Origin of the sequence: Singulisphaera chitinilytica, assembly GCF_049331405.1 — a bacterium.
Taxonomy (GTDB): domain Bacteria; phylum Planctomycetota; class Planctomycetia; order Isosphaerales; family Isosphaeraceae; genus PoT.
Genome location: NZ_CP186274.1, coordinates 2,414,425 through 2,529,767 on the forward strand (window position 1 = coordinate 2,414,425; position 115,343 = coordinate 2,529,767).

The 115,343-nt window shown below is 64.7% G+C and carries 80 protein-coding genes and 1 pseudogene (2 of these 81 only partly in view); 34 read left to right on the forward strand and 47 right to left on the reverse strand.

Annotated features, from left to right (window positions below; translation table 11 throughout):
• A protein-coding gene (locus ACOYYX_RS09745; RefSeq protein WP_422929732.1) for a DJ-1/PfpI family protein crosses the window boundary here: on the forward strand, positions 1 to 278 show its end. Its footprint begins 715 nt before the window's first position; 278 of the gene's 993 nt are visible here — the last part of the coding sequence; its start codon lies off the left edge, out of view; its stop codon occupies positions 276 to 278.
• Between the two features lie 1,568 nt (positions 279 to 1,846).
• Here the strand turns inward: ACOYYX_RS09745 and ACOYYX_RS09750 are convergent.
• From ACOYYX_RS09750 to ACOYYX_RS09785, 8 genes are all read right to left on the reverse strand, one after another.
• Positions 1,847 to 2,191, reverse strand: coding sequence for a hypothetical protein (locus tag ACOYYX_RS09750; protein WP_422929733.1), 345 nt, complete (start codon positions 2,189 to 2,191; stop codon positions 1,847 to 1,849).
• Between the two features lie 403 nt (positions 2,192 to 2,594).
• A complete protein-coding gene (locus tag ACOYYX_RS09755) occupies positions 2,595 to 5,276 on the reverse strand; it encodes an AAA family ATPase (protein WP_422929734.1) in 2,682 nt (893 codons plus the stop codon).
• A gap of 389 nt (positions 5,277 to 5,665) precedes the next feature.
• Positions 5,666 to 8,143 (reverse strand): S8 family peptidase, encoded by a 2,478-nt coding sequence (locus ACOYYX_RS09760; RefSeq protein ID WP_422929735.1) that lies wholly within the window; start codon positions 8,141 to 8,143, stop codon positions 5,666 to 5,668.
• A gap of 5 nt (positions 8,144 to 8,148) precedes the next feature.
• The gene (locus ACOYYX_RS09765; RefSeq protein WP_422929736.1) at positions 8,149 to 9,144 is read right to left on the reverse strand and encodes an AAA family ATPase; all 996 of its coding nucleotides are present in this window, start codon (positions 9,142 to 9,144) and stop codon (positions 8,149 to 8,151) included.
• Between the two features lie 954 nt (positions 9,145 to 10,098).
• Entirely contained in the window at positions 10,099 to 13,053 is a 2,955-nt protein-coding gene (locus ACOYYX_RS09770; RefSeq protein WP_422929737.1) for an ABC transporter permease, read from the reverse strand.
• Between the two features lie 6 nt (positions 13,054 to 13,059).
• Positions 13,060 to 13,851 (reverse strand): ABC transporter ATP-binding protein, encoded by a 792-nt coding sequence (locus ACOYYX_RS09775; RefSeq protein ID WP_422929738.1) that lies wholly within the window; start codon positions 13,849 to 13,851, stop codon positions 13,060 to 13,062.
• A gap of 42 nt (positions 13,852 to 13,893) precedes the next feature.
• Positions 13,894 to 14,331: a hypothetical protein gene (locus tag ACOYYX_RS09780; RefSeq protein ID WP_422929739.1), complete on the reverse strand. Its 438-nt coding sequence runs from the start codon at positions 14,329 to 14,331 to the stop codon at positions 13,894 to 13,896.
• 42 nt (positions 14,332 to 14,373) lie between these two features.
• A complete protein-coding gene (locus ACOYYX_RS09785) occupies positions 14,374 to 15,282 on the reverse strand; it encodes a DUF1559 domain-containing protein (RefSeq protein ID WP_422929740.1) in 909 nt (302 codons plus the stop codon).
• A gap of 718 nt (positions 15,283 to 16,000) precedes the next feature.
• Here ACOYYX_RS09785 and ACOYYX_RS09790 point away from each other — a divergent pair.
• Together ACOYYX_RS09790 and ACOYYX_RS09795 are read left to right on the forward strand one after the other, a co-directional pair.
• Entirely contained in the window at positions 16,001 to 16,273 is a 273-nt protein-coding gene (locus tag ACOYYX_RS09790) for a tyrosine-type recombinase/integrase (RefSeq protein WP_422929741.1), read from the forward strand.
• A 26-nt stretch (positions 16,274 to 16,299) separates the two neighbouring features.
• Complete coding sequence (locus ACOYYX_RS09795) at positions 16,300 to 16,908, forward strand: hypothetical protein (protein ID WP_422929742.1); 609 nt, start codon at positions 16,300 to 16,302, stop codon at positions 16,906 to 16,908.
• Positions 16,909 to 16,915: 7 nt separating this feature from the next.
• Here the strand turns inward: ACOYYX_RS09795 and ACOYYX_RS09800 are convergent, their stop codons facing one another.
• Both ACOYYX_RS09800 and ACOYYX_RS09805 read right to left on the reverse strand, forming a co-directional pair.
• A complete protein-coding gene (locus ACOYYX_RS09800) occupies positions 16,916 to 19,396 on the reverse strand; it encodes a hypothetical protein (protein WP_422929743.1) in 2,481 nt (826 codons plus the stop codon).
• A 427-nt stretch (positions 19,397 to 19,823) separates the two neighbouring features.
• Positions 19,824 to 21,122 (reverse strand): tyrosine-type recombinase/integrase, encoded by a 1,299-nt coding sequence (locus ACOYYX_RS09805; protein ID WP_422929744.1) that lies wholly within the window; start codon positions 21,120 to 21,122, stop codon positions 19,824 to 19,826.
• 644 nt (positions 21,123 to 21,766) lie between these two features.
• Between ACOYYX_RS09805 and ACOYYX_RS09810 the strand changes: the two are divergent.
• Together ACOYYX_RS09810 and ACOYYX_RS09815 are read left to right on the forward strand one after the other, a co-directional pair.
• Positions 21,767 to 21,865 (forward strand): annotated as a pseudogene (locus ACOYYX_RS09810) (hypothetical protein); the annotation flags it as partial.
• A 116-nt stretch (positions 21,866 to 21,981) separates the two neighbouring features.
• Positions 21,982 to 22,260 (forward strand): hypothetical protein, encoded by a 279-nt coding sequence (locus ACOYYX_RS09815; protein ID WP_422931729.1) that lies wholly within the window; start codon positions 21,982 to 21,984, stop codon positions 22,258 to 22,260.
• A gap of 551 nt (positions 22,261 to 22,811) precedes the next feature.
• On the opposite strand, the gene ACOYYX_RS09820 is transcribed toward ACOYYX_RS09815, so the two are convergent.
• On the reverse strand, positions 22,812 to 23,252 hold the full coding sequence (locus ACOYYX_RS09820; RefSeq protein ID WP_422929745.1) for a hypothetical protein: 441 nt from the start codon (positions 23,250 to 23,252) through the stop codon (positions 22,812 to 22,814).
• Between the two features lie 380 nt (positions 23,253 to 23,632).
• Here ACOYYX_RS09820 and ACOYYX_RS09825 point away from each other — a divergent pair, with 380 nt between their 5' ends.
• Positions 23,633 to 24,496, forward strand: coding sequence for a hypothetical protein (locus ACOYYX_RS09825; protein WP_422929746.1), 864 nt, complete (start codon positions 23,633 to 23,635; stop codon positions 24,494 to 24,496).
• A 172-nt stretch (positions 24,497 to 24,668) separates the two neighbouring features.
• Here ACOYYX_RS09825 and ACOYYX_RS09830 read toward each other — a convergent pair whose 3' ends face one another.
• Positions 24,669 to 25,304 carry a hypothetical protein gene (locus ACOYYX_RS09830; protein ID WP_422929747.1) on the reverse strand — a complete coding sequence of 212 codons (636 nt, stop codon included), beginning with the start codon at positions 25,302 to 25,304 and terminating at the stop codon, positions 24,669 to 24,671.
• A 541-nt stretch (positions 25,305 to 25,845) separates the two neighbouring features.
• Between ACOYYX_RS09830 and ACOYYX_RS09835 the strand changes: the two genes are divergently transcribed.
• The 6 genes from ACOYYX_RS09835 (at position 25,846) to ACOYYX_RS09860 (ending at position 31,652) form a co-directional block, all read left to right on the forward strand.
• Positions 25,846 to 26,664, forward strand: a complete 819-nt coding sequence (locus ACOYYX_RS09835; protein WP_422929748.1) for a 2-phosphosulfolactate phosphatase — start codon at positions 25,846 to 25,848, stop codon at positions 26,662 to 26,664.
• 79 nt (positions 26,665 to 26,743) lie between these two features.
• Positions 26,744 to 28,393: a glycine--tRNA ligase gene (locus ACOYYX_RS09840; RefSeq protein ID WP_422929749.1), complete on the forward strand. Its 1,650-nt coding sequence runs from the start codon at positions 26,744 to 26,746 to the stop codon at positions 28,391 to 28,393.
• A 12-nt stretch (positions 28,394 to 28,405) separates the two neighbouring features.
• Complete coding sequence (locus ACOYYX_RS09845; protein ID WP_422929750.1) at positions 28,406 to 29,248, forward strand: sugar phosphate isomerase/epimerase family protein; 843 nt, start codon at positions 28,406 to 28,408, stop codon at positions 29,246 to 29,248.
• 2 nt (positions 29,249 to 29,250) lie between these two features.
• A complete protein-coding gene (locus tag ACOYYX_RS09850; protein WP_422929751.1) occupies positions 29,251 to 29,781 on the forward strand; it encodes a hypothetical protein in 531 nt (176 codons plus the stop codon).
• 274 nt (positions 29,782 to 30,055) lie between these two features.
• Positions 30,056 to 30,697 (forward strand): RNA polymerase sigma factor, encoded by a 642-nt coding sequence (locus tag ACOYYX_RS09855; protein ID WP_422929752.1) that lies wholly within the window; start codon positions 30,056 to 30,058, stop codon positions 30,695 to 30,697.
• A gap of 4 nt (positions 30,698 to 30,701) precedes the next feature.
• Positions 30,702 to 31,652 (forward strand): hypothetical protein, encoded by a 951-nt coding sequence (locus ACOYYX_RS09860; RefSeq protein ID WP_422929753.1) that lies wholly within the window; start codon positions 30,702 to 30,704, stop codon positions 31,650 to 31,652.
• A gap of 156 nt (positions 31,653 to 31,808) precedes the next feature.
• On the opposite strand, the gene ACOYYX_RS09865 is transcribed toward ACOYYX_RS09860, so the two are convergent.
• The 10 genes from ACOYYX_RS09865 to ACOYYX_RS09910 all read right to left on the reverse strand — a co-directional run bounded on the left by ACOYYX_RS09865 (position 31,809) and on the right by ACOYYX_RS09910 (position 41,179).
• Entirely contained in the window at positions 31,809 to 32,342 is a 534-nt protein-coding gene (locus ACOYYX_RS09865; RefSeq protein ID WP_422929754.1) for an NUDIX hydrolase, read from the reverse strand.
• 122 nt (positions 32,343 to 32,464) lie between these two features.
• A complete protein-coding gene (locus ACOYYX_RS09870) occupies positions 32,465 to 32,920 on the reverse strand; it encodes a universal stress protein (RefSeq protein ID WP_422929755.1) in 456 nt (151 codons plus the stop codon).
• Positions 32,921 to 33,220: 300 nt separating this feature from the next.
• Positions 33,221 to 34,084, reverse strand: coding sequence for a branched-chain-amino-acid transaminase (gene ilvE, locus ACOYYX_RS09875; RefSeq protein WP_422929756.1), 864 nt, complete (start codon positions 34,082 to 34,084; stop codon positions 33,221 to 33,223).
• Between the two features lie 80 nt (positions 34,085 to 34,164).
• Positions 34,165 to 34,875, reverse strand: coding sequence for an ABC transporter ATP-binding protein (locus tag ACOYYX_RS09880; RefSeq protein ID WP_422929757.1), 711 nt, complete (start codon positions 34,873 to 34,875; stop codon positions 34,165 to 34,167).
• Positions 34,876 to 34,992: 117 nt separating this feature from the next.
• Complete coding sequence (locus tag ACOYYX_RS09885) at positions 34,993 to 36,396, reverse strand: ABC transporter permease (protein WP_422929758.1); 1,404 nt, start codon at positions 36,394 to 36,396, stop codon at positions 34,993 to 34,995.
• Between the two features lie 90 nt (positions 36,397 to 36,486).
• Positions 36,487 to 37,962 carry a lysine--tRNA ligase gene (gene lysS / locus ACOYYX_RS09890; protein WP_422929759.1) on the reverse strand — a complete coding sequence of 492 codons (1,476 nt, stop codon included), beginning with the start codon at positions 37,960 to 37,962 and terminating at the stop codon, positions 36,487 to 36,489.
• Positions 37,963 to 38,147: 185 nt separating this feature from the next.
• The gene (locus ACOYYX_RS09895) at positions 38,148 to 38,900 is read right to left on the reverse strand and encodes an SDR family oxidoreductase (protein ID WP_422929760.1); all 753 of its coding nucleotides are present in this window, start codon (positions 38,898 to 38,900) and stop codon (positions 38,148 to 38,150) included.
• Positions 38,901 to 38,976: 76 nt separating this feature from the next.
• Complete coding sequence (gene sigJ, locus ACOYYX_RS09900) at positions 38,977 to 39,816, reverse strand: RNA polymerase sigma factor SigJ (RefSeq protein ID WP_422929761.1); 840 nt, start codon at positions 39,814 to 39,816, stop codon at positions 38,977 to 38,979.
• Between the two features lie 69 nt (positions 39,817 to 39,885).
• Positions 39,886 to 40,305 carry a cupin domain-containing protein gene (locus ACOYYX_RS09905; protein ID WP_422929762.1) on the reverse strand — a complete coding sequence of 140 codons (420 nt, stop codon included), beginning with the start codon at positions 40,303 to 40,305 and terminating at the stop codon, positions 39,886 to 39,888.
• Positions 40,306 to 40,471: 166 nt separating this feature from the next.
• Complete coding sequence (locus ACOYYX_RS09910) at positions 40,472 to 41,179, reverse strand: DUF3313 family protein (protein WP_422929763.1); 708 nt, start codon at positions 41,177 to 41,179, stop codon at positions 40,472 to 40,474.
• 298 nt (positions 41,180 to 41,477) lie between these two features.
• Between ACOYYX_RS09910 and ACOYYX_RS09915 the strand changes: the two genes are divergently transcribed.
• Positions 41,478 to 44,528 (forward strand): PVC-type heme-binding CxxCH protein, encoded by a 3,051-nt coding sequence (locus ACOYYX_RS09915; RefSeq protein WP_422929764.1) that lies wholly within the window; start codon positions 41,478 to 41,480, stop codon positions 44,526 to 44,528.
• 93 nt (positions 44,529 to 44,621) lie between these two features.
• Here ACOYYX_RS09915 and ACOYYX_RS09920 read toward each other — a convergent pair whose 3' ends face one another.
• Positions 44,622 to 45,458: a cyclase family protein gene (locus tag ACOYYX_RS09920; RefSeq protein WP_422929765.1), complete on the reverse strand. Its 837-nt coding sequence runs from the start codon at positions 45,456 to 45,458 to the stop codon at positions 44,622 to 44,624.
• 197 nt (positions 45,459 to 45,655) lie between these two features.
• Here ACOYYX_RS09920 and ACOYYX_RS09925 point away from each other — a divergent pair, with 197 nt between their 5' ends.
• Positions 45,656 to 46,492 carry a SirB1 family protein gene (locus ACOYYX_RS09925; RefSeq protein ID WP_422929766.1) on the forward strand — a complete coding sequence of 279 codons (837 nt, stop codon included), beginning with the start codon at positions 45,656 to 45,658 and terminating at the stop codon, positions 46,490 to 46,492.
• A gap of 301 nt (positions 46,493 to 46,793) precedes the next feature.
• A complete protein-coding gene (locus ACOYYX_RS09930) occupies positions 46,794 to 49,010 on the forward strand; it encodes a redoxin domain-containing protein (RefSeq protein WP_422929767.1) in 2,217 nt (738 codons plus the stop codon).
• Here ACOYYX_RS09930 and ACOYYX_RS09935 read toward each other — a convergent pair.
• From ACOYYX_RS09935 to ACOYYX_RS09945, 3 genes are all read right to left on the reverse strand, one after another.
• Positions 49,004 to 50,716, reverse strand: coding sequence for a glycosyltransferase family 39 protein (locus tag ACOYYX_RS09935; protein WP_422929768.1), 1,713 nt, complete (start codon positions 50,714 to 50,716; stop codon positions 49,004 to 49,006). The genes ACOYYX_RS09930 and ACOYYX_RS09935 overlap by 7 nt on opposite strands.
• Positions 50,717 to 50,836: 120 nt before the next feature.
• The gene (locus ACOYYX_RS09940) at positions 50,837 to 51,340 is read right to left on the reverse strand and encodes an N-acetyltransferase (protein WP_422929769.1); all 504 of its coding nucleotides are present in this window, start codon (positions 51,338 to 51,340) and stop codon (positions 50,837 to 50,839) included.
• A 225-nt stretch (positions 51,341 to 51,565) separates the two neighbouring features.
• A complete protein-coding gene (locus ACOYYX_RS09945) occupies positions 51,566 to 52,216 on the reverse strand; it encodes a tyrosine protein phosphatase (protein ID WP_422929770.1) in 651 nt (216 codons plus the stop codon).
• 262 nt (positions 52,217 to 52,478) lie between these two features.
• Between ACOYYX_RS09945 and ACOYYX_RS09950 the strand changes: the two genes are divergently transcribed.
• The 3 genes from ACOYYX_RS09950 to ACOYYX_RS09960 all read left to right on the forward strand — a co-directional run bounded on the left by ACOYYX_RS09950 (position 52,479) and on the right by ACOYYX_RS09960 (position 56,758).
• Positions 52,479 to 54,074, forward strand: a complete 1,596-nt coding sequence (locus ACOYYX_RS09950) for an ArnT family glycosyltransferase (protein WP_422929771.1) — start codon at positions 52,479 to 52,481, stop codon at positions 54,072 to 54,074.
• Between the two features lie 155 nt (positions 54,075 to 54,229).
• Positions 54,230 to 55,639, forward strand: coding sequence for a hypothetical protein (locus ACOYYX_RS09955; RefSeq protein ID WP_422929772.1), 1,410 nt, complete (start codon positions 54,230 to 54,232; stop codon positions 55,637 to 55,639).
• A gap of 144 nt (positions 55,640 to 55,783) precedes the next feature.
• A complete protein-coding gene (locus ACOYYX_RS09960; protein ID WP_422929773.1) occupies positions 55,784 to 56,758 on the forward strand; it encodes a hypothetical protein in 975 nt (324 codons plus the stop codon).
• Positions 56,759 to 56,774: 16 nt separating this feature from the next.
• Here the strand turns inward: ACOYYX_RS09960 and ACOYYX_RS09965 are convergent, their stop codons facing one another.
• The gene (locus tag ACOYYX_RS09965) at positions 56,775 to 57,560 is read right to left on the reverse strand and encodes an FkbM family methyltransferase (RefSeq protein WP_422931610.1); all 786 of its coding nucleotides are present in this window, start codon (positions 57,558 to 57,560) and stop codon (positions 56,775 to 56,777) included.
• A 1,143-nt stretch (positions 57,561 to 58,703) separates the two neighbouring features.
• On the opposite strand from ACOYYX_RS09965, the gene ACOYYX_RS09970 reads away from it, so the two are divergent.
• Together ACOYYX_RS09970 and ACOYYX_RS09975 are read left to right on the forward strand one after the other, a co-directional pair.
• On the forward strand, positions 58,704 to 60,350 hold the full coding sequence (locus tag ACOYYX_RS09970) for an efflux RND transporter periplasmic adaptor subunit (RefSeq protein ID WP_422929774.1): 1,647 nt from the start codon (positions 58,704 to 58,706) through the stop codon (positions 60,348 to 60,350).
• Between the two features lie 28 nt (positions 60,351 to 60,378).
• Positions 60,379 to 63,519, forward strand: a complete 3,141-nt coding sequence (locus ACOYYX_RS09975; protein WP_422929775.1) for an efflux RND transporter permease subunit — start codon at positions 60,379 to 60,381, stop codon at positions 63,517 to 63,519.
• 94 nt (positions 63,520 to 63,613) lie between these two features.
• Here the strand turns inward: ACOYYX_RS09975 and ACOYYX_RS09980 are convergent, their stop codons facing one another.
• Positions 63,614 to 65,101: a TolC family protein gene (locus ACOYYX_RS09980; RefSeq protein ID WP_422929776.1), complete on the reverse strand. Its 1,488-nt coding sequence runs from the start codon at positions 65,099 to 65,101 to the stop codon at positions 63,614 to 63,616.
• Between the two features lie 1,678 nt (positions 65,102 to 66,779).
• On the opposite strand from ACOYYX_RS09980, the gene miaA reads away from it, so the two are divergent.
• The 3 genes from miaA (at position 66,780) to ACOYYX_RS09995 (ending at position 72,653) form a co-directional block, all read left to right on the forward strand.
• On the forward strand, positions 66,780 to 67,706 hold the full coding sequence (miaA, locus tag ACOYYX_RS09985) for a tRNA (adenosine(37)-N6)-dimethylallyltransferase MiaA (RefSeq protein WP_422929777.1): 927 nt from the start codon (positions 66,780 to 66,782) through the stop codon (positions 67,704 to 67,706).
• A gap of 158 nt (positions 67,707 to 67,864) precedes the next feature.
• Complete coding sequence (locus ACOYYX_RS09990) at positions 67,865 to 70,009, forward strand: hypothetical protein (protein ID WP_422929778.1); 2,145 nt, start codon at positions 67,865 to 67,867, stop codon at positions 70,007 to 70,009.
• 232 nt (positions 70,010 to 70,241) lie between these two features.
• Entirely contained in the window at positions 70,242 to 72,653 is a 2,412-nt protein-coding gene (locus ACOYYX_RS09995; protein WP_422929779.1) for a DUF255 domain-containing protein, read from the forward strand.
• Between the two features lie 20 nt (positions 72,654 to 72,673).
• On the opposite strand, the gene ACOYYX_RS10000 is transcribed toward ACOYYX_RS09995, so the two are convergent.
• The 4 genes from ACOYYX_RS10000 to ACOYYX_RS10015 form a co-directional block, all read right to left on the reverse strand.
• Entirely contained in the window at positions 72,674 to 73,213 is a 540-nt protein-coding gene (locus ACOYYX_RS10000; protein WP_422929780.1) for a hypothetical protein, read from the reverse strand.
• A gap of 196 nt (positions 73,214 to 73,409) precedes the next feature.
• A complete protein-coding gene (locus ACOYYX_RS10005; RefSeq protein WP_422929781.1) occupies positions 73,410 to 77,435 on the reverse strand; it encodes an efflux RND transporter permease subunit in 4,026 nt (1,341 codons plus the stop codon).
• Positions 77,436 to 77,457: 22 nt separating this feature from the next.
• Positions 77,458 to 79,305: an efflux RND transporter periplasmic adaptor subunit gene (locus ACOYYX_RS10010; RefSeq protein ID WP_422929782.1), complete on the reverse strand. Its 1,848-nt coding sequence runs from the start codon at positions 79,303 to 79,305 to the stop codon at positions 77,458 to 77,460.
• A gap of 255 nt (positions 79,306 to 79,560) precedes the next feature.
• Positions 79,561 to 80,043 (reverse strand): hypothetical protein, encoded by a 483-nt coding sequence (locus ACOYYX_RS10015; protein WP_422929783.1) that lies wholly within the window; start codon positions 80,041 to 80,043, stop codon positions 79,561 to 79,563.
• A 611-nt stretch (positions 80,044 to 80,654) separates the two neighbouring features.
• Between ACOYYX_RS10015 and ACOYYX_RS10020 the strand changes: the two genes are divergently transcribed.
• The 3 genes from ACOYYX_RS10020 (at position 80,655) to ACOYYX_RS10030 (ending at position 87,879) form a co-directional block, all read left to right on the forward strand.
• Positions 80,655 to 81,605 (forward strand): LysR family transcriptional regulator, encoded by a 951-nt coding sequence (locus tag ACOYYX_RS10020; RefSeq protein ID WP_422929784.1) that lies wholly within the window; start codon positions 80,655 to 80,657, stop codon positions 81,603 to 81,605.
• 148 nt (positions 81,606 to 81,753) lie between these two features.
• Positions 81,754 to 86,337, forward strand: a complete 4,584-nt coding sequence (gene gltB / locus ACOYYX_RS10025) for a glutamate synthase large subunit (RefSeq protein WP_422929785.1) — start codon at positions 81,754 to 81,756, stop codon at positions 86,335 to 86,337.
• Positions 86,338 to 86,406: 69 nt separating this feature from the next.
• Positions 86,407 to 87,879: a glutamate synthase subunit beta gene (locus ACOYYX_RS10030; RefSeq protein WP_422929786.1), complete on the forward strand. Its 1,473-nt coding sequence runs from the start codon at positions 86,407 to 86,409 to the stop codon at positions 87,877 to 87,879.
• Positions 87,880 to 88,196: 317 nt separating this feature from the next.
• Here ACOYYX_RS10030 and ACOYYX_RS10035 read toward each other — a convergent pair whose 3' ends face one another.
• From ACOYYX_RS10035 to ACOYYX_RS10045, 3 genes are all read right to left on the reverse strand, one after another.
• Entirely contained in the window at positions 88,197 to 88,859 is a 663-nt protein-coding gene (locus ACOYYX_RS10035) for a flavoprotein (protein WP_422929787.1), read from the reverse strand.
• Positions 88,860 to 88,969: 110 nt separating this feature from the next.
• The gene (locus ACOYYX_RS10040) at positions 88,970 to 89,209 is read right to left on the reverse strand and encodes a hypothetical protein (protein ID WP_422929788.1); all 240 of its coding nucleotides are present in this window, start codon (positions 89,207 to 89,209) and stop codon (positions 88,970 to 88,972) included.
• A 265-nt stretch (positions 89,210 to 89,474) separates the two neighbouring features.
• Positions 89,475 to 90,302: a restriction endonuclease gene (locus tag ACOYYX_RS10045; RefSeq protein WP_422929789.1), complete on the reverse strand. Its 828-nt coding sequence runs from the start codon at positions 90,300 to 90,302 to the stop codon at positions 89,475 to 89,477.
• Between the two features lie 240 nt (positions 90,303 to 90,542).
• On the opposite strand from ACOYYX_RS10045, the gene ispD reads away from it, so the two are divergent.
• Complete coding sequence (gene ispD, locus ACOYYX_RS10050; protein WP_422929790.1) at positions 90,543 to 91,325, forward strand: 2-C-methyl-D-erythritol 4-phosphate cytidylyltransferase; 783 nt, start codon at positions 90,543 to 90,545, stop codon at positions 91,323 to 91,325.
• Positions 91,326 to 91,346: 21 nt separating this feature from the next.
• Here the strand turns inward: ispD and ACOYYX_RS10055 are convergent, their stop codons facing one another.
• The 4 genes from ACOYYX_RS10055 to ACOYYX_RS10070 form a co-directional block, all read right to left on the reverse strand.
• Positions 91,347 to 92,198 (reverse strand): amidohydrolase family protein, encoded by an 852-nt coding sequence (locus ACOYYX_RS10055; RefSeq protein ID WP_422929791.1) that lies wholly within the window; start codon positions 92,196 to 92,198, stop codon positions 91,347 to 91,349.
• 78 nt (positions 92,199 to 92,276) lie between these two features.
• The gene (locus ACOYYX_RS10060; protein WP_422929792.1) at positions 92,277 to 93,785 is read right to left on the reverse strand and encodes a DUF1501 domain-containing protein; all 1,509 of its coding nucleotides are present in this window, start codon (positions 93,783 to 93,785) and stop codon (positions 92,277 to 92,279) included.
• 153 nt (positions 93,786 to 93,938) lie between these two features.
• Positions 93,939 to 95,702: a hypothetical protein gene (locus ACOYYX_RS10065; protein WP_422929793.1), complete on the reverse strand. Its 1,764-nt coding sequence runs from the start codon at positions 95,700 to 95,702 to the stop codon at positions 93,939 to 93,941.
• A gap of 360 nt (positions 95,703 to 96,062) precedes the next feature.
• Positions 96,063 to 97,106 (reverse strand): hypothetical protein, encoded by a 1,044-nt coding sequence (locus ACOYYX_RS10070; RefSeq protein WP_422929794.1) that lies wholly within the window; start codon positions 97,104 to 97,106, stop codon positions 96,063 to 96,065.
• Positions 97,107 to 97,562: 456 nt separating this feature from the next.
• On the opposite strand from ACOYYX_RS10070, the gene ACOYYX_RS10075 reads away from it, so the two are divergent.
• Positions 97,563 to 98,582: a LolA family protein gene (locus ACOYYX_RS10075; protein WP_422929795.1), complete on the forward strand. Its 1,020-nt coding sequence runs from the start codon at positions 97,563 to 97,565 to the stop codon at positions 98,580 to 98,582.
• A gap of 66 nt (positions 98,583 to 98,648) precedes the next feature.
• Here ACOYYX_RS10075 and ACOYYX_RS10080 read toward each other — a convergent pair whose 3' ends face one another.
• The 3 genes from ACOYYX_RS10080 to ACOYYX_RS10090 all read right to left on the reverse strand — a co-directional run bounded on the left by ACOYYX_RS10080 (position 98,649) and on the right by ACOYYX_RS10090 (position 101,186).
• Positions 98,649 to 99,389 carry an endonuclease III gene (locus ACOYYX_RS10080; protein WP_422929796.1) on the reverse strand — a complete coding sequence of 247 codons (741 nt, stop codon included), beginning with the start codon at positions 99,387 to 99,389 and terminating at the stop codon, positions 98,649 to 98,651.
• Between the two features lie 39 nt (positions 99,390 to 99,428).
• A complete protein-coding gene (gene rpsT, locus ACOYYX_RS10085; protein WP_422929797.1) occupies positions 99,429 to 99,707 on the reverse strand; it encodes a 30S ribosomal protein S20 in 279 nt (92 codons plus the stop codon).
• Between the two features lie 120 nt (positions 99,708 to 99,827).
• Positions 99,828 to 101,186, reverse strand: coding sequence for a tetratricopeptide repeat protein (locus ACOYYX_RS10090; protein ID WP_422929798.1), 1,359 nt, complete (start codon positions 101,184 to 101,186; stop codon positions 99,828 to 99,830).
• A gap of 399 nt (positions 101,187 to 101,585) precedes the next feature.
• Between ACOYYX_RS10090 and ACOYYX_RS10095 the strand changes: the two genes are divergently transcribed.
• A complete protein-coding gene (locus ACOYYX_RS10095) occupies positions 101,586 to 102,467 on the forward strand; it encodes an SMP-30/gluconolactonase/LRE family protein (RefSeq protein WP_422929799.1) in 882 nt (293 codons plus the stop codon).
• Between the two features lie 126 nt (positions 102,468 to 102,593).
• On the opposite strand, the gene ACOYYX_RS10100 is transcribed toward ACOYYX_RS10095, so the two are convergent.
• Positions 102,594 to 103,487, reverse strand: coding sequence for a ParB N-terminal domain-containing protein (locus ACOYYX_RS10100; protein WP_422929800.1), 894 nt, complete (start codon positions 103,485 to 103,487; stop codon positions 102,594 to 102,596).
• A 150-nt stretch (positions 103,488 to 103,637) separates the two neighbouring features.
• Here ACOYYX_RS10100 and ACOYYX_RS10105 point away from each other — a divergent pair, with 150 nt between their 5' ends.
• Complete coding sequence (locus ACOYYX_RS10105; protein WP_422929801.1) at positions 103,638 to 104,519, forward strand: SDR family oxidoreductase; 882 nt, start codon at positions 103,638 to 103,640, stop codon at positions 104,517 to 104,519.
• 86 nt (positions 104,520 to 104,605) lie between these two features.
• The gene (locus ACOYYX_RS10110) at positions 104,606 to 105,955 is read left to right on the forward strand and encodes an ascorbate-dependent monooxygenase (RefSeq protein WP_422929802.1); all 1,350 of its coding nucleotides are present in this window, start codon (positions 104,606 to 104,608) and stop codon (positions 105,953 to 105,955) included.
• A gap of 95 nt (positions 105,956 to 106,050) precedes the next feature.
• Here the strand turns inward: ACOYYX_RS10110 and ACOYYX_RS10115 are convergent, their stop codons facing one another.
• The 4 genes from ACOYYX_RS10115 to ACOYYX_RS10130 form a co-directional block, all read right to left on the reverse strand.
• Positions 106,051 to 107,442 carry an amidase gene (locus tag ACOYYX_RS10115; RefSeq protein ID WP_422929803.1) on the reverse strand — a complete coding sequence of 464 codons (1,392 nt, stop codon included), beginning with the start codon at positions 107,440 to 107,442 and terminating at the stop codon, positions 106,051 to 106,053.
• A 37-nt stretch (positions 107,443 to 107,479) separates the two neighbouring features.
• Complete coding sequence (locus ACOYYX_RS10120) at positions 107,480 to 107,824, reverse strand: hypothetical protein (RefSeq protein ID WP_422929804.1); 345 nt, start codon at positions 107,822 to 107,824, stop codon at positions 107,480 to 107,482.
• A gap of 27 nt (positions 107,825 to 107,851) precedes the next feature.
• The gene (locus ACOYYX_RS10125) at positions 107,852 to 109,342 is read right to left on the reverse strand and encodes an APC family permease (RefSeq protein WP_422929805.1); all 1,491 of its coding nucleotides are present in this window, start codon (positions 109,340 to 109,342) and stop codon (positions 107,852 to 107,854) included.
• Between the two features lie 137 nt (positions 109,343 to 109,479).
• The gene (locus ACOYYX_RS10130) at positions 109,480 to 111,858 is read right to left on the reverse strand and encodes a M28 family metallopeptidase (RefSeq protein ID WP_422929806.1); all 2,379 of its coding nucleotides are present in this window, start codon (positions 111,856 to 111,858) and stop codon (positions 109,480 to 109,482) included.
• 557 nt (positions 111,859 to 112,415) lie between these two features.
• Between ACOYYX_RS10130 and ACOYYX_RS10135 the strand changes: the two genes are divergently transcribed.
• The 3 genes from ACOYYX_RS10135 to ACOYYX_RS10145 all read left to right on the forward strand — a co-directional run.
• Positions 112,416 to 112,946, forward strand: coding sequence for a hypothetical protein (locus tag ACOYYX_RS10135; protein WP_422929807.1), 531 nt, complete (start codon positions 112,416 to 112,418; stop codon positions 112,944 to 112,946).
• A gap of 106 nt (positions 112,947 to 113,052) precedes the next feature.
• A complete protein-coding gene (locus ACOYYX_RS10140; RefSeq protein WP_422929808.1) occupies positions 113,053 to 114,759 on the forward strand; it encodes a vWA domain-containing protein in 1,707 nt (568 codons plus the stop codon).
• Between the two features lie 206 nt (positions 114,760 to 114,965).
• On the forward strand, positions 114,966 to 115,343 hold the 5' portion of the coding sequence (locus tag ACOYYX_RS10145; protein ID WP_422929809.1) for a sigma-70 family RNA polymerase sigma factor. 2,232 nt of this gene lie beyond the right edge of the window; 378 of the gene's 2,610 nt are visible here — the first part of the coding sequence; its start codon is at positions 114,966 to 114,968; the stop codon falls past the right edge of the window.

Below are 115,343 nucleotides of genomic sequence, written 5' to 3' on the forward strand. Positions count from 1 at the left end.
CATTCCTGCTCGCCCGCGCCGGGCTCCTGGACGACCTCGACGCGACCACCCATCACGAATCCCTCGAGCGCCTCAAGGATGCGGCGCCGAGGGCGCGGGTCCTTGAAGGTCGACGGTATGTCGACAATGGCAAGGTCGTGACCGCGGCCGGCATCTCGGCAGGCATCGATGCCACGTTCCACGTCGTGGCTCGCCTGCTGGGCCAACAGGCGGCGAGCGATGTCGCCGGGACGATGGAATACCGATGGGAGCCCGAGCCGCGGCCGAAGTCGGAGTGAACGTGCCTTTCCCGTTCCCTCGAACCGAAGGATGACAGCGATCAATTGGAAGTTCGGAGCGACGAGCGTCGTTGCCGTGTTGATGGCGTCCGCGTTGGTCGTGGCCGAGGACAAGGAGGAGACGCCAATGATCAGGGTCGTCATGCAGGAGTTCCAGAAGGGGCCAAGTCCCCATGGCGAAGCTGAAGGAGGCATCCGACGAAGACTCGCCCGACTGGAAGTCGGTGCAGGACCTGACCAAGGCCTTCGTGATACTGGGCGCGGCAATAGCGAAGAACGCCCCCAAGGGCGATAAGGCCGAGTTCACGAAGTCAGCCGGCGCCTATTGCGACGCGTCGAAGGCGATGGACGACGCCGCCAAGAAGGAAGACAAGAAGGAGCGAAGAAGGAATTCAAGAAGGTGTCGACCTCTTGCACGGCTTGCCACCAGGCCCACAAGGGTTGAGACCCAGACTATGCTTTCAGGCGTCCCGCTGCGCGGCCGGGTGCTTCCAGGCTCCGCTCCGCTGCGGTCCCTGCGGGACGGCCTTCGGCCCTTTGCGCCCCCTGACGCAGGGTCGGCGACGGGCCATCGGGCCGCCAGGCATCCCTGCCGGTCATCCCGATGGACGATCCGTCGCCTGGAGGCGGGTCGCTCCGCTCCCTCACGCGATCCGTTCCGGCCGGTTCCACCCCGATCCGGATAGGGGGGTGGAACGCGGCCGGGTTGCTTCGAGCGGAGGGTCGCTTGCGCGCCCGTTTCGCGATTATCCCCTCCCGTCCCCGGCGGGGAGCGGGGAGTCGAAGGAGAGAGAAGGGTACGCCAGGTGGCAAATCTCGTCGTTACAAGGCAATGTAGCGATAGTTTACGATCAATCTCTGTCTACCTAAAGGGCAATTAACCCTCTTGGCTCATGTTACCGCTTGACAGCCACCTGCAAGCATACATGATTACAAAATGGGATAAAATCACAAAAGTTGAATGTCTATGGAAAAGGTTAGGGTCAAACTCGAAGGACAGAATGGTAATGCATTTCACTTATTAGGTGCATTCGTGGCGGGAGCCAGACGGCAAGGGTGGAGTGATCAAGCGATCGAGGCCGTGCGTCACGAGGCGATGGGCGGAGATTATGATCACCTGCTTCAAACGCTAATAGCCCACACCGAACCGCCAGAGGAATCGGATGGGTGATTTCCAATACGACAGAAGCCGGTTCGCGCTGAGGTTCCAGGAGGAGGGCGATAAAAGCCGGGAAATACCGGTTCGGCACGAACTGGAAGGCTTTATCCGGGCGTATCTGAACGTGGCGAGGATTGCCGGGGAAGCTAAGGATCGTCCGCTGTTTCGCTCGACGTTGCGGCGAATAGGATAGTTGATAGGCAACCCGATTACCGGCAAATCAATTTGCGAGCGAGTCAAGCGGCTCAAGGATGCGAGTTTGCCAGATCGATTGTCACCGCACAGCTTCCCTGCAACGACAGCGACAGACATGGTTGATTAAGGCGTGCCGATAGAGGATACGCAATATCTCCTCGGCCATGCAAAGCCAAAAACGACGGCCCTTTACCACCGACGGGAGAAGAAGAACTCATTCGGAGATCAAGCCGCGTCGACGTACTTCGGCCAATAAATCGGCATCGGGAATACTTCCAAGGGCATCCTCCACCACACTTCCAAGCATCTCAATAAGATGACGGTCCTCTCGTGGCTCAGCATCTCTCTTCAGGCGGCTCATTTCTTCGGGCGTACAAGGGCGAACGGCCCAGCGACGGAATACGGGGCGGATGCACCTGCCCCGAGTACTCAAAGGCTCTCCAGTAGTCAATAAATAATCGCTGTAAAATACATATTTGCCATCAATTTGGACAATCTCTCGTGCAAATGTAGCGTTGTAGTTTGTGTAGACGCCGCCCTCTGCGATCTCGATTCCCATCAAACTTCCTCCGAGAGAAATGGACAAAGGTGGCTGCTTGCCCTCAGCCGAGATTGTTGCCTTCGGCCTGGCCAGGATTGGACACGGGGGTTTGCCCATGTCGGTGGTGGGCGCGAGGTCGCCCGGCGAGCGGTGCTGCCGCAGCAGGGCGAGGGTCTCGGGCCAGAGACGGTAGGTGACGACCGGGCCGCCCCGCTCGCGGGAGGTTTCGGACCCTTGCGGACTTCGCGTCATGCCAGAAAGGGCCGGGGGTCGCTTCGCTCCCCCCGCCCAGACCGAGACGACCGTGGAACCGATACTCTCATAATGCCCACACCAGAATCCGGGGGAAGCTCAGCCGTGCTTGCGCTCCATCGGGTTGGACTAAGGAGCGGCAAGGCGGTGCGACTCCGCAGGTTTGGGATCAGGAGTTTCCTGCGATCTTCAGCGGCGTGGCGGCGGCAGGTTGGTTCCCGTTGTGAATTGCGCGGATTCTCTGCAGGAGACTCCTGGTGTCCTCGATGTCCCGGGCCAATTCTGCCGGATCGGGAACGGGGCGATCTTTGCCCGCCGCCTCATCATGGGCGCCGGTGACGTCGCTGCAACGGTCGAACAGCCTCCGAATCTCGTCATACTCCTGCTGTCCGAACGCCACGACCTTCGCCAGGGATTTGAGATCTATATAATCACGGTACCTGAAGACTACGTTCGCAAGGGCCTCCCTCTCTACGATGCGTTCAACGGTAGCCCTGAGCAAGCTGTATGCCTCCCTCATGCCGGCGGCGTTGGCTTCGCTCGGTATCGGCTCCCATTTTTTGGCCAATTCGGACTTGAGCTTCCCAAGTTTATCGAGCCTGTCCTGCGGGCTCTTCATGTCCCACGGCAGGCCTTCGCAGCAGCTACCGGGCCTGCCGCCATTCCATTCGATATGCCTGCATTCACAGGGGATTTTTAGCCTCTTGGCGAGCGATACGATGTCGTTGAGGAAGACGGTATCGTGTGTAAATACGATCACCTGACGCAGCTGGGCCTCCGAGACCAACCGTCTGGCGATCCTCTCCCGGTGCCGGTGATCCACCGAGGAAACCGGGTCGTCGAAGACAAGGGCCGAGGCATGCGTGGCCTGCGAAAGCTCGGCGAGGAATATCGCCAGGGCGATGCATCGCTGCTCGCCTTCACTGGCGATATCGCGGAGCCTTGGCATTTTCGATTCGGCGAGGCGAACGCCAAAATTGCTGTGGCCCTTCCGGCCAGAGATGTCGTTCATGGCGAGCGACAGCGTCCGCAAGCCGAGGCCGGACACCTCCTCGGCGAACCGGGCGCGGAACGCTGTCGTCACGATCGCTGCGGTGAGTTCCGAATTCTTGTCGGTGATCGCCTTGGTCCTGGTATCGCTTTTGCACTTTTCCAGCGCCGCCCGCCGTTTCATGCGTGCCAGTTGTTCCTGCACCTCTTCCAGGTGATCGGAGAGCCAGGCGCGGCCGAGCAGCTCATCGCGTTCGCCGGACATCTCCGCCAGTTCCGCCGGATCCTCGGCCGATTCCTCAACAGTCGCCCGCTCCTCCAACTTCCCGGCCAATGCGGCCAAGGCCAGCTTGGGAGGCGAGGGCAGGGGGGGAGGCGCGGCCCATTTTCGCGTCGCCAGGCTCGCATTAAGGGCGGACAGCCTCAGGTCATGGGCCGCCACGAAAGACTCGATCGCCTCCCTATCCGGCTGCCCCAACGGGGAAAGGTCCGCATCTATGGATGTCAATTCGCCCCTGAGCGAGAGCAACCTGGCGATCCGATTCTCGGCTTCGCGCAGCGCGATTGCCATCTCCTCCGCCTGTCGCAGGCTCCGATTTCTGCAATAGTCGTCGAAGGCGGCGAGGCGATCCAATGCCTGAGTAGCCATGGGCTGCTGGCAGAGCACGCATCTCGCCCCCTCCTCGGCGGGCGGATAGGCCTGACCAGCCGGCGCGTGATCCGCCGCAAAGGACCTGGCCGCGTCCCACAGGATGCGCCAGGCATCGCCACCGGTGCCGGGCAAGTAGCTCGCGTCGAACGCCCCGGACGTGAAAGCCTCCGCCGCTAGCGATGTCGCGGCCGCGGCTTCCAGCAAGGTGCGCAGGGCCAAGCACCGCTCGTCACCGAGGTCCCTTGCGGCGTCCTGCATCCGGGAGGCGAAATCGCGGATGCGACCTGCGGCGGCCCGCAGCGTCTTCGCATGGTGCCTCGCGTCGGGGCGCAGTGCCTCATTTAATTGGACCAGCCTTGAATCGTCGTCGGCCCCCTTCCTGGCCAGGCCCTCCACGGCCGAAGGATCGGTAGTCGCCGCCAGGTTGGCGAGCAATCCGGGCACCTGCTTCCCGGGGACGGGCTTCCATGAGGCAAAGCAGGCGGATATCTGGGCGTCGAGCCGGCGGATCTCATCGCCGATATTAGCGGCGATCGCGTCGGCGACACTCCCCAGCGTGGGCAAGATCTCGAGCCCGCGCGGGGTGAAGGAGGTAGGGCCATCCTCGTCGAGATAATGCCTCGCGGCTTGCGTGTCGAACACGAAAACATTCGCCAAATGCGCATCGGGATCAGCCCCGTCCAGCCATGTCACGGCTCGCTCGGCACCGTCGACGCGATAACGGATCGAGGCGGAGGCTTGGGAAGTACTCCCATCAAGTAAGGCGTTCGGACGGATCGCCGCGCGGCCCCCCCGCGTCTTGCAGGCATTCTTGATGACGCGTGCGTATCCCGATTTACCGACGCCATTCTCGCCGTAGATGACGGTGATTCCGGGCCCCTCCCCGAATGACAGGCATTGGTCCGACGGGAGGCGGTTGACGTTCTCAAGCTTCTCGAGCGAGACCAAGGTCACGTCCGAAGTCGAGGCGGATGTGAGGGGGAGGTGGTCGGCCGATAGATGCTCGCAGGCCGGCGCAGATGCGCCTACCTCGTTGATCCCGTGCCTGGCCAAGCAGATCGCTTCGAGCTGCGTGATGTCGGCATGGGCGATCGCGCCGTTGACGATGATCCGACGCAAGGCGTCCCGCTGCCAAGGCGGACGGGAGGAGGACCAATCGAGGATATGATGCAAAAGCGTTGCGTGATTAAGTATCTTAATCGTCGACATTCTCGCGATCTCGCGTATGCCCTCGGGGGCACCATGGCCTGGCCGTCGCGTCGGACTGTGGTCGAATCCATCCTTCGCTACGGGATACATCTCCTTGGACGAGCACATCCTAGCGAATCAGCTCTACCTCGCAAGCTCATCTCATGGGGGCGGGGCCTAGCAACGATTTGGCTGCGGGCGAGGAGATTGGGAGATTGGGTCAGGAGGATCGAGCCAAGGTATCCCGAGGAAGATGACCACCGGTTCGAAGCCTCCACGGTTAATCATGGCACAAAGCCGATGGGGCGTACATTTGATCCTGGGAGCCCCATAAGTCCCTGGTCCACCGCCGTGAGTTCCGCTCGGCCTGGCGAGATCCGAGTCCCTGCACGTTCAGCCCACGGGCCAAGCTAGACTTCCGCGGCAATCTCCGCGCGGCTGGCGATCTGTGCCTCGACGGCGCCGTAGACGTCGACGTCCGCGTCGCCTTCCAGGGTGATGATGAGGGAATATCTCGCGGCTTTGTCGAAACAGCCTCGGCCCGGCCTCTCGCGCCACCATCCGGTGACGGGGTGGACAGCAATGAACCCCGAGGCGGCAAGCTCGGCGGCGGTGCCCTTCCAGCAATCGGAGTGGATCGAACCCTTCGTGCGCAGGTCGTCGCCCAGCACCCAATTCCTGGAGTCCTTGACGGAGCCGGCGGGGCGTTCCCCGCCGTCCCAGGCGTCGCGGGTGAGCCGCTGGCGGAATTGTGACATGTCCTCCTGGGGCCGCTTGACGTCGAATCTCAGGCCGTGCGACTGGTAGCGATGCTTCACATTCCAGCCCCGGCGCCCCGGGCTCGGCTCGACGAAATAGGAGAGTGTGACACGCATCTTAAGTTGCGCCTCGCCGAGGTCACGCAGCGTTTCGACGGGCCAGGGCAGCGCATGCAGGTGCATCTGATTAGTCCGGGTCCCCCGCTTCTCCTCATCCCAGCAGAATGGATGGAGCGAGTCCTGGATGATCATGGTGGCCCGGTTCGACGCACATTGCCGCGCAACCTGCAGGTTGGGCACCCCGAATCCGTAGCAGCGGAGGCGTTCGTGGCGGAGGTTATGCGGGAACTCCTCGATCATCGACCGCGTCCAGCGCGCCGAATGGATCATGAGGCCCCGTACCGACTCCGGCCACAATTGCGGATAATCGTGCTGGAGGATCGCCGCATACCGGGAGGCCAATGCCGTGGCGGCGCTGGTGTCGCGCATGGTGGTGAGCAACGCGCCGTCGCGCGAGATAACCGTGGTCAGCAGCGATAGGTCGTCGACGTCGGTCACATAGCCGTCCCGATCGGCGGCGTAATTGCCGCCTTCCATGACGATCTCGGGCTTGAGGGGCCATTCTCGCCTCTCCCAGCCGTAGGAGGTGGTGCTCCTGGGGCACAGGCCGCCCTTCGGGGCCAGCGGATCGTACCCGCGGAAGTCCGGATGCTCGATCATGACCTTGTCGGTGTAGGCCCCGACGGTGAGGACGTTCCAAGCCTGGGCCGGGTCTTGGACGCTCGCCTCGCGGTTGGCCTTGGGATAGTCGCCGGCCGCGAGTTCGTCCCGGTAGTTGCCCGCCGAGACGACCATCAGGCGACGGGCCTCATCCTGGGCGCCCGCACACATCTGGTCGAGCGCGGCCGACCACAGGGTGGGCAGCCATCGTTCCTTGTCGTCGGCGGTGACTGCCATGCAGATGACGCGGGACCGCTCGGGCGACTCTATCTCCATCTTGGCCACCGAGCCCACGGTGATCGGCCCGTAATCCGGAGGGCTGTTCTCCCCCACGTCGGGCAGTATTTTCACCGCCTCGAGGCGGTGTTGCAGCTGGACCTGCTTGCCCGAGAGGAGCAGCTCCCCAAGATCGGCTCCATAGAGGGCCAGCCCTGCCATCTCCGTGCCGTGGCCGTGCCGATCCGCGGCGGTCCACTCGTCGTCCCATGCCAGATTATGACTCTCGTCCAACGCATGCTCGAGGAGAGGATGGCCGCGGTTGACGCCGCAATCCAGGATGCAGACCGCCGGGGCGTCGACTCCGGCGAAGCTCGTCCGCTCCAGCATGGACTGGATGAATTCGGCCTGGCCGGCCGGGGTCAGCTCGAGATACTCGCTCGCCACGATACTAGCCCGGCGGAATTCGGCGAGGTGGCGCAGCAGCCCGGTGAAGCGGCCCAATACCGCCATAGAGGTGTAGGCGAGGACCACCACGTAATCGGGGAAGCGGACCTGCTGGTCGCTCACCCGGATGCCCAGGGCCCGAGCATCGGCCCGGAATACGACCTCGACGCCGACCGCCCGCCCGTCCGGCAGCCACTGTTCCTCCTCATCGCGGAGCCAGACCTCCCACCAGAACTCCTCGTCGGGCGAGGGCAGCGGCCCGGAGTCGGTCCAGTAGTCGCCCTCGCGCAGCATCGCCAGGCGGAGCTCCTCGATGCTCGCGGCCATCTTCAGATTGGGCGGCTTGCCGAACCGGTTCGTGGTGTGGGCATAGTCCTCGAATTTCTTGGCGAACTTGGGCACGTTGTCCGTCGGGATGTGGATGGTCGCCCTCTGGCTGCCATCCTCCTCCGTGCGAACATTGATGAGCTCCAAGCCGAGGGTCTGATTATCGAGGCTGTCGAGCCACAGCTTGAAATGAGGGTCGCTACGCACCGCAATCGGCACGAAGGGCAAGCCTTCGGCGGGCGGCTCCGGTTTCGACCGCGCCTCGGCGGCCGCTTCCCTGACTTTGCCCGCCAGGCGGTCGCCATGGGCGGGCCGCCGGTCGCGCGGCGGCGTGCTGAACTCTCCCGCGCCCCGGGCCGTCGATATGTAATTCTGGGACTGGGCGGTGCCCCGGATCACGAAGTGGCGGAGACGCGCCATAGCTCTTATCGTCCCTCGGCCTTGAATGCCAGGCGGCTCTTCCTGCGGCAAATGGCTTCCTCGAGGGCGTCAAATTCTATCGTCTGGATCTCGTCGAGGATAGCGCCCTTCGCCGCATCGTCGCAGGATTGGCAGATGTCGGCATAGCTCAGGCCTGCGGCAGCCTCTGAAGCACGTTGCAGGTCGCGCGCATCGAGGCCGAATCGCGAGAGCCGGTTGCGGATCAAGTCCCGGGCCTCGTCGTCGGTGGGCTTCTCGTAGCGGATCACCTCGTCGAAGCGGCGGAACAAGGCCTCGTCGAGCATGGAGGCCATATTCGTGGCGGCCACGATGATGCTGTCCGAATCGTCCTGCTCGAGGAACTGCAGAAAAGAATTGAGCACGCGGCGGATCTCGCCAACGTCGTTGGCCGCGGCCCGCTCGGACCCGATCGCGTCGAACTCGTCGAAGAGGTAGACGCCCCGCGTCTTGGGCATCAGCTCGAAGATGGAATGGAGCTTCGCGGCCGTCTCGCCCAGGAATTTCGTGATGAGCCCGTGGAACTGGACGGTCAAGTGCGGCAGCTTCAATTCGCCGGCCAGGGCGCGCGAGGTCATCGTCTTGCCGCACCCCGGCGGCCCTACCAGGAGCAGTTTGCGCTGCGGGGTGAGACCATGCTCGCGCAGCCGAGACTTCTGCCGGTACTCGCGGATGACCTTCTGGAGCTGCTTCTTGATCGAGGGCGCCAACACCATCTCGCCCAGTCGAACAGCCGGATAGGTGACGGTCAGGAGCCTCGCGAGATCGCCATTGGGCTGCACGATCGGCACGGCACCGCCGATCTTCTGGGTCGACTGCCTGCGCCTGACATCCTGGACCAGGCCTTTCAGCTCTTCGGCCAGCTTGGCCTTGCCGGTGCGGGCGGCATGCGCGGCGATCTGCAGGGAAACGGACAGAAATTGCTCCCCGTCGGCCTCGCTGTAGCTCCGCAGGAGAGCTTTGAGTTGCTCGGCGGTAGCCATGCCTTACTCCATAATGTTTTTCCTATTTTACCCATATCCACCAAAATAGCAAATCAACAAGCAGACAAGACACTTCCCTGCCGTATTCTTATGTACAGTGTACAGCCCAGCGATCCGCTTTGCGAGGCGCACTTGGGAACGAGTGCAATCGCAGGTACCCCCACAGTGGCAGGTTTCGAAGACGCGGGAAAGTATCTGATGCCGCGCTGAAGTGGAAGACGAATAGGCTAGTCGGCGAGTGATCCAAGCGAGGGAGTCGATCATGACCACCGAATGCCGGAACTCTTAATGAGCTATTTGGAGAGACTGCGGTTGCACAGGCGGCTCTCAATGTCGGAGGTGGGGGAGGGGGACAAGCACTGAGTTGGGTAATGAGCTAGGCAAGATGGCCCACCGATGCCCTACGTCGCGGGTTTACAAGCCCGAGAAGATCGGCAGCCTCTTCGACGGGGTTACGCCCTACGACTCGGCGTTTGCATTGGGCGGACGCACAGGGTCGTCAATGTGGATCCAAGGAACGGCGGATTCGATTCGATGGCCGAGCTAGCCGAGGAGTTCGTCTGCCTGCCCCCGATGGAGACATCTCGGAAAGCCAACGAAGGCCTTCACATCCTCATTCGGCACCTCGAAACCCATCCGTACCCGGCTCAACTTCCAGCTCGGGATCGATATCCTCGGGGTCAATTCCCTCATGACCGTGCCGCCGAGCCGCCAGGCCGGTTACTGACAGCTTTACGAGTAATACTTCCGGCGTGAGGTGGGGTTTGCCCTCCTCTCCGGCTGGTTCGCGTGCTTGGTGAATGGGAACGCGCGGTTCCAAACTCGGGGTGTTAGTCAGCCGAAGGGTACCCTTTCCTCGGGCCGTGCAGCGAGCTTTTAGATCCATTGGCAGGCGAACGCCGGACTTGTTGTGAATCTCCTGGCTTCAGCCCTTGGGCATGGTCAGGATCGGACTCATGCAGCCGCCCTGCCGGCTTGCAACAGCTTAAGGGGTTCGGCCCTGCCGGTCCGGTAGGCCGGCCACAGGGAGGCGAGGAAGCAGAGGCCGAGCGTGATCGCGAAGCCGACGGAGAGCTTCGACCAGGGGATGATCAGGGGCGTGTACTGGCCGCCCCGTATGTTGATGTAGCGGGTCACGCCCGTTCCGCAGTAGCCGGCCATCGCCCCGAAGCCCAGGCTCAGGACGCAGACGACCACCCCGATCAGGAATGCCTCCGCCACGATCAGTTTGAAGAGTCCCAGTCGGGTCACCCCAAGGGCACGCAGGACGCCCATGTCCCATCGTCGGGCCCGGATCGAGGACAGCACCGTGTTGACCAGGCCGAGCGAGGTGACCAGCAGAGTGATCAGGGGGAGCTCGCTCAAGGCCCAGATGATGTTGTCGGCCCGCTGGCGGATCTGGGTCCTGACGCTCTCGGCGGACCGCAGCGTGACCGAGGCTGCGGGAGCCCTCCTCGGTCCAGTCAGTTGTCTCATCCCCTCCGGAACCGGCATCGCCGCGGCTGCCTTCGGGTCGGAGCCGCGTTTCGCGATGACCTCGAGGTCCGCCTTGATCCGATCCTCCGAACGGGAGCCGGACGTGTCCCCCCAGAACATGGAGATCCGGTCGACCTTGAAGTCGGACTTGATCCTCTCGTACGGGGCGAACATCAGGCCCGCCGCCCGCCCCCGCCGGAAGCCGACCTTCGTCATCCAGTGCCAGCCGGGCATCGAGACCACTCCGGCGATCTCGTATTCGAGGGGCTGGGCGGGGTCGCCCGGGGGGATCACCTTGAACCTATCCCCGAGGTGCAGGCCCGACTCCCTCGCGAAGTGATCCGGCACGAGGCAGGTCCGGTCGCCCCTCTTGAGCCGCGCGATGGCATCGGCCCGGGTCCCCTCGGCGTAGCCGAAACCGAAGACGGGGTCGTCGCCCCCGAAGGCCGCCTCGGGATCCAGGCCGATCATCACGCAGTTGTCCTGCCTCGTGGACGACGAGCGTACCTTGAAGCCGGTCGGGTCGCCCTCGAACTTCACCTGCTTCACGGCCAGGGGGAGAAACCGCTCGGGGATGAGCCCGGGGACATGCCGGATCGCGTCGACTTGCGACTCTGGGACGCCGGCCGGTGCCATCGAGACGACGAGGTCGGGCGACCAATCGCCCGGGGTGAAGGGGGCGAGCATGGAATAGCCCCAGGTCTGCATGGCGACGAAGAGGCCCAGGCCGATCGTCATGGCGACGGTGGTCCCCACCGTCCTGCCCATGTTCGCCGAGAGCTGGGTGGCGAGGAGCCGCCCGTTGAGCCCGAGGCACCTCGCCAGGACCGGCCCGAGGAGCCGCTCGGTCGCCGCGATGATTGACGGGGCGAGCATCATGAACCCGATCGCCATGGCCGTGCACCCGACCGCGGCGGAGATCCCGTATCGCGCCGTGTCCGGCATCGGGATGAAGAACACGACGAGAGGATTGACCGCGATCAGCAGGAGTCCCGCGACGGCGAGTAGGGCCGAGAGTCGCCCCGAGGCGAGGGCGGGACGCGGGACCATCGCCTCGAGCGGAGCCACGCGGGTCGCCCGCCAGGCGGGGAGGACGGAGGCCGCCAGCGATCCCCCCAGCGCGCATGCCCCGGAGAGCAGGACGCTCCAGGTGCCCAGGGTCGCCCCCTCGGAGACGGACTCGGGACGGAGCCTGGCCATCGCGGCGATAAGCCCCCAGCCCGCGAGCAGTCCACCGGCCCACCCGATCAGGCCCAGCATGACCCCTTCCATGACGACCATCAGCGCGACCTGGCCCCTCGAGAGGGCCACCGCCCGGAGCATGGCGAATTGCCTGATCCGCTCGTCGACCCCCATGCTCAGGGTCGTGAAGATGATGAAGAGCGCGGCCAGCAGCGAGATCCCCATGGCCGAGTAGGCCTGGGCCCGCACGGTCTCGAACGTGGTGCTGTCGTCGACCTCGCCGTCGACGCTCTGGGGGGTCCTGATCTGCACCGACGGCTCCCCCTTCGCGAGGGGGATGGCCCAGCGGGCGAGGAAGTCATCGGCCTTGTTGCCCGGCTTGAGTACGACCCCGGCATAGCTCACCCGGAGCGGCGCGACCGCGGCCCCCCCGGCGACCTCCCTGGGCACGTAGAGGGCATGACTCGCGGGGCCCCCCTGCAGAGCACCCTCACGCGACGGGGGAAGCCCGACCATGAACTTGGGCCCCGGCAATCGCTTGGGCTGCTCGACGATCCCGACGACCTTGATCTTCAGCGGGCCGGACCCGCGAGGGGGGCCGAACCCGCCCGCGTTGGCCGAGACCTCGTCCCCGACCTTGATCCCCAGCTGATCGGCCGAATCCCTGGTGATCGCCCCCTCCTTGAGGCCGGGGGAGGCGGGGTCGAACCAGCGTCCCTCGACGATGCGGTGGAGTGGCTCCCGGGAATCCGTCCCCACCAGGATCGGCGAACGGGCGAGGTTCCTCATCTGCGACTTGCCCCCCATGATGATCGGGCCGGATGCCGGCGGGGCCCCGGGGGCCGGCTGTGGCGGGAGCTCGAAGAGTCCGTCCCCAGGCCCAGTCCTGGCCGGCGATGAGCCGGGCTTCGAAACCCTCGCGGTAGTTTCGAAGACGGGGTCGACCAACGCGACTGCGGGGTCGCGGCGGATCTCGCCGAGCAGGGCGTCCTGGATTCGGGGGGCCGACCGTGCTTCCGCGAGTTCCTGGGCGTCGCCGCGCGTGGGGACGAGGAGCATCTCGTATCGGCCGACGTATTCCTCGCCGAGGTTGCCGAACTCGCCGACCATGGCGTCATAGCCGCTGACCACCCAGACGACGATGCAGGCCGCCGCGATCGTCGAGAGGCTCGTGAGCAGGACGCGGCCGGGATGCCTCCTCGCCTGGGCCATGGCCAGCTTGCCGACGATCTTGAGTTCGTCTCGCGTCATGGTCGTTCAGGCCTCCGCCTCGGTAGGTGCGTTGACAATATCCTGGTAATGGGCGGCCAGGGACTGGGCGTCCTTGAAGTCGGCCGTGCGGAATTCGGTGAGGATATGCCCATCCTTCATGACCACCACGCGCTCGGCCCAGACGGCCACGCTCGGCTCGTGGGTCACGACGGCGATCGTGCGGTCCTGCTCCTCGGAGAGCTCGCGGAGGAGCCTGCAGATGTTCTGGCCCGACACGGAGTCGAGGCTCCCGGTCGGCTCGTCGGCGAGGACCAGGGCCGGGTCGGCGATCAGTGCCCGCGCGATGGCCGTGCGCTGCTGCTCGCCGCCGCTGAGGGCGTCCGGCCTATGGCCACGCCTGTGCGTGAGCCCGAGGCGTTCGAGGAGCGGCCCCAGCTGCTCGGCTGCGAGGTCGCGGCGCCCCTCGGTCAGGAGGGTCAGCGTGATGTTCTCCTCGGCGGTCAGGGTCGGGATCAGGTTGAAGGCCTGGAAGACCAGGCCGATCCTGCGCCGCCGGAAGTGGGTGAGCCTGGAATCCGACAGGGTGGCAAGGTCGACGCCGTCGATCGCGACGCGGCCCGCCTCCGGCCGGGTCAGGCCGGCCATCACGTGGAGGAGCGTGCTCTTGCCCGAGCCGCTCGCGCCCATGATGGCCACGAACTCGCCGTGCTCGATCGTCAGCGAGACGTCCTTGATGGCCTCGACCTGGGAATCCCCCTGCCGGAATCGCTTCGTCACCCCCTCGATGCGTACGGGGGGCCCGCTCGCGGACGATGGGGATGGGGTGGGCGTCGACATGGTGCTCGTCATTGCGTTCGTCCCGGTAATGTCCGTCGGATCTCAACGTCTGGTCTTGAGCTCGAGCGGGGGGAGCTCGTTCGCCCCCTCCTTGATCGTGGCCTTGAGGCCCGAGGTCTGGGGGTTGTTGTAGGCGCCTCGCAGGCGATCCGGGCCGTCGACCTCCTCGCCATGGTCAACCGTGACCGCGGGCCAGATGACCGACAGCGAATACTCGCCCGCGGGCGCTCCGTCCTCGGCGAGGATCGTCGTCGGCCGGAAGGACCCGTCTTGGCCGGAGACCGCGTACGGGGTGGATGGGCCGACGGCGGCTCCCGAGGCATGGAAGGAGATGCGGGCCTTGTCGGCCGGCTTGCCGTCGATCAGGACCTTGCCCGAGACGGGGTAGACTCTCGGCCCGGCCTCGCCCGGTCCGCCACACCCCGAGAAGCTGGCCAGGGTCGCGGCGGCCAGGGCCGTCCTCGAAAAATATTCGATCATGGTAGGCGATCCTCTCGAGTCGATTGGGCGGGTCCGTCCGGCTCAGTAATCGGAAGCCGAGAGGGGCTCGCCGCCGTCCCTGGTCGCCAGGGCGAAGACGATCCGCACCGCAGTCGTCTCCTTGAGGAACCGCACGCTCCCGTCGCAGAAGCCGACGTTGGCGCCGCCGGGGTGGAAGCCGTAGATGCCCTGGCCGTTGTTGCAATTGACGCCGCAGGCCCAGCCGGCGGACTTGCCGTCGGCCGCATAGCCCTGGTAGGTGAAGTGGGAGTACGAGGCCCAGCAGTCCCACCAGTAGACATTAGTCAGGCCGGTGACGTTGGGTTGCTTCTTCCAGCCTTTCAGATACCAGTCGGGGCGGCCCGCCTGCTCGTGGACGATCGTCGTCTGCGAGGTCCCGTCGGTTATCGCGGCGATCGGCTGATACTGGCCCGCCCGCAGGAGGACGGGATTGCCCGCCGCCCCGTTGACCTGATACTGCGCGTTGAGCAGGTGGTTGGCCTTGTAGTCGCCGACTGTCCCCCTCGTACCATACGAGGTCGAGCCCAGCGCTAACGCGACGTCGTGGATCCCAAGCGGCCCCGACGGGCAGGAGAAGACCTGGAGCCCACAGTGCGAGACCGTCTGGTTGTCGAAGTCGTAGAAGTTCTTGTTGAGGTTGAAGGCGTTGAAGAGGACCTGCTGTTCGAGGAACGGGATCAGGTTGACGCACCACCCGTAGTTCGGCGTCTCGGTGCGGACGGGCGGGAACCCGTTGTAGTTGTTGTGGTGATTGTGGAAGGACAGCAAGATCTGCTTGATGTTGTTCGTGCATTGGGCTCGGCGTGCCGCCTGCACGGCCGGCAGGAGCAGGCCGACGAGAACGGCGATGATCGCGATGACGACGAGGAGCTCGATCAGGGTGAAGGCACTACGGCGGCCGGGCCTGTTGCCGGCGAGGTGAGGGATCATGAGGCGGGACATCCTCGGTTGTTGGAATGTGCTCAGAGAGGTGGCCTACCCCTAGCAATCCGCGAACCAAGCAATCTCGATGACACAAGTGTCGACTCTGGAATTCTTTACAATTTATGAGTTGACGAAATCGTTAACAGCGGACGGCATTTTTTCGCCAAAGGCGGACATAAATTGTCCAAAGTCGGACAACTTCAAGTGATAGCAAGTTTGAGAATGGAGACCTAGTAACCGGAAATTGGAGACCCAACGAAAATGCGGGGTGATCTGTAGGTATAACAGGGGTGTAGAGGTGGCTGGTCTTTCAAGTACGCAACGTGCTCGATGAGCATGACATCGTACTCCCAAAGCCGGACGACCAGCACGAAGACCGCCCAATCTCCGGCCATTCGTCGAGATTCAGCGTATCGATATCGCACCCCAGCCTGTCGCTCGGGCCAACGAGCAGCTCGAGCTCGTGCACCTTCGGATGTGCATCCTCCATCCGGAACCGTCAAGAGTCGGGCCCAACACATGCCGTAAGCGGCGACGGCGGGCGGCTATCCCTCTGTATAGGCGTCGACCCCGGGCCCTGTCATGCAGCAGTGTTAGCCAGAGTATTGGGAAGGGGAGGACGCCGGTTAAGCCGCAACGGGCTTCCTTGTATCCAGGGAAAACGAAGTAAAGACCGCTGTTTCGCTCGACGCTGAGGCGAACCGGGCAGCTGACCGGCAACGCCATGACCAGCAAGGCGATCTGCGAGCTGGTCAAGCGGCGGCTCAAGGATGCTCGGCTGCCGGAGCGGTTGTCGCCGCATAGTTTCCGGACGACGACGGCGACCGATCTGCTGGAGCAGGGTGTGCCGATGGAGGATGTGCAATATCTTCTCGGGCATGCAGAGCCGCGGACGACGGCTCTTTACGACCGGCGGAAGAAGAAGGTGACGCGGAATATCGTTAAAAGAATTACAAGTCAAAAGGGATGTCTATTGACAATAAATCGTGGTAGCTAATTAAAAGTGCTAACAAACTTAAAATTATGATAACTGTTGAATTTTTTCAAAACTATATCCTGATTTTCTGGCTACTCTTAATTAGCCCTTGCTCGGCTTTGGAAGCTAAAGAAATACAGGATGTCCCAAGTACATGTTTGAATAAATCTGGAGATTACCAGAGAGTGAGCATACCAGAAAAATTGGCTCGCGAGCTTGCGAGTCAAGATTACAAGAGAGGACTTTTCCTTAGTCCTGAGTGGATAATCTATAAGCCTACAGTATTTTATAAATCTTCGCTTGTTAAATTGTCAGATAGTGTGGTTGGGTTGATTGTGACCGATGCGGACGACATTCCTGATGATAGCAAAGGAAATTTAATACGACCTATCGGCGGCCAAAACAGAGAGGTTAGAATTTTTAAAAAGAACGATTTGTCCTCGCCAATATTTGATGGGTATGCACAGGATGGCGAATATGGACTTGTTATATCAAAACATAAAACAAACAATGTATTTGATATATGCACCGTTGAGCATTCATCGGGGTCGATTCAAGTTATTCGCCTCTACCAATTTCGAAGTACATACATTATGTCTCGCTGTTGGATTGATGAGATTGGTGAAATTAGGCATTGCGGTTCCGCCCTGAACTAACAACTCACTATCTCGTTCTCGCGTTTCTGTCCGGCCCAAATCGAGGATCGTACCCCCAAAAATCCTTTAGCACAGAGTAAGCCGTATCGCTGTATCTAACTCTTTCGGGCTCGCCGTTTGGAATTTGCGTGCTTCCTAAATCCCCAATTTGAACACCTCTGCCAATTGTAAGGATGTTCCAGTTGTCTGCAAATCTATTGAGGTTTGAGCCAGTGGCTTTGCCCCAGTACCAACCGGAAGCTCTAGCACCAAGGGCAGGATTGCTAGCCAGTAAGCCGGGATCGAGAATCAATAAGTTTCCAAGCCCAAGCGCGGTGCTGGCATAGAGATAATTACGTCGTCCAGTGATATCTAAAAATCCCCGTCCATACGAAAATGGAGTAGCTGGTTTCTTGTATTGCTGAAACTGCGTCAAAGACATTAGACCAGCTGTTTCTACAGCAACTTGTCCGATAAATGCCGATCTACGCACAAATGTTGTTAGATGATAAGTGTTTACAGCTTCGTTTGAGTTAAGGTACTCAGCCAAGGATTGCGAGTTTTGTTTATAACTATTTTGCAAGTAGTTGACATTTGGTGCAAACTTATGCCGAACGATGCTTTCGGCATACTGATATTTAAAAGGGACGATCTTATCGATTTGATCGACAGTTATCGGAACAATTAGAGGCATAGATATCGTCGAAGTCGTATTGTTGTAAGTTAATTCCAATAACAGAAATGTTGCATCGCTGTAATGACGTCTAGCGCCTACAAAATCTGTTGCAGGAATGTAAATTGGGCCATGAGAACCGGCTATTTTCTCGCCTTGACTGTTTATAGCGTAAACATAAGCTGGTCCAGCGTCGAGGCGATCGGTTGCGTCAGGGCCATTCGCCCAATAGAAAAAGATAGACGCGTCTTGTAAAATACTTCCAAAAACCAAATATGAAATATTCACGCCTGGATCCGCTGCCATGGATGAAGGCGCACGACTCAAAAGCGTGGGGACAATCGAAGAAGCTAACAGTATCGAAGTGGCATTATTCCATTCGTTCAACTCTTTAATCGAATTCGCGGGATCGGCCACCACGACCAGGTAAGGACGCGAGAGATCGGACGGGTAGGACGTCAGGTTGAACGATTCTTCATTGACAGGTGAGGCTCCGCTTACTTCTTTTTGAGTGGTCAGGTATTTGAGTGTTGCAGGATCGGGCTGCGGTGTGGGGGAGAGAAAGAACGCTACGTCGAATTTGGCGGGGTTGCCCGTTGTTTGATACCGATACTCTACCGTCGTCCCATTCAAGACTGCCGAAAGCATCTGGATATCAGGAAGAGAAACCGGCGGCGGGGGCGGTGTCACTGGCGGCGGCGGAGGAGGAGGCGGGGGTTCGTAGTGAGTGGATGCAACGTTGTTTTTCTCATTCGATTCCAAGATGGCGTTCGCCGGATCGGCAACCACTAGCAAGTAAGGATACGCTCGCGAGGGGGAAGCCGTCAGGTTGAAAAATCCGCTGCCGGATGCGACAGAGGTAGCGTCAATGGTTTGCGTCGATATCGATTTATCCAAAGGATTGAATACCGGCGTTGCAGACCGATATAAGCCAACCGTGACCTTACCAGGTTTGCCGATCGTTTGGTAATCGAAATTGACTTTCGAGCCGACGAACGTTGCGGATGTCATCCCAATGTCAGGTAGATTTGCCGGATCGTAAGAAACGCTGGTGACGTTGTTGGTTTCATCAGATTCCTGAATGACATTTATCGGTCGGGCAACGAGCAGTAGGTATGGCTGAGCGACGTTGGGCGGAACATTCGCCAAGCTGAAAGCGCCTTTTCCATTTGTCTGGGGGTTAGTTACGGTTTGCGTGCCGACCAGGGTTGCCGTCGACGCATCGAACGTTGGCGTGGCGGACTGATACAGGTCGACGGTGAAGTTTCCGGGATTGTCGGTTGTTTGGTAGTCGTAATCGACGTTCGATCCATTAAGGCTCGCATTGCTGACCGCAATGTCCGGGAGAGTCGGTTGCGTAGTTCCCGTAGATTCAATGTCGATGTTAACAGCATAATTCGATGTTACAGGAATGGTGGAATCGCTGGCGGTGTTTTCAACAAAAATGTTAAAACTAACGTGTGATAAATCGGTATTAAAATCAGGAGTGGATGCAAATTCGACCGGAGCCGTGGTGTATGGATTGGTGTCGCCGGACATGAATCCATGAAATGGGGTGATGGTCCTCCCTGGAACATTAACGCCAGGACCAGCGCCAATATCCAGTAAAACTGAAATGGATTGACCTGTGCTTGAGTCAAGAGAGACTGACACGGTGATAGGTGTTTTAGGTATGTTTATCCCAAGCTGCCATTCCTCGGCTGGAATCGACGTAGACGCCGTGGAAGCCGTAAGGGTGCCTGTCAGGCTGTATTGTCCGGTTTGGTTCAGCTTGAGGAGATCGGTGGGGAGGGAGAGAACAGGATCTGGTTGAAAAGGGATGACGGTGGTCAACAACGACCGGCTTTCCAAGCCTTCGATGCGGGGATGAAGTGACGCTGCCCGCCGCCGCCTTTCGCCATGTGCGATTGAGAATCTCGGTTGAAAACCGAATTCAGACTGCCCAAGATGCGACGCATGGCGGTCTTCGCTCTCGGATGAAAAATCATCACTTCCGATAAGTCTAATAGCGTTGTTAGGAAGACGTCAAACGGGATTCAGGGGATTTCCCCATTGTTTCACAAGAGCCGACACTCAAGCCCCCAGCCCGGCCATAGTCGCGACCGCAACTGGATGCCATACCTCGTTCCTTTCGTATGATCAAAATCCTGGCGTGAGGATTCTTGCACGTGAGCGGGCTAGGCTTTTGGTTTTCCCAAAGCGTAACGCTTGGGAGAGATGTCTGAAAACCTTCGCGCATCCAAAACACCCTGCGCCACCGCCATCACTCGGATCCCAGGATCTTCCCCCGCAGCCATCCGAGCGCCTCAAAGAATTCCTCGTCTGACGGCACCATGTAGTGCTTGGCCGCCATGCCGCTGGGCGAATCCGCCAGGAAGTGGTTGCCGTAGAATTTATAGTGGGCGTGCTGGCCCAGGATGGTGGCCGAGGTCTTGCGCAGGTGCTTCATGCCTAGGCGGATCTTGCGGCCCATCTTGGTCGCCAGACGCGACCAGGCCGACTGGATCGCGTCGTAGCGCCGCATAGACTCGCCCTCGATCCAGTATTTGACGAGCGGGTTGCCCTCGTCCGTGGTGAGGGCGAGGTCGCCCGGGGAGCGGTGCTGCCGGAGCAGGGCGAAGGTCTCGGGCCAGAGCCGGTAGGTGACGACCGGGCCGCCCCGCTCGCGGGTCTTGCTGCGGGCGCGCGTCAGCGTCCCCGCCGACCAATCGACCTCGTCCGCCCTGAGCTCGGCGATGTCGTTCTGGTACATGCCGCAATTGAGCATGAGCAGGATGTAGAGCCGGGTGCGCTCCGAGAAGCCGTCACAGGCCGTCAGGATGTCGCGGACCTCGCCGACGGTGAATGTCTCGATCTTGGCGGCAACCGAGTGGTTGAACCGGAATCGGCGCGACCGGATGTTGCCGGGCAGGGGGATGAGCCGCAGTTCGGCCAGGCGGGAGATGAATTGCTTGGCCGTCATCAGCAACTCGTGCGCAGTCGACGGCGAGTAGACGCCGGACCCGACCTTCTCGGAGAGATGATTGTAGTATGCCTCGAGCCTGGCCTCGTCGATGACATCGATGGAAGAGCCCGGGCCGATCCAGGCCGCGAAGGGGCGGATCTTGCGGCAGTAGGCGTCGAATCGGCCCTCGGAAATCTGGCCCGAGCGGCAGGCCGAGCGGAGCAGCCCCTTCCAGGCCTCGACCTGGGCGGCCACCGCCCGGCCCGGGGCGGGGGCATCCATGCCGGCGAGCATGGAGTCAGCGCGGGCCTTCAAGTCGTCATAGGCACCTTGGCCCAGGAGGGTCTCGACCGCCTCGCGGCGTGCGTCGTCGTCGAGGCTGGAGAAGTCGCGGACGAGCCGGGCGAGAGTCGCGGCCCGATCGACCCGGTCATCCGGCGATGGGGCCTCGGGAGAGGCGAGCTGGCGTTCCCACCATTCATTGGCGGCGCGCCAGGAAGCCTCCTTGGTTTCGGGGACGCCTAGCTGCTTGCAGGAGACCGTGTATGACCTACCCTTGTGATGCTTCCGCCAGCGGCGGCCGGCGGGGATCCAGGTCATGTGGAAGGCCTTGGGCATGCGACGCCCCCGTTGCCAAAACCGTTGCCAAAATGCCGCACACGAATCGTACGGGCGTGCGGCCGAAGATCAAGGATCTCCTTGGCAACGAATTTGGCAACGAATGGGGAGGCAAACGGGGAGATTGGCAACAACCGTCGTTATTCTATGTCGCAGGAAGTCGTTTGCAGGAGGGAATTTGCGAGATGTGCAGATATGCGGAGTAGCGATTCGGTGACATTTCCAGTGCCGCACCTTCGGCCTCTCGGTCACCTCTCCAGGCCGTTGATGATGGAGTCGCCCTCAGCTTGCGTCGGATCGAAGCAAGGGAGAGTTCCTCGGCAGATTTGCAGGTGGCCCGCATTCGGAGCACCAAAATCTGTATCCCGACAGTTTACGGAGGGAACAGCTTGCTGGCAATGTGGATTAGCTCGGAGCGAGAACATTCTCAAAAGGGAGGCAGCAAATTGATTAACTTTGCTTTAAATAGAGAGTTAGGATGAGTTGACAGCATCATTAACAAGGGCACAGTCGGGTCGAGGATGTGGATTCCCCCTGGGATTTTTGGATAGAGGGAGCGAAAGAGCGTTTGCGTCTGACAGGGTTCAGGTTGGGCCAGGGGAGGGAGAGTGATGAGCACGAGGCAGAGGATGCGGCGGTCGTAGATGGAGTCGCGAGTCTGCGAAGTCGCTTCAACGCAGGTAGGAATCTCGCTCAGCCGGGACTTGATTGTGGCGAGGCTGATTGGGGATCTGGGTATGGATAGCCTCGGTTTGGTCGAATTGCTCATGACGATCGAGGAGACGTTCGACGTGGCCCTGCCGGAGCCCAGATCGAAGGATCCGGTTTACAAGAGGTGTTCACGTGGCCCGGGATTCGGGTGGCGGATCTTGCAGAGGTGGTCTACCTGGGGCAGGGACTTGAACGGGAAGTGTCGTCGCTCTCGTTTCGTCGAACGAGAGAGACGACAACGGAGATCGCCCAGGTCGAGCCGTTCACGCGACTCGATGGGCGGTGGATGGACCGAGAATTGAAGGAGGAGGCGCTCTTCGAAGCCGTGGGCGAGAAGGGCGGGCCGACGTTTCGCAGGTTGAGTGATGGGATGAGGTGCGTGAGACTCCCGTCAGTCAGCGTCGAGATCGGGGATGGGGTTGGATGATGAGAGGCTGGGGCATCTCGTCGAGATCGATTCGTTCCTCATCGATGCCGAGCCCGTTTCAATGACGGTGTTTTGACGGTTCTTGAACTCCGTCGAGGAGGGTGATCCGAAGGTGCTCCGAGATTGGCTCTTGCTGGAGCCCGCCGACAATCGCGAGGTGCATCGCTTGATTCATGACGTGGGCGGGGAATGGCGGCCGTTGGCTGAGACGCGATGCTGGCCGATGATTCTGATCTCCTGGTTCGGGGCAAACGCGTACCAGGTCTGGGCGAACGGGGCGGGAGTTGGATCGGCTCACCTGCGCTCTGCCGGGGTCATATCGCCGAGGGCGGCCTCCGTTGGCACGGGGCCGCTGCCTCGGATCTCGATACACTAGTTATACCTAATTAAAGACTCATTCACTATTTTAATTATTTTCTGCCTGAACTCGCTGTGGATTATGGAGGGAGAGGGCCGGTTCCTTGATTCTTCGAGGCGGGATGGAATCCTCATGATGGGTCACCTTCAGGAAGGTTCCGGGGCCTCATGACCGACCGCAAGAGGCGAAGTCATCAAGGGGTCGCCGTCTTGGGAGCATCCTTGGCGATCCGCACGGCATGGGAGCCGCGACGGGTCTCGGCGGCAAGTTGGCGGCGCTCGTGGAGGCGCTGTTTTTGCAAATCCGTCAGGACGCCCTCGCACTCGGCGAGCATCGAGGCCTGGAGCCGGGTAATTTCCTGCTGAAGTTCGTTGATTTTGGCGTAATGTTTGCCACGTATCTCGTAGACCGCCTCCTTCTGCTCGGGCGTCAGGCCGAGTTGGCCGAAGTAGTCCGGGACGCGCCGGGCAGGGTTATAGGTCCGCTTGGGGATGGGCGCGGATGCAGCCGGCGGCTGGCTGGCGGTGCCGCCGCTTCCCTTCACAACGGCCTCTTGAGCCGACAATGACAGGGTTCCGATCAAGACGATGAGGACCGATCGGAGGCCCAGCGACTGAAATCGGGCGAGTCTCATCACATGGCTCCCATTAACATGGCTACCGAACCAGGAATCGCGAACTCGAGAGCAAATCTACTCATCAACTGTCCACGTGTCCAGATGATTACCAGGAAAATTGTCGGCAGGGAGGATCCGGACTGCGAGAGTTGAGATGCGCATTTCCGGCGGCGAGCCTCGAAATGAAGTGGCCTCGCGGGCGAAGACCTAGTAACTCGGGGCGTCGCGACGCGAAGGCTTGAAGCGGATCCCCTTGGGGTAGGTCACTTTACCGAGGGTTTCCCACTCGTTACCATGCCCACACCGGATGTCCCTGTCGCAGCGATTTTCGACGCGGCGCGTCGCCGTCGTAGAGACCCTTGACGTTACCGATTGTCCGGTCCCGGAGAATTTCTGACATGGCCTCGGACCCGAAGACGACCACCGCGCCCGTCGCGCAGCCGGTCAAGAATCGCGACCACGGCATTCGCATCTTCACGTATCCCAAACTGATCTTCATGTTCCCGACGATGCTGGCCGCGCTGATCTGCGGGATCGGGATGACGCTCATCGGGGACGTGACGGCCGACCCCATCAAGACCGAGAAGCAAGCCCTGATCCAGCAGGCCAAGGAGCACAACGAGCCGCCGCCGGCCAAGGTGACGGCGACGACGCTCAAGCACGAGCGATTCATGCAGGCGCAGAACCTCCTGGGCGTGCTATTCCTCGGGATCTTCGCCTTCAACCTCCTGATCCTCGCCATCGACTTCCCGAGATTCACCGTCATCGCCATCGTGCTGGTGGCGCTGCTGGTGCTCTTCGTCCTGCTATGGATCGGGGCCTATTTTGATTATGACTTGATGAAACCCGCCCGGGTCCTCTTCGGGTCGATCTACACCGTGGCGAACTCCGGGTTCTACTACTGGTTCACGGCCATCATGGTGTTGATGTTCGTGGTGATCTACATCACCCGATACCTCGACTACTGGGAGATCCTGCCGAACGAGATCCTCCACCACCACGGCCCGCTCAGCGACCTCGAGCGGTACCCGACGATGAACCTGAAGTTCGACAAGGAGATCCCCGACGTCTTCGAGTTCCTCTTCCTGGGCGCCGGACGACTCGTCCTTCACGTGACCACCGAGCGCAAGGCGATCGTCCTCGACAACGTGCTGTTCATCAACAGGAAAGAAGAAGGCCTCAAGCGCCTGATGAGCCGGCTCGAGGTTCGCGTCACCACCGACCAGGAAGTTGAGGAGCAGACCCCGCCGGCGGCGCTCTGAGCATCTGCCCGAGGCCGACACCGACCGCGGCGAGGGCCGGAGGCCTCCTACTCCTATCCTCGCCTCCGGCGATCCCAGCAAAAAACCCGCCCTCGATCCAGGATCGAGGGCGGGTTTGGCTTTTCTACCTGAGACCGCGTTATCTGACGATGGACTCGCGATCGCAGGGTCATCAGGGGGAGAGGTGTCCTTCGTCTGTGCGGGTCGTGACGGTCCTTGTCGGGCCGGCATCTCCATTGCGCTGGGAATGAGGCGTGCCGCTGGCTTTTTGCCCCACTCCGGTGACTTTCGGGGTATCGGCCGGGTCGGACGACTCCTCCGCCTCGGCCTCGCCGTTGAGGAGGGCGTCGAGCACCACCGTGTTCATCATGGTCTCGATGTCGCGGAGTCGACGTGCGACGTAAGCACCATCGAGCACGCGATGGTCGTAGATCAGCTTCACGACCACCTTGCCGGTCGGCGAGATCGGCCCGAACGTCAGGGTGGTGGTCAGCGGGGAGATCGGGTGCAGCGATTCCGCACCGAGGGCCCCGTAACTCGTGAGGCCGAACGTGCCGAACCGTTTCGCCCGCTTGAAGCCCGAGACGTTCAAGGTCGCCCACCAGAAGAGGCGACGGATCGGCCTGGGCACGCGGCTGAACTTGAGGGCACGACGGTAAACACCAACGCGCTCGAGCGGTTGGTTCTTGTAAAATTGGAGAGCTTCCTGAAGTTGAGAGATCGTCTGCTGCTCAGGCGCCCGGAATAAACCAACGAAGACTCCCTGGTCTCCCTGGAACTGCCGCTCGATCGCCAGGGCGCAGTTCATCCACGGATGTTCGTAGATTCGCGGCCATGGGAATTCGAGCAACGCCCGCCGTAGCGGGGGATGTTCCGTGCCCACCAGCGAGTAGGCCTTCATGAACAGGATTGCCCATGAAGGTCGCAACGGATGGTTGACGCGCGGCTCCATGAGCGCGGAGACGTCGACCGTCCGGCTGACGGGTGTTGAGGGGACCATACGGGCGAAATGTACCAGATCGATGATGAATCGTCTGGGGCCCGAGATTGGTAGAATCCTTCCCTTCGGCTCGTGCATCCATGCACCTCGCCCAGGCTGAACCGCCGACCCAGATCCACGTGCGGACCGGATGGGAGATCGGATCGGGTTGAGGCCGGAACACTAACGGAAATCCCCAAACGTGGGAAGGCGAAGGTCTGGGATTGTTAAGAGGATCTTTTCAAAAGGGGGGCCGACGTTGTGAACGCGGGGGGATTGGCGAATCCGGCCTCCCCAAGCGACGGGTCGCCATGCCATAATCTCCTGGAATTGCCGACGTGGAAACAACGCGCCCGAGGGGTGATTACTGATGCCCGAGACTGGCCTGCCGGCGGTATTCGTGCATTTGCTGCCCGGCCTGATCCCGAGCGGGTCGCTCAAAGGTGGGGTGGCCGTGGTGCTCGACGTGCTTCGAGCCACCACCGTCATGGTGCAGGCGCTCGCCTCGGGGGCCTCGGCCGTGATCCCCTGCGGCGAGATCGAGGAGGCCCGGGACATCGCCGCAGGCCTCCCCGCCGGGAAAGCCATCCTGGCGGGGGAACGCCAGGGGCTGCCGATCGACGGGTTCGACTTCGGGAATTCGCCCGGGTCCTTCACGCCGGAGGTCTGCCGGGGGAAATCCCTGGTCATGACCACGACGAACGGGACGAAGGCGATCCTGGCGAGCCTCGACGCCGACCGCGTGATCGTCGGGGCTTTCCCCAACTTCGCGGCCACGATGCTGACGCTCCATCACGCGACCGAACGCCACATCCATATCGTGTGCGCCGGGACCGATGGGCGGATCAGCTTCGAGGATGCCTTGCTCGCCGGGGCGTTCGCCCAGCATTTGAAGGACCTGGGTTCGCCCCTCGAGAACGACGAGGCCGAGATCGCCGCGGGTGCCTGGAGCAAGATCCATAACTCGCTCTGGTTCAAGAGCGGGGACCCGGACGTTGAGAACAATCCCCTCGTCCGTTACCTTTCGCGAGGGCGAGGCGGGCGACGCGTGACGGAGATCGGGCTAGCCGCCGACATTGCGGCCGCGGGGCGATTGAACGACCCCCGGCAGCAACTCACCGCGGAACTCAAGCGGGATCCCTTGCGTATCGTCGCCGTTTCCAAAGCCGTCGAGCCATCTCGACGCTGATCCGTTTCCGAGAAGAGAGACTGCCTAGCCGGGGTGTTTGCCCGCATGCAACCCCTGAATTTCCGAGGAAGTTGCCGCGATGGACATGGATAAGCTGGTTTCGCTCTGCAAGCGCCGAGGATTCATTTTTCCGTCGAGCGAGATCTACGGCGGCATCAATGGATTTTGGGACTACGGGCCGCTCGGCGTCGAGTTGAAGCGGAACATCAAGGACGCCTGGTGGCGCGACATCGTCCAGGGGCGCGACGACGTCGTCGGCCTCGACTGCTCGATCATCATGCATCCCAAGGTCTGGGAAGCCTCCGGCCACGTCGGCGGCTTCAACGACCCGATGGTCGACTGCAAGGCGACCCAGCAGCGTTATCGCGCGGATCAGCTCTACGTCTTCGGTCTCTCGGCCAAGAATCAGCCTCCGACCGACTTCGAGGTCGTCGGGGGCACCCGAAAGCTCGGCGACTGGGCCGACTTCTGGGTCTCGGCCGTCGGCGCCTCGCCGGCCGATGCCTGGGAGACGGCGTGTCCACGTGCGGCCAAGCTGCTCAAGACCAAGCCCAACCGGCTCGAGGCTCCCGCACTCGCCGCGACGGCACTCTACATGGAGATCGCCGCCGAGGATCGGATCAAGATCCTGGCCCCCAACGCGGATGAGCCGGGCACCTTGACCGCCCCTCGCCAGTTCAACCTGATGTTCAAGACGAGCGTGGGAGCCCTGGAAGACGCGTCGAGCGTGGCCTACCTCCGGCCCGAGACGGCGCAGGGAATCTTCGCCAACTTCAAGAACGTGGTGGACACCGGGCGCGTGAAGATGCCCTTCGGCATCGCCCAGGTGGGCAAGAGCTTCCGCAACGAGATCACCCCGCGCAACTTCACCTTCCGCTCGCGAGAATTCGAGCAGATGGAACTCGAGTTCTTCTGCCACCCGGAAGAGGCGGCCGAGTGGTACGCTTACTGGCGAAAGGCCCGATTCCAGTGGTACGTCGACCACGGACTCAAGAGCGACAAACTCCGGCTCCGCGACCACGCCAGCGACGAACTCGCCTTCTACTCGACCGGTACCGCCGACATCGAGTACGAATTCCCGTTCGGCGTGAGCGAGCTCGAAGGGATCGCGCACCGAGGCGAGTACGACCTCGGCCAGCACCAGAAGTTCAGCGGCAAGGACCTCAGCTACTTCGATGAGGAGCGCTGGGAACGCGATAAGGCGGGCCTGGGCCATAACTCCTTCAAAGAGTATTTGAAGACGCGGGAAGGGAAACCCAACCCGGGCTATCCCTACCAATACATCCCCAACGTCATCGAGCCCTCGGCGGGTGCCGACCGGGCGACCCTGGCTTTCCTCTGCGAGGCGTATAAAGAGGACGAGGTCGCCGGCGAGACCCGCACGGTCCTGAAGTTCCACCCCCGCTTCGCCCCGATCAAGGCGGCCGTCTTCCCCCTCGTCAAGAAGGACGGGATGCCGGAGAAGGCTGACGCGATCTACCGCGACTTGAGGAAGCATTTCGCCGTCTTCTATGACGAGAAGGGGGCCATCGGCCGCCGCTATCGTCGGCAGGATGAGGCGGGGACCCCGTTCGGAATCACCGTGGATGGCCAGACCCTCACCGACGGCACGGTCACCTTCCGCGACCGCGACACTTGCCGTCAGTGGCGGATCCCTGCCGATGGCGTGGTCCAGGCCCTGCGTGACCTCCTCGAAGGGGGAGCGATCCCCGGCGGCGAAGGCTCCTGAGCCAGAAGGCCCATGATGAAACCTTGCATCAGTCAGGCCACGACCCTGAGCACGAGCTTCGAGAAAGACCTCGTCGCCTACTCCCGCTCGGGGTTCTCGGCCATCGAGATCTGGCTCACGAAGCTCGAGACGTTCCTCGAGACCCACACGATCGCCGAGGTCCAGGCGCTCCTCGATGAGCACCGGATCTCGGCCGTCGCGGCGGCCTCTCAGGGGGGGCTCCTGCTCTCGAGGGGGGCCGAGCGAGAGGCGCATTGGGACCACTTCCGGCGCCGCCTCGAGATCCTGAGGGAGCTGAAGGTCCCGACGTTGGTCGTGGCCGCCGACTTCGTGCGCGAGATGGCCCCGGAAGATTACGGGAGGGCCGGCGAGGCCCTCGCCGAGGCGGGGGCCCTGGCGATCGAGTCGGGCGTCAAGCTCGCGCTCGAGTTCCAGAAGTCCGCGACCTTCTGCGCCAGCCTCGACACGACACTGGCCCTGATCGCCCAGAGCGGGGCGCAGGGGGTCGGGGTCTGCCTCGACCTCTTCCACTATTACACCGGCCCCAGCAAGTTCGAAGACCTTGCCTACCTGACCCCGGACGTCGTCGGCCTGGTCCAGGTCTGCGACATGAGCGGCACGCCTCGGGAACTGGCCCAGGACGGCGACCGCATCTTGCCGGGCGAGGGGGACTTCCAGATCGCGCCTATCCTCGACTTCCTGGGCGAGATGGGATACGACGGATACGTGTCTCTCGAGGTGCTGAACCCGCATCTGTGGCAGATCCCGGCCGACCGCGTGGCCGACGTGGCGTATCAGGCGATGTGCCGAGTCCTCGGGCGATGGCACCAGGCCGAACTCTCGGGAGGGTCGTGAGCGTGGCCTTGGTGGCAATCCAACCCGTCGTCGTCTATCGCGAGGAGCAGAACTTCGACTGGCGCGTCTACGCCCTACTCGCCTCCGCGGAAGTCCTCGTCTGGCTCGGCCTCATCTGGTGGCACAAGTCGCCGGTGCAGGGGGTCGGGCCCGACCAATTCGGCCGGGTCGAGGCGGCCGTCGGGTTCGTGGTCGGCCTCATCCTGCCGGCCCTGATCGTGATCGGCCTCCTGCGCATGACGACCGAGGTCGGCCCCACCGACCTCCGCGTCTGGTTCGGCTGGATCCCCACGTACCGCCGGATCGTGCCCCTCGGCACGATCCAGCGGCTCGAGGTCGTCAACTACCGGCCGCTGGCCGACTACGGCGGTTGGGGCATCAGGCTGGGGCGGGATGGTGTACGAGTCCTCAGCGCCAAGGGGGATCGAGGCGTCCGGCTCGAGCTCACCGATGGCACCAGACTGCTCATCGGAAGCCAGCAGCCCGAAGACCTCGCCCGCGCCATTGAACGCACGATCAGGCCCGGCATTTGAATCCATGAGCATCCGGGCATTTTCGTCGCCCGGCCGTCCCGTTTTTCGAGGGGCTTGGCCGAGAACCAAGGCAATGAAAGCGGGCTCTCGTCGACAATCCACGACCACCTTTCGGGCCAGAAACGACGGAAGTTGAACGGGTTGACATGGAAGGTGGCTGGCTTAGACTAAGCAGTTACAACGTCTTGCGCGGGAATGTCGGGACGGGCGTCGGATGGGCCCGCGAGATTTGTTGACGAGAGACTCGAACACTCCGGCGCGGCGGTACGTACCCATGATGAAGGCACTTGGCACCGATGCGACCGAGCCAGAGCACCTCAATCAGGACTCTGACGAAGAACTGCTCAGTCGCTATCGTGACTCGGGCCAGACGAAAGATTTCGACGAGCTGGTTCACCGTTATGAGCACGAACTCTACCGCTATCTTGCTCGCTATCTCGGCGACAAGGTCCTGGCCGAGGACGTGTTTCAGAACACCTTCTTGCAAGTCCATCTGAAGCGAGGGCTGTACGAGGACGGTCGTCCCGTCCGCCCTTGGCTGTATGCGATTGCGACCCACCAGGCCGTCGATACCCTTCGTAAAGTAGGCCGCCACCCCACTGTCAGCCTGGATCAGCGTGTCAGTGCCAACGAAACCGACGCGGGAAGCTTGGTCGACCTCCTGGTGAGCGATCAATCGGGTCCATTGGCCGAGCTTCAAGGGCAAGAGCGGGCGGACTGGGTGCGCGAGAGCGTGGCCAAGCTGCCCGAGACGCTCCGGCAGACATTGATATTGGCTTACAATCAAGACCTGAAATACCGTGAAATCGCTGAAATCTTGAAGATCCCCGTTGGGACTGTCAAGTCAAGGCTCCATGCCGCACTCGCCAAGCTTCAACAGATGGCCCGCGCGGCGAATCGAGATGGAAACGGCTGATCCCATGAACGCCACCAACATGATCGATTACGCCCTCGGCAAGCTCGACGACCCCGACCGCGAGCAGCTCGAAGGCGAGGCCTCATCCGACCCGCAGCTCGCCGAGTCGCTCGAGCGATTGACGAGGGCCGTCCAGAGCCTGATCGACGATGGCGACCCACTCGAGCCTCCACCAGATCTCGCCCGTCGCACTGTCGACTACGTCTCGCAGAACCTCCATCAGCACACGATCCTCGAACTCATGCCCCGCTCCGTCCCTTTTCGTTGGACGGACTTCGCCGTCGCGGCGAGCATCTTCTTCGCGAGTCTACTGACGCTCGCCCCGGCCTTAAAGAAGTCGCAGGAGCGGATGGACCAGGCGGGTTGCGGATTCAACCTCCAGCAACTCGGGCTGAGCCTCGCCCAGTACGCCGGCCGTCACGGGCACTACCCCTACGCCCCTCCCGGGCACCCGAATGAGGCGACCGGCTCCTTCGCCCTCACCCTCCACGACTCCGAGCTCCTGCCGGACACGGCGATGCTCGACTGCCCGTGCAACGGGACCCGCCACCACAGCGAGCCCTTGCCCCGGCTCGAGACTCTCCGCGAGCTGCGGACCCAATCCCCGGATCGCTATCAGAACCTGGTGAAGTGGGATTATGCCTACCACGCCGGATATCGCCAGGATTCGGGCAAGGTCGGCCCGGTGCCAGCGAGCCTCTCTTCTCGCGTGCCCCTCCTCGCCGACCAGCCTCCGCACGAGGCCGGCGTGATCCTCGACGGCAACAGTCCGAATCATGGTCAACGCGGGCAGAACGTCCTCTTCAACGACGGACACGCCGCCTGGCATGTGACGCGCCGTGTGAGCCCCCTGGATTCGGACCTCTTCCTGAACGAGGCCCATCAGGCCAGGCCCGGACTCGATTCCCGCGACGCCGCCCTCGTCCCGAGCATTTGCCCCTTCACCGGCTGGTGATCGGCGCTAAAATAGAAGCAGACTCCGAGGAATCTGCGAAGAATCAGTCAGCTTCGCTCCGTGGATGAAATCGCCGGCGACCCGCCCCTGGGTGGATCGCCGGCGATTTCGCTTTCGAATGTTGATACAAGATGCGAAAGCGAACAGGCTCGAAGCTCAGGCCCGGTCCCTCAGCCTGTCGCAGATCATGATCGCCAGCATCGACTTGGCGTCCTGGATGCGACCGTCCTGGACCATCTGCAAGGCCTCGGCCCAGGGGACGACGACGGGCTCGAGGTTCTCGTCGGGCTGATGCGAGGTCGGGCCGGGCGTGAGCCCTTCGCAGAGGTAGAGGAACATCCGCTCGTTCATGACGCCCGGCGAGACGAACCACTCGGCGATCTTCTCGATGCGCTCGGCGACGTAGCCGGTCTCCTCGGTCAGCTCCCTGGGGGCGGTCTCGTCGGGAGACTCCCCTTCGTCGATCGTCCCCGCGGGGACTTCCAGAAGAGTCTGGTTGACCGCGTAGCGGAGGTTCTTGACGAGACAGACGTGGTCGGCGTCCACCATCGGGACGAGCGCCACGGCCCCTCGATGGAGGACGACCTCGCGATCGGCCGTGGTGCCGTCGGACAGGGTGATCGACTGGAGCGCCAGGTCGATCTTGCGTCCCTGGAAGATGACCCGACGTGTAGGTTCAGGTTGGCTCAAAGGAGGCGTCCTCGGGTGATTGGTCGGCGAGGCCGGCGGCCGATCGGTAGAGGAAGGGCCAGGGTTGTCTCGACGTTCCGGGTTGGGTTGCCTGGTCCTGGCCTGAGCAGATCCACCGAAGCTCAGGAGCTTTCTCGATCCCGGATCGTCAGCACGGGGCAAGGGCATTCGCGCACGATCCGCTCGGCCACCGAGCCGAGTAGGACGTGTTCCAGGCCCGTGCGGCCGTGCGTGGCGATGACGACGAGGTCCACCCCCTTGTCCCTGGCCTCGCTGACGATCTCCTCGGCCGTGTCCCCCCAGCGCACCGTCTTGGTCACCGAGGCGGGCTTACCCCAGGAGGGATCGAGGGCCTTATCCAGTGTGGCCAGCGATTGGGTCTCGCTCTCGGTGTAGTAGTCGGGGGGCAGGACGGGGGTCAGCAAAGGGTCGGGCCCGGCCGGGACGAAGTCGCTCAGCACATGGAGCAGGTGGATCTCGGCATTGAACCGCTCGGCCAGGCCGCAGGCGTATTTCAGGGCCTTGACCGAGTGGACGCTGAAGTCGGTCGGAGCGAGGATGGTCCGGATCTCAAGCACGTTGGTAGCTCCGAAGGATCGGGGTATCGGGAGAGAGGCGTGCCCTCGCCGCGACCGATGGTCCAAATCGCAATCGAGCCTTGCCGAGAAGGCCTTCAATGGCTCCTCGCGCCCACCTGATCGCGTTTAGGACCGAGGCGGCTTCCAGGCCCGACATCCTTCGAGTCTATCCGCCGCCGGCGGGAACTCGAAGGGGCATGGTCCCTCGGCGCAAAGAAGTCGCCGACCGCCCTGGAACCGGGGAACGATCGGCGAGCGTGTCTTGCGTGCGATTCTGGGAGGGAGTCGGCCGCGAAGGACTCAGCTGGCCTCGCGGACGAGCGTGTGGAACCGCTTGAGGAGGTCCTTGGTGATGGGGCCAGGCTTGCCGGTCCCGATCGGGCGGCCGTCGCACTCGACGACGGGGATCACCTCGGCCGCGGTGCCGGTCAGGAAGACCTCGTCGGCGATGTAAACGTCGTGACGATCCATCGAGCGCTCGACCACCTTGTAGCCCGCCTCTCGGGCGAGCTCGATGACGGCGTCGCGGGTAATCCCCTCGAGGATCCCCGCATCGACGCCCGGCGTGTGGACCTCGCCCTTGCGGATCACGAAGATGTTGTCGCCGGTGCATTCGGCGATCTCACCCTTGTGGTTCAGCATCAGGGCTTCGAGGCAGCCGGCGTTGGTCCCCTCGATCTTGGCGAGGATGTTGTTCAGATAGTTGAGCGACTTGATCCGGGGGTTGAGCGCGGCCGGATGGTTGCGCTGGGTGCCCGCGGTGATGATCTTCAGGCCGTGTTCGTAGAGCTCGGCCGGGTAGAGACTGATGGCGTCGGCGATGACGATGATCTGGGGATCGGTCGTCTTGCGGGGGTCGAGCCCGAGGCTACCCGCGCCACGGGTGACGACGACGCGGACATATGCGTCCACCAGGTTGTTGACGGCGAGCGTGCCGGTGATGGCCTTGGCCATCTCCTCTCGCGAGATCGGGATCTCCAGATGGATCGAGCGAGCGGACTCGTAGAGTCGATCGACGTGCTGCTGCAGGCGGAAGACACGGCCCGAGTAGGCGCGAATGCCTTCGAACACGCCGTCGCCATAGAGCAGACCGTGGTCGTAGACGCTAATCTTCGCGTCGGCCTTGTCGTAGTACTTACCGCCGATATAGATCTTCAGGCTCATCCGGGTCCAACTCCGCCGAATCGGGTCGAGTGTTGCGCCGCCCCGTCCCGGGGCGGAAGGCCCCCGCCAACGGCCGTCGATCAGGTCAGGGCGGGGGCCCACTCCTCGATCCGCCCCTCGGCGAGCCGAACGACCCTGTCGGCCTGCTGGGCGATGTGGGCGTCGTGTGTCACCATGATCATAGTGAGTCCGCGCTCCCGGTTCAAGTCGCGCAGGAGCTCCAGGACCCCCTGTCCGGTCGTGGAGTCGAGGTTCCCCGTGGGCTCGTCCGCGAGCAGGACCGAAGGGCTGCCGGCCAGGGCCCGGGCGATCGCCGCCCGCTGCATCTCGCCCCCCGAGAGCTCCGAGGGGAGGTGCTGGAGCCGGTGGCTCAGGCCGACGCGCTCAAGGAGCGCCGTGGCCTCCTTGCGGAACCGCCCCTTCTGGGACTGGTAGCTCCAGAAGCCGTGGCGGATCAGGTTCGGCATCATCACGTTCTCGAGCGCGGTGAGCTCGGGAAGCAGGTGGTAGAACTGGAAGATGAAGCCGAAGGTCCGGTTCCGCATCGTGTCGCGTTCGCGGTCGGGACGGTCGTCGACACGATCGCCGTCGACGTACACGGAGCCGGCGTCGGGCTCATCGAGCAGGCCGAGGACGTGCAGGAGCGTGCTCTTGCCCGAGCCGCTGGACCCGACGATCGCGACGTGCTCGCCGTGCTCGATCTCGAAGTCGACTCCCCGGAGCACCGGCACCGGGTTCTTCCCCTTGTGGTAGCTCTTCTCCAGCCCGACCGCCGAGACGTGGATCGACATGAGATTATCCCTACCTAGAGAAAAGGTATGAACCTGTGAGCCCGTTGCGAGACGGCAAGGCCCTCCCTGGCCGCCGAGAGTTGGCCGGGAGGGACGCCTTGCCCGCAACCTTGGGGATTACTCGAAGCGCAGGGCGCGGACGGGGTGGAGCTTGGCGGCCCGCTGGGCCGGCCAGACGCTGGCGGCCGCCGCGATGAACAGGGCGCCGGCGACGACCCAGGCCACCGTCCAGGGCTCGACCAGGGTCGGGATCTCATTGAAGTAGTAGATCGAGTCGTCGAAGACCTTGCGCCCCGTGAGCCAGCTCAGCCCCTTCTCGATGACGTTGATGTAGCGGACGAAGAGCAGGCCCCCGACCATACCGACGCCGCTCCCCACCGTCCCGAGCAACAGGCCATAGCCGAGGAAGATCCCGCGCACCCCGGACGTCGAGGCCCCCAGCGCCTTCAGCACACCGATATCCCGGGTCTTCTCCACGACGATCATCGAGAAGATCGCCAGGATGCCGAACCCCGCCACGGCGATGATGAAGAAGAGCAGGATGTTGAGGATGCTCTGCTCGACCGCGACGGCCGAGAGCAAGGGCCCCTGCTTCTCCTCCCAGGTCCGGACCTGGAAGTAGTAGGGGCGGAAGCCTTCGAGGGAGTGCTGGAGCCTGGCGCGGAGCTGATCCAGGTCGACCCCAGGCCGGACCTTGAGCTGGACCTGGTTGACGGCCCCACGCTTAGTCGGCTCGTCGAAGAGCAGGCGCATCTTTTGGAGCCGTTCGATCGGGACGTAGACGTGGGTCGAGTCGTTCTCGCTCATCCCGCTCTTGAAGTAGCCGACGACCGTGTAGTCGTCGATGCCGGGCTCGGGGCGGGTCGAGGCCCTGGCGAATGTCAGGCCGATCTTGCTGCCGGGCGGGATGATGATTCGATCCTGCCCCTGGTAGTGGTGGGTCGCGGCCGCCCAGCCGATGATCGCGCCGAAGTCGGGGACCTCGGTCCTCGCATGTCTCTCCATCTCGGCCCGCATCGGGTCATCGGGGGCGAGATCATCGAGAACATTGCCGGCCGCCGACATCTTGCGCCTGAGGCTCTCAGGTACATTGAAGGAGGGCTCGATCCGCTTCCCCTTGGCGTCGACGCAGTATTCGGCGAAGTCGCCGACGGACGCACGCTGCTTGGGGTCGACGCCGATGATGATGACCTGATGCGGATACCACTTGGGACCGACTTTGAACTTCATCAGCCCCATGGTTTCCATGGCCGGGGCCATGGCCAGGACATCATCGCCCGCCACCTTCTTGACCCGCGCCATGACCTCTTCGGAGTCGTAGAAGCCCTCGGTGTCGTAGGGGGATTCGACGACGATGTCGGCCAGGACCCCGTGGAGCCTGTCGCGCATCTTGTACGAGAACCCGGCCATGACCGAGTTCACCACGATCATCGTGGCGACGCCGAGCATGACGCTGATGACGCTCGCAAGCGCGATGTAGCGCGTGCGGAGATACCGCCAGCAAAGCAGATACTTATACATATCAGGCGCCTCCGTTCGCCTCGACACGTTCGTGCCCTGTGCCGGCGTGATCCCCACGCCGAGAATCCTCGTCGACTTGACTTGCCTTGGCTACGACTGCGGCCGCATGAGCGGGAAGAGGACGACGTCCCGGATGCTCGACCTGTTCAGGAGGAGCATGCAGAGGCGATCCATACCGATCCCGAGCCCGCCGGCCGGCGGCATGCCGTGCTTGAGGGCGCGGACGAAGTCGTCGTCCATCTTCGCCATCGAGTCCTCTTCCTTCTGGCCAGCGAGCTGGTTCCTGAAGAGGTCCTCCTGCAGCATCGGGTCATTCAGCTCGGTGTACGCGTTAGCCAGCTCCATGCCGCGGACGAAGAGCTCGAACCGCTCGGCCACGGCCGGGTTGCTCGCCTTGCGCTTGGTGAGCGGGCAGATCGCCGCCGGGTAGTCGATCACGAAGATCGGGCCGATCAGGCTATCCTCGACGACCTCCTCGAAGACGTCGCTGATGACGACGTCCGGATCCTTGCCGGCCGTCTTGATGCCCAGGCTCTCGGCCTTGGCGAAGAGGGCCTCGTGGTCGGTCGGGTCGACCCCCGCGTGCTCGCGAAAGAGGTCGTAATAAGTCTTGCGAGGCCAGGGGGGGGTGAAGTCGACGGTCACGTCGCCCCAGGGACGCTCGTAGCCGCCGCCGATCGCGTCGATGGCGCCGCAGATGAGGGCCTCGGTCAGGTCCATCATCGAGTGATAGTCACCGTAGGCCTGATAGGCCTCCATCATCGTGAATTCCGGGTTGTGCTTGGGGCTGATCCCCTCATTCCGGAACACGCGGGCGATTTCGAAGACCCGCTCCATACCCCCGACCAGCAGTCGCTTGAGGTACAGTTCGGGGGCGATCCTCATGAAGAGGTCGATGTCGAGCGTGTTGTGATGCGTGACGAACGGCCGGGCCGCCGCGCCCCCGGCGATGGACTGCATCGTCGGCGTCTCGACCTCAACGAATCCCTTCTCCCCCATGATCTTGCGGAAGGCCGCGAGGATCTTGGAGCGGCTCAGGAAGGTCTCGAGCGACTCGGGATTGCTGTAGAGGTCGACGTAGCGCTGGCGATATCGCTGTTCGAGATCGGTGAGCCCGTGCCACTTCTCGGGCGGGGGCGCGAGGCTCTTGCCCAGGAACGTCAGGCTCGTGGCGAAGACGGTCAGCTCGCCCGTCTTGGTGAAGCCGAGGGTCCCGTCGACGCCGATCCGGTCGCCGTAATCGAGCTCACTCGCGAGCGCCCAGCCGGCCTCTCCGACCTGATTCTTGCCGACGAAGATCTGGATGCGGCCGGTCCAGTCTCGGAGTTCGATGAAGTGGACCTTGCCCTGGCCACGCTTGAGCATGATCCGCCCGGCGACCCTGACGGCCGGGCCGGGCGCGGGCGTTTCCCCTTCGGGGGTCTCGGGCATGGGCAAACCACGGACGTCGGCGATCGGTTTATGATCGTCGAACCGCTGACCCCAGGGGTCGAGGCCCAACGACTCGATCTTCCGCAGTTTCTCCAACCGGACCGATTCCAGCCCCTCGAGGGATTCTTCCGACATCACAGACCTTCAATCAATGTTGGAGCCCGGGTTCCGACGCTAACTTGAGCCAAATTTTAGAGAAGTCTCAACTTTGGTCAACGTCAAGCCGTCTCGCCCCGGTTTCAAGGCAGGCCCCTGGCTGGCGGATTGCCCCGATTGACTCCCGAATCACTCGGGAATCGGGGCGTTCGACCCTCCTCGAATCAATGGGCGGCCGAGCGGCCAAGCCATTCCGCGAAATGAGTTGCGCCGAGCCGGGGATTGGCCCCGGGCCTCAGGCTCTGGTCGTCAACCTTGATGCCGAAGTAGAGGGCGTCGGCGTCAGCGACCACCGATCGTCCATCCTTCGTCTCGGCCAGGAAGCGTCGGACGAGGTCATCCATCGGGAACGACTCGGGCCCGGCGACCTCGATCATCCCGCCGACAGGCTCCCCGACCGCGACATCCGCCAGGGCGGCGGCGACGTCGTCCGAGACGATCGGCTGGAAGAGGGCGTGGGGCAGGCGAATCGTATCCCCCTCGGAGGCCGACTGGGCGATCCCCGCCGTGAACTCGAAGAACTGGGTCGCCCGGACGATGGTGTAGGGGATCGGCGAGGCCTTGATCAGCTCTTCCTGAGCCAGCTTGGCGCGGAAGTATCCGCTCGTGAGCAGTTTCTCGGTGCCGACGACCGAGAGGGCGACGTGATGCCGGACGCCCGCCTTCGCCTCAGCACCCAGGAGGTTCTTGCCGGACTTCTCGAAGAACTCCATCGCCGCCTTGTCCTCGAACGTCGGCGAGTTCGCCACGTCCACGACGACCTGGGCGCCCGCCAGGGCCTCGTCCAGGCCTTCGCCGGTCACGGCGTTCACCCCGGTTGAGGGGGACGCCGCCACGACCTCATGCCCGCGCTGGCGGAGGTTGTTCACGAGCTTCGAACCGATGAGGCCGCTGCCACCGATCACGACGATCTTCATGTCATTCCCCTGTCTCTGTTGATGTATGATCTTGAATGTCCTCAGCCGCTGAGGGCTCGAAGGCCCTCGACGCCCGTCAGTCGACCTCGGCCAACGACCAGCGCGTCAGCTTGTCCGGATTCACGGTGATGTAGACCGCCTTGACCCCCTCTTCCACGCTGAGGGACACGATGTCGATCACCTTCCCCTCGTGGAGGAAGAGGAACCCCGGCTCGCCGTTGACCTCGGTCGGACGGAATTCGCAGTACTTGAGTCGCTTGCGGAAGACCCCGGCGAGGAATCTGGCGGAGTGGTCTCGGCCCACCAGCACCCTTCGCGCGGCGGAAGCCTTGCCGCCGCCATCGGAGTGGACCGTGACATCCTCGGTCATCATCGCCTCGATCGACCTCAGATCCCCGGTCCGACACGCCGCGACAAACCGCTCGGCGAGCCCTTCGGCCTGGTTCGACCTGGCCCTCAAGGGCCTGTCATCTTCGAGGTCGAGCCGCCTCCGGGCCCGGCTGACGAGTTGTCGGACGGCCGCCTCGGATTTGCCGACGACCTCGCCGATCTCGGCATATTCGTAGTCGAACACAGTCCGGAGCAGGAACGCCGCCCGCTCGCCCGGCGAGAGCCGCTCCAGGAGCATGAGGAAGGCCCGGGAGAGCGAGTCGGCCAGGGCCGATTCCCGCCCCTTGGTGTCGACCGGCTCAGGGAGCCAGGGGCCGACGTACTCGGCACGCTTCCTCGACCGGAGACGGTCGATGCAGAGTCGGGTCGTGGTCCGGATCAGGAACCCCTCGGGCGAGGTCACGTTCTCGGCCGTCTGGAGCCGGACGAAGGCATCCTGCACGGCATCCTCGGCATCGGCCACGCTGCCCAGCATCCGGTAGGCGACGGACATCATCCGAGGCCGGAACCCGTCGAGATCGTTCATGGTCCCCTCGCAAGGTCGCCGATCCCGACCCGTCTGCGTGTCGTTGAATCGCGGCGAACGCGCCGATTGTTACTTGCGAGGCTCCGGGATCGCAATCTCGTCGGTGTCTTGCGGATGCAGCACCACGGCCAGGAGGCGGGCCCTGTGCTGTTTCGACGCATTCCGCGAGACCCGATGCAGGCAGCCCGTCGGCTCGTAGAAGGTATCCCCCGCCTTGAGGACCTTGACCGGCTGCTGGTCGATGGCCCACTCGTACTCGCCTTCGAGGATGTAGCCGAACCCGGGGCCGGGGTGCCGGTGGGCGTCCCCCGCCTGGCCGGGCTCGATCGTCACCTCGACGAACGAGGCCTTCGTCGCCTTGCCGTCGAGCTTCTCGACGATGTTCGGCTGGTCGATGACTCTGACCTTCTCCCCCTCGTCGTGGACCATCGCCAGGCCGATGGACCCGATCCCGATGCCGACCACAAATGCGCAAATCGTTCGGATCATGACTCCTCTCCTCCCGAAAAGATGTCCCCTGGGACGGCGCCAGCGTGGCGGTCGTCCCGTTCGGGAGCAAGGACGATCGGAGAGGGTCGATTTGTGACAGGCTTCGAAAAATCCCTGGGCCGTCGGAATCTCGACGCGAAGTTGATCCCGCGACCACCCTGTCATCTCAGGGTGTGAGCGCCTGGCGCAGCTCCCTCGCCGCACGACGCATGGCCTTCTTGGCGTGGCCGGATCGGGTGTAGTAGCCGACCACGTCGAGCGGGCCGCCCCCCGAGGCGCACGAGATGGCGGCGATCTGCCGGCTGTCGGGGGTGAGGACCTCGGCCTCGACGCAGGCCCCGCCGAAGAAGGTCGGGCCGATGGGGACGAAGGGGAAGGCGATGCCCGCCGCCGTGAGCGCCGCGTTCGTGAAGGGGCGGGAGAGCCTGGCGTCGGTGATGACGGCGCGGACCCGGGCACTATGCGGCCCCGGCTGGTCGACGACCGGCCGGAGCATCCCGAGTTGCTGGCGGAAGGCCGCGTCCAGGGCCTCGGTCAAAACCACGCGACGGGTCGGGTCGCGGCCGGCGCGGCTCTCCGCGTCGACGACCCAGGTGATCGACTCGATGTAGAACGAATCGACCTCCCCGACCTCCTCGCACGTGGCATTGCGTGAATAGTTGCGCTGGATGCCGAGTCCGTAGTTGACGTGGAACCGATCCTTGCTCATCCCGGAATAGTCGGTGAGCAGGCCGCTCTGGGTCGGGTTGTAGTGCGAGAGGGCCGAGCATCCCGAGCTCGCCAGAGCCAGCGATGCCAGGAGCATCGCCAGGATTCGACTGGCGAGAGACATCGACGTCCGGGCCCTCGTCGCGAGCGTCGGGCTCAGGCTCATGGGACTGCCCGCCTCGTGTGAAATGGACCTGCCGCGCGGGGATCGGCACACGTCGAGGGGTTGGCATGCAACGATGCCCCGTGGCCGCCCGTTTCGAAGGAATTCGTGGCGCGGGGATGCTAGTCCCGATGGCCCCGACGGTCAAGGCGAGACCTCACGCCCCGCCGACGGGCTCGGGAGGGTGGACGCGGCCGTGGGATCGAGTAAACTCGTTGACCGTCAAGCGCTTATCCCTCCCGCCCGAAGCTTGATCCAGCCCGCCGAGAAGATTACGGCTCGTGCCTTCGAGGAGATTTCGATGCATCTCGTGCTCGCACTCTGGCTTTCCAGCCTGGGGCAGACTCCCGCCCCGGTTGAGAACGTCTCATCCTTCCCTCCTCGGTCCGCGTTCGAAGAGCGCAAGGCGCTCCACGTGCCCGAGGGGTTCGAGGTCCAGCTCGTCGCCGCCGAGCCGGCCATCCAGAAACCGATGAACATCGCGTTCGACGACCGAGGCCGACTCTGGGTCACCGGCACGGTCGAATACCCCTATGCCGTCGCGGCGGGCAAGACCGGGCGAGACACCGTCAAGATCCTTGAGGATTTCCAGCCCGACGGCCGCGCGGGGAAGATCACGACGTTCGCCGAGGGGCTGAACATCCCGATCGGACTCCTGCCGCTGCCGGGAGGGCAGGGGGCGCTCATCTATAGCATCCCGACCATCGACCGCTTCCTCGACACCGACGGCGACGGCAAGGCGGACAAGCGCGAGCCGCTCTACAAGGCTTACGGCTACCGCGACACCCACGGCATGACCGGCTCTTTCTCCTGGGGCTTCGATGGCTGGCTCTACGCCTGCCACGGCTTCGCCAACGAGTCCCAGGTCGAAGGGGCGGACAAGTCCCCGATCAAGATGAGCTCCGGCAACACGTACCGGATGAAGGTCGACGGCTCCCACGCCGAGTACTTCACCCACGGGCAGGTCAACCCGTTCGGCCTGACCTTCGACCCGCTCGGGAACCTCTACTCGTCCGACTGCCACTCCAAGCCCATCTACCTGCTCCTGCGCGGGGGATATTACCCGAGCTTCGGCAAGCCCGACGACGGCCTCGGCTTCGCGCCCGACATGATCGCCCACGACCACGGCTCGACGGCCATCGACGGCGCCACCTTCTACGCGGCCGACCAGTATCCCGAGCGTTATCGCGGCTCGGTCTTCATCGGCAACGTGGTGACGAACCGGGTGAACCACGACCTGCTCGAGTGGCACGGGTCGAGCCCCAAGGCGATCGAGCAGACCGACTTCGTCTGGAGCGAGGACAACTGGTTCCGCCCCGTCGACATCGAGCTCGGCCCCGACGGTGCGCTCTACATCGCCGACTTCTACAACAAGATCATCGGCCACTACGAAGTCCCGCTCACCCACCCCGACCGCGACCACGACCATGGCCGGATCTGGCGGATCGTCTACAAGGGGGCCGACGGCAAAGGGAAGGCCGTCCAGCCCCGCGCCGACTGGGCCAAGGCCACGGTCGCCGAGCTGATCGAGGACCTGGGCCACCCCAACCTCGTCGTCAGGACGTATGCGGCGAATCAGCTCGTCTTGCGTCAGGACGCGGCGATCGACTCGCAACTCACCGAGCTCGTGACCTCGCCGGCCGACGTCTGGCGCCGGGTGCATGGCCTCTGGGTCCTCCAGCGCCGGGGCAAGCTCGGCTCGCCAACCCTCGAGAAGGTCGCGACCGACACCGCCTACGAGGTCCGCGTCCACGCCATGCGGATGGTCGGCGAGCGTGAGGCCGAGCCCGAAGCCCTCAATCGGCTCGCTCGCGCAGGTTTGAATGACACCAACGCCTTCGTCAAGCGCTCGGCCGCCGACGCCCTCGGCCGGCACCCCGAGATCGAGAACGTCCGCCCGCTCCTCGACGCCCGGCAGGCGGCCCCCGCCGACGACACGCACCTGATCCACGTCGCCCGCATGGCCCTTCGCGACCAGCTCCTGCAGGCCTCGGCCTGGAAGGCCCTGGACAAGCTCTCGCTCAACGAGCGCGACCGCCGCGACATCGCCGACGTGGCCAACGGCGTCCCGACCGCCGACGCCGCCGCCTTCCTGCTGAACCACATCGAGACGGCCAAGGAGTCGAGCGAGAACCAGGCCCGCTACGTCCACCACATCGCCCGCAACGGCTCCCCCGAGACGACCAAGCCGCTCGTCGCCTTCGTCCAGGCCCACGCTGGCGAGGGCCTCGTGCGGCAGTCGGAACTCCTCAAGGCGATCCAGCAAGGGTTGCAGGAGCGAGGTGCACCGCTGACCCCGGAGATCAGCGCGCTCGCGGTGGACCTTACCCGTTCGCTGCTCGACTCGGCCAAGGACAGCGAGAAGTTGCTCGGCATCAGCCTCGCCAGTTCGTTCCAGCTCCGCGACCTCAGTGAGCGGCTCGAAGCCCTGGCGAAGGATGGGAAGCTCACCGAGAACGCCCGGACCGAATCCCTCACGGCGCTCGTGGGCATGGATCCGAAGAAGGCCATCGGCGTCCTCGGCGTGGTGCTGGTCGACGCCTCGTCCCCGATCGTGCTTCGTGAGCGGGCGGCCACATCCCTCGCGGCGATCGACCAGGCCGAGTCGCGCGGTGAGCTGCTCAAGGCCCTGCCGACGGCCCCGGATCGGCTCCAGACGACCATCGCCGCGGGCCTCGCCGCTCGCAAGGCCGGGGCCGAGGCGTTGCTCGAGACCGTGACCTCGGGCAAGGCCTCGGCTCGACTCCTCCAGGAGCAGCGCGTCGCCGGCCCGCTGGCCAATGCCGGCATCCCCATGCTCAAGGAGAAGCTGGACACCTTGCTTCAGGGTTTGCCCCCCGCCGACCAGCGGCTCAAGGAACTCCTGGAAAAGCGTCGGGCCGCGTTCGTCAAGGCGCCCGGCAACGTGGAGGAAGGGGCCAAGATTTTCGAGAAGAACTGCGCCGCCTGCCACCAGATCGGCGGCAAGGGGGCCCGCGTCGGCCCGCAACTCGATGGCGTCGGCAACCGGGGCGTCGAACGGCTCCTCGAGGACGTGCTGGATCCGAGCCGCAACGTCGACCAGGCCTTCCGCGTGACCAACCTCGCGCTCAGCGATGGCCGCGTCGTCACGGGGCTCCTGCTCAAGGAGGAAGGGGCCGTCCTCGTCCTGGCCGACTCCCAGGGCAAGGAGGTCCGCATCCCGACGAATCTGGTCGAGGAACGCTCCACCGCCCAGTCGTCGCCGATGCCCGCCAACTTCGTCGACCAGATCACCGAGGCCCAGTTCTACGACCTGCTCGCTTACTTGCTCTCGCAAAAGCAGGAGCCGAAGGCCGCGAGCCGGGAGTTGAACGGGTTCCTCTCGAGGTAATCGCGTCGCGAACGCCTGCCGCCATTGAGAACGCCCCGGTCGAGCGGCGACCGGGGCCTTCTCGTTGGATGGCGTTGAAGTCAGTCATGCAACTCAGGGCAGGATCGCGATGATGCGGGTCGGCCCGCCGCTCCCCCCTTTGATCTTCATGGGCAGGGCGATCAGCGTGGCCCCCGAGGCGGGAACCTTCTCCAGGCTGGCGACGTTCTCCAGCCCATAAATCCCCGCGCCGTTCAGGACCTGGTGGGCGAGAAAGTCACGAGACGGCCCGTGATCGAGGCTCGCCGTATCGATCCCCACTCCCGAAACCTTGCGCTGCGAGGCCAGCCACTTCGCCGCCCCTTCCGAGATGCCGGGGAAATGAAGATGGGCCGTGTCGCCTGGGGTGGTGCTCCCCATGTATCTGGCCTTATCCGGCCAGAACTTGCCCCAGCCGGTGTGGACGAGGACGATCGCCCCGTCGGGGATCTTGCCGTGGGACTTCTCCCAGGCGAGGAGGTCCGCTTGTTCCAAGAGATAGTCGCGATTCTTGGTGCAGGCTCCGCTCACATCCACGACCACGGCCGGCCCGATCAGGCGGGAGATCGGGAGTTGGTCGGCCGTCTGCCGGTCCTTGCCGAAGTGGATGGGGGCGTCGAGGTGGGTGCCGCCGTGCTCGCTGGCCGCATACGTCGCCGAAGCGTACCAGTGCCCCTTCTCGTTGTCGCCCCAGTGCGACTTCTCCCAGCGGAAGGTCTTGTCGGTGGGCCAGTAGATCGTCTGCTCGTCGAAGGCATAGGTCAGGTCGACCGCCTTCGCCTGCAAGAGCCGGCTGGCGTGCCCATCCGCCAACCCGGAGGCTTCGGGCTGGGTCTGCGCCTGGGACGTGACGAGCTTCCCCACGATGAAGGCCGCTCCGATCATCGCGGCCACGCGTATCTCTCGACGCATCGATCGCCCTCCCAACCCTTTGCGGATGTGTAGAACCGAAGACCAGGACACTCCTCGACGCTGAGGATAGGGCCGACGGAGCCGCGGCGGCAAGGGACCGGCGGTTCGCCATGCCGAGGTTGCCCGAAATCGCAACCCGGCATATCCTTGGGCCATCGACGCGAAACTGTGTCGGGCAGGCTGGGGGAGTAGGTTCCGTGCGATTGCCGTTCTCGACGAGCCCGGAGTTCCGCAAACTCCTCACCCGTGAGGAGCCGACCGACCTCATGCGGATCGCCCTTGAGATCGCGCAGGACGCGTACCCCCACCTCGACACCGAGGATTACCTCGGGAAAGTCGACGCCCTGACGACCCGGATCCGCGAGCGTTGCCCGGCCAATTCCAAGCCGCGAGGGGTGCTCGGCCAGATCAACTGGGTCCTCTTCGTCGAGGAAGGGTATCGAGGCAACGGCGAGGACTATTACGACCCGAGGAACAGCTACCTGAACGAGGTCCTCGACCGCAAACTCGGGATCCCCATCTCATTGTCCGCGCTCTACTGGACGCTCGCCGGGCGCCTGGGGCTTGCGATGTCGGGGGTGAGCCTGCCGGCCCACTTCCTCCTGAAGGTGGGCGAGGACGACTCGACCCTGTTCGTCGACCCCTATCACGGCGGGGCGATCCTCGATCAACGCGGTTGCGAGATGCGCGTCTCGGAGATCGTGGGCGAGCCCGTCCGCCTGACCGAGGCGCAGCTCGCCTCGTGCGACCATGCCACGGTCGCCGCGCGGATGCTCCGCAACCTCAAGGCGATCTACCTGCGGAACCAGGACTTCTTCCTGGCGCTCCCCGTGATGCGGCGGCTCGCCGCGCTCCGGGTCGACGACCACGAGGAGCAACGCGACCTGGGGCTCCTCTGCCTCCAACTCGAGCGGCCGGCCGAGGCGATCGTCCCGCTCCAGGCCTATCTGGACGCTTCGCCCAAGGCGGAAGACGTCGATCAGGTTCGCACGCTCTTGAGCGTCGCCAGGCGAGAAGTCGCAACCTGGAATTGACGGCTCAGCCTCAATCACGTCTGATGCAGACCGAGCGGAAGATTCGAATGTGACCGAGGGGAATGGGCCTCCGGGAAAAATCCCGGTGCGAGCGATAAATTTCCTCAAGTCGCTCACGTGGGATGTCGAAACCTGAAGATGTGGCGTTCGCGAGCAATCGAGGAGCGCCCTCGGCAGTAGCTTCAAAAACCCCGAGAGAAAACCTGCACAGGTCCGGATGGATCTCGACCTGTCGCAACGTTTGGGGAGCCTGTAAGCGTCTGCAAGGTAAGATCGGTTAACAGGAGGAGGAACTGAAGACATGCCCACATTGCGATCGGCGACTTTGATCCTCATCCTCCCGGCGTTCTTCACCGGCTGCGCGACCACCGCGGGGGTCTCGCCCAACATCCGGACCGTGGCCTCCGTCGGGGACAAGACCCTGCCGGTCGTCACCGGAGAGCCGGGTTCCTCGGTCAGAACCGAGGTCGCCACCCCCGATCGCCCCCGACGCAACCAGAGTCGGATCTCGGGACGCGTGGTCGATGACCAGGGCGAGCCGATGGCGAACGTCAAGGTCCGCGTGGCCGTCGACAACTCCGCGGCCGGCAAGCTGATCAGCACCAAGACCGACGCGACCGGCGGATTCACGCTCCAGAACGTGAAGGCCGGCAAGAGCTATACGATCATCGCCGAGGACGATACCGAAGGCCTCGTCGGTCGCGCCGAGGCCGAGGCGTCTGACACCGACGTCCGCATCAACCTCTTCGCCGCCGGTTCCAAGAAGGTGGCCAAGAAGTCCGGCGTCAGCCCGATCTCGGATCGCGAGCCGCTCGAGGACGAGGAAGAGCCCGCCGCCCCGGTTCGTACCAAGAAGTCGAAGATCAACCTCGAAGACATCGACGCCCCCCCCGCCGTCGAAGCGGAGGCCCTGAACGACGATCCGGCCGAGAAGCCCCGCAACTCGATGGCCCGAACCAACGATCAGGCCGTGAGCCGGACGACCGCCCGCTGGCGAGCCGCGCCCGCCAAGGGCTCGGGCACAACGAAGCCCGAAGCCAACGCGGGGGAGGAGGAACCAACCGGCGACGTGAACGAGGAGCCGTCGGGGGAGGCTCCGGAAAAATCGGCGTCGAGCCAGGACGAGCCGCTCGATGACGACGGGGTCGACCCGCTCCCACCCGCCCGGGAGCCTAAAAAATCTCGCGGAGGGTCGAGCCCACCCGACGAGGGTGAGCCGCAGGCCTCGGCCGTCGAGAAGGCGGCACCAGTCGCCGCGGTCGAACCGAGCCCCGCTCAAGAACCAGCCCCCGGCAACACCGGGGGCCAACTCGTTTCCGCTCCCCCCGAAGAAATGCCACTTCCGCCGGCCGAGGGGACCCCGGAAACCCCGGTCGCCGACTCGGGGCTCCTGCCGAACGTCCAGGAGGCGCTCCCCTCCGCGGTTGTCGCTGCGCCCGCCTTGACCGAGGCCCAACCGCTGCCCGAGGTGAACGGCAAGGCGAAGCCGCTCGTCATCAACCCGGCCGGTTCATCCATCGATGACCTCGAGAAGCTGGTCGAAGCCGCCCCGGCGGCGCCCGCTCCCGACGCCCCGGCAGGGGATGCGCAGGCTCCCGCGGTGGCATCGGCGGCTCCCGCTCCAGCGGAGGCGGACCCATTCGAGACCGCCCAGCCCGCCGAGGGGGATTCCCAGTTCGCGCCCGCCGCCGCAGCCGAGGCTGTCGCCGATTCCGGAGCCGCAGCCGACGCGATGAAGGAGAGCCCGACCGACGCGCTGAAAGACGCCGAGGATCCGGCGGCCAAGCCTCGCAAGCGTGCAACCTGGGGGCAGATCACCGCCTCGGCCCCGAAACCCAAGCCCACCAGCGGCACCATGACCCTGGTCAGTTCCGGCGAGGGACGACCGCGTCTCTCCACGCTGCCGACCTATGGCGGCCGGTCGATCAATCAGTTGCGGTCGACGGCCCCGGCCCAGCCGCAAACCCAGGCAGCGGCCTCCGCCCCGGCCCAGACCGAGGCCCAGCCAACGGCCACGACCGACGCCCGCACCTACTGCGACTGGGATCCCAAGCAGCGCAGGCTGAAAGACTTCCGCCTCCCCAACCTGGAGGGCAGGCTCGTTCGTTTCCAGGATATCGACACGGACCTCGTCCTGCTCGACTTCTGGGGGACCTGGTGCAAGCCCTGCATCCGCACGGTGCCCAAGCTCGTCGAGATCCAGACCAAACTCGGCGGGAAGCGCCTGACGGTGGTCGGGATCGCCTGCGAGCAAGGTGCACCGCAGGATCAGGTGCAGAAGGTGGCCAAGGAGGCGAAGCGGCTCGGGATCAACTACCCGATCCTGATGAGCGGCCTGGACGGCCCTTGCCCCTTGCAGGAGGCTTTGGACATCACCGCGCTGCCCACCCTGATCGTCGTCGACCGCCAGGGGCGGATCGTCTGGCGTGACCAGGGGGCCACGCCGAACACCCTCACCCGGCTCACTCGCTTCCTCTCCCCCGAGATCCAGGCCAGCAACGCCATCCGCCGTTATTGAGCGGACGGCGGGAGTTGCCTGGCGATTGCCTCGGCCTCGGCATAAGGGAAGACCCAGACGAGCGGCACGCCCAGCTTCTTGACGACGTATGCCGGATTTCCCTTCTCGACCAGGGCCCGGTCGATCGGCCTGAAGGCTCCCGGGCGATTCTGGAGCACGTACCAGGCCCACCTCGCCCCGGCCCGAGGCCGGACCTCGAAACGCATCTTGCCATGGGCCTGGAGATAGAACCACGAGGTCGGGTTGGTCGCGAACATGACCTGCTGATCCCGGGTCGTGTGCTGGTTGAGCCAGGCCAGGGCGTCGTCGGACAGGCTATCCCAGAAATAGGTCGGCTCCATCCCGAGCGCCGCGGCTCCCGGCAAACCGCCCACGATCGGGCTGAAGTAGGAGAGCGGCACGGGCATCATCAGGGCAAGCCCAACAGCCCCCTCGACGGCCGCCCCTCCGATCAGCCATCGCCCCACCTTGCGAGAGCGATCCAGCAGGGACGCCGCGCCAAGCCCCGCCATCAGCGCGAGGAGGCCGAAGGCCGGCAGCATCTGGCGGACGCCGTCATGTCCCGGCGTGTGCGGCATCGCGCGGAGGAGCAGCAGGAACGCCCAGTGGCCCAGGATGAGGATCCCGATCGGCTCCGCCTTCCACTTCCGGAAGACGCGGACCACCCCGGTCAGCGCCAGGGCGAGGAAGCCGACCGGCGTGACGAGGACCGTCCAGGCCAGCGTGTTGTACCAGGGGAGCGACTGATTCGGGGTCTGGTAGATCTGGCCGAGGAAGAGGACGGGGATCGGGATCGTCTTGCCTCGCGTCAGGTTCGAGACAAAGAAACGCCGGACGCCGTCGATCGGGTCGTTCCACCAACAAGGGTTGAAGGCATAGAGGACCCCGACGGCAACGACCCCGCCGACGAGCAGCGTCAGGAACCCGCGACGACTCCGCTCGATGAGGGTCCAGACGATCATCGGCAAGGGCAGGAACCAGCCCGTCAGCTTGGTATCCGCCGCCCAGCCGGCCAGGATCCCGAAGGCGATGACCCAGAGCCACCTCGGGTTCCGTCGCGTGTCGTCGACCTTGCGATCGACGGCCTGGGCGAATGCGATCAGGCCGAGCAGCCAGAGGCTGGAGAGCAGGCCATCGAGCGTGGCGTAATGGCCGTTGGCGAAGAGGTTCGGCTGCACGATCCACGCGATCGCGGCGAGCGCCCCCGCCCAGGCTCCCCAGCGCCTCGATACGAAAACGAAAAGTGCCCCGGCCGTCAGGCTGAAGAAGAACATCGGGCCGAGCCGTGCCCTTGGCAAGGTCGCGAACTTCGGGGCGATGGTGTCGCCGAGCAGCCCGACGATCGCATAGAAGGGGGGATGCCCGTGAGGTTCCTCGCGCGCGAACGGCCAGAACCACCTGATGACGTCGGCCGAGAACAGCTTCTCCCGGGTGTCGATATCCTCCCGGCGCGGGGGGAGCTGGCCATCCTGCTGGACGAGCTCGACCTCGGGCGATGGGGGATACCAGGCGCTGGCGAACCCCGGTGGGTTGGCCAGCGCCTCGAACCACATGCGGATCCGGGCCTCTCGGCCGAGGGTGAAGCCCTCGTCCCAGACGATCGCCAGGAATGGCTCCGTCGCCATCATCCCGAGGAACGTGGCGGCGACGACCACCAGGCCCCAGACGCGGAGCACCCAACGACTCGGTTCGGAAGCGGCTGTCACGACGCCCTCGTCAATGGTTGTAGCCGTGGTGGGAAATCGAGAGGTCTATAAACAGGCCGAACGTGGGTTCCCTTCCGGGAGCGCCACGTTCGACTCGATTGGACTCGTGATGTCGCCCGGTCAGGCGGAGACGGCTTCGAGCGAGTTTCCGACTGTCGACCACTCGGGGTCGACGGAACGGATCAGGGCGTTCTCATTGCAATTCGGGAAGAGCGGACACCGCACGCACTCGTTCCAGATCTTGTGCGGCAGGTCGGCCTTCTCGATGCGATGATACCCACACTTCTCGAAGAACTCGGCCACATACGTCAGCGTGAAGACCGACGGGATCTCGAGCGCCTGGGCTGCGTCCCAGCAGGCGTCGACCAGCATCCTTCCCACTCCGCGGCCCTGGGCCTCCTTGGAGACGGCCAGGCACTTCAGCTCGGCGAGGTCTTCCCAGAACACATGAAGGGCGGCACATCCGATGATCCTTCCGTCGTCTTCGGTGACGACGAGGAACTCGCGGATGGATTCGTAGAGCTCACCCAAAGACCTTCGGATCATCAACTTTTGATCCGCGAAGGTCCGGATCAGTTCCTGGATGGCGTTGACGTCGCCGACGCGAGCGGGGCGTATGTCCAATCGAGGGATCCCCCAAACCCCGGCTTTGAACCCGGGTGTTCTTGCCAGTGCCCAAATTTTTCGAATGCGCAGGCCTCTCTGCGGCATCCGTGGGCGAACGGATTATTGTATGACAGCCAACCCCTGAATCAAGGGAATTACGACTTGAGGCGAACGAATTCGGGATGCGTGTCGACGCACCCCGTCTCGCCCGAGAAATCAGACGCCTTCAAACCTCGCGTCGGCTCAGGCCGACGCGGCCGAAATCTGCGTCGGGGGGGGCGTCGCACCCGGCGCGGACTTCTGCAAGCTCTCCCGGTATGGCAGGACGCGTTCGACGTAGAACGACTCCATGTGCCGGTAGTCGGGGCCCTTCGAGACCTTCACCAGGCCGAAGGTCCTGGAGATCTCATCGGCCGATTGCTCGAGCGACCATCCGCAATACTTCGTCCTGTACGCCATCTGGACCATCGACGTGCGATTGATCCCGTGGTGGCAGTGGAAGTAGAGCGGGTAATTCTTCGGATCCGCGAGCAGGGCCGCCGCCTCGTCGAGGTGGTCGGAGATCACGTTCCAATCGCCGGTGCCGCGCTCGTCGACGATGGGGATGTGGACCCAGCGGTATCCGAGTTCCTTGGCCATCCCCTTCTCTTGAGCCACCAGGGGGTGGTTCGGCGGATGGGCGAGGGCGACGACCGTCTTGATCTTGTAGTTGTGGACGACCCGTCGCATCGGCCAGACGTGGAGCCAGGCGCCCCGGTAAAGCTTTCCGGGCTCGACCTCGGCGAATTTGTCGGCGAAGACGTAGTCGTGGCCATGCCGCCAGAGCTGTTCGCCCGCCAGGACGCCGAGACCGGTCACCAATCCCCTGCGGATCCAGACGCGTCGCGTGCTCATTTGAGATTAAAACTCCGAGACTACGGGGCGAATCCCTGCCCGAATCCGGGGCGCGGGATGGTAGCAGAGGGTCGGAAATGCAGCAAGACCGACCATTTGCAACGCCCAGTACCGGTAACGGAAGATCGACCGAAACCGGGCTCCGAGTTGAATTCGGAGGCGAGGCTTCTTGAAAGTTTGCTGTCGCAGGATGTCAGCAGGGCGTATAAGATTGCCGCCAACCCTCGGCGACGAGGCCTGGCACCATTGAGGAATGTCAAGGATGACACCACGTTACGCCCTTTTCCTGCTGATCCTGATCTCGACGCTCCTCCGCCTCCTCTGGGCCGGCGCCGTCGGCCTCGGCAATGACGAGGCGTACCACTACCTCTTCACCCAGCACCCCGACTGGAGCTACTTCGACCACCCGCCCCTCCTGGCGTTGGTCGAGCGCCTGGGGATCCTGCTGGCAGGGGGTGAGGCCACCGCGTTCAGCGTCAGGCTCGGCTTCATCGCCCTCTTCGCCGGCTCGACCTGGCTGATGGCCCGGCTCTCGACCCAGCTCTACGGCGAGCCAGCCGGCTTCTTCGCCGCCCTCGCCTTGAACCTGACCGCCTACCACAGCGTCGCCGCGGGGACGTTCGCCCTCCCCGATGGGCCGCTCCTCTTCTTCTGGCTCCTCACCCTCGATCGCCTGATCGCAGCGATGGAGACGCCCGAGCGCCTCGGTCCCTGGATGTTGGTGGGCCTGGCGTGGGGCGGGGCCTTGCTCAGCAAATATCACGCGGTCTTCCTGCCGATCGCGACCTTCCTCTATTTCCTCAACGAACCCTCAGCCAGGATGTTCCTGAAGCGGCCTGGGCCTTATGTCGCCGTCCTGATTGGCTCTTTACTCTTCGCGCCGGTCATCTTCTGGAATGCCCAGCACGACTGGGTCTCGTTCGTCTTCCAGGGAGGTAGGGCGGTCGGGGAGTTGCGGTTCCGGCCGGACATCCTCGCCGGCGCGGTCCTGGGGCAGATGCTCTACCTCTTCCCCTGGATCTGGCTCTCGCTGGTCGTGATCCTCGTCCAGATCGCTCGCGGACTCTTCCGCCGAGATGAGGGGGTGGCGATCGAAAGGTTCCTGGTCCTCCAGTCGCTCGTGCCCCTGGCGACATTCATGGTCGTCGCCTGCACCCGCGCGGTGCTGCCGCACTGGACGCTCGTCGGGTTCCTACCTCTCTTCCCGATGCTCGGGCGAGCCTGGGCCGCCAAGCCGCTGGGATTCTCGAAACGGCTCCGCTTCCTCTCCTTCCTCATGCCGGCGATCGCCGCCGTCGTCTGGGTCCAGTGTGTGACGGGGATTCTGCAGCAAGGGGGGAGCGGGACGCTCGGCCTGCTCAAGGTCTCGCGAGACCCGACCCTTGATCTCTACGGCTGGGACGTCGTCGGACGCGAGCTGCGTTCCCGAGGGTTGCTCGACCGGCCTGACACCTTCGTCTTCACGAGCTCGTGGTATTACAGCGGACACGTCGGGCACGCGATCCGGCACTCGAAGACGCCCGTCCTCTGCTACAACTCGTGGAATGCCAGGAGTTTCCGCTTCTGGAGTCGGCCCGACGAATGGCTGGGGAAGGAGGGGATCCTGGTCTCGCTCAACAATCATTCGGCCGAACCGCACTGCTATGACCGCTATTTCGAGCGTATTGAACTCATCGGTGAATTCGCCGTGGAGCGAGCAGGGGCCCCTGTGCGGAAGGTTCGGCTCTATCGCTGCGGACGCCAGATCAAGGCTTTCCCGTTCGATGGGTTCGAGAAGACCGACCCCGATCGGAAAATTGCAAAATCGATCGGGAAAGCGAAGCCAGCGGTGATGACAACGGATAGTCGCACTCGGTAACTTTGCCCTTCCCCCTACAATTCACACAATGGGCGCATGCACGGTGGCGAGCGTCGCGATAGCGGTCCGACAGTGTGCCCGCCTCGAATCGAGGTAGGCCTTTTAGAGGTGGATCGTTCCAAGGTCGAATCGGGCAGGGTCTGGGGAGGAGAGGGATGGAAGTGAATGCGATGACCTTGGCAGACCGACCCATGGGGCCCATCTCCAAGGTTGTTGGCCTTTATCAGACGCTCCTCAGGCGAAGCCTGGAACACTTCTTCCCCGACGGAGTGCTCGAGGCCGAGGGGGATCGCAGCTTCATCAACTGGGATGGCCTGCCGGTCGAGGAGCACTTCCGCGTCCGCGACGACCCGGATGGGCTCGGGGTCCAGATCGACTGGTTCCGCTCGCACTATACCTTCCTGCCCGGCAGCCCGGCGCCGTTCCTCCCCGCCGAGCGCCGCCTGATCCGGATGATCCTGCGGGCGCTCGACCTCCGCTTCCGCAGCCTGTTCGACCTCGACGTGGCGCACAGGATCGAGCGGTTCCAGTATCTCCAAGAAGACCTGATCATCTCCGACTACCTCAACTTCGAGGATAACTTCCGGATCCCGGCCGCTCTCGAGGCCCTCCGCGTCGCAGCGCTCTCGACTTACGAGAACCGCCGCGTCTCCCTCGGGGCCCTGCTGCTCGGGACGCCGACCGACCCGGCCGTCCCCGACTGGGTGAACCCGGAAGGGGCCCCCCGGTTCAACATCAGGCTCACCGCCATCAAGGGGTTCCACCGGCTCTGCGACGGCGTGAAGACCCTCTTCGTCGTCGACCAGGCCGGCGATCTGACCCGCGTCGTCGACATCCGCAAGTGGGCCGAGGCCTGCCAGGGGGATGAGCCCCTCGAGAACCCCTGCCCGCGCGACTATGTCGGGCACGCCAGGGCGACGCTCAACGGCCGGCACGTCTGCCTCGTCCTGACCCCCTCGCAGGAGATCAAGGTCTTCGCCGACGGGACCCTGGCCTTCGCCTTCAGCGACGCACGCTGGCGCCTGCTCGACATCCCGACGAAGTACGCGGCCTGGTGCAAGGCTGTCGGCAAGGGATGCTCGAGCGACCTGGCACACCGGATCTTCCAGGCGGGCCTGAACCTGAGCGAGGACCGCCGAGGCGCCCTGTTCGTCGTCCTCCGCGACCCGGCCGATTCGATCCCCAAGCTGATCGCCCCCACCGACCGGATCGCCGACGAGGTCGCGTTCGACGACCCGCAGGATCCCGACAACCTCTCGCCGCGCCTGGCCAAGCAGGCCCTCCACCACGTCGTCCGCGGTCGCTCCCTGATCGACCTCGACGCCACCGTACTCGAAGCCATCGCGGGGATCGATGGCGCGGTCGTCACCGACCTCGAAGGCCGGCTCATCACCTTCGGCGCGATCCTCCGGATCAATTCCGAGTCGCAACGTGTCGCGAGGGCCGTCGAGGGGGCACGCACCCTGGCGGCCCTCGCCGCCTCGTATCACGGCCCCGTCCTCAAGGTGAGCGAGGACGGGTTCCTGACCATGTTCCTGGGCGGGAGACGCGTCTGGGAGCTCTGAGCCAGAGGCCGGAAATCGCGGGTCGTTGAGGTCTCTGGGGCGCAAAGGCGTGGTCGTTCGGCCACGCTTATTCCATGCGCGCACGCCTCACCGCTATAATGACCACCCACGAGATCCGCACGCCTGGCTTTCTCTGCGACCAATATGCCTATCAATACGTTACGCCAATGGCTCCGCAGCCGTCCATGGTGGCTGGCCTTCCGCGAAATCGGCCGAGAGGGCTACGGGAATGCCGCGAGACGGATCTATTACTCGCGCCGGATCCTGAGCTCGCCGCCATTGCGGACGAGCAAGACGGGGCCGGTCGAGGTCCGCGTCCTCACCTGGCGTCGCGATTGGCTTAACCTGCTCTGGGCTCTCAAGAGCTTCTACCACTTCGCCGAGGTGGACTACCCGCTCTACATCCACGACGGAGGCCTGCTGCCGCACCAGGCCGAGAAGCTCCGGGAGCACTTCCCGGACGCCACGTTCGTCCCCACGGCCGAGGCCTCGAAGCGCATCGCCGAGGAGTTCGAGCGGCAGGGCCTCAAGCGTTGCCTCGAGTATCGCAAGGTCAATGTGAGCACATGCAAACTCTTTGACTTTTTCTCGTTCTCGACCGCCGACTACCTCATCGTCATCGACTCGGATATCGTCTTTTTCAAGCGACCCGACCTCCTGCTCGTGCCCCCCGAAGGTCTCCCGGTCAACCGCTACAACCGCGACGTGGCCCCCTGGTACAGCATGACGCCCGACGAGCTCGACGAGGCGTTCGGCATCCGGCCCCCGGAGAAGGTCAACAGCGGGCTCGCGGTCATCAAGCGTGACTCGATCGACTTCGAGGCCATCGACAAGTGGCTCGAACACCCGAAGATGTATGAGAACAAGTGGGTGACCGAGCAGACGCTGCACGCCCTCTGCTCGACCATCCACGGCATCGAGTTGTTGCCGGATACGTACAAGGTCGACGTCGATCCGGGGCTCTCGCCGGACCTCGTCTGCAAGCACTACCCGGGCTTCTTCCGGATCTGGCTCTATCGCGAGGGGATGGGGCACCTGCTCAGGACCGGCTTCCTCAAGGCCCTGCGCCGGAACGCGGCGCGGTCCGCGACCCCGGCCCCCGCGACCCAGCCGAGTTGAACGCGAGGCCCCGACATCACGGGGCCTTGTCGCCGCTCCGCTTGAAGAACTGCGTCTGCAAGGGGGCGTCTTCCCGGAACGAGGTCGGGTTGACGTCGTAGAAGCCGGCGTTGATCAGCGTGTCGTACAGGTCTCGCGTCGAGCTTCCGGCTGCTTCCAGATAATAAGCGTTGAACTCGCAGAGGATCGCCTTGATCCGACCGGAGGCGAGAGCGTGGCTGGCCCCTCGAAAGATGGTCGGCTCATATCCTTCCACGTCGATCTTCATCACGTCGATCGTGTCGATACCCCACTCCTCGATCATCGCGTCGAGCGTGCGGACGGGAACCTCGATCGAGGTCGACTCCCCCTCGTTCCACGAGATCATACTCGGCGTGTGGTTGCGATCCTCGGCGCGGGGGATGTGCAGGACCGACGTCCCCGGCTGATCGCTCAGCCCCATCCGCTCGATCCGGACGTTCTTGATCCCGTTGGCCTGAACGGACTCGGCGAGGCGGGTGGAGCAGGCCGGGCTCGGCTCGACGGAGAAGATCCGCCCCGAAGGGCCGACGATCGAGGCGGCGAGCAGGGTGAAGTAGCCGATGTTGGCCCCCACGTCCAGGAAGTTCATCCCCGGCTTGAGGTGCTCGCGGAGCAGGGCCGTCTCCTCGGGCTCATAGCAGCCGAGGTAGATCCAGCGGTGGATGTCGTCCGCCAGGTCGAGCTTGACGTTATATCCAAATATCCGCGCGGTCTTCTCGCCCGACCTGGGCACGAAGGCCCCCAGGAGGCGGAGCTTGCCGCGGAAAGGGACGTCTCGCACCAAATTCAACGCATGGTGAATCATGGCAAGGGTCTTATTACCGTGGATCCGGAGAAATCTCAGTGGGAGCAGGACTTGGAAAAAGCCCGCTCATCTCCACGACTCTAGCTCAAGGCTCCGAGGCCCCATCGACTCGCGCTCGGCGAACCGACGGCCGGCGCAATCCTTCGGGCAGCTCCGGGATAGCCTCGGCAGGAGAATGTCATCAGTCTGTGGGGATATATAGGACGGAAACAGGCTCGCCGAATTCGAAGGGCGGTTCAATAGGGCAGTCCCGACGGAAGGACTCCGGATGAGCGCACGATTTCGAGCGGATTCGTACAGATTCCCTCTTATGCTCTCGCGAACGAGTTGTGCATACAACGGCATCTGTCATCTTGCATGGGATGACAAATCTCGATCGGATCAGGCCGGGACCTACGGGCGAGGGGAGGCTTGACGGCCCTATCGTACAATCATGTGCACGCCGGCCGGTCAAAACGTAAAAAACCGAAGGCCCGGCGGCTACGAATTGTTTGAGGCAATTCGCGGCGTGGCGGCAGCGACGAGTTGACGTAACCTACTTTAAAGGACTATATTTAGGCAAATACGCGTCGGCAGCTGCGTTGTGACTCCCCGGCTTGTGATTCTCCTGTCCGCAAACGACGGGACTTGCTCTTGATCCATTCGGAATGAAAAATAAGAGGTGAGGACCGGGTTCCGTTGCTCAACCCCCCCCGGGGCTACGAATCCCAAGAGGTGGACATTTGGTCTCGCGGCTTCCGATTTCGAGCCAGGGTTACGACACTTCAACATCGGCCACGAAGGGTAGCGGCGCCACCACTTCTCCCCTCCGCTCCTCCCGCTTCTCGCTCTCGGCAAGAGCCTCGGACGACTCCCTGGATCAGGGACCGGGTTGGCCGGGCCGAACCTCGAAACACACTCTCCCCGGTCGCGCGAGAGGCTCTCTGGCCTTGCGCCCGGAATCCCTCTTCATTCGAGCTTGGATCCGCTGACGACGGATCGACGCTTCGAAGACCCATCCCATTTCTCCCTCATTGATCTGCGCGAAGAATAGGTCCGGAGTATTCCATGAGCGAAGCGACCGAGGCGGTGGGACGAATTCAACCTGTCAAAGGTAAAGCTTCCTCATGGAAGAGCGCCGTGCAGCTGGGGGCAGCGGCCCTGGTGGGAGGGGGCGTGGTCGCGGTGGGGGCGATCTGGTACGTCAATCGCCTCGAGAAGGATAAGCCGGAGCCGGCCCCGTCCTCCGAACTGATGGCCCAGTCCAAGGCAGCCCCCGAGCCCCCGCCGGCCGCCGAGGTCAAGGTCGAGCCGGTGCAGCTTAACCCAGAGCAGCAGAAGGCGATCGGCCTGATGACGGCCAAGGCGTCCCTCGGCGTCTCCTACGACGTCCTCGCCGCCCCCGGCCGGGTCGCCCCGAATGAGTCGCAGTACGCCTTCATCACGCCGAGGGCTTCGGGCGTCGTGCGCTCGGTGACGGCCAGGGTCGGGCAGGACGTGAAGGCCGGCGACCTCCTGGCGACGATCGACAGCCCCGAGGTCGGCACGGCGAGGCTCGACCTCTACACCAAGCAGCAGTCGCTCGACATCGCCAAGGCCCAGGCCGGCTGGCAGGAGCGGATCCACGCCACGACCCTGGAGTTGATCCGCCGCCTCCAGAAGGGGGAGACCCCCGAGCAGATCCACAACGCCTTCTCCGAACGCCCCGTCGGCGAGAACCGCGAGAAGCTGATGACCGCCTATGCCCAGTATCGCCTGGGCATCGCGACCATGGACCGCAACAAGGACCTCTTCGCCCAGAAGCTGATCACGCCCAAGCAGTTCGATCAGGTGAAGGCCGACTACGAGGTTGCCCAGGCCGGCTACCAGAGCCTGATGGACCAGATGGGCTACGAGACCATGCTCGCCAACACCAGGGCCAAGCAGGCCCTGCAGCAGGCCGAGACCGCCGTCCGGGCCGCTCGCGAGCGACTCCGGATCCTGGGCGTGAAGCCCGACGGATCCGAACCCCAGATCGCCGGCGGCAAGATCGTGGGCCTCGCCAAGGACGGTGCGCTCCCCGACTCGGCCGCGGACGACCAACCCGAGTCGGACAAGTCCGGGGCCATCCTCCCGTCCCAGCGTGAATTCGGGGCGCTCGCCGGCGCCCCGCCGAGCGTCCCGGGCACCGACCCGAGCACCAAGGATGCCCCGGTGAGCACCTACTGCATCTGGGCCCCGTTCGACGGAACCGTCCTCGACCGTGAGATGATCGTCCCCGGCGTCGCCGTCGACACGACGCACCGCATCTTCACCATGGCCAACCTCAAGACGGTCTGGGTCGAGGCGAACGTCCACGAAGGGGACTTCAACATGCTCGTCCGCAGCAAGAAGGGCAAGGTCCGCTTCCGCTCCCCCGCCTATCCCAACCACACCTTCGACGGCGAGGTCATCTACACCGGCGACCTCGTCGAGGAGCAGAGCCGCTCGCTCAAGCTGCTCGCCAGGGCGAGCAACCCCGAACGCCTGCTCAAGCCGGGCATGTTCGTCGAGGTCGAGGTCCTGATCCCGCGAGAGAGCACCGCCGTCAACATCCCCGCCTCGGCGCTCCTGACCGAGGGGAACCGCTCCTTCGTCTACGTCCAGATCGGCCCCGATCGCTTCGAGCGGCGCGAGGTCGGGGCCGAGGCGCCGCGGGGCGACATGGTCCTGATCCACGACGGCCTCAAGGTCGGCGATCAGGTCGTGACCGAGGGGGGTTACAAGCTCAAGTCCATGGCCGTCCAGATCGCCAGCTCCGCCAACTAATCCCCCCACGCCGTCGGGAGAGGCTTCGTTGTTCGATTATATCATCAAGTATTCGCTCAAGAGCCGCGGCTTCGTCCTGCTGGTGCTCGTGGGCCTGGCCGCGTCGGGCATCTACTCGCTGCTGAGCCTCCCGATCGACGCGGTCCCCGACATCACCAACGTCCAGGTCATGGCCCTCACGAGCGCCCCGGCGCTCGGCCCGGAGGAAGTCGAGCAGTTCATCACGATCCCCGTCGAGAACGCGATGAACGGGATCCCCAAGATCAAGGAGGTCCGCTCGTTCTCGCAATTCGGCATCTCGGGCGTGACGATCATCTTCGAGGACGGGACCGACATCTACTGGGCCCGCCAGCAGGTCGGCGAGCGCCTCGACCAGGCCAAGTCCGACATCCCCGATGAGTTCGGCGAGCCCGAGATGGGCCCGATCGCCACCGGCCTGGGCGAGATCTATCAGTTCGAGATCCGCAACGCGGAGAAGGCCCCGAATCCCCGCTCGCCGATGGAGCTGCGCACCATCCTCGACTGGGAGGTGGCGCGCCGGCTCAAGAGCGTGCCGGGGGTCGTCGAGGTCAACGCGCTCGGGGGCGAGCTGAAGACGTTCGAGGTCGAGCTCGACCCCAACCGGCTCCAGGCCCGCGGGATCGCCATGAACCAGGTGTTCGAGGCGATCCGTCGCAACAACGCGAACGCCGGCGGCGGCTACATCCAGCGCAACGGCGAGCTCCGCGTCATCCGGGGCGTCGCGCTCATCGAGAGCCTCAAGGACCTCGAGGAGGTCATCCTCAGCACGACCAAGGGGGGCACCCCGATCTACGTCCGCGACGTGGGGACGGTGCGACTCGCCCCCATGATCCGCCAGGGGGCGGCGACTCGCGACGGCCGCGGCGAGGCCGTCACCGCCATCGTCTATCTCCTCGCCGGCGAGAACGGCCGCGTTGTCGTCGACCGCATCAAGAAGAAGGTTGCGGAGATCCAGAAGGACCTCCCCGAAGGGGTCGTCATCGACCCGTACTACGACCGCAGCACGCTCATCGAGAAGACGATCGGCACAGTCGTCCACAATCTGGCCGAGGGCGGCGTGCTCGTCGTCGTCGTCCTGCTCATCCTGCTCGGGAACCTCCGCGCGGGCTTGATCGTCGCGCTGGCGATCCCCCTCTCGATGCTCTTCGCCGGGAATCTGATGGTCTACTTCGGCGTGGCCGGGAGCCTGATGAGCCTGGGTGCGATCGACTTCGGCCTCATCGTCGATAGCGCGGTGATCGTCATCGAGAACTGCGTCAGCCGCCTGGCACACGCCAGTCCGACCGATAATGGCCGCGAGGTGATCCGGCACGCGACCCTGGAGGTCCGCCGGCCGGTGGTCTTCGGCGTGGCGATCATCACGATGGTCCACCTCCCGCTCCTCGCCCTGCAGGGCGTGGAAGGGAAGATGTTCCAGCCCATGGCCCTGACGGTGATCTTCGCGCTCACGGGTTCGCTGCTGCTCTCCCTGACGGCCACGCCCGTGCTGGCGTCGTTCTTCCTCAAGCCGGGGAGGTCGGAGCGCGACACGTTCCCGATCCGCTTCGCGAAGTGGGTCTATGAGCCCGTCCTCCGCCGGGTTCTGAAGCACCCGATCGCGGTGGCGCTCGCCGCCGTCGTCGGCTTCTCGGTCTGCATCCCGGTCGCGATGCGTCTCGGCGGCGAGTTCATCCCGCAGCTCGACGAAGGGGACCTCATCATCACCCAGATCCGGCCGCCGAGCGCCTCGCTGAAAGAGGCGATCGGCGACTCGACCCGCCTCGAGGCGGCCCTCCGCAAGGAGTTCCCTCAGGAGATCCGGACCGTGGTGAGCCGGATCGGCCGGCCAGAGATCGGGCTCGAGGCCGGCGGCGTGAACCTGACGGATACCTGGGTGCTCCTGAACGAGACGGAGCACTGGACCAAGGCTCGCGACAAGGAAGAACTCGTCACCAAGATCGAGGCCATCTGCAAGCGCGAGATCCCCGGCACCTTCTTCGGGTTCAGCCAGCCCATCGAGCTTCGCTTCAACGAGCTGCTCTCGGGCGTGCGATCCGACCTCGGCATCGGGATCTACGGCGACAACCTGGAGACCCTCCAGCAGAAGGCCGACGCCATCGCGGGAGTCCTGCGTTCGATCAAGGGCTCGACCGGCGTGAAGGCGCAGGCCCTGGGCGGCTTGCCCTTCCTGCGGATCGACGTCGATCGCGACCGGATCTCACGCTACGGGATCAACGCGGCCGACGTGCTCGACGCCATCACGGCGCTCGGCGGCAAGATCGTCGGCCAGGTCGTCGAAGGCCAGCGTCGGTTCGACATCCAGGTCCGCTTCGGGGCCCAGTACCGCAACGACATCGAGACCATCAAGGCGCTCAAGATCGCCGACCCCCAGGGCCGCATGATCCCGCTGGAGGATCTCTCCGAGATCCACCTCGAGGAGGACACGTATGAGATCTGGCGCAAGGACCGCCAGCGCCGGATCATGATCCAGTCGAACGTGAGGGGACGTGACCTCGCCGGATTCGTCGCCGAGGCGCAGCGGCGAGTGACGTCGGAGGTTTCCCTCCCTCGCGGCTATACTCTGGAGTGGGGCGGGACGTTCGAGAACCTCCAGTCGGCGACCAGGCGGCTCACGATCGTGGTGCCGGTGGCCCTGGTGATGATCTTCCTGCTGCTCTACTCCACGTTCCACTCGATCAGGCTGGGCGGCCTGATCTTCCTGTCGGTGCCGCTGGGCGCGATCGGGGGGATTTTGGCCCTCTGGCTCCGTGGCCTGAACTTCAGCATCTCGGCGGGCGTCGGCTTCATCGCGCTGTCGGGCGTGGCCGTGCTCGACGGCCTGGTGCTGGTGTCGGCGATCCGGCAGCTCATCGAGGAGGGGACCGAGACGCACGAGGCCGTCCACAATGCGTCGATGTCGCGGCTCCGCCCGATCCTCATGACGGGCCTCGTCGCGAGCCTCGGGTTCGTCCCGATGGCTTTCTCCACCGGCGCCGGGGCCGAGGTCCAGAAGCCGCTGGCGACCGTCGTCATCGGCGGCCTCTTGACGAGCATGCTCCTGAAGCTGATCGTCCTGCCGGCGATCTACCCCTGGTTCGATCCGGGCCCGATGCACCACGAGACCGGCGACTACGAAGAGCTCGCCACCGAGCCGACTCCCGCCCACTGATCGGGCAGGGCACTCGGATCGAGCCGGCCAACACAAAGGCGACGCCGGCGGTCCATGACCGCCGGCGTCGCCTTTTCTTCGTTCCCGGAGCTCTTCAGGGGAGGAGTCGCATACCGATCGCCGTGTTGAGCCGGAGCATGCTGCGGCGGTGGCGGAGTAGCATGTCGCGGTACTGTCGAGAGGCCTCGTTGTACTCGCGCTGGGCGTTCAGGTAGACGATCGCCTCTTCCTCACCCTGGATGAACAGGCGGTAGGCGTCTTCGCGGACGCGGGACGCGGCCGGGATCAGCTTGGACTCGATCCGCTTCACCGCGGCGCGGGTCAGGACGTATTCCCGCTCGGACCTGCGCACATCATTCGCCACTTCCTGCTCGCGCTCGGCCAGCTCGACTTGAGACTGGCTAACATTGAACCGGGCCCGCTGGATATTGCCCTGGTTGCGGTTGTAGATCGGCAGGGGGACCGTGACGCCGAGCGCCCAGGACGTCGCACTCTTCTGGTTGAAGGGTGCGTTGTTCTGGAAGGTGTATGGCTGCCAGAGGACGTAGACGTCGGAGAGCCGGTTCGCCACGGCGAGCTTCACCTCGGCCTCGGCGCGGGAGATCCCGAGGCGGAAGGCGTTGACGTCGGGCCTCGACGCCATCGCGAGCCGGATCAGTTCGTCGGCCGGAGGAGGCTCGGAGGCCGTGTCGTGGATCGATCCGCGAACATGGAGCACCTCGGCCTCGGGGCCGGGGATGTTGAGCAGGGTGCCGAGGTTCCGCTTGGTGCCCCGGAGGGTTTCCTCGGCGTCCATCACCTCGACCTCGGCCGCCTCGTAGAGCGCCTCGATCCGGCTGACCTCGGCGGGCGTGCGCGACCCCTTGGCCTGCATCCGCTGCGTCCGGTCGAGCAGGACCCGGAGGCCCTCGCGGGCCGCCGATGCGAACCGGATGGTCTCGCGAGCCCCGAGGACGTCGCTATAGGCCGTGTACAGGTTGTCGATCTGGATCCGGACGGCATCCTGATACTGCGCCTGGAGCACGCTCTTGGCCCGGCAGGCGACGACCGTTCGGGCCTTGCGCTTGCCGGTCACGTCCACCGGATAGGTGATGTTGATGTCGTACTGGACGGGACCGCCAGGCCGCTGGCTCGAGTAGTTGCCGTAGGGGATGAGCTGGCTGTCCGCATAGATCAAGGGGTTTGCCCTGAGGCCCGCGGTGAGGATGTCGGCGTCGGCCTGGGGCAGCTCGAACGAACGGGCCTGGAGCCCGAGGTTCTGGTGGACGAGGCGCTCGATCGCCGCCTCGATCGTCAGCCCGTCCGCCGGGCCTTCATCTTCCTTGTTCTCGGGGAGCGAGAGCGGCCCGAGCAGCGGCACCTGGGCGAGCGGCAGGCTCGAGGGGGCCTTGATCCCTTCCTCCTCAGGCACGCGAGCCCGGCGCATGCCCGGGGTCGTGATCGACGAGGGGACGCGAGGGACCGAGGGGCCCGGCCTCCCGCCCAGCGTCTCTTCGGCGCCTCCCGGGTTGAGGTCGCCGCTGGGGGTCGAGGCCCCGATCGGCGGCCCGAGGGACGATCGCTCGCTGCCCGGCTCCGGCATGCCATCGGACGGAAGCGTCGGGCTCTGGGCGACCGCCCGAGTCCCTAGGGATATGAGCAGTCCGAAACCAATGGCAAATAACGGGGGGAAGATTTTTCCCATGGTTTTGTCCCCTCCCTGGGACGGTCCATCACTGACCTGTCGATCGGCGGCGCCTTTGCGACGGTATGGGCGCAGGCGCATCGCCTGATGCGACGATTTCCACGAATATCATCGGGAGGGAGGGATTCTCGTCTGTGCCCTCGGACACGCATTCTCCGATCGCTTCACCCTACAGTTGGAATGACCGGATCATTGGGTGCGACCGGCAGTTGAGCCGAATTTCGGCAGACGAAGTGCATCGGAGTATCGGGGTTTCTCGCCATTTGGATGTGATCGAAGCTGTTGTCCAAGAAGGCAATTGAGTCGACCTTCGGGGCACGACGCCGAAATCATTCGCGCAGCATCGACGGGCATTATCAACGAGACATGAATTCACAATTCGTCACCAACAAGACCCGCGGAACAAAGTTGAGAAGCCACTCACCAAACAACAAACATTCGTAGATACTAGCAGGGGTTCCCCTGCATTCCTCCGTTTCGAGTCAATGCCGAACGCCCCCTCACTCGCCGATATATCGCCGACTCCTCCGTCGCCCGAATGCCCGTACGAATCCTCAGTCCCCACGAAGGATCGGGCACTCTCGAGGCATCGAGAGATGCAAAGCCCACGATGAGGCAACTCCGATCGCATCGGGGCTCGTGGTCCGCGAGGCGAGAGCGCAAGCGGATTCGACGGATGGGAGTGGAATCAGCAGCGTTCGAAAAAAATGACGGCCGCGGTCAAAGACGCCGCGGCCGTATGAGGAAAGTCTGTCGGACGTTTGAGGCTCAGGAAAGGCCCTTGGAGACGGAGCGGAAGCGGGCTCGCGTGATTCCCTTGTGGACGGTCACGACGCCTGGCGTGGGGGAAGCGGCGCGTGGGGCGGTTGGGCTACGCTTCTCCTCGTGGGAGATGTTCAGGAATTCGCGGGCGGCTTGGAGGTCCGAGGCTTCGATTTCAGGAAGTGAGTTCTTTTGCATAGCAGCGAAGGTCTGAGATCCCAGGGTGGGGATGAGCGGCCCGGAGACACCATGTCCTCGGGCCTTGTCGAGTCAGCGAATCGAGAGATGTGAGGCATGGCAGAAGCAAAAGGCTTGCCAAACCCCCGGTCTTTTGCCCATTCGCCTTGGACGCGAACGGGCCACGAGCGACCTTCACGGCGACTCGCACATTTGGCTTCGTTGGGATGGAGGAGATACCGTCGTCACGCCCAGCGTGCGGGAGGTCGGTGTGACATCAGGGGAGGTTCATCTGTCGTGAAAGGCTCTTGGGACGTTTATCGGTTGGACTCACCCCACACGTTCGACTCTTTCGAGAGAGGGTCGCTTTTCTTCCCGGGGTGATCCTTGTCGAAACACGGCCGGAAACGCGACAATGCGTGAGATACTTTCAATTGCCTTATAGACGGTCCAAAGCCCGAGAGCAAGAGCAATCGGCGATCCCCGAAATCCGCCGAAGAAACCGCCGGGCGAGGCCACCTCGACGGCCCGCCTTCGAATCGATTCGGGATGGCGCCCAAGCCTCTGACCGGCCTCGTGATTCGTCCGTTCTTGCGATGGGATGCCCGTGTTGTCGACGACCGAGACGAGGGGTTTGTTGCACAGATCGGTCTACCTGACGGGGGCGACCGCCTCCGGGAAGACCGCAGTGGGTGTTGCCCTGGCACAACACCTCGACGCCGAGGTCATCGCGCTCGACTCGATGACCCTCTACCGAGGGATGGACATCGGCACGGCCAAGCCGACGCTCGACGAGCGTGAGGGCGTCCCGCATCATTTGATCGACGTCCTCGACCCCTGGCAGTCGGCAAGCGTCGCCGACTATCGGGGCTGGGCCCTCCAGACGGCCGCCGAGATCGAGGGGCGGGGAAAACGGATCCTCTTCGTGGGAGGGACCGCTCTCTATTTGAAGGCCTTGCTCCGCGGCCTTTTCGAAGGGCCGGCGGCAGACACTGCCCTGCGCCAGGAATTGGAGGCCGAGGCCGACCGTCGGGGCCCCGAGGCGCTCCACGCACGCCTCGAGACGCTCGACCCGCGCTCCGCCGCCCGTTTGCATCCCAATGACCGCAGGCGCCTGGTCCGCGCCCTCGAGGTGCTCGCCCTGACGGGCCGACGCCTCAGCGACCTCCAGACCGAGCACGAACAACCCGCCCCCGACGACGTCGCCGTCTTTGCGCTCCAGCGGCCCCGCCCGGAGATGCACGACCGGATCAACCGCCGCGTCGTCGCGATGTTCCGCGAAGGATTCGTAGAGGAGGTGCGACGGCTCCGGGAATCCGACCCGCCCATCAGCCCGGTCGCCGCGCAGGGAGTCGGTTACCTCGAGGTCCTCGAGCACCTCGAAACCGGCATCCCCCTGGAGAGAACGATCTCGCTCATCCAGGCGAGGACCCGTCAATTCGCCAAGCGTCAGGAGACTTGGTTCCGCGGCCTCTCTGAGGTAAAGCCCTGGCCCGTCGCGACATCGGAGCCCCCCGGAGTCACCGCCAGGGCACTCGCGGACCGGATCTCCTCGGGAAACTGACCTTCCTCGATGGGAAGAGTTCTGTTATTTACCGAGGAGATCTTTCGGCCGAGTTGAATTGAATGCGCAAAGTATTCGGCCGAGATTTGTGCCCGTCTGCTCCGACAGTCCGCATGCGGCATCGTTCGGGGCCGTTCCCAAGGAGGGGATCGATTCCCATGGGCCGTCGACTCATTTTTCTCGTCGCGATGGCCTCGGCCGTCGTCATCTGGGTTCGGCCCGCCCGACCGCAGTCCAACCCTGCGCTACCCCCTCTGCCGGAAACGGTCGGCTCGTCCGAAGGCGACGCGAGTGTCATGCTGCCGCCGGTCGAGCCCGCGCCTGCCGCGAGCCCGACCCAAACCACCCCGACGACGAAGCGGGCCGGGACGACTGCCGCCATATCCAAGACCAATCCAACGGCGTCGCCCCCCCAGGTTCGGCAGGCCAAGAAAGTCCCACCTCCCGTCCCCAAGACGGTCGAGGAGGCCAAGCCCGAGCCCACCGCCGGCGCACCGACACCCGGCGGCCCCATCGAAGAACCCGCCAAGCTCGGCGAGCCCGCGATTCCCGGTGATGAGAAAGGGATGGGGCTGCCTCCCGCAGACCTTTCGGCTCCCCCCGCACTTCCGGCCCCGGCTGCTGAGGACGCGAATGCGGCTCCGGGTGACGTCGCCAATACGCCCAAGCTCGACGAGGATGTGAAGCCGGCGCAGGCTCCTCCGGCCAACCCCGCGGCCCCGGCCGCGGGAGCTCCGGTCGTCCCTCCCCCCGAAGGTGGGAACCCGCTGCCGCCCGCCAAGGGGTCAACGGCCGGAGCCGCTCCGGGTTCGGCCGCGGCCGACGCCGAGCATTTCGTCCTGCCCGCCGACCGCCTCCTCAAAGGGAGGCAGTCCGTCGAGGTAAGCGTCGAGGTGGTCGGGCCGGAGACGATGAACCTGCATAAAGAGGGCAAGTTCAAGATTATCGTCAAGAACACGGGGAATGCCGACGCCATGGGCGTCATCGTCCGGGACGAGCTCCCCCCCTCGCTCGAACTCCTCTCGAGCCAGCCGAACCAGGAACCGTCTTCGGGTTCGTTGCTGGTCTGGAAGCTCGGTACCGTCCCGGCCAGGTCCGAACGCCTGATCACGCTCAACGTCAAGGCGATCCAGCCTGGCGAGTTGAATCACGCCGCCTCGATCACGCTGCTCGGCGGCAGCAAGGTACACACGATCATCCGCGAGCCTCGGCTCAAGGTCGAGCAGCGTGCAACGACCGGCAAGGTCGTGAAGGGCAAGCCCGTCGACTTCATCATCACGGTGTCGAACATCGGCGACGGCCCCGCTCGCAACGTGAACATCCGCGCCACCCTCAGCCCCGGACTGAAAGTGATGGCCGAGGATGGGCAGGACACGAACATCCTCGAATACGTCTTCAAAGAAGACCTGCCGGCAGGCCGCACGCTCGAACTCGACCCGATCGAGGCGGATACGACGATGGGAGGGGAGCAATCGTGCCAGGTGGTGGCCGATAGCCCCGACGTCGAGCCGAACGCGGATATCGCGAAGAGCGTCAAGACCGTGACCGTTATCGAGCCCAAGCTCAAGCTCAGGCTTGCCGGCGACACCAAGAAATTCACCGACACCCTGTCGAGCTATCAGCTTTCGCTCGAGAATCCCGGCACCGCCACCACGAAGAACGTCCAGGTGAGCGTCATCCTCAACAACAACGGCAAGCCGCAGTTGCCCATCCCGGCGGGGGGCAAGTGGGATCCGAGCTATCGACGTATCTCGTGGAACATCGCGCAGATCGAGCCGGGCGAATCCGAGAAGCTGACCCTCCCCTTCAATGTCATGATGGGCAGCCCGGGCACATTCCAGGTCACCGCGGAAGCGAAAGCCCAGCTCAATCTTTACGACAAGACGAACCTGACGACGACCATCGATGGCATCCCGCTCGTCGACCTCCAGGTCGATCAGGGGAAGACTCGCCTCATCGATGTGAAGGTCCCGATCTATTACAGGATCCGGATCCGCAACACGGGGACGAAGGAAGCCACCAACATCCTCGTGAAAGCCTTCCCCTCGGCCAACCTGAGGGTCCTCCAAACCCGGGGCACCGAACAGCAGGCCCAGTACAGCGCGAGCGAGAAAGTCCTGATCTGGCCCGTCATCCCACGCCTGGAGCCCGGCAAGGAGATGACTCTCGGGATCCAGCTGGAAGGCATCAAACCGGGGCAGGGGAGCTGCAAGGTCCACCTGACCCACGACAATGATGCCGAGAATCAGGTCGAGGACGCCGCCTTCACCAGGATCACGGGCACCGGCACGCTTCAGCGCTGAGACGTGCCCGATCAACTCGAGCCTTCGGAACCGGAGGGCGCACGCGTCGCCCTCCGGAACCCCGGCAAGTCCCACCCACGTCCCGGACGGGGTTCACGAACTTTGACGATCGCGGCGACCTTCGGGGGCGGCAGCCGGTTGGCTTCGAGAGCCTCGTGACGTAGAATCGGGCCTCACGGAAGGCCGACCTCGGCCAGCGTCTCCGAGGCAACCTGGGACGAAGGACGTCGCGATGCAACGGTGCCGCTCCTTGCCGATCTCCGCGGGCATTTGCTGGGGATTCGCGCTCGCGTTGACCCTCCAGGCGACGGTGGTCAAGGCCGAGCCCGACCCCAAGCCCACCACGAATCGCCTGGCGAAAGAGACGAGCCCGTACCTCCTCCTCCACGCCCACAACCCGGTTGACTGGTATCCCTGGGGCCCCGAGGCGTTCGCCAGGGCCAAGGCCGAGAAGAAGCCGATCTTCCTCTCCATCGGCTACAGCTCGTGCTACTGGTGCCACGTCATGGAGCGCGAGTGCTTCATGGATCCGTCGATCGCCGCCGCGCTCAATAACCACTTCGTCTGCATCAAGGTGGATCGCGAGGAGCGGCCCGACGTCGATCAGGTCTACATGGCCGCGCTCCAGGCCTTCTCCAGCGGCGGCTGGCCGATGTCGATGTTCCTTACCTCGGACGGCAAGCCCTTCTTCGGCGGGACCTACTTCCCCCCCAAGGATCGGGAAGGGATCCGAGGCTTCCCCACCATCCTCAAAGGGGTCGCCGAGGCCTGGCGCGACGACCGGGCCCAGGTCGAGGAGTCGGCCGATCGCCTCGCCAGGTTCGTGAAACTCTCGCTCTCAGGCATGGGCGTACAGAAGGCTCTGGCCCCCTCGCGACAATGGATCGCCGACGGGCGAGCCCAGCTCGTCGACCAATTCGACCCAGAGTACGGCGGCTTCGGCTTCAACGCCGAGAACGCCCGCCGTCCCAAGTTCCCCGAGCCGGTCAACCTCGTCTTCCTGCTCGACCAGCATCGGCGCGACAAGGCCCAGAGCAAGGAGACGTCCGACCCGAAGTCGGTGCCGCTGGCGATGGTCCTCAAGACGATGGACCACATGGCCCGCGGCGGCATCCGCGACCACCTCGCCGGGGGCTATCACCGCTACGCGACCAGCCGCTACTGGATCGTCCCCCACTTCGAGAAGATGCTCTACGACAACGCCCAGCTCGCATCGGCACATCTCCTCGCTTATGAGGCGACGAAGGACGTGCGATGGCGGAAGGAAGCCGAGTCCACCTTCGCCTTCGTCGCGAGGACGATGACGTCGCCCGAGGGGGGCTTCTACTCGGCCCTCGACGCCGAGACGAAGGGGGAAGAGGGCAAGTACTACGTCTGGACCCGCGAGGAGGTCGAGCAAGTCCTGGGCGCAGGGCCGGGGCTCGATGCCTTCATGCAAGTCTACGGGATGAAGCGCGAGCCCAACTTCGAGAAGGATCGCTACGTCTTGCTCGAGCCCCGCTCGCGCGAGGAGCAGGCGACGACCCTGAAGGACACCCCGCAAGGGCTCGAGACCCGGCTCGCCCCCATGAGAGCCAAGCTCCTGGCCGCGCGCGACCTCCGGCCCTCCCCGCTCCGCGACGACAAGATCCTGACCTCGTGGAACGGCCTCATGATCGCGGCCTATGCCGACGGCTTCCGCGTACTCAAGGACTCGAAATACCGCGAGGCGGCGGAGAAGGCGGCCGACTTCCTGCTCGCCAGGCTCCGGACCCCCGACGGCCGACTCCTCCGCACTTATCGCGCGGGCCAGGCCAAGCTCCCGGCCTATCTCGAAGACTACGCCTATCTCGCAGAGGGCCTCCTCCGGCTCCACGCCGCGACCGGCGACGAGAAGCGGCTCGCCCAGGCGAAGCAGCTCATCGATCGCATGATCGCCGACTTCGAGGACACGAAGCAGGGGGGCTTCTTCTTCACCGCGGCCGACCACGAGGAACTGCTTGCTCGTCCCAAGGATCCGGTCGACGGCGTCGTCCCCAGCGGCAACAGCGTCGCGATCCTCTGCCTCGTCCGCCTGGCCAAAGCCACCGGCGAAACCCGCTACCTCGACACCGCCGGCAGGACGCTAGGAGCCTTCGGCTCCCGGCTCTCGCAGTCCCCCGGCACCATCCCCATGATGCTCGTGGGCCTTGCCGAGTACCTCGACGCTCGTGATGCGAGCGGAATCAAGGAGCCCGCGAGCGATCCGAATGCAGTCGTCTCCGCGACCGGCTCGATCGCCCCGGCGGGAGAGGCCAAGCCCGGCGCCGAGTTCGTGGGGCAGCTCGCCATCAACATCAAGGCGGGTTGGCATATCTACGCGCACGACCCGGGCGTGGCGAACCTCAAGCCGACGAACGTGCGGCTCGCCCCCGACCAGGCCGCCACGCTCGTCCAGCTCGACTACCCCAGGGGGGAGTCGCGAGTCCTGGCCTCGAGTGGCGCGGAGAAGGTCACGCTCTACGAAGGGGCAACCAAGCTCCCCGTCCGCATCAAGCTCGACGAGAAGGCCACGAAAGTCCCCGCCCAGTTCGTCTTCCAGGTCGACTTCCAGGCCTGCAACGATCGAGCCTGCCTGGCCCCCGCCACCCTGACGGTGACGGTGCCGACCACAAAGGGGCAGTAAGCGCGTGAACCGCGCGAGGCTCAGGGCATCGCCATCCCCGAAGGACCGCCGAGGCTCGGGGGCATCCGGAACGGGTATCCGAAACCAGGGCCGGGCATCCCGCGTTGGGCCGTTCCCATCCTCGACGAGCCGCCTCCCATGCCCATGCCGAGCCCTCCCTCGTAGCCGAACGGGACGAACGACCGGGGCGCAGAGTTCGTCGACATGGCCGAGCCGGATCGCGACGCCGAGCCCATCCCCGATGAGAAGGAGCCCCCGCCAATCGGCGTGCTCGACATCAGGCTCCCGCCGATGTTCGACTCCGGCAGCCGTCGGGAGATGGGAGAGGTGGAGCCCCCCAGGCCCGAGCCCGGTCTCGAGCCGACGAACCCCAGGCCGTTGCCGTTGTAGGGGAGCGATGCTCCGCTCCCCGTGCTGTAATAGGAGCCGATCGTCGACGCCCCGTAACCGCCCAGCGACCGTCCGCCCCCCGACATCCCCATCTGAGCGTGGGACCGCGAGGGCGAGGACGCGAATGCGACGGCCAGCCCGAAGATCATCAGGATAAAACGTGTTCGCATTATCATAAACATCTTCCTCGCCGCAATGGAGATCGGCCCGCCGTCTCGCCCCTTCGGAACCCGTCGCGTCTGGTGGCTCTCGTGCGGGGCTCAATACGCAACGAAAGGCCAGCCGAGGCTTCGCCCGAAGGGGCGAGACGGCGCGTCGATCTCCTCCTGAATAAATCGCTGAGCGCCGATTCCCGTTCTTGACACCTCAAGAGGCCAGCGCCGCCTGCGAGGCCCTCCCGGCCGGGACATGCGGATTGGCCGCCTGGCCGCCCGGATGCAGCTTCCGCCAGCGACGCTTCTGGATCGCGAAAAAGAGCACGGGCAAGAATACGTCGATTACTTCGTCGGCGACGAGCAGGCCACCGAGCACGGGGGCGGCCATCGGCCGGATGACCTCGGATCCGACGCCGGTGGCCCAGAGCATCGGGGCGATCGAGATGATCGCCGCCCCTTCGGTCAGGAGCTTGGGTCTGAGCCGATGCACCGCGCCTTCGAGGATCGCCTGCCGCAACTCGGCGATCGAGCCGATCCCTTCCAACCCTCCACGCTCGTCGATGGCCTCGCGGAGATAGACGAGCATCACCACGCCCGTCTCCACCGCCATGCCGAAGCAGGCGATGTAGCCGACCTGCACGGCCACGCTGAACCGGAACCCGAACAACCACTGGAAGATCGCGCCCCCGGCGAGGGCCCCGACCACGCTCGTCATCATCAAGAAGGCATCCGTCCAACTCTTGTGCGTCAGGTAGAGGATCAGCATGATCGTCGCGAGAACGGCGGGGAAAACGATCCGCAAGGTCTTCTGCGCACGGACCTGGTGCTCGAACGTCCCCGACCATTCGAGGTACATCCCCGACGGCAGCTTCACCTTCTCCTGGACGACCCTCTGCGCTTCCTCGACGAACCCCACCTCGTCGCGTCCTCGCACGTTGAGCTGGATATACGCCCTCAGCAAACCATTCTCGCTCTTGATCATCGAGGGGCCCTCGACGACCTTGATCTCGGCCAACTCGGCAAGCGGGATCTGCACGGGCTTGTCGCCTCCACTCGGCGCCGAGGCCGGCGGCTGGTTCATCCCCATCGAGCCGCTGCCGCTCCCGCCCATGCCTTCGGGCGAGCCCATGCCCTGGCCGGTGACGAGGATACGCCTCAGCGAATCGATGTCGTCGCGGAAGGCGCGTGCATAGCGGACGCGGACAGGGTAGCGCTCGCGCCCCTCGACGGTCATCGTCAAGGGCCGGCCCCCCATGGCCACCTCGACGACGTCCTGGATGTCGCCGACCTTGATGCCGTAGCGAGCGGCCTTATCTCGCTGAATGTGGATTTCGACATAACCTTTGCCGGTGATCTGATCGGGGAAGACGTCGGCCGCGCCTCGGATCCCCCGCAAAATACCGGCGATCTCCTGGCTGACCCGCTGGATCTCGTCGAGGTTTGAGCCGAAGACCTTCACCGCGACGGGCAGGCGCACGCCGGTCGAGAGCATCTCGATCCGGTTCGCGATCGGCTGCGTAAAGCTGTTGCCCCAGCCCGGGACCTGGAGCGCCGTGCTCATTTCTTCCACGAGATCATTCTTGGATTTTTTCCAGAGCAGGAGGCTGTCGGAGAACGGCTTGTCGAGTGACGTCGCGAGTGAATCGAGCGCGTGGCGTCCAGGCGTATTGAGCTGCAACTTTCGCTCCTCGGCCAAGCGTGCGATCTCGTCGACAGCCGTCGCGTTGACGACGCTGACGGCCCGGTCGAACAACTCCCAGTTGAGGGTCTTCGTCCGATCCAGCATCCTGCGATCATGGGCCGATTCGACCTGATGGGCGATTCGCGTGAAGAGCGTCGGCTTGGAAAATCCCAGAACGTCCCTCGCGGCCTCCGTCACCTGCTCGGTCGGGGTCGGGGCCGGGTTCAGCAGGTCGGGCCGATCCTTCAGGACGCCGAGGGCGACCAGCTTGCGGGCCGACTCGCGGATCACTTCGCCTACGTCGTCGGGGAGGATGCTGATGGCGAATCGTTCGCCGTATCGCGGCAGGAATTCGATGATCAGGCCGATGCGCTCGTCCTGGGTCAACTTGCGGGCGATGGCGGAAGGGGAAACTCGGGCGAGCAGGGCGTCGATCGTCTCGCCTATGAGGAGCCGGCCCAGCTCGGGGCGGAACTCGTCGATGCGGGTACTCGCCAGGTCACGCAGGGTCTCGTCGATGCGAGAGGACACCGTCATCGCCACCTCGTTGACGAGCCCCGCACGCTCGTCGCTCGATTCGATGCGGCGGACGATGCCAGCCTTCTCCATCGCGTCGAGGGCCACCCGGGTCTGCGCCAGGGCGTCGTCGAAGTTGAGCTTGCGCTTGGACCAGAGCGAGCGATCGCGCAGGTTGATCATGGTCTCGACCATGTCGAGGGGAGCCGGGTCGGTCGGGGTCTCGGCGCGGCCGGACTTGCCCACGACCTGCCAGACTTCGGGGAATCCTCGTAGCACCTTGTCGCGCAACCGGAGGTCGTCGCCCGTCTGCGTCACGGAGGCCCGGGGCACGGTCGTCGGCATCTCCATCATGCTCTGCTCGTCGAGGTCTGGCATGAACTCGCGGCCGAGCCGGGTCGAGGCGACGTAGCCGAGCCCCACGATGATCGCGAAGAGCCAGCAGACCAGGGTCGTGCGATCCATCAGCCAGGAGAGCATCGGCTTGAAGATCTCGATCATGGTCCTGACGAGCCAGTTCTCTTCTTCCGACTTGATCCGCCCCTTGAGGAAGATCGGGATAAGGGCCGGGACGAGCGTGATCGAGAGCAGGGCGACCCCGATCAATGCAAACGTCTTGGTATAAGCGAGCGGATGGAAGAGTTTCCCCTCGCGACCGGTGAGCGCGAAGACGGGGAGGAACGAGAGGATCGTGATCAGCACGGAGAAGAAGATCGGCCGGCCCACCGTCCGGCAGGCGTGGATGACGATCTCGGTCGTATCCCCCGTGATCCGCCTGCCGCCGAAATGCCGTGTCAAATGGTGCGCGGCGTTCTCCCCCATCACGACCGCCTGGTCGATCAGAATGCCGACGCTGATCGAGATCCCCGCCAGGCTCATGATGTTGGACGAGATGCCGAAGAGGCTCATCATCAGGAAGCTGAAGAGGATCGCCATCGGCAGCGTCACGGCGACGACGAAGGCATTCCCCACGTGCCCCATCACGAGCAGGATGGCGATCGAGCAGACGATCAATTCTTCCTTGACGGTGCCGCTGACCGTCTCGAGCGCCTTGTTGATCAGCGGGGTCCGGTCATAGAAGGGGACGATCCGCACGCCTTGATCGCGCAAACCAGCTTGGAGAGCGGTGATCTTATCCTTGATCCGCTGGGTGACCGCGAGCGGGTTCTCGCCGTAGCGCATCAGGACGACGCCGCCGACGGCCTCCTTGCCGTCCTTCTCGAGGATGCTGCGCCGGAACCCCTGGCCGACCTGGACCACGCCCAGGTTCTTGACGAAGATCGGCGTGCCCGAGCGCTCAGTGACGACGATGTCCTCGATGTCGCGGAGGTTCTTGATCCAGCCGACGGAACGGATCAAGTATTCGGCATTGCCTTGATGGATCACGCGCCCGCCGACGGATGAGTTGGAGCGCGAAACCGCCGAATAAACGTCCCCCAATCCGATCCCGAAGGCACGGAGCTTATTCGGGTCGACGTCGATCTGATACTCGCGAGGCGCGCCGCCGACCGAGGCCACCTCGGCGACGCCGGGGACGCTGTTGAGCTGGTAGCGGACGTACCAATCCTGGAGCGAACGCAGGGCCCCGAGGTCCTTGCCCTCACCCTCGACCGTGTACCAGAAGATCTGCCCGAGCGCGGTGGCATCGGGCGCCATGTAGGGGGTCACCGAGGGGGGGAGGAAGGTCGTCGCGATGGCGAGCTTTTCCTGCACGCGCTGGCGGGCAAAATAGTAATCCGTATCATCGTTGAAGATGATCGTGATCATGGAAAAGTTGAACTCGCTCGACGAGCGCACGACCTTCACGCCGGCCAGCCCCTGGAGGTTGACCGAGAGGGGGTAGGTCACCTGGTCCTCGATCTCCTGGGGGCTCCGGCCCATCCAGTCGGTGAAGACAATGACCTGGTTCTCGGACAGATCCGGGATCGCGTCCACCGGCATCGTCATCAGGGCGCGGAACCCCGCCACCCCCAGCGCCAGCGACGCGAGGATGACGAGAAACCGGTTCCGGATCGACCACTCGATGATCCCTTCGATCATGGCTCCCTCGCCTCCTGCTGGATCAGTGGTGCGAGTGCGGCACGGCGCCGCCGGCGGTCCGACCCGAGGGAGGGGCCGAAGGCGTTGCGGGCGTCTCCAGCGGGGTGCTCATGCCCGAGCTCCGGCTCGGCGGATTGAGGCGGCTCTCGGCATCGACGAGGAAGGCCCCTTGCGCCACGACGCGCTCGCCCGGCGCGAGTCCTTCGAGGACCGGAAACCGATCCCCCGACCTCGGCCCCAGCACGACCTTGCGCCCTTCATAAATACCCGGCTCGGTCTCGATGTAGACCATCTTGAGCCGGCCCGTGTCGATGACCGCGAGTTCGGGGACGCTCAGGACGCCATCCGAAGGGGCCGGGGCCAGTCGCGCGAGGTAGCGTTTGGGGTCGGCTTTGAGCTTGGGAGGGCACGCGGCGCAGCAAGTCAGGATCGTGCGGCCCTCGATCGCGACGGCGATCGGATCCCCCATCGAGCCGAGCTTCGCCCCCGTCACCGGGCAGATCGTCTGCGCGGCGGAGGCCGCCATGTGGACCTCGGGCGTCGCGCTCCGGGCGACCTTGGTCAGGTACTTCGCGGCGTCGGTTTGGACCTTGGGAGGGCAGGCGTCGCAGCAGGTCCAGAACTTCTGCCCCTTCGCCTCGACGGGGATCGGTGCGCCCATCGAGCCGAGCGCGGCGTCTGTCACCGGGCAGACCTTCTGCTCCTCAACGCTATAGCTCGTCCTGTGGATCGAGGCCGGGGTCGTCGCCGGCTGCGAGGCGGCGATCTTCTCGCGGAAGATCGGGGTCTCCGACACCGGCGTCCGGAGAGTCACGGTGGCGAACATGCCCGGGTGGAGCTTCTGCTGCGGGTTCGCGAGGTCGAACCGGACCTCGATCGTGCGGGTATTCGTATCAAGATGCGGCTGGATGAACGCCACCTTGCCGACGAAGGTCTCGCCCGGATAGGCCTCGACGGTCGCCTCGATCGCCTGACCGAGCTTCACGAGCCCGATCTGATCTTCATAGACTTGCGCCTTGACCCAGACCTGCGAGAGGTCGGCGATCTCGAACATCGCCTGGCCTTCGGGGACGTACTGCCCTTCGACGATGTTCTTCTTGAGCACATGACCACTGATCGGCGAGATGATGGGAACCTTGTAGTCGCTCTTGCCGTCCTTGAGGATTGCGTCTACCTGGGCCTGCGTCATCCCCCAGAGCTTGAGCTTGTCGGCCGAGAGGCGCGTGAGCTCCATCGGGTCGACGGCCAGGGATCGACCCAGGGTGGACTGGAGCTTCGGGGCCTCCATCGCCGACTTCCGCGCCAGGAGGAGTTCCTGGATCGCCTGGAAGAGCTCGGGGCTGTACAGCTCGGCCAGGGTCTCCCCCTTCATGACGCCGACGCCCGTGAAGTTCACGTAGAGCTTCTCGACCCGCGACATCCCGCGGACTTTCGAGGCGATGTGCGCCTGCCGACGCTCGTCGAACTCGATGCTCCCCACCGTCGTCAGGGTCTCGGCCATCGGGCTGTACGAGACCTCGGTCGTCTCGATCCGCCCTTGCTGGATGCGGAACGGGGCGAGCTGGACCCTGGCGAGGACGCCGTCGGGCAACGTCGGCTTCTCCCCCTTCTTCCGCTTCGTCAAGGGCATGCCGCAGATGGGGCAGCTCCCCGGCTCGTCGCGGACGACGCTCGGGTGCATCGGACAGTAGAACTCGATGTGGCTGGCCGCAACCGTCTTCTCCTGGGGAGGCCGCTGCCACTTGTCGATCCGGTTCCAGATCGTGTCCCAGTACGCGAACGTGAGCGCGGTGATCGCCATGAGGGCGATGAACCGGAGCCGGAGCTCGACGACCTTGACCACGAGTCGGAACTTCTGCCAGCGTGTCATCTCGGGCTCGTTCGATATCGAGTCCCTGCGCACACCGACATCGGTCGTGCCGGGATGGCCGTTTGCGGACATGACGTAACCTCCCACCTCGGCCCTGCCGGAAAAGTCGGCGGCGGACCCTGACCAGTGCGATGGCTGTACGAAGGCGCGGGGGTGTTGTTAGGGATCGGCGAAGCGCGGGCTCGAGATCAAAGGCAAAGCGCGCACGTCGTCGAACTGGGGCGGCTTTGCCCCGTTCCAGGCGCGAAGGGGCCTTTATATGAGCAGGCGCGTGCTGCGGAGGTGGAGATTGGCCCCGGGCAGGCGTCGCCCGAGATCGTAGGCGCTAGCATTCGACCGGATCGATCGGGTCGGGGCAACCCCGAGGATGATCGACGAAGGATCATGGCCGGGGTCGTTCCGCTCGTCCTGGACCCGAGCCTTCGGGCGTTCAGTAGGAGCTGGCGGGGATGAGGAACGGCAAAGGCAATGCGTCCCGCCGGTCAGGATCGCGACTGGAGCCGCGCTCGCATTCGACGGAGTCAGTGTGGACTTGGCATCCGGCGTCGATGGGACAGAGCTGGTACAGCAACAGCTCGCAATGGGCGAGCTCGATCCGCAGCAACTCTGAACCTGAGAGGCCTCGGCCTCGCCGCAACCGGCGACGGCCTGCGTCCCCCCGCCCGAGGCAAACAGGATCGCACCGAACGCCGCGAGGGCGATCAGGCAGGATCGGATTTGCGAGGACGGGGGTTTCATGACCATCACACTCTTGAATATGAGTCGGAATTTCTTACCGATCCGATCTCAGACCATAGGCCCTTCTCTGATTGATTAACTATAGGCAGGAACTTTCCAACAGACAAGCGGATTCGATGCGGCCCGGCCTGGCGTCAATTCTCCGCTGCAAATCACCTCAGTCGTTGTCAAAATAGCTGACATCACTCACGACGGAAATCACTTCCAGTTCTTGAGATACACCCATGAGGCCTCCCGATCTCTCCGTCGCCAGCCATCGCGATCCGCTACTAGAGGCAACGCCCATAGTGCGCCACGAGATTTCGACCACGGTGAGGGCCCTCGAAGTCAAGGAACGACTCGATCCAGACATCGAGATTATCGATAAACGAACCCGATTGGCGGGAAATCACTCTGGAGTCATCGGGTCGTCCTGCCCGCAAAATCCCCCGAATGCTCGATTCTTTTCGCGAGCGGCAAGCACGCAAGCAGAGTGAGCACCGGTTCTTGCGAAATCCGACATTTTATCCGAATTTCTCTTGACGAGGTGGTCTTCCATACCCTTTAGTATTACAAATTCCAATATCACCCTGGTGCAGTATCGAGTATTGCCGAAAGGTCAGCGAGACGGCATGCAGTTGGAGTCCCTCAAAATCTTCTGTGACGTCGTCCGGTGGGCGAGCTTCTCGCGGGGTGCTGCGGAGAATGACATCTCCCAGTCGTCGGCGAGCCAGGCCGTCCATCAGCTCGAGGTACGGCTCGGGGTGAAGTTGATCGACCGTTCCAAGCGGCCGCTGGTGCTCACGCCGCACGGGAAGGTCTATTATGAAGGTTGCAAGGAGCTGGTCGGCCGGTACTTCGAGATCGAGAACCGGGTCAAGTCGCTCGAGAACGATCGCAACGTGGTGGGTACGGTGCGGGTGGCCTCGATCTATTCGGTCGGGCTGCACCACATGACCCAGTACGTGCGGACGTTCGCCTCGCTCTATCCGGGGGCCGACGTCCAGCTCGAATATCTGCACCCGACGCGGGTGATCGAAAGCGTCAGTGAAGGGGGCGCCGACCTCGGCCTGATCTCCTATCCGCGCAAGTGGCCGGAGCTTTCCGTGACCCCCTGGCGCGAGGAGGAGATGATCCTGGCGGTGCACCCGTCGCACCGCTTCGCGGGCCTCAGCAGCGTCCCCGTCAGCAAGCTCGACGGCGAGACCTTCGTGAGCTTCGACCCGGACCTGTCGATCCGTCGTGCGATCGATCGGTTCCTCAGGCAGCACGAGGTGCAGGTGCGCGTCACGCTCGAGTTCGACAACATCGAGAACATCAAGCGTGCCGTCGAAATCCCGGCCGGCGCGGCGATCCTGCCCGCGCCCACGGTCGTGCGTGAAGTCGAAGCCGGGATGCTCGTCGCCGTGCGGATCGAGGGGCAGGACCCCACGCCCCGCCTGACCAGGCCATTGGCCATCGTGCGAAGGCGGAGCCATCAACTGGGCGTGACGGCGTCGCGGTTCTTGAAACTGCTGACGTCGGACGAGGCCGCAGCGGCCTCGACGGCCGGCTCCAATGGCCACGCTCACGCTAAATCTTGATTCTGAACGGTTTCGGCCTGATCCCTTAGCGAGGACCCGGCCTCCCACTGGCGGCCGAGGTAACGGGGATCTTGCAAGGCCCTCGTGCCCGCCCGAATCCCTTGTCCGTGATGCTCGTACCCACGGGAAAGCCGTGAGGGGTAAGTTGATGATGAGTCCAGGACTTCCCAAAGCACAGGGCCTCTACGATCCTCAATTCGAGCACGATAGCTGCGGCGTCGGTTTCGTCGTGGATCTCAAAGGGCGGAAATCGCATCGGTTGGTCCACGACGGCCTCACGGCCCTGAGGAACCTGAACCATCGCGGAGCATGCGGCTGCGAGGATAATACGGGCGACGGCGCGGGCATCCTCATCCAGATTCCGCACGAGTTCATGGCCGCCCGCTGCAAGGACGAGCTCGGCATCGACCTCCCCGCCTTCGAGCAGTACGGCGTGGGCGCCCTCTTCGCCTCCCCCGACGCCGAGCAGCAGGCCTACGGCAAGGCGATCTTCGAGAAGATCGTCGCCGAGGAAGGGCTGGAATTCCTCGGCTGGCGCAAGCTGAAGACGGACAACTCGCTCCTCGGCAACGGCGCCAAGTCGGTCGAGCCGGCCATGTACCACGCATACGTCGGCCGCGGCAAGGCCCTCGCCGGCGCGGACGCCGACCGCTTCGAGCGCAAGCTGTTCGTGCTCCACAAGGTCTTCGAGACCCGGATCGAGCAGTCGGGCCTCGACGACCACAAGTTCTTCTACTTCTCGAGCCTCTCTTGCCGCACGGTGGTCTACAAGGGGATGCTCACCCCAGACCAGCTCGGCGAGTATTTCGCCGACGACCTCGGCGACTCCAGGCTCACCAGCGCCATCTGCCTCTTCCACTCGCGGTTCAGCACGAACACGTTCCCGAGCTGGGAGCTGGCCCACCCCTACCGCATGATCTCGCACAACGGCGAGATCAACACGCTCCGCGGCAACATCAACTGGATGCGTGCCCGCGAGGCCCTCTTCGCCTCGGGCCTGTACGAGGAAGGGGACGTCGCCAAGCTCCTGCCGATCATCCGCGAGGGCTTGAGCGACACCGCCTGCCTCGACAACGCGGTCGAGCTCCTCGTCCGCTCCGGCTACAGCCTGCCGCACGCGATGATGATGCTCATCCCGGAGGCCTGGGAAAATCATGAGACCATGTCCCAGGTCAAGAAGGACTTTTATGCTTATCATAGCTGCCTGATGGAGCCCTGGGACGGCCCCGCGTCCATCGGCTTCACCGACGGCCGGAATATCGGCGCCGTGCTCGACCGCAACGGCCTGCGGCCCAGCCGCTATGTCGTCACCAAGCAAGGGCTGGTGATCATGGCCTCCGAGGTCGGGGCGCTCGACATCGCCCCCGAGGACGTGCTCTACAAGGGCCGCCTCGAGCCCGGCAAGATGTTCCTCGTGAACCTCGAGGAAGGCCGGATCGTCGACGATGAGGAGTTGAAACACGCGATCGCCTCGGCCAAGCCCTACGGCAAGTGGCTCCGCGAGTACATGGTGCCCCTCGCCGAGGTGCCCCCCGCGCCCCACGTCCCGGGCCCCGACCATGACACCTTGCTGCACCGTCAGCTCGCCTTCGGCTACACGCTGGAAGACCTCAAGTACATCCTCGCGCCGATGGGGAGCAACGGGGAAGAGGCCCTCGGCTCGATGGGGACGGATACCCCCTTGGCCGTGCTCTCCGAGCGGCCCCAGCCCCTCTTCGGCTACTTCAAGCAGCTCTTCGCCCAGGTGACGAACCCGCCGCTCGACGCGATCCGCGAAGAGCTGGTGACGTCCGTCCTCACCGGGGCCGGCGGCGAGGAGAACCTCCTCGAGCCCAAGCCCGAGAGCTGCCGCCAGATCGCCCTCGACATCCCGGTGCTCGACAACGACGACCTCGCCAAGCTCAAGCAGCTCGACGGCTGGCGCGGGTTCAAGTCGGCCACCTTGCAGACGATCTTCCCCGCCTCCGAGGGCGCGGCCGGGCTCGAGAAGGCCCTTGAGCGGATCTTCGAGGAGGCCAGCGCGGCCATCGACGACGGGGCGAACCTGCTGATCCTCTCCGACAGGGGCGTCGACGCCGACAACGCGCCGATCCCGTCGCTCCTCGCCTGCGCCGGGCTGCACCACCACCTCGTGCGTAAGGGGCAGCGGACCCGCGCCGGGCTGGTGATCGAGTGCGGCGACGCCCGCGAGATCCACCACTTCGCCTTGCTGCTCGGATATGGCGCCGGGTCGATCAACCCGTACGTCGCGTTCGAGACGCTCGACGACATGATCAACCAGGGCCTCATCAAGGGGGACATCGACCACGCCGAGGCCGTCTATCGCTATCGCAAGGCGATCAAGAAGGGCGTCGTCAAGGTGATGTCCAAGATGGGGATCAGCACGATCCAGAGCTACCGAGGCGCCCAGATCTTCGAGGCCATCGGCCTCAACCAGGGCTTCGTCGACCGCTACTTCGACAAGACCGCGACGCGGATCGAAGGGATCGGCCTCGAGGAGATCGCCCACGAGACGCTGGTCCACCACCGACGCGCGTACAACAAGCGCGAGGTGGGCCCGGTCCTGCTCGAAGAGGGCGGGCAGTACCAGTGGCGCCGCGACGGTGAGTTCCACCTGTTCAACCCCGAGACGGTCTTCCGGCTCCAGCACGCCACCAAATCGGGCCGCTACGAGATCTTCAAGAAGTACACGAACCTGATCGACGAGCAGAACGAGCGGCTCTGCACGCTCCGAGGCCTGTTCACGTTCAAGTTCGACGATTGCAAGTCGATCCCCATCGAAGAGGTGGAGTCGATCGAGTCGATCGTGAAGCGGTTCGCCACCGGGGCCATGTCGTATGGCTCGATCAGCGGCGAGTCTCACGAGACCCTCGCGATCGCGATGAACCGGCTCGGCGGCAAGAGCAACACCGGGGAAGGCGGGGAAGACCCGGCCCGGTTCAAGCCCCTGCCGAACGGGGATAGCAAGCGGAGCGCGATCAAGCAGGTGGCCTCGGGCCGCTTCGGCGTCACCAGCGAATACCTGGTCAACGCCGACGAGATCCAGATCAAGATGGCGCAGGGGGCCAAGCCCGGCGAAGGGGGCCAGTTGCCCGGCCACAAGGTCTGGCCGTGGGTCGCCAAGGTCCGGCACTCGACCCCGGGCGTGGGCCTCATCAGCCCGCCGCCGCACCACGACATCTACTCGATCGAGGACCTCGCGCAGTTGATCCACGACCTCAAGAACTCGAACCCGAGGGCGCGGATCAGCGTCAAGCTCGTCTCCGAGGTCGGCGTGGGCACGGTCGCCGCGGGCGTCGCCAAGGCGCACAGCGACGTGGTGCTCATCAGCGGCTTCGACGGCGGCACCGGGGCCAGCCCCTTGACGTCGCTCAAACACGCGGGCATCCCCTGGGAGCTCGGCCTGGCCGAGACCCAGCAGACCCTCGTCCTGAACCGGCTCCGCGACCGCATCGTCGTCCAGGCCGACGGCCAGATGAAGACCGGCCGCGACGTGGTCATCGCCGCCCTGCTCGGCGCCGAGGAATACGGCTTCGCCACCGCGCCGCTGGTGGTGATGGGCTGCATCATGATGCGGGTCTGCCACCTCGACACCTGCCCGGTCGGAATCGCCACGCAGAACCCGAAGCTCCGCGAAAAGTTCGCGGGGCGTGCCGAGCACGTCGTCAACTTCTTCCGGTTCATCGCCCAGGAAGTCCGCGAGCTGATGGCCCAGCTCGGCTTCCGGACGATCGACGAGATGGTCGGGCGCAGCGACCTGCTGGATATGAACAAGGCTATCGGGCATTACAAGTCCCAGGGCCTTGATTTCAGCAAGATCTTCTATCGCCCCGACGTCGGCCCCGATGTCGCCGTCCGCCGGATCATCGAGCAGGATCACGGGCTCGACAAGGCGCTCGACCAGCAGCTCCTGGTCCTGGCCGCCCCCGCGCTCGAGCGTGGCGAGCCGGTCGAGATCAACCTGCCGATCCAGAACGTCAACCGGACCGTCGGCACGATCCTCGGCAGCGAGGTCACCCGGAAGTACGGCGGGGCGGGCCTGCCCGACGACACCATCAAGATCAAGTTCAACGGCTCGGCCGGCCAGAGCCTCGGCGCCTTCGTCCCGAAGGGGATGACGATCACGCTCGAAGGGGACGCCAACGACTACGTCGGCAAGGGGCTATCCGGCGGCAAAATCATCGTCTACCCGCCGAAGGTGGCGACGTTCGTCCCCGAGGATAACGTCATCATCGGCAACGTCGCGCTCTATGGCGCCACGGGGGGGCGGGCCTTCTTCCGGGGCCGTGCGGGCGAACGCTTCTCGGTCCGGAACAGCGGCGCCCTCGCCGTCGTCGAGGGGACCGGCGACCACGGCTGCGAGTACATGACCGGCGGCGTCGCGGTCGTCATCGGCCAGACCGGCCGGAACTTCGCGGCGGGCATGAGCGGCGGCTCGGCCTTCATCTTCGATGAGGCGGGCGACTTCCCCCAACGCTGCAACCTGGAGATGGTCGACCTCGAGCCGCTCCGCGAGCCCGAGGACCTCGACCTCGTCCGCGACCTCCTGATCCAGCACGCCGGCTACACGGGCAGCACCGTCGCCGCCCGCATCCTCGGCGACTGGGACTGGGCCGTCACCAAGTTCGTCAAGGTCATGCCGGTCGACTACCGCCGCGTCCTCGCCGAGCAGAAGAAGCTGGCCGAGGCCAAGAGTCACGAGGCCACGATGGAAGAGCCCATCTCTCGATGATAAACCGGTCGTCAAAAGTTATTTGTGAACATTCCAGGTTGCTGAGCGAGAGCCAGGTGGAGGTGAGAGGTGGGTAAGCCGACCGGCTTCATGGAGATTCCCCGCGAGACGCCAACCCGGCGGCCGATCCCGGAGCGAGTCAACGACTATCTCGAGGTCTACAACCCGTTCCCCGAGGACAAGCTCCGGGCCCAGGGGGCCCGTTGCATGGACTGCGGCATCCCGTTCTGCCATCAGGGGTGCCCGCTCGGCAACCTGATCCCGGACTGGAACGACCTCGTCTATCGCGATCAGTGGCGTACGGCGCTCGAGCGCCTGCACGCGACCAACAACTTCCCCGAGTTCACCGGCAAGCTCTGCCCGGCGCCCTGCGAGGCGTCGTGCGTGCTCGGGATCAACAGCGACCCGGTCACGATCAAGCAGGTCGAGGCCAGCATCATCGACAAGGCCTGGGAAGAAGGCTGGGTCACCCCCGAGCCTCCCAAGATGCTGACGGGCAAGACGGTCGCCGTCGTCGGCTCCGGCCCCGCCGGCCTCGCCGTCGCCCAGCAGCTCGCCAGGGCCGGGCATTCGGTGACCGTCTTCGAGCGAGATGACCGTATCGGGGGGCTCCTCCGCTACGGCATCCCCGACTTCAAGATGGAGAAGCGACACCTCGACCGACGCCTCCAGCAGATGGAGGCCGAGGGGGTCGTCTTCCGCGCCGGCGTGAATATCGGCAAGGACATCAGCGCCGAGCAACTCCTCAAGGACTTCGACGCGATCTGCCTCTGCGGCGGGGCGACCCAGGCCCGCGACCTCCCGATCCCCGGGCGTGAGCTGGCCGGCGTCCACTTCGCGATGGAGCTCCTGCCGCTTCAGAACAAGCGCGTGGCCGGCGATACCATCGCCGACGACGCCTTCATCTCGGCCAAGGGGAAGGATGTCATCATCATCGGCGGCGGCGACACGGGCGCCGACTGCCTGGGGACGGTCCTCCGCCACGGCTGCAAGAGCGTGCATCAGTTCGAGATCGTGCCCAGGCCGCCCGACGCCCGCGCCGAGCACAACCCCTGGCCGCAATGGTCGAACGTCTTCCGCGTCTCCTCCGCCCACGAAGAAGGCGGCGGACGCGAATATGCCATCAACACTCGCTGCTTCCACGGCGAGGACGGGCGAGTGACGGCCCTCGAGACCGTCCGCGTCGAGCTGAAGTTCGAGGAAGGCCGATCCAAGTTCGTCGAGATCCCGGGCACCGAGAAGGTCTATCCGGCCGACCTCGTCCTGCTCGCAATGGGTTTCGTCGGCCCCGAACGCAAGGGCATGCTCGAGCAGTTCGGCGTCGAGCTCGACCGCATGGGGAACGTCAAGGCCGACCCCGACAAGCGGACGAGCGTCGCCAAGGTCTTCACCGCGGGCGACATGACCCGAGGTCAGAGCCTGATCGTATGGGCGATCGCCGAAGGCCGCCACGCGGCCTACTCGATCGACGAGTACCTCATGGGCTCGTCCGACCTCCCGCGCCCGCTCGAGTACGGCAACCACATGCGTCCCTTCGCCTGAGCCAGGCGGCCCTCAGCCTGCGAATTTCGAGGCCCAATGGGACACCCCCATCGGGCCTCTTTCATTTCGAATGCTTTCGGTTCGGGCACGCCCTGACTTCCAAGAGGGCAGGGGGCCGACGACGCACGCTGGCGAATTGTCTCGCTCCGAGACGGCAACCGACGGGCCCACGGATCGACGCCAATAACATCCGCACAGGGCCGTCTCAAATCGCGACGCCACGCGCCTCAAACTGAGAAAAGCGGACTCGGCTTTGACTCATTTCGATTTGAGTAAATGTCGACACTCTCGGTCGCGACGCCGTCGTTTGGCCTCGCTCAGGCCCGTTGGTCCGACCAGGAGCGCACGGTCTCGGCGATGACCGCGACCTCGGCCATGGCGCCGATGCCTATGTCGCCGCAGGCCAGCCGCTTGGACTGGGGCGGGACGAGCACGATCCGGGGCGCATGACACGCATAGACCTCGGCAGCCTGGTCCAGGCTCCAGGTTTGAGGCTGCCGGCCGTCGCCGCGGTCCTCGAGGATCTGGCGCAAGTGACGCTGCGTCACCGGGCTCTGCCACATGAGCGTATTCATGGCAGGGGCCAGGATCAGGGGCTTCTCGAAGTCCCAGGCGCGGAAGATACAGGTCAGGAAGTTATCGGAGAGGCCGACCGCGAATTTCGCCAGGGTGTTGGCGTCGAGGGGGGCGACGATGAAGAGGTCTGCCCAGTTGCGGAAGGTGATGTGCAGGACGGGGTCGTCGCGGCGGTAGAGCGAGCCGGACCATTCGTCGGAGTCGCGGAAAAGGGGCCCGCCGTCGGGGTCGGTCGGCTCGCGAGGGAGGTCGGCCGGATCGAAGAAATGGAGCGCGGGCTCGGTCGCCACCACGCGCACGCTGTGTCCGGCCTGGCGTAAGAGTTCGTAAAGCAGTGGCGTCTTGAGGGCGGCCACGGAGCCCGTCACTCCCAGGATGATTCGCAAGCTCGAGTTGGTCGGCATTCTCGGGAACGACTTGCGAGTTCGCCTCGGGTGGCATCCATCGACATCGACCGCTCGATCATTGATCCGTCAATGAGAGGTTGGGTTAGAAGGCACGATAGCCGCCAAAATTAGCGACGATCGGCGGAGAGGGGCTCGACGGCTTCGTTGACGGCCTGAGCCAGGCTGTTCCAGAGTCGGCGACGGAGCTGTTGCGTCTCGCGCCGGGTGAGAAGGAGTCGCTCGTTCGCCCGTTGCGTCAGGGCGGTGACGACGGCCTTCATGTCGATTTGGACCATGCCCGCTAAGTCCTCGAACTCCTGGGGCAAGTCGAGGGATAAATAGGGGGACTCTTGCTTGCAGGTAGCCATCAAACACCCTCCTTGGCTGAGGGAAACCCTCAAGGTTGCGGGGTCCTCCTTGGCTGGGCCAAGGCTAAACCCGGCGTGTACCCTCAGTCAAGTCAATTCCGAGTTGCTCCGCAGAGATACCATCGCGGAGGGAGTCGAGAGCAGCATCGGCTCCCGCTTATCTGGCAATGCAACTGATGCGCCAATTCTACTGCCTACGAACAATCATGTGACACAATGCCAAGCCTGCGTGATTGTCAATTCATCGATCGCAAGCTCAGACACGTCAGAACCACGCGGGTTCGGGCTCTCGATGGGCCCCCGGGCCGATCGCGTCCTGGACGAGCTCGACGAGGCGAGGGCCGTCCACAAGCTCGATCGGGTGCGAGGCCACGAACTTCTCCGCAGCAAGGGAGAAGGTCCGGGTGGTCACGAAATAGCCTTTGTGGCTCTTCGTGTGGTGGATCGTGCCCAGGAACTTCTGGAGCTCGGGGGAACCCACGACGCCTCGGCTGTGATACTTGCACTGGACGACCGCACGGACGCCGTCGCGAGAGAGACGGAGGTCGGCCCCTTCGTCGCCGGTGCCGCCGACCTGCTCGACCTCGTAGCCGAGCGCCTCGAAGACCTCGGCCACGAATTCCTCGAAGCCTTCGGGGGTCAGCGTCGAGAGTTGGGCGAGCTTCAGGTCGGCGCGTTTCGCCTGGCGCCTGAGGGTCTCGCTCCGCTCCCTCGACTCGTGGATCCCGTCGCGGATGGCGCCGAGTTCCCGCTCGACCCGCGTGCGTTCGTCCCCATCGAGCCGGGCCGCGTAGCGCTCGATCTTGTAGAGGGTATTCTTGATGGTGTTGTCGAGCCGGGCCCGCTCGGCTCGGGTCAATTGATTCTGATATCGGCGAAAGACCGAGTATTCCAGGTGCTCGAAGGCCCCGGCCAGTTCCCCCGCAGAGCGGATCATCGCCGCGTCATCCTGGTAGGCGGCGCTGGTCCAGAGCAGGCCCTGCTTGCTCGTCGCCGTCGAGGGATTCGCGATCGCCGCGGTGTTCGTCGTGGCGACGCCCCCCGCACGCTCCTTGAACCATTCGAGCAGCATGGACGCGCACCGAGGTCCCATACACTCCATCGTTGCTGCGCTCCTCACTCCAATCGGACCGCCCCTCTGGCGGCGGCCGCACCAACTGAACTTCTGACTCTCAGCATGGTCGGCCTCGAGGGTCGCGGCAAGTAAAATCCCTAGGCGGGGTCCGATTCAACCGGACGCATCCGGCGTTGACTTCGACTCGCATCCGACTCCACAATCAGGACCTTAAATTCTAGAAGTCGTGCGACAATACGGTTCGCAAGGAGCCGCCCGATGGGCCAATTTGCAGTCATATTGCCCGCCGCCGGGCGTTCGACGCGGTTCGGCGACCCTAAGCAGAAAAAGATCTTCGCCGAGCTCGAAGGACGCGCCGTCTGGCTCCGGGCGATCGAGCCGTTCGTCAACCGGGACGACGTGTCCCAGACGATCGTGGTGATCGCCCCCGAGGATCGCGAACTCTTCGAGCGACGATTCCGCCCTAGCGTCGCGTTCATGAATATCAAGGTGATCGACGGCGGCGAGGAACGCTCGGATTCCATCGCCAGGGCACTCGAGGTCGTCGACCCCGAGTGCGAGTACATCGCCGTGCATGACGCCGCGCGTCCCTGCCTCACCACAGAGCAGGTCGACGCCGTCTTCGCGGCGGCCAAGGAGCACGGCGCGGCCCTGCTGGCGATCCCCGTGGCCGACACCATCAAGCGGGTGGACGCCGACCAGTTCACGACCGAGACGGTCTCGAGGAAAGACCTGTACCTGGCCCAGACGCCCCAGGTCTTCCGCCGCGATCTGCTGCTGAAAGCCTACGCGAACCGAGAGGCCCTCGGGGCTGCCGTCACCGACGACACTCAACTCGTCGAGGCGCTGGGGCACCCTTGCGCCGTCGTGGAGGGGTCGTCGATGAACCTCAAGATCACGACGAGCAACGATCTCCGCCTGGCGGGGGCGGTGCTCCAGGCCTTGCCCAAGACGAAGCGAGAGGCCGCCTCCCACCCATTCGCCGACGAGCAGGCGATGTGGGGCGACCTCCCCAAGCCGAAGCCGCACGAACTCTTCTGAGCGAGAGCGTGAGGCCTCGCCTCACTTCTTCGCAAAGAGCAGCCGATCGGCCGTGCGATGGAGCAGCCATTCCTTGTCTTCCGGGGTCAGGAAGTCGAGGTGCTTGCGGATCAGGTCGAGGCTCTGCCCGTACTTGTCGGTGACGACCTGGAACGGGCAGTCGCTCTCCCACATGCACCGATCCGCCCCGTAGGCCTGCAAGACCTGGCGGATCAAAGGACCGAGGTCAGTATAGGGGGGGGTCTTCTTGCCCAGTGCGTAGTAGGCCCCGACCTTGATGGAGAGCTTAGGGTGCTTCGCCAGTGCGCAGAGAGCCTGGACATCAGCCGGGGCGATCTTGCCGTCGACGCCGATCCGACCGAGGTGGTCGATGATGACCGGCGTCTTCGGGAACCGCGTGCACATGCGGTCGACCTCGGCGAACGAGTCGGGGCCGATCAGGCAGCTCAGGACCTGCCCCGTCTCCGCGGCCGCCGCGAACATGGCCTCGTAGCCCCTGGGCTCCAGCCACTTCGCCGGCGGTTGTTTGCTGTAATTCGGCGCGATCCGGAAGGCCCGAACCCCCTTCGGCAGGAGTCCCCGCATCGCCTCGTCGGGATGTGCCGCGAGCGGGTCGACGATGGCCGTGCCGACAAATCGGTCGGGATAGAGCTTGATCATGTCGAGCATGTACGAATTATCGAATTCGTAGTAGCTCATCTGGATCAGGTTGACCCGCCCGACGCCCTCGGGCCGGCAGATGGCGAGCAGTTCCTCCGCCGTGAACGACGGGGGCTGCATGTCGGCCACCGTGAACCCCGAAGCCAGGGGGTAGTGGGCGACGTCGGGCGTCCAGATGTGGGAGTGGGCGTCGATGTAGGGTTCGAGGGCCACGGGCGTGCCTCGCTCGGGTCTAACTTTGGAATCGAAGGGGATGCCTCGCCTCGGATCCGCGCTCGACGAGCCCTCGGGTTAGGCGATCACTTCCTGGACCACCTCGCCGTCGGGGATCAAGGCGAGCGGACGCCCCTGGCGGTCGGTCAGCATCGTGTTGATGTCGATGCCGAGGAGGTGATAGATCGTCGCCAGGATATCCTTGGGGGACACCCTGCGCTCCACCGGGTCGCTGGCGATCTTGTCGGATCGGCCGACCACCCGCCCCCTGGCGATGCCGCCCCCCGCCATCAGGACCGAGTAGCAGCGTGACCAGTGGTCGCGGCCGCCGCCCTGGCCCAGGCTGAGTTGCGGGGTACGACCGTGCTCGCTCAGGCAGACGACCAAGGTCTCATCGAGCAGGCCGCGGTTGTCGAGGTCGAGCAGGAGCCCGGTGAGGGTCTGATCCAGGCCCGGCAGGAGTTCGTCCTTCATCCGGGGGAAGTGGTCCCAGTGCGTATCCCAGCCGGTCCCCGCGAGGCCGTATTCATCCCAGAAGGCGGTGACGAAGCGGCCGCCGGCCTCGACGAGGCGCCTTGCGGTGAGGGCCGCCTGGCCGAAGAGGGTCATCCCGTACATCTCGCGCGTCTGGGACGTCTCGTCGTCGAGGTCGAACGCACGTCGAAGCTTCTCCGAACCGAGGAGCGAGTACGCCATAGCGCGGTGTCGGTCGACTCCGGACCTCTCGGCTCCTCGGTCCATCTCGCGACGGGCCGCCTCGAACTGCTCGAGCAGGTCGCGACGGCGATCGAGGCGGTCGAAGGTGAGGTCAGGCCCGAGGTTGGAGACGCCGCCGAGTTGGAACCGGCTGTCTGGCGTGACGCCGCGATAGGGCTCGAGGTCGTTCCAGGTCTTGCCGGCGAGCGTCTTCGTGGCCTTTTTGGTGGCCTTGCCGATGAACTCGGTGCAGATCGGGTCGTAAGCCTGGCCGAGGAAGCCGGCATACGGGCCGGCGCGGGCGACCTCGCCCACGCGCTGGCTGCTGAAAGGGAAGGGGAGGAGCAGGTTCCGCGGGACCTCGGGGCGGGCGTTGCCGCTCTGCTGCGAGTCGATGTAGTCGACCACCGAGCCGATGAACGGGTACTGTCCCGGATCCTTCGGATTCAGCTCGAGCGCGACGTCGATCCTCGGGACCCCCGTCGTCGCATAGGCGACGCCGTGGAGCGGATACGGGTGCGAGACCGACCGGATCACGGTGACCTTGTCCATCACCGTCGAGAGCTTCGGCAGGAGCTCACAGACGTCGAGGCCGGAGATGTTCGACTGGATCGACTTCAGCTCGCCCCGGATCTGCTCGGGGGCATCGGGCTTGGGGTCGAACGTCTCGAGCTGGCTGGGGGAACCATACAGGAAGAGGAAGATGCACGACTTGGCCTTGCCGAAGCCCCCGCCGACGGGCAGGGGCGTCGCGGGCTCGGCCGAGGCCTGCCGGAAGCTCGAAGGGTCGGACATGCCCAGGCCGAGCATGCTGAGCGAGCCGACGTGCAACAAGTCGCGTCGTGTCAACCCGTCGCAAAGCCGCTTCGGGCTTCCCAGGACACGAATCAAGGGTCACCTCGTGGCAAGGTGGGTGCGGGGGGAGGCGGCGCGACCGGAGTGGGTCGATACGCCGCCCGAATGCCATGACCCACCGAGCCTATGCCATATTTAAAGACTGTTCAACAACAAAATCTCGCGAATGCCAGCGACGCGTCCGGTCGCTCAGCGTACGAGGGCCTCGAAGGAGACATAGCCTTCGGATCCGGGGGCCAGGGCACCCGGCAGGTCCCAGCGCAGCTCGGTCGAGCCGACGCGGTTCTCCTCGGCGGTGAAGATCGAGCCCTTCGGCCCCTTCGCGCTCCTGGCAACGTACTGGAGCCGGGGCAGGAGGCTGTCGACGACCGAGACCGAGGTGATCGGGGTGTTGCCCATGTTGCGGTACTGGATCACGAAGGTCAGGGTGTCTCCCTGCTCGGCCTCTGAGGCGCTGACGCGCTTGATGACGGCCAGGCCGGGCTTCTTGGGGGGCTCCTCGACGCCGACGGTCTCGCGAGCCGGCCAGGTCATGACGGCCTGACCCGCCCCTTGCACGATCCCAGTGATGACGGCGCTCTCGGCGGTCTTGATCGTCAGGGGCGGGAGGGTCTCCTGGATCCCGTCCGCCTTCTGGCGGTTCTTGACCTTCTGGGCGACGTCCACCTGCACGCGCCCGGCGATGTGGGTGAGCGTGTCATAGCCGTTGAGCACGCGGAGCTCGACGTGCGTCCCCGCGAAGGCCCGCCCCTTCATGCCCGAGGGCCGGACCCGTTCCCGCTGGGCCTGGGCCGCCTGGTTCTGGACGAGCCGGGTGATCCGCTGCTTGGTCTCGAGGGCGATCTGACCCTCGATCTTCTCAGTCCGTCGCGGCCCGAGGACGGTCAGGGCCTCGTTCGGGCCGACGCTCGAACGAACGGTGGCGAACCGGGGGGCGTACACGCAGACCAAGTTGGTCGGCAGGATCCGGGCGCGTCGTGTGTCGTCGAACTGGACGACCGCGTCGCGGGGGTCGATCCCGAGAAGGCCGCCGTCGCCGCCGAAGTGAGCGGCCTCGGCGTGGTCGCCGCCGTCGCAGAGGTATTCATCCTTAGGCACCCAGGGGCGACCCGGGGGCGGGGGCGTCCCGCGGACCGGGCCGCAGGGGAGGCCGCAGGGCTCGCCGCCCGAAGTGGTGAACGGGCACTTGAGCGAGCCCGGGGGCACCTCGTAGATCACCGAGCCGTTCAGCTCCTCGGGCATCGGCTTGCGTCCGCCGATCCGGATGATCGCCATGACGCGGCCCAGCGCCGCACCGACCTTGAGAGGTTCCTCGGCCGGGTTGAGCGTGACGATCGGGATCTCCCCCTTCGGCAACGCGATGGGCATGGCCTGCTCGGGGTCCTCGACGTAGGTCACGTGCGTGACGAGCCGACCGTGGTCGGCGGCGTCGATGAAGTCATCCTCGTTGAGCACGATCCGGATCGGGAACTTGCTCACGTCGAGCCCTTCCGGCCGGTGCAGGTGGCCGACCACCTGGATCACCGGGTAGAGCTCGGCCTCGGGCCTGCCGGGGATCTGCGAGATCTTGAGCCGATACCCGACGCCGACCTTCAGGCCGACCAGCTCCGGCTGATCTCCGGCGCCGAGCGGGGAGGGGACGGGCTCGGGCGGGGGCCCGAGGATCTCGACCTTGGCCCCCTCGGGAGCCTGGAAGCGGACGACCTGGACGTTGTGCGGGAGCGTGGACGCCGGGATCGGGCCGACCACCGCAGTGCCGGGAGCCGCCGGCCCTGGCTGCGGGGCAACCGCGGGACCATCGGCGGGGGTCGGGACGGGCGTCGGCGCCGGGACCGGGGCGAAGACCGGCGGCGCTTGCGACCAGGCGGCGGCGGGCAGGGCCGTCGTCAAGATGGCCGCCGCCAACGACCAGGCGAGGCGCTCCGCGCGGCGGACGAATCCTGGCTCTTTCATATCCATGAACCCTTTGACATTCAGGGTGTTGAGAATATCATCCTGACAAGTCGCGCTGGATGCCGTCCGGCCGGTGCGCAAGGCCAGGGGTCGTCGATGCGTCCCCGGGGCCGTCACGGCGGTGCGCCATCGGATGGCGGGGGAAGGGTCTCCGAACGGTCGAGTCGGAGGAAGACCCGTCCCCGGCCACCCGCGAGCGGAGGGCTTGGCCGCCCCCCCCGATCCTCGGGAGGGAGGCCCGACCGGGCCGAGTTCGTCCCGATCGGTTGCGGCAAAGCCCCGGCGGATCGCGTCTGAATCCGCGGATCCGCCGGGGCGTGGGGCAAGGACATCAGTTGCCGATCAAGTTCTAGCCCGACCTCAGAACTTCGGTTCGGCCGCCTCGGGGGCGGGAGCCGGGGCTGGTTCCTGGGTCGGGGCGGCTTCCGGAGCCGGAGCGGGGGCCGCTTCGGGAGCCGGGGCCGGGGCCGCTTCAGGGGCCGGGGCGCTCGGCGCCGGGGTCGGGGGGACCGTCGGGGCCGGGGTCACCGGGGCTTCGGTGGTCGGGGCCGCGGGGGCGGCATCGACCGGCACGCTCTCGGTGATCGTCGGCTGCGAGACGACGCCCGGGGGCAGGGTCCCCGGCGGCAGGACGGTGCCCGGCGGGGGCGACGCGATCACACCGTTGGCGGGGGCCGAGACGCCGCTGGCCGGCATCTCGAGGTCGATCGCACCGAGGCGGACGATCAGGAGGATGGTGCCCCGCTTATCCGCTTCGAGGATCGGGTCGACGCCCGGCTCGAGGCGGGTGGAGACGAGGGTCTCAACCCCGGCGATCGCCAGCTCCTGGTACTTGGGATCGGGCAGGTAGATCACCTTGGTGACGAAGTTGCCGCCGTCGACAACCTGGTCGAAGTCTTCCGCCGTGAACTGGACGGGGATCGGGTTGTGCGTCAGGTAGGCGTCCGTCGCGGGGGTCGACGGGGCGACCTCGATCGTCGGGTAGAGCTGGGCGCCGGGGCGACCCGGGATCTCACTCAGCTTGAGACGATAGATGTAGCCCTGGTTGAAGTTGTAACGGGCGGGCACCGTGAGCTGACCGGGGATGTAAACCCGCTCGCCGCCGGTGGCCCCGGACTGCCAGCCGATGCGCATCCCGTCCGGATCCAGGAAGTAGATCTGGCTCCGGGTGTTGGCGAAGCGCCGGCCCGCTTCGGGGCCGCCCGGCCCCATGGGTCCGCCAGGACCACCGGGACCGCCAGGACCACCGGGGCCGGGCATGATCGGACCGCCCGGCGGGGGCGGGCCGTGCTGGACAACGTGCGGGCGCAGGAGTTTCTTCAACCCAACGCCAGGCTTGCTATATCCAAAACCGTCCCCAGCGGTCGCCGCCGCCAGGAGCAGCACACCGATCGTCGTATGCATGGGAATCCTCCACCACCCGCGACCGTAGCCGGCCTTCATCAAGGCGAGGGCGAACGTCGATCGGGGAAATCCTTTCCACCGTTGACCCAGACCACCGCGACCATCTCGGCCTCGGTCATCGGCCGGGCCGACCTCAGAGACCTGCCTGCCTTACAACTAAGGTTGTGACGCCTTCGGCCGGCCTCCGCGCGGCCCGAGCCGCACTTGCGTCCTAAGACGCCTAACGATATGATCGGGCAATCCTTTCCTACCCTTGAGGAAAAGCCCTACATCCCTACCATGCCCAAAATTCGGATCATCTCCGCGATCCTGATCGCGACCGTAAGTCTCGGCGTGACGACGAGGTCGGGCAGGTCCCAGGGGCCAGTCCCTCCCGCAGCCGCACCAGGGGCTAATTCCGGCGGAACGCTCGGCGCCAATGCTGCCGGACCGCTCGGCACCAATCCCAATGCGCCGATGGGCTCCAATCCCAACGCGCAGCCGGCCGCCAACGAGCCGCCGACCGAGGCCGAGCTCTTCCTCGACGACGTCATCAAGAAGGTCGCCGCCATCAGCTCTGTCTCGGCCGACCTCGTCGAGAAGGTCAACATGCTCGGGCAGAAGTTCACGATCGAAGGGCGCTACTTGAAGGCGCCCAACGATCGCTTCTACATCAAGCTGACCGTGCTCGGCCTGCCCGATGCCAAGGGTGTGATGCAACAGGTTTGCGATGGCGTCACCTTCTGGGACTTCCAGCAGTTCTTCGACAGCCAGTACTTTCGTCGGCTCGAAGCCAAGCCCATCCTCGAGAAAATTCGCACGGCGGACATCGGGGATGACCTGCGAGAAAAGGTCATGGAGCAGATGGGCTTCGCCGGCCCGGACGTCTTCCTGGCCGGACTCCGCAAGGCCGTGAGGTTCAACCAGAAGGAAAAGGGAGACCTCGACGGCAAGCCGGTCTGGATCTTGACCGGGACCTGGACCAGCCGAGAAGGCCTGCTCGGCCCGAATTCCCAACCTTTGCCCGCCTTCGCAAGGCTCCCATCCTACATCCCCAGCCTGGTGAAGATTTACCTCGGCCAGGAAGATAACTGGCCTTACAAGGTGCTCCTCACCGGCCAGCAGTCATCGATCGTGATGGAAGACACGCGACCGATCGGGCCCGACGGGCGTCGGATCGGTTCTCAGGCCCTGATCCAGAAGCCGCTACTGACCACGATCGAGTTGAACTACACCAACGTGAAGCTCAACGGCACGATCGCTGACCAGGAGTTCGCCTTCCAGGCGCCCCCGGGCGCCCAGGTCGAGGACGAGACCAAGCGCATCCTCGAGGGCCTGGAGCAGGCCGCCACCATGCGTGCCGCCCAGAAGAAGGGGGGGGACACTGGCAAGGGTGACGACTCGGTCATCCCCGGGGCCATCGACATCCAAAAGCCCCCGGCGATCGAGGGCGAGCCCCCGGCCGCGGTCCCGGTGACCCCCGCGGCCCCGAAGTAAATCGGGACGACGCGGTCATACGATCCTGAATCGACTTCGAGCGGGCGAGGCGCGTGACAACGAGCCTCAGCCCGCTTCGTCGCTTTCCCCATCATCGCCCTCGTACCCATCCGGCTCGATGGGCCCACCTGGGGGCAGCAGCGGCTTCAAGGGGCAGCGCTGGCATTTCGCCACCTTCGCCTTGCAGTAGTCGTGTCCGAGCCGTTGCATGGCGAGCGAGAGGCCCTGCAGGGCGCTCGCGTCTCCCTGGCCGGGCGATTCGAGCACCGACTGGGCCTCGGCATACTCAGCCGTGCCGTCGATCCATCCATGCCGGGCGAGGATCCGATACGAGGCTCGATCAACCGGGTAGGCGGGGCGATCCAGCCCGAAGAGGAGGATCGCGTCGGCCGTCGCCAGGCCGATCCCATTCACCGATCCGAGGCTCTCGCGGAGTTGCTCGGTCGAGGCCGTGATATCATCGGGGGCATCCACGCCCGTCCCGAGTTCGTCGACGTACCAACGAGCCAGGCGCATGAGGGCCCCGACGAGTCGACCCGGCAGGGGGACCCGCGACGCCTTCAGCGTTTCGTTGACTTCGATGGCCTCGGACTCGGAGAGCGCGCGGGGCTCGATCAGGCCGGACTCCGCCAGCGCATCGAGGATCTTGGCGGCCTTGAGCGGCTCGACCGAACGACCTAGCAGGGCCACAGCGAGGCTGCGGAAAAGGTCATGGCCTTCGGACGAAGTGCGGGAGGGGACGAGGCGACCGTACTGTCGGAAAAGGGCGGCCTCGATGGAGGGGAAGGACTCGTCGAACGTCGGCATCGCCGAGCCCTTCGCTCCCGATACTTGACCTGGACGGGATCAACCCTTGGCCTTGGCCACGGCCGCTTTGTAGTCGCGGGCGAGCTTGCTCTTGCGACGAGCGGCGGTGTTCGGGTGGAGGACCCGGCGCACGCCCGCCTTGTCGATCTTGGCGGTGGTGAGGCGGAAGTCCGCCTCGGCCTTGTCGAACTCCTTCTCGGCGATGGCCGCGAGGGTCCGCTTCGTGTAGGTCTTGATGATCTTCTTGGTGATTCGGTTGTGCAGCCTGCGCTTCGCGCTCTGCTTGAGACGTTTGATGGCGGACGGCGTATTCGGCATAGCAGGGTCCAGAGATCTCGGTCGGGTCGTGTGCCGGCTTCCGATGACGGCCCGGCCGCGAATCCAGTCAAGTTTCGTCGAAACGACGACTATAGCATTTAGAACGAGGCGCGTTCAAGTTCACAAATTGCGGAGTCTTTCGGCGACGTCGAGGTAGTTGTAGTCGTTGGCGGCGACCTCGTTGTAATGATCCTCGGCCTCGACCGTGTTCCCCTGGGCCTCGGAGACCCGGCCGAGCCAGTAATGCAGGGCGTTGGTCAGCGCGATGTCCTTGGCGTCGGCGAGCTTGAGAGCCTCCTGCAAAGTTCTCTCGGCGAGCTTGTGGTTCCCCTTGTCGTAGAAGCACAGGCCCAACCTGTGGAGGGCCTGGACTTTCAGAGGGGGACTATTCTGGCTCACCTGCTGGAAGGCACCGATGGCCTCGTCGTAACGCTTGGCGTTCACGAGGCGCAGGCCAAGCTGGAACTGGAGATTCATATCCGACGGCTCGAGCGTGAGACGTCTCTTGAATTCCTGGATCTCGTAGTCGTTGAGTTTTTGCTGGATTTCCTCGAGCTTAGACTTGGCCGTCGCGTCGTCGGGGCGATCCTTGAGCCTGGCATTGCACTGGTCGATCCCGGACTTGAAGAGCGCGATGTGGACTTCGGCGGTGGCGTGCTGGAGGTCGGTATTCCCCGGCACGGCCTTTCGCCCCCTGGCCAGGAGCTCCGAGGCCTCCTTGAGCTTGCCGCGATTTTTGTAGATTTCGGAGAGCTGGAGGTAAGGATAGACCTTGGTCGGGTCTTCCTTGATCTCAATCATGTAACGTTCTTCGGGAGTCTGCCGCTGAATGCGGAGCTCTTCCATCTCGGCGGCGGGGTCGGGCTTGGCATCACGCTCGTCGATGGCGTCGCCGATCCCCGACTTGTGGATCGTTTCGCCGGCCGAGAGGGCGTTGATCTCGCGGTTGGCGATCTGGTTGTTGGGGTCGAGCTTCTTGACCTTCTCCCAGCACTGGATGGCCTTGGGGAAGCTCTTGTTCGCGCGATGGATGCCCGCGGCGAAGATGAAGAAGTCGACGTCCTTCGCCTGGGCCTGGACCGACTCGACATACCACTGGGCCAGGAGCAAATAGCCGAGTTGTTCGGAAGCCTCGGCGGCCTCCTTGGCGGCGTCGACGTCCCAGGGGTTGTTGAGGAACGCCTCCTCGCAGATCTCGAGGGTCTCGGTCCACTTGGACTTCGACTTGGCCATGCGGGCCCGCATCCGGATCGGCTGGTTCTTCATGCCGACCAAGCGGCCGACCTTGGCGGGGTCGCCCTGGAACTTCTTCTTCTGCGCCGCGCGGAGCGTCTGCCGGTAGAGTAAGTTGCCCGGGTCGAGCTTGCACGACCTGACGTACATCTCGATGGCGTAGTCCCAGTTCTGCTTCATCGCGGCGTCGTTGCCGGTCTGGAAGAAGACTTGGGCTTTGCTGGGCTGTTCTGACGACGAAGACATCTGGGCGAACCCTCCGCTCCGCAACCGCGACCAACCGCGGCGGGGACCGCGACGTGAACGCAAACGACCAGACCTCGCTCGTGACGACGCGAGGTTCCTCTAGAGCCATTCTAGTGAAACCTCCCCCAAAGTGACATGCAAGACCGAACTCCGGACTCTCCGGGAACCCCGGCCGAGATTCGGGCGGAAGTCTCATCATTCGGCCGCAGCGATCGTTATGATGATCGTCGCTCGACTCCGATCCTCGCCGGACTCGGCGACCGAGGGATCGGCGACACTCGGTCGAGACGGAGCCGCCAGGGCTCGTCGGGACCGAGATAGGCTGCCATGCTCGTCCGTATCGATGGCACGATCGCCTCGAGTCATCGGGGCCTTCCAGATAAGCTACAGGGGGCGCACGTGAATCCGTTCTTGAGAGACGCGGGGATTTCCGGACTGGTCGAAGGGACGCTCGAGACCCTGGCCGAGGGATTCGTCTTCACCGAAGGGCCGCTCTGGCTACCGGATGGCTCCCTGCTTTTCCAGGATATCAAGGCCGAGCGCACCTATCGCCGCGATCCGAGCGGCCAGGTCAGCGTCCTGCGCGACAAGACCGAGGCGGCGAACGGCCAGACCTTCGGGCCCGATGGCCGGATCTACTTCTGCGAACAGAACGGCCGCCGGATCTCCGCCATGAACCCCGACGGCTCGGGCTTCGCCGTCGTTACCGAGAACTGGTCGGGCAAACGACTCAATAGCCCCAACGACATCGTAGGCCGCTCGGATGGCCTCCTCTACTTCACCGACCCGGCCTACGGCGTGGCGCCCCCGGATCGCTCGCTGCACTTCCAGGGGGTCTACGCCCTCGGCAAGGACGCGCAGCCGAGGCTCGTCGTCGACGACTTCGAGAAGCCGAACGGGCTCGCCCTCTCCCCCGACGAGCGGACGCTCTACATCTGCGACACCGGCCGCTACCACGTCAGGGCCTTCGACGTCGAGCCCTCGGGCGAGCTCAAAGTCGGCTCCGGCCGCATCTTCTGCCGCCTCGACCCCGAAGAAGCCGGCGGGCCCGACGGCATGAAGGTCGACACCGAGGGGCGCGTCTACGTGGCGGTCGCCCAGGGGGTCTGGGTCTTCGAGCCCGGCGGCAAGCTGCTCGGCATTATCGGGGTTCCCAAGCGGCCGTCCAACCTCGCCTGGTGCGGACCCGACTCGAAGACGCTGGCGATCACCGCCGTCGACGCCGTCCACCAGATCCGGCTCAGCACCCCGGGCGTCCGGCCCCCGATGGAGCCGAAGTAAGTCAGGGGCAGGCCGTCAGGAAATCCAAAGACGCGAGGCCCGGGACCGTCGGGATTTTCCCAGGGACGGCCAGGGCCTCGCGTCTTTTCGTATCGTGCGCATCTCGGAGGTTAACTCAAGCCGAGATCAGGCTTTGCGGAGCTGGTCGGCGCGGGCGGCGAGCTTGATGACGGCCGTCTGGAAGAGGCCGCGGGCGTTGCCGCTGGCCGCGCGGTAGGCGTCGATGAACCCGTCGGCCTGCGACCAGGTGATCACTTCCATGATCTGCTTGGTCATCAGCGAGAGCATCTCGTCGATCGTCGGCGCGGCGGCCGGAACGGGGTCGGATAGGGCCACGGCCTTCGAGTCTTCGACCTCCCAGGGAGGGGTCATCCCCTGGGCGATCGGCTCGTGAGAGACGGCCGGCATCGGGGTGACGGTGTCATCCCAGGGCGGCGCGTCGCTCTCGCGGCCGCCGCGGTCGCGAGGGTCGTCCTGCTGGGCGATCGGCTTGCCCGTCGGGGCCTTCTCGTTGTTCGGATCCTTGGGTAGGCCGGCCGACGAGTACGTCTTGCCATCCGCGCCGATCCGGCCGGGCGTGTTCGGGATCTGGCCCGCCTCGACGAGGTTGCGACGGGTCTTGGCCACGAGTTCCCGGCTCACGCCGAGTTCCTCGGCCATCCGGCGATCCGACCAGTCGTGGTGGAGCCGGAGCTTCACGTCCACCGCGCGTCGGCGCTCGGTCCGGGTCAGCGGGAGGCCGTGGAAGAGGTTGACGCTGGCGACGAAGTCAAGCGCCTCCTCGAACGAGCCCTCGACGACCTCGGCCTGGATGGCCCGTTTGCCCAGCATCACGGCCGCCGCATGGCGATGGAAGCCGTCGGCCAGCAGCCACTTGCCCTCGACCTGGAAGACCGTGATCGGCGGAAGTCGTTGCCAGGACTCGGCGTAACGCTCGACCGTGAATTCATCGAGCCGGTCGCGCAGGTGAAGGTTGGGATCGAGGATCAAGTCCTCCAATTGCAGCTCATGAATGTTCATCTCGGCCACTCCCTTCCCAGTCCATCCCGTCGCCGTTGCTGGAAACCTATTTCCCCGATCCACGTGTCGTCCTATGATCGGCTGCCTCCTCTCTTAGCTTGCGGCGAATTCTTCGAATGCGAAGTCTGCGTGGTTGGGGGAAAACAGGAAATGCGGGTTGTTTTAACGGGAGCGAGTGGGCAACTCGGTGCTTATGTGATCGAGGCGCTACGTTCTGCGGGTCATGAGGTGCGCGCCTGGAGCGGAAAGGCCGGTGGCGAGCGTTGCGAGGTCCCGCTCGTGCCCGTCGAACTGACCGATCCCGAAGCGGTGACCCGAGCGTTGGAACAGGATGATCCCGACGCGATCTTGCACGCCGCCGCCATCAGCGCCGCGGACGCAGTCCGGCTCGACCCGGGTCTAGGCCACGCGGTCAACGTCGAGGCCACCGCAAGGCTCGCCGCCTGGTGTGCGCAGAACGATCGCCGGATCGTGTTCACGTCGACGGATCTCGTCTTCGACGGCGGCAAGGCCTGGAACCGCGAGGAAGATCCAGCCGAGCCGATCATGGCCTACGGCCGGACCAAGCGCGAGGCCGAGCCGCTGGTCACGGCCGTCCCGAGGGGCCTGGCCGCCCGCATGAGCCTGCTCTTCGGTCCCTCGCGTTGCGGACGGCCGAGTTATTTCGACCTCGTCATGGGCAAGCTCAAGCAGGGGGAGGTCCAGACCCTCTTCGAGGACGAGTTCCGCACCCCGCTCGACCTCAAGACGGCGGCCAATGCCCTGACGCGCCTCGTCGAGTCCGACCTCACGGGTCTGATCCATGTCGCAGGACGCGAGCGTGTGAGCCGCTACGAGCTGATGAGGCGTACGGCCGCGGCCTTCGGCGCCGACCCCGGGCTCGTGCGCTCCAATCGCCGGTCTGACGTGACCCTGGCCGAGCCGCGCCCCGCCGATGCCTCGATGGATACGACACAGCTCCAGCAGGCCTTCCCGGACATCCCATTCCCCCCAATCGAGGAGGCCGTCGCGGGACTTATTCGGGTCGATTGAAACCAGGGCGGCCGTCGGCACGTACTCTGATCTGACGACGCTTCGGCTCCGTTCTGACGAGCCGCTCGATGACCCGGGGGATGTCCATGTTGCGGTTGAGGAACGGCGGGGTATTCGCCTTCGTGCTCGGAGGCCTCGGGATAGGGCAGGCGGGGGCGGCGTCGCCTTCGACGGCCCCGACCTATCACAAGGACATCGTCCCGATCCTCCAGAAGTCGTGCCAGGACTGCCAGCGGCCCGGCCAGGTCGCGCCCTTCTCTCTCCTGACGTATGAACAAGTCCGCAAGAGGGCCGGCGACATCGCGAGTGTGGCCGAGCACCGCACCATGCCCCCCTGGCCGGTGTCGGCAAAGGAGGGGGGGCCGTTCCGCGGCGCCCGGGTTCTTTCCGAAGGAGAGCTCACCACTCTATCCGCCTGGGCGGAGTCGGGAGCCCCGGAAGGCAACGCGGCCGATGCGCCACCGGCTCGGACTTGGGCCTCCTCCTGGGCTCTGGGAGAGCCCGACCTCGTGCTCAAGCCCGACAAGGCTTATACGCTCGAGGCGCACGGCGACGACGAGATGCGCGTGTTCGTCATCCCCTCGGGCCTGACGGAGGACAAGTGGGTCGCGGCCGTCGACTTCCAGCCGGGCAACCCGAAGGTCGTCCACCACATCCTCGGCGCGTTCGACATCCGGGGCGCGGCGAAGAAGCTGGACGAGGCCGACCCGGCGCCCGGTTACAAGTCGTTCGGCGGATTCACGATCATCCCCGCGGGCGGGCTCTCCGGGTGGGCCCCCGGCAAGACCCCAATCCGTTACGATGACGGCATCGGACGTTACCTGCCCGCGAATTCCGACGTCCTGATCCAGGTCCATTACCACCGCAGCGGCAAGGCCGAGACCGACGCCACCGCGATCGGCCTCTACTTCAGCAAGGCGCCGGTCGACAAGCAGTTGCGCAACGGGATCGTGCTCCCGCCCCGGGTGGGGATCCTCAGGCGGCCCAGGCTGCAGATCCCGGCGGGCGACGCGAACCACGAGGTCGTCGGCACGATGACGGTGGCCCAGGATGCGCACCTCCTGGCGATCACGCCGCACATGCACTGGCTCGGCAAGGACTTCGTGCTCAAGGCCACCAAGCCCGACGGCTCGGAGTCGACGCTGATCCGGATCGACGACTGGAATTTCAACTGGCAAGGCGCCTACGACTTCGTCACCCCGATCCCCCTGCCCAAGGGGACGAGGATCGACATGAAAGCGCATTTCGACAACTCGACCGGCAATCCCGCGAACCCGAATTCGCCGCCGGCCGTCGTCGGCTGGGGCGAGCGGACCACCGACGAGATGTGCATCGGCTTCCTGCAGATGACCTACGACGACGAGCACCTCAACAACGAGCCGCCGCCCCGGTTCGCGGCCAAGCCCTCGGCCGAAACCCTGCCGGCGAAGCCCTGATCCACAGCCTCCGCCCCCGCGACATCAAGCCCGTCGCCATCCATTCGGATTCGACGGGCCTCCTCTTGATACTCTCATATCCGATACCTATCGAATTATTTCACTTCCGGATGAACCTTGTGCCAACTCGTCGCGCTCTGGAAAGCGTTGGCGAGAGAAAGCAGTCGGTTCTCGGAGTAGGCTCGGCCGTCGAGTTGGATGGCGGTCGGTAGGCCGTCCTGAGCCAGCCCGATCGGCATGACGAGGGCGGGAGTTCCGCAGATGTTGCCGGGGCCGCCCAGCGTCTTGGCCTGGTGAGGATACTCGAAGTGTCCGTTCGCCGTCGGCGCGGTGCTGGCCGTGGGGACGGTGATGACCGCATCGAACGGGGCGAACCAGGCGTCGAGGGCGCGACAGAGCTTGCCCCGGATGCGCTGGGCACGGAGGTAATCGGTGGCCAGGATCGCCTGGTCGGCGAAGCCTCCGATGCGATCTTCCGGCGCGGTCAGCTTGAAGACGTCCCCCGACTCCACCATCTCCTCGAACGCCGAGGCCGCCTCAGCCGAGAGGACCGTCGAGGCCACCGGGTTGAAGGGGAGGTCGGGGATCTCGATCTCCGTCAGGGAGCCGAGCGTCTTGAAGACTTCTAACGCCCGATGGAAGTGTTCCTTGACTTCGGGGTGGGCCTTCTCGACTCCGTCCTTGAGGATCGCGAAGGCGAAGGGGCGGTCGGGGCGGTCGTCGGGCGGGTAGCGATAGGGCCTCTCGCTGGCGGAGGGGTCATCCGGGTCGACCCGGGCGATCGCGTCGAGGATCAGGCCGCAGTCGTGCGAAGAGTGGGCCATGGGTCCGATCTTGTCGAGCGTCCAGCTCAGGGCCATCGCGCCGGCCCTGGAGACGCGGCCGTAGGTCGGACGCAGGCCTGTGAGGCCGCAGTAGCTGCTCGGCGTGGTGATGCTCCCCCAAGTCTCGGTCCCGATCGCGAACGGTACGAGCCCCGCGGCGACCGCTGAACCGGATCCTGACGAGCTGCCGCCGCTCCACTGCGAGGGCTTCCAGGGGTTGAGCCCGGGGCCGGTCAGGCTCGCGTTCGCCTGGCGATACCCCATGCCCCCCGCGAGCTCCACCATGCTCAACTTCGCCGCCAGGACCGCCCCGGCCTCGCGGAGGAGCCGGACCACCGTCGCATCCCGGTCGATAATCCGATCCTTGTACTGCGAACATCCCCAGGTCGTGGGGATCCCCTTCGTCGCGAGCAGGTCCTTGGCCCCGTAAGGGATGCCGTGCAAGGGGCCTCGGTCTCGCCCCGCCTTGAGCTCGGCGTCGGCCTTCGCGGCTTCCGAGAGGGCACGCTCGCGAGTGACCGTCACCACGCAATGATAGTTCGGCCCGTACTTCTCGAGCCGGTCGAGGAAGTAGCGGGTCAGCTCCACCGACGAGATCTCGCCCGATCGCAGGCGGCCCCCGAGATCGGTCAGCGAGGCGAAGGCGGCGTCGGAATCACTCATGAAAACATCCTGATTCGGAAAGACCGGCTTCGAACCATCAGGGATGCTCGCCCAGGGGGGCCCGATAGGGTGTGAACACGGGGAAGGGACCGTCGCCGTTGTCGAGCTCGAATTTCCTGAGCCGCTCGGCCCGCTGGACGATCGCCTCGACCTCGAGCCGGACGTTCCCCCGCGCGTCGGCGTCGAGGTGCTCGCCGAAGCGGGCGAGCAGGAGTTCCATCCGGGCTTCGGCCTCGGTCGGCGGAGATTTGGGCTCCTTCTTCGGCTCGTCTTTCTTTTCGGGCTCGTCGGCCGCGGCGACCTCCCCGGTTGCGGCGATCGAGGTCGCCGCCGCGCCCAGGGTCAGATTCCGTACGAAGTCACGCCTGTTCGTCGTCGGCATGTGTCAGGGCCTTTCCTCGGTGACGGGTCAGACCTCGGCGGGGACCATCTTTGCGGAGTCCCTGAGCTTGCGGCTGAACACCCAGTACGCGGGCAAGCCAAGTGCAATGATCGCGAGGCCGGCGAACGACTCGGCCGGGGTCTGAAGCAGCATGTTCCCCAGCAGAGTGACGGCAGCGATCACGTACACCAGCGGGGTGATCGGATAGCCCCAGGTCCGATAAGGACGATGGAGTTGGGGGAGCTTGTACCGGAGCACAAACACCGACGCGATCGCCAGGAGGTAGAAAAGGTTCGCCCCGAAAATCACATAGGTATAGAGCACCGTGTAGAGCGGGGTCTGATTCAGCTTCGTCCAGGCCGCGAAGATGGGCCCGGGCAGGCTGCTGTTGACGGAAGGCGCCGGGGCAATGATCAGGGCGGTGCCGATGATCGTGAGCGCGACGGCCCAGGCCCCCTGGGTGAAGACGGCGTTGGCCGGGGTCTGGAACCGAGGATGGACCCGGCAAATCCTCGCGGGGAAGAGGCCGTCGCGGGCCATCGCGAAGTAGGCCCGGGGACCTGTCAGGGCGTTGCCGTTGAGCGAGATGAACGTCGAGGCCATCACCACCAGGGAGATCGCCATGACCCCCTTCGCACCCAGAAGTTGGCTGCAATACGTGGCCGCCACCGCCTTGTCGGCGGCCTTCTCCGCCCCGAGGGCCGCGATCTCGGGCAGGGGGAGGACCCAGTGATAGGCGAGGGTCATCGAGATGTAGAGCACGATGAGCACCCCCATCCCGAAGATCAGCGCGCGAGGGATGTTCTTCTCGGGCTCCCGGACTTCCTCGGCGAGCGGCGTCACGTTGATCCAGCCATCGTACGCCCAGAGGATGCCGACCATCGCCGCCATCATCCCGCTCATCAGCTTCGGCTCGAACGCGGTCGGCCAGACCGGGGACAGGTGCGACGAGTCGCCGCCCCCGACGATCCAAGGGAGGGCGATCAGGGCCAGGACACCCCCCATCTTGAGCGCAGTCCCAGCGACTTGCAGCTTCCCGCCCAGCTTGGTGCTGAGGATGTTGATGAGGGTGACCACGCTGATGGCGATCACGGCCGCGGCGGCCTGCCAGACTTCGTTGCGGATCGACCCGGGGGCGGGGACGAGCTGGACGAAGTAGCGAGCGAAGGCCGCGGCGAGCGTCGCCATCGAGCCGGCGCGCACGATCAGGAACTCGGTCCACCCGAACAGGAAGGCCGGCAGCGGCCCGTACGCCTCACGCAGGTAGACGTAGGGTCCGCCCGCCCTCGGCAGCATCGCCCCCAGCTCGGCGAGTGTCAGGGCACCCGCCGCGCTGAAGATCCCGCCGATGACCCAGGTGAGGACGATCGGACCCAGGAACGGGACGTCGCGGGCGACCTCCGCCGGCACGATGAAGATCCCCGATCCGATGACCGACCCGACCACCACGCAGAAGGCCTCGACGGGGCCCAGGACCCTGGGCAGCGACGCTTTGTTGGATGGCGTCTCGGAACTCATTGGCAAAACCGTCCTTCGTTCGTTCTCGCGTCGTCTCCCACCGCGGCTGTTCGGTTTCTCTCGGCTGGCTGGCAATAGAGGCGAAAGCGGCGCGTCAAACCCTTCGCCTCATCAAACTTGATGCGGATGCGTTCCGACTATTTGGCGGCCTTGAGGGCCGCGTCCATGGCGTCGGTCGCGGCCTTGATCCGGTCGATGAGGGCGGGGACCTGCTTCGCAAGCATCTCGTTATTGCCCTCGAGGATGGCCTGCCGGACCCCGGGGAGCGGCCACGAGGCATAGCCCGTCGTGAGCCCCGGAGCATACACGGCGTGCTTGAACCAGGGGCGACCCGGCAGCCCTTCGGCCATGAGGAAGGCCCGCTCGATGCGGTTCAAGGCGGAGTTGACCCGCACGAGCCGATCCTTCGACGGTTCCTCCCCCTCCGTGAGCCCCTTCGTCGCCTTTTCGAGTTCCCCTGCCTTCTCCTGGAACGCCTTGATCGAGGCGATAAGAGGGCGGAGCCCCTCGAAGACGATGCCGTCCTTGGGGAACTCCTTATCGGTCGACTTGATCCTGCGTTCGACGATCCGCCGGAGGTCGTCGACCTCGTCGCGGAAGGCCTCGCCGTAGGGCACGAACGAGAACGGCAAGACTTCCGCCGCCGCGGCCCGCATCATGAGCACGGTGTAGAGCCGAGCGGCCATCGTGTGCGTGAGGAACTCGGGATCGCCGAACTTCTCCATCCAGGTGAAGTCGTCGTAGATGGAGTGATAGACCCCGTAACGCCCGCTGAACCCGGCGTCGACGCAGGGGATGCCCAGGTGGTCGAGGAACGCCGTGTAGTCGGATCCCGACCCGAGTGCATCGAGCTTTGGGGTGAACTTGGAAGGACGGCCCTTGTCCTTCTCATCCCAGAGCGGGTCGGGCAGGTCGAGCGACGCCTGGCCCGCCCATTGGGCCCGACGCTTCTCCAGGAAGATCTGCTTGAGCGAACGCCCCGAGCGGACGTCGGTGATCGTCCCCAGGGCATCGAGGAACCAGTCGCGAAGCGAGGGGACGCCATCGACGTCGAGGTCCATGCCGCCGACGGCCACGTCGACGTTGAGGACGAGCGTGGCCTTCTCGTCGAGCTCCTTGGCATGCTCCTCGGCCCATTCCGTCGAGCCGACGAGGCCGTATTCCTCGGCGTCCCAGCTCGCGTAGACGAGGGTACGCCTGGGCTTCCAGCCGTGCTTGACGGCGTCGCCGATCGCGCGGCAGGTCTCCATCGTCGCAGCCGTCCCGCTCCCCGGGTCGACCGCGCCGTAGACCCAGGCATCGCGGTGGTTGCTGAGCAGGACCCAGCGATCCGGCTCGACGTCCCCCTTGATGGTCGCGATGACGTTCCAGATCGTCCTCAGCTTGTAGTCCATCTGAGTCGAGAAGCTAACCTCAGCAGGTCCCGGCCCGATGTGATACGCGAACGGCAAGCCCCCTTGCCAACCCGAGGGTACGACCGGACCGCTCAGGGCCTCGAGGATCGGCCGTGCGGATTCATAGCTGATCGGCAGGGAGGGGATCTCGGCGAAGTAGTCACCTCGGACGATCCCCGCCTTCTTCTCCCAGTCGGGCGGGACTGCGGAATGTGACCCGCCCCCCAACCCAAAGTTCATCGCTTGCAACTTCTCAGGGGGCAAGGGGAGGCCGAATAGGGGATCGATCGGGAGCCTGTCCGCCCCTTTCACCGACGGGCCGAACGGCGTGGAGGGATCGCCGGGGCCGAGGGAGAGGAACTGGACGCTGCCGCGCTGGACGGCCGAGGGTGCGCGATAGGGTCCATCGGGATAGATATCTCCCTTGGCATAGCCATCATCCCCCGGGTCGGAATAGATCAGGATCCCCCTGGCCCCGTGCTTCTGGGCGTTGCGGACCTTGAGCCCACGGAAGATCTCACCGTAGCGTGTGAGGAGGATCTTATCGCGAACGTCGATGCCGAGCCGCTCGAGGGCGGAGAAATCTTCGAGACGCCCGTAGTTGGCGTAGACGACCTGCCCCAGGGCATTGCCCGAGATCCCGTAGCCGTGGAAGGCGGGGAAGGCCGTCCGGCTCGCGGAATCCTTGTCCGACGCAATCGCGTCTTCAGTGATGCCGAGCTTTTTACGGGTCGGCTGGATCAACTCGAGGGATGGACTCAGCGGGACTCCGTCGGGATTACCAAACGCCATGGCGGGGTAATTGAGCAATACCTCGTATTCAACAAGCTTGGCATCCCAGCCCCAGTCCCGGAGCTTGTCGCGGACGAAGACGGCCGTCTTGTAGTCGCCGGGGGTCCCCGCGACGTGGGGCTCCTCGGTCAGGGTGCGGAGCCAGGCCCGGGCCTTGTCGGGGGCCGGCACGGCGAGCGCCCGCGATTCGGCCTTGAGCTCTTCGGCTCCGGTACTCGAGAAGAAACCGAGGGGAGGCTTTGAGGGGGGATCTTCCGCAAATCCAGGCGAGCCCAACAAAACCACCAGCGCCGCACAGGCGAGCGGCGCCTTTAACCAGGGTTTCCTCATGAAAGGCCGCCTTCTGAAATGAAATCGGATGCTTGACAGGGCCAATGCGCGGGGCCACACTCAGGCGCTGGAGATCGATGCTGGTCAGCGAAGATACGGCGCATCGGTCCCCGATTCCAGACCCAATCGTTTCGTTCCCCAATCCAGCCCGATGCGGATCGAGGCGGCCATTTGTCGAACGCATTGATGCGTCTCTCGACATGCATGTCCCCGGCACGGCCGCGCATCGATCCCGGCGTCACCCGCGTTCATTTGGAATCGAACATGGCCCCTTACCTGGATCTTTGAGCGCTCGACCCGGGGCGGGGATGTGTCGCCGTCCGGCCGCGCATCCCGAGTGTGCTTGAAAGACGAGTCGGTTGATACATTTTGTCCCGTCCCCCGCGAGCACCTCGGCCCGTATCAACGCTCGCGGGGCCGTCGTCGTCGCAGTGAGAAGGCAAAGCGGGATTTTCCTCGCAAGGGATGACGGACGGAGCCGCTTGCGTTCGTGCGAGGCCCCGGGCCTGGTTTCAAGCTTGGCGTCGAAGGTGCGATGACTTCCAAGGAGAAGTTCCATGGGTTTGTCTTTCACTGTGGGCGGCACCAGGGGGACGTTCGACGAGGGTTTCGCGACGGAGGTAGCCGGGCTCCTGGACAATGCCTTCGGCGCCGAGGGGGATTGGGAAGGGACTCCCCCCAGCCATTTCGGTGAGCTCGCCGACAGCGGTTGGAGCGACCTGCAACGAAGGGCCGCCGAGGAACTCGGGGCCGACGCCCTTCCGAACCTGCTGGCCCTGGGGGACGACGGCCGCGGGGTCTACCTGCCCGCGCACGTCCAGGCCGTGTCGTTGCCCCTGTCCGCGGGGGGCCCGCTGCAATGCGCCAGCCTCCCCGGCCTGAGGGAAGAGCTCGAGGACCTGGCGAGCCGCTGGGACCTCGGCCTTGACGACGACGCGTTGAAGGACCTGCTCGTCGTGCATCTCGACCCGGACGATGGCTGGGTGGCCGACTCGCCAGAGCTCATCGCCTTCGCCCGGCTCGCCCTCGCCGCGAACGAGGCCGTCCGGCGCGACTGCCCCCTCTGGCTCGTCGGGAATCGCCCCTGAATCTCTAAGGGAATGCTCCCCGGGTCGTAGATAGGGAGGAACCACCCGTCCCCGACCTTCGTCAAAGGGAGGGGTGGATTCCACACGTCTTCCAAGGAGCTTTCGCATGCGATTCGCACGAACACCCGGCTGGGGTTGGTCGGCCCTCGCCTCCGTGGCAATCTCGGCCAGCTTTTCCGGCTGCGGCGAGGAAGGCAAGTTCAACGCCAGGAACATGGATTCGAGGATCGTCGTGGAGACCCCGTCAGGCGCCACCGCGCCGACGCCCGCTGCGGCCCCAGCCCGACTCGGCCAGGCGACCGCGGCGAAGTCGGAATCCCCCCCAATGGCCGGCATGATGTCCGGTCCTGACTCGGTCGTGGACGGCAATGCCAAGGAGGCCCCCGTCCCCGATGCGGAAGGCTATAGCCGGATCGTCGAGAACCCGTTCATCCGGGTGGCCAACGAGCCGCTCTCGACCTTCTCGATCGACGTGGACACGGCCAGCTACTCGAACGTGCGTCGGTTCCTCACCCAGAACCAGATGCCCCCGAGGGACTCCGTCCGCCTCGAGGAGTTGCTGAACTACTTCCCCTATGATGACCCCGCGCCGACGGACGGCGAGCCGTTCTCGGTCAACGTCGAGGTGGCGGGCTGCCCCTGGAACGCGGAGCACCGGCTCGCCCGGATCGGCCTGAGGGGCAAGCCCATACTCGATGGGAAGCGACCCATCAGCAACCTCGTGTTCCTGCTCGACGTCTCCGGCTCGATGGACACCCCTAACAAGTTGCCGCTCCTGAAGGCCTCGCTGGCGCGGATGGTGAACGAGCTCGGCGAGAATGATCGTGTCGCGATCGTCGTCTACGCGGGTGCCTCCGGGATGGTGCTCGACTCCACGTCCTGCATGAACAAGCCCGAGATCCTGTCGGCGCTCGATCAGCTCCACGCCGGAGGCTCGACCAACGGCGGCGCGGGGATCCAGCTCGCGTACGACATCGCGACGAAACACTTCATCAAGGGCGGCACGAACCGGGTCATCCTGGCCACCGACGGCGACTTCAACGTCGGCGCCACGAGCGAGGACGACCTGATCCGCCTGATCGAGGCCAAGGCCAAGAGCCATGTCTTCCTGAGCGTCCTCGGCTTCGGCATGGGCAACCTCAAGGACGGCAACCTCGAGAAGCTCGCCGACAAGGGCAACGGCCACTACGCCTACATCGACACGATGCAGGAGGCCGCCAAGGTGCTCGTCGAAGAACTCGGCTCGACCCTGGTCACGGTGGCCAAGGACGTCAAGATCCAGGTCGAGTTCAACCCCACCAAGGTCGGCGCCTACCGGCTGCTCGGCTACGAGAACCGGCTCCTCGCCAAGGAAGACTTCAACGACGACGCCAAGGACGCCGGCGAGATCGGCGCGGGGCACCACGTCACCGCCCTCTATGAGCTGATCCCGCCGGGCAAGGAGAAGGACCTGCCCCAGGTCGACCCGCTCAAGTACCAGAACCAGCCGAAGCAAAGCGGGACGGAAGTCGCCAGCCCCGAGACCCTCACGGTGAAGCTCCGCTACAAGGCCCCCGAGGGGGATAAGAGCAAGCTCATCGAGCGCGGGGTCGAGGACAAGGGGACCGACCTGGGCCACGCCTCGAACGACTTCAAGTTCGCGACCGCCGTGGCCGGCTTCGCGATGCTTCTGCGCGGCTCGGCGGAGAAAGGCTCGCTGACCTACGGCGGCGTGCTCGAACTGGCCGGCTCCGCCCTCGGCGATGACAAGCCGGGCTATCGCAAGGAGTTCCTGGAACTGGTCAAGAAGGCCGAGTCGCTCTCCAAGCATTGATCGCCGGTCCGCATCGGCGAAAGCTCCCGACCACCCGGCCGGCATCGTGTGACGAGGCACGATGCCGGCCTTCGTCGTTGATGGGTACAAACGCCATCGAATCTGGTCGATCCCGCAGGGGGTGACGATTTCGCGAGGAACTTGGAAAGAATCTCCGGGACCGTGCAAGGTAAGGGTAGATCACCAGGGCCCAGGGGTTTCCCGCCATGTTCGAGAGCGAATCGCCCGGCGTTCTGCGCGATGTCAGGACCCTCTTCGGGGTGGGAACCCTCGCCGCCGCTTCTGACGATCAACTCCTCGAGCGCTTCCGCAATCGGGATGACGACTCGGCCGAGGCCGCCTTCGAGGCCATCGTCAGGCGCCACGGCCCGATGGTCTGGGGCGTCTGCCGCCGATATTTGAACGACCCCAACGACGTCGCCGATGCCTTTCAGGCGACGTTCCTGATTCTCGCGAACCGGGCCGACTCGATACGAGGTTGCAATCACCTCTCTCGCTGGCTCTACGGCGTGAGCCGAAAGGTCGCGACGCGTGCCCGGCGAATGTCGGCCCGGCGGCTCGCCCGGGAATCCCAGGCCCTGGGA

What these genes read in the sequence shown, in the direction of transcription:
- ACOYYX_RS09750 (WP_422929733.1), bottom strand. Translation starts at nt 2,191, where the DNA reads ATGGGAATCGAGATCGCAGAGGGCGGCGTCTACACAAACTACAACGCT.
- ACOYYX_RS09755 (WP_422929734.1), bottom strand. Translation starts at nt 5,276, where the DNA reads ATGTCGACGATTAAGATACTTAATCACGCAACGCTTTTGCATCATATC.
- ACOYYX_RS09760 (WP_422929735.1), bottom strand. Translation starts at nt 8,143, where the DNA reads ATGGCGCGTCTCCGCCACTTCGTGATCCGGGGCACCGCCCAGTCCCAG.
- ACOYYX_RS09765 (WP_422929736.1), bottom strand. Translation starts at nt 9,144, where the DNA reads ATGGCTACCGCCGAGCAACTCAAAGCTCTCCTGCGGAGCTACAGCGAG.
- ACOYYX_RS09770 (WP_422929737.1), bottom strand. Translation starts at nt 13,053, where the DNA reads ATGACGCGAGACGAACTCAAGATCGTCGGCAAGCTGGCCATGGCCCAG.
- ACOYYX_RS09775 (WP_422929738.1), bottom strand. Translation starts at nt 13,851, where the DNA reads ATGTCGACGCCCACCCCATCCCCATCGTCCGCGAGCGGGCCCCCCGTA.
- ACOYYX_RS09780 (WP_422929739.1), bottom strand. Translation starts at nt 14,331, where the DNA reads ATGATCGAATATTTTTCGAGGACGGCCCTGGCCGCCGCGACCCTGGCC.
- ACOYYX_RS09785 (WP_422929740.1), bottom strand. Translation starts at nt 15,282, where the DNA reads ATGATCCCTCACCTCGCCGGCAACAGGCCCGGCCGCCGTAGTGCCTTC.
- ACOYYX_RS09790 (WP_422929741.1), top strand. Translation starts at nt 16,001, where the DNA reads ATGACCAGCAAGGCGATCTGCGAGCTGGTCAAGCGGCGGCTCAAGGAT.
- ACOYYX_RS09795 (WP_422929742.1), top strand. Translation starts at nt 16,300, where the DNA reads ATGATAACTGTTGAATTTTTTCAAAACTATATCCTGATTTTCTGGCTA.
- ACOYYX_RS09805 (WP_422929744.1), bottom strand. Translation starts at nt 21,122, where the DNA reads ATGCCCAAGGCCTTCCACATGACCTGGATCCCCGCCGGCCGCCGCTGG.
- ACOYYX_RS09820 (WP_422929745.1), bottom strand. Translation starts at nt 23,252, where the DNA reads ATGAGACTCGCCCGATTTCAGTCGCTGGGCCTCCGATCGGTCCTCATC.
- ACOYYX_RS09825 (WP_422929746.1), top strand. Translation starts at nt 23,633, where the DNA reads ATGGCCTCGGACCCGAAGACGACCACCGCGCCCGTCGCGCAGCCGGTC.
- ACOYYX_RS09830 (WP_422929747.1), bottom strand. Translation starts at nt 25,304, where the DNA reads ATGAACTGCGCCCTGGCGATCGAGCGGCAGTTCCAGGGAGACCAGGGA.
- ACOYYX_RS09835 (WP_422929748.1), top strand. Translation starts at nt 25,846, where the DNA reads ATGCCCGAGACTGGCCTGCCGGCGGTATTCGTGCATTTGCTGCCCGGC.
- ACOYYX_RS09840 (WP_422929749.1), top strand. Translation starts at nt 26,744, where the DNA reads ATGGACATGGATAAGCTGGTTTCGCTCTGCAAGCGCCGAGGATTCATT.
- ACOYYX_RS09845 (WP_422929750.1), top strand. Translation starts at nt 28,406, where the DNA reads ATGATGAAACCTTGCATCAGTCAGGCCACGACCCTGAGCACGAGCTTC.
- ACOYYX_RS09855 (WP_422929752.1), top strand. Translation starts at nt 30,056, where the DNA reads ATGATGAAGGCACTTGGCACCGATGCGACCGAGCCAGAGCACCTCAAT.
- ACOYYX_RS09860 (WP_422929753.1), top strand. Translation starts at nt 30,702, where the DNA reads ATGAACGCCACCAACATGATCGATTACGCCCTCGGCAAGCTCGACGAC.
- ilvE (WP_422929756.1), bottom strand. Translation starts at nt 34,084, where the DNA reads ATGAGCCTGAAGATCTATATCGGCGGTAAGTACTACGACAAGGCCGAC.
- ACOYYX_RS09880 (WP_422929757.1), bottom strand. Translation starts at nt 34,875, where the DNA reads ATGTCGATCCACGTCTCGGCGGTCGGGCTGGAGAAGAGCTACCACAAG.
- ACOYYX_RS09885 (WP_422929758.1), bottom strand. Translation starts at nt 36,396, where the DNA reads ATGTATAAGTATCTGCTTTGCTGGCGGTATCTCCGCACGCGCTACATC.
- lysS (WP_422929759.1), bottom strand. Translation starts at nt 37,962, where the DNA reads ATGTCGGAAGAATCCCTCGAGGGGCTGGAATCGGTCCGGTTGGAGAAA.
- ACOYYX_RS09895 (WP_422929760.1), bottom strand. Translation starts at nt 38,900, where the DNA reads ATGAAGATCGTCGTGATCGGTGGCAGCGGCCTCATCGGTTCGAAGCTC.
- sigJ (WP_422929761.1), bottom strand. Translation starts at nt 39,816, where the DNA reads ATGAACGATCTCGACGGGTTCCGGCCTCGGATGATGTCCGTCGCCTAC.
- ACOYYX_RS09905 (WP_422929762.1), bottom strand. Translation starts at nt 40,305, where the DNA reads ATGATCCGAACGATTTGCGCATTTGTGGTCGGCATCGGGATCGGGTCC.
- ACOYYX_RS09910 (WP_422929763.1), bottom strand. Translation starts at nt 41,179, where the DNA reads ATGAGCCTGAGCCCGACGCTCGCGACGAGGGCCCGGACGTCGATGTCT.
- ACOYYX_RS09915 (WP_422929764.1), top strand. Translation starts at nt 41,478, where the DNA reads ATGCATCTCGTGCTCGCACTCTGGCTTTCCAGCCTGGGGCAGACTCCC.
- ACOYYX_RS09920 (WP_422929765.1), bottom strand. Translation starts at nt 45,458, where the DNA reads ATGCGTCGAGAGATACGCGTGGCCGCGATGATCGGAGCGGCCTTCATC.
- ACOYYX_RS09930 (WP_422929767.1), top strand. Translation starts at nt 46,794, where the DNA reads ATGCCCACATTGCGATCGGCGACTTTGATCCTCATCCTCCCGGCGTTC.
- ACOYYX_RS09945 (WP_422929770.1), bottom strand. Translation starts at nt 52,216, where the DNA reads ATGAGCACGCGACGCGTCTGGATCCGCAGGGGATTGGTGACCGGTCTC.
- ACOYYX_RS09950 (WP_422929771.1), top strand. Translation starts at nt 52,479, where the DNA reads ATGACACCACGTTACGCCCTTTTCCTGCTGATCCTGATCTCGACGCTC.
- ACOYYX_RS09955 (WP_422929772.1), top strand. Translation starts at nt 54,230, where the DNA reads ATGGAAGTGAATGCGATGACCTTGGCAGACCGACCCATGGGGCCCATC.
- ACOYYX_RS09960 (WP_422929773.1), top strand. Translation starts at nt 55,784, where the DNA reads ATGCCTATCAATACGTTACGCCAATGGCTCCGCAGCCGTCCATGGTGG.
- ACOYYX_RS09980 (WP_422929776.1), bottom strand. Translation starts at nt 65,101, where the DNA reads ATGCCGGAGCCGGGCAGCGAGCGATCGTCCCTCGGGCCGCCGATCGGG.
- ACOYYX_RS09990 (WP_422929778.1), top strand. Translation starts at nt 67,865, where the DNA reads ATGGGCCGTCGACTCATTTTTCTCGTCGCGATGGCCTCGGCCGTCGTC.
- ACOYYX_RS09995 (WP_422929779.1), top strand. Translation starts at nt 70,242, where the DNA reads ATGCAACGGTGCCGCTCCTTGCCGATCTCCGCGGGCATTTGCTGGGGA.
- ACOYYX_RS10000 (WP_422929780.1), bottom strand. Translation starts at nt 73,213, where the DNA reads ATGCGAACACGTTTTATCCTGATGATCTTCGGGCTGGCCGTCGCATTC.
- ACOYYX_RS10005 (WP_422929781.1), bottom strand. Translation starts at nt 77,435, where the DNA reads ATGATCGAAGGGATCATCGAGTGGTCGATCCGGAACCGGTTTCTCGTC.
- ACOYYX_RS10010 (WP_422929782.1), bottom strand. Translation starts at nt 79,305, where the DNA reads ATGACACGCTGGCAGAAGTTCCGACTCGTGGTCAAGGTCGTCGAGCTC.
- ACOYYX_RS10015 (WP_422929783.1), bottom strand. Translation starts at nt 80,043, where the DNA reads ATGAAACCCCCGTCCTCGCAAATCCGATCCTGCCTGATCGCCCTCGCG.
- ACOYYX_RS10020 (WP_422929784.1), top strand. Translation starts at nt 80,655, where the DNA reads ATGCAGTTGGAGTCCCTCAAAATCTTCTGTGACGTCGTCCGGTGGGCG.
- gltB (WP_422929785.1), top strand. Translation starts at nt 81,754, where the DNA reads ATGATGAGTCCAGGACTTCCCAAAGCACAGGGCCTCTACGATCCTCAA.
- ACOYYX_RS10035 (WP_422929787.1), bottom strand. Translation starts at nt 88,859, where the DNA reads ATGCCGACCAACTCGAGCTTGCGAATCATCCTGGGAGTGACGGGCTCC.
- ACOYYX_RS10040 (WP_422929788.1), bottom strand. Translation starts at nt 89,209, where the DNA reads ATGGCTACCTGCAAGCAAGAGTCCCCCTATTTATCCCTCGACTTGCCC.
- ACOYYX_RS10045 (WP_422929789.1), bottom strand. Translation starts at nt 90,302, where the DNA reads ATGGGACCTCGGTGCGCGTCCATGCTGCTCGAATGGTTCAAGGAGCGT.
- ispD (WP_422929790.1), top strand. Translation starts at nt 90,543, where the DNA reads ATGGGCCAATTTGCAGTCATATTGCCCGCCGCCGGGCGTTCGACGCGG.
- ACOYYX_RS10065 (WP_422929793.1), bottom strand. Translation starts at nt 95,702, where the DNA reads ATGAAAGAGCCAGGATTCGTCCGCCGCGCGGAGCGCCTCGCCTGGTCG.
- ACOYYX_RS10070 (WP_422929794.1), bottom strand. Translation starts at nt 97,106, where the DNA reads ATGCATACGACGATCGGTGTGCTGCTCCTGGCGGCGGCGACCGCTGGG.
- ACOYYX_RS10075 (WP_422929795.1), top strand. Translation starts at nt 97,563, where the DNA reads ATGGGCTCCAATCCCAACGCGCAGCCGGCCGCCAACGAGCCGCCGACC.
- ACOYYX_RS10080 (WP_422929796.1), bottom strand. Translation starts at nt 99,389, where the DNA reads ATGCCGACGTTCGACGAGTCCTTCCCCTCCATCGAGGCCGCCCTTTTC.
- rpsT (WP_422929797.1), bottom strand. Translation starts at nt 99,707, where the DNA reads ATGCCGAATACGCCGTCCGCCATCAAACGTCTCAAGCAGAGCGCGAAG.
- ACOYYX_RS10090 (WP_422929798.1), bottom strand. Translation starts at nt 101,186, where the DNA reads ATGTCTTCGTCGTCAGAACAGCCCAGCAAAGCCCAAGTCTTCTTCCAG.
- ACOYYX_RS10100 (WP_422929800.1), bottom strand. Translation starts at nt 103,487, where the DNA reads ATGAACATTCATGAGCTGCAATTGGAGGACTTGATCCTCGATCCCAAC.
- ACOYYX_RS10105 (WP_422929801.1), top strand. Translation starts at nt 103,638, where the DNA reads ATGCGGGTTGTTTTAACGGGAGCGAGTGGGCAACTCGGTGCTTATGTG.
- ACOYYX_RS10110 (WP_422929802.1), top strand. Translation starts at nt 104,606, where the DNA reads ATGTTGCGGTTGAGGAACGGCGGGGTATTCGCCTTCGTGCTCGGAGGC.
- ACOYYX_RS10115 (WP_422929803.1), bottom strand. Translation starts at nt 107,442, where the DNA reads ATGAGTGATTCCGACGCCGCCTTCGCCTCGCTGACCGATCTCGGGGGC.
- ACOYYX_RS10120 (WP_422929804.1), bottom strand. Translation starts at nt 107,824, where the DNA reads ATGCCGACGACGAACAGGCGTGACTTCGTACGGAATCTGACCCTGGGC.
- ACOYYX_RS10125 (WP_422929805.1), bottom strand. Translation starts at nt 109,342, where the DNA reads ATGAGTTCCGAGACGCCATCCAACAAAGCGTCGCTGCCCAGGGTCCTG.
- ACOYYX_RS10130 (WP_422929806.1), bottom strand. Translation starts at nt 111,858, where the DNA reads ATGAGGAAACCCTGGTTAAAGGCGCCGCTCGCCTGTGCGGCGCTGGTG.
- ACOYYX_RS10135 (WP_422929807.1), top strand. Translation starts at nt 112,416, where the DNA reads ATGGGTTTGTCTTTCACTGTGGGCGGCACCAGGGGGACGTTCGACGAG.
- ACOYYX_RS10140 (WP_422929808.1), top strand. Translation starts at nt 113,053, where the DNA reads ATGCGATTCGCACGAACACCCGGCTGGGGTTGGTCGGCCCTCGCCTCC.